A 111440-nucleotide genomic window follows, 5' to 3' on the forward strand; every position below is an offset into this window, starting at 1 on the left:
CAGCCGGCTGTCGGCGCGGGCGCAAGATCACATGGCGAGGCTGACACCCAACACCCGCGAGGCGCTGCTGCTGAACGCGATCGAGGGGTTTCGCGCCGAGGAGATCGGCACGATCCTGCAACTCGGCGCCGAGGAGGCGGTCGGGCTGATCGACATCGCGCTGCGCGAGATGGAGGCCTCGGTCGCGGGCAAGGTGATGGTCATCGAGGATGAGGCGATCATCGCGATGGACATCCAGGGCATCGTCGAGGAGATGGGCCACCGGGTGACCGGCAGCGCCGCCACCCGGCGCAGCGCGGTGGCGCTCGCCGCGCGCGAAAGGCCCGACCTGATCCTTGCCGATATCCAGCTTGCCGACAATTCCTCGGGGATCGACGCGGTGAACGATATCCTTGAGCAGTTCGAGGACCTGCCGGTCGTCTTCATCACCGCCTTCCCCGAACGGCTGCTGACCGGCGCGCGCCCCGAACCCGCTTTCCTGATTACCAAGCCCTATACCGAGGCTCAGCTGCGCTCGGCGGTCAGTCAGGCGATGTTCTTCGCCTCGACCGAGACCCTGTCCGCCTGAGGCACGCAGACCCCGCGCCCCGGCATCTGCCGGGCCCCGGTCTTGCGGATTTGTGCCGCATCAGGGTCTGATGACGGATGCCGGCTCAGCGCACCAGCAGCACCGGCACCTTGCACGAGCGGATCATCGCCGTGGTGGTCGAGCCGATGATCAGCGAGCGGATGCGGGAATGGCCATAGGCGCCCATCACCAGCATGTCGAAGCCGGCACTGTCGACCAGATTGCCAAGCGCCACGTCGGGCACGCCGCCCACGGTCAGCGTCTCGGTCGCGATGCCGCCGGCGCGCAGCAATGCCGCCGCATCGGTCAGCCGGCGCTCGGTCTCGGCGGTCTTCACGCCGACGGCGACGACGGTGATCTGAAGATCCGGGAACAGCGGCGAGCGGGCGATATAGTCGATCGCCTTCAGCGACGAGGCGCCGCCGTCATGCGCGACCAGCACCTTCTTGATCGGCCGGAAGGCGCGCGAGGCGACCAGCACCGGATGCGTCGCCGAGCGCACGATCCGCTCGAGATTCGAGCCGAGATGCTCGATGGCGAAATCGGCGGCCTCGCCGCGTTTGCCGATCAGCACCATCTCGGCGCCCATCTCGTGGCGGGCGAGCGTGTCGAGCAGATCGCCGTGCACAAGCTCGCTGGAAACCGCCTGCAGGCCGCTCTTGGTCAGCATGTGGCGCGCATCCTCGAGGATGGCGATGCCGCGATGGGTGACGAGGCGGGCGCGCTGTTCATCGACCGCGGCCAGCTCGGCCTGCAGCGCCGAGCGCGTGCCCAGCCCCTCGGACGGGGTGGGCGTGCCGCGCCGGCCGAGAACGTGCAAAAGCTCGACCGAGGCGTCCATGCGCTTGGCCACCCAGGCGGTGTGGTCGCACACGCTGGCCGAATAGATCGAGCCGTCGACGAAGGCGATGATCCGTTTGCTCATGACAACCTCGAAGCGCCGGAGGAACCTTTCGATATCGCTAGCCTTTTCGCAGGCGGACGGAAAGGGCCTTGCAGTCGCAGTTGCGTGTGCCGGCATGGTTGCGCCGGTCGCCGCCTTGGGGGAAGGTGGCGAAAAGGGGTTTTCGCTTGCGCGGCATCTGGACATTTCTTCTGGCGCTGGTCGGACGGCTGGCCGACACCAAGATCACGCTGATCGCAGCGGGCGTTGCCTTCTACGCGATGTTGGCGGTCTTCCCCGGGCTCTCGGCGACGATCGCGGTGTGGAGCGCCTTTGCCGATCCGATGGTGATCGAATCCTACCTGCAGGTGGCCGATGATTTCATCCCGCCCGAGGCCTACGAGATCCTGAACACGCAGATTCTGGCGCTGCTGAGCGGGCCGCACGACAGCATCGGGCTGTCGACGCTGGTCTCGGTCGCGGTGGCGCTGTGGTCGGCACGGGCTGGCGTCGGCGCGCTGATCGAAGGGCTGAACGTGATCCACGGCACGCATTCGCGCACCACGCTGCTCAGCTATCTCTTCGGCTATGTGATGACGCTGGCGCTGGTCGGGGTGATGCTCGCCGCGCTCGCGACGATTGTCGTGGTGCCGATCGCGGTGAACTTCCTGCCGTTTCACGCGCTGACCGGCTGGCTGCTGTCAGGCCTGCCCTGGGGCGGGATGCTGCTTTTGATGCTGACCGCGCTCGGCATCCTCTACCGCTACGGGCCGAACACCCGCGGCGGGCGCGACCCGATCCTGACCTTCGGCGCGATCCTCGCCGCGCTGGTCTGGGCGGGGGCCTCGCTGGCGCTGACCTACTACCTTGCGAACTTCGGCAGCTACAACAAGATCTACGGCTCCATCGGCGCGGTGATCGCGCTGATGATGTGGCTCTATCTCAGCGTGTTCTCGGTTCTGCTGGGGGCGGCCCTGAACGCGGAACTGGCCGCGTGCAGGGCGCGCCGCGCCACTCAGAAGAACGCCTGAAGCCCGGTGATCGCGCGGCCGAGGATCAGCGCGTGCACGTCATGCGTGCCCTCATAGGTGTTCACCGTCTCAAGGTTCACCATGTGCCGGATCACCTGGAACTCGCCCGAGATGCCATTGCCGCCGTGCATGTCACGCGCCATCCGCGCCGCGTCGAGCGCCTTGCCGCAGTTGTTGCGCTTGATGATCGAGATCATCTCGGGCGCGGCATTCGCCTCGTCCATCAGCCGGCCGACGCGCAGGCAGCCCTGCAGGCCGAGGCTGATCTCGGTCAGCATGTTGGCCAGCTTGAGCTGATACAGCTGGGTCTGCGCCAGCGGCTTGTTGAACTGCTTGCGGTCGAGCCCGTATTGGCGCGCGGCATGCAGGCAGAACTCGGCCGCGCCCATCACGCCCCAGGCGATGCCATAGCGGGCGCGGTTGAGACAGCCGAACGGGCCCTTCAGCCCCTCGACGCCGGGCAGCAGCGCGTCTTCGCCGACCTCGACATTGTCCATCACGATCTCGCCGGTGATCGAGGCGCGCAGGCTGAGCTTCTTGCCGATCTTCGGCGCGCTCAGGCCCTTCATCCCCTTCTCAAGGACGAAGCCACGGATCTTGCCGCCATGCGCCTCGGACTTCGCCCAGACGACGAAGACATCGGCGATCGGGCTGTTCGAGATCCACATCTTCGAGCCGTTCAGCACGTAGCCGCCGGCGGTCTTCTTCGCCACGGTCTTCATCGAGGACGGGTCCGAGCCCGCATCCGGCTCGGTCAGGCCGAAGCAGCCGATATATTCGCCCGAGGCGAGCTTCGGCAGGTATTTCATCCGCTGCTCTTCCGAGCCGTAGGCATAGATCGGATACATCACCAGCGAGCTCTGCACCGACATCATCGAGCGATAGCCCGAATCGACCCGCTCGATCTCGCGCGCCACAAGGCCATAGGCCACGTAGGAGGCACCGATGCCGCCGTATTCCTCGGGGATGGTCACGCCCAGAAGGCCCATCTCGCCCATTTCACGGAAGATCGCCGGATCGGTCGTCTCGTGCTCGAAGGCCTCGATCGCGCGCGGCTGCAGTTTTTCCTGCGCATAGGCGCGGGCGGCGTCGCGCAGCATCCGTTCCTCTTCGGTCAGCTGCAGGTCCAGGCGGAACGGGTCCTCCCAGTTGAAACTGGCGAGGTCAGGGGCGTCTTTCGGCTTCAGGGCCATCGGGGTCCTCCATGTGTTTTATGCTTTATGGGCCTGTTTCCTGCGTGTTTCTACCGCTATTCTGGCGGCAGATCATGCACGGAGCACATACATGAGCCTGCCGCGCCGCTATATCCCCTCGGTCTCGCTGCTGTCGGCCTTCGAGGCGGTGTGCCGGCTTGGCTCTACCGCTGCCGCGGCGCGCGAGCTGAACCTGACCCAAGGCGCGGTCAGCCGGCTGGTGCAGAACCTCGAGGGGCAGCTCGGCGTCACGCTGTTTCGCCGCGAGGGGCGGCGGTTGCAGCCGACGGAGCCCGCGCTCGCCTATGCGCGCGACGTGCGCAAGGCGCTCGAACTGATCGCGCGGGCCTCGCTCGGGCTGCGGGCGAACCCGGGGGGCGGGGTGCTGAACCTCGCCATCCTGCCCACCTTCGGCACGCGCTGGCTGGCGCCGCGGCTTGGCGCCTTTCTGGCCGCCAACCCCGGGATCACGCTCAATCTGGGCACCCGGATGCGGCCCTTCGACTTTGCCTCGGAAACCTTCGATGCGGCCATTCATTTCGGCGTGCGGCCCTGGCCCGGGGCCGAGCATCTGGCGCTCTTCGAGGAGCGGATCGTCGCCGCCTGCTCGCCCGAATTTGCCCGCCAGCACCCGATGACGGTGCCGGCGGATCTGGAAAAACAGTCTCTGTTGCAGCTGGAATCGCGGCCGAATGCCTGGAACGCCTGGTTCGCGCATCACGGGCTCGAGGCGCCGCACACGCAGGGCATCATGTTCGACCAGTTCGCGCCAATGACCCAGGCGGCGGTGCATGGCGTCGGCATCGCGCTTTTGCCCGAGTTTCTCGCCCGCACCGAGATCGACGAGGGGCGGCTGGTGCGCACCCCCGGCGACGTGGTTGCGGGGGTGGGCACCTATTCGCTGGTCTGGCCGGCCGATGTCGCCCCCTCGCCGCCGCTGATCGCCTTTCGCGACTGGATCGCCTCGGTCGCGGCTCAGTAGTCCTTTTCGAAGTAAAGGCCGAGCGTGCTGTCGCCGGTCGAATCGACGCTGCCGCGCGCCGTCAGATGCGAGCTCAGATCGAGGTTCAGGTTGATCGCGGTCGAGCCCGAGCTTTCCACCTCGACGTCGGTATAGATGTTCTCGGACAGGTACTTGCCGGCGCGCAGCGTGGCATTGCCCGAGGCATCCGTGCCGATGTCGAGGTCATCAAGGCCGAAGCCCTGGCGCAGCTTCGCCACGATCCCCTCGCCGCCCTTGCCCGCGAGCGAGGCGACGGCCGAGGCGAGCTGCGCCGCCTGCAGCGGTGACAGGTTGGTCAGGCCGCGGTTGAACAGCAGCCGGGCCAGCACCTCTTCCTCGGGCAGATCGGGCGAGGAGGAAATCTTCAGCTCGGGCGCCGAGGCATCGCCCTCGAGCGTCAGGGTGATGGTGTAATCGTCCTGTTCGGTCACCGCGCTGAACAGGATCCAGGGCACCAGGGCGCCCTGCATCGCCACCTGTCCCTCGCTGAGCGTGAAGCGCTTCGCCAGCACGTCGAGCCGGCCGCGGATCAGGCTGAACTGGCCGATCGGCACGATGTTCGCGGTGGTGCCGGTCAGCCGCAGCGCGCCGCCCAGCTCGGCGTCAAGGCCGCGGCCACGCACGAAGATCTGCTTCGGCGCCGAGATCGTGACGTCGAGCGCATAGGGTCTGCTGCTGCCCGAACTGCCCGCGCTGTCCTGTTGCAACAGGCCGGCGCGCGCCCGGGTGGCGCGGGTGGCGGCGGTTTCGTGCAGATGGGTGATGTCGGGGATCGCGGCGGCGCCGCCAAGCCCGGTCGAAGGCACGCGCAGCTCGGTCTCGGCCAGCGTCAGCGCGCCCGAGATCTTCGCGCCGCCGGTCATCGGCCCGGCAATGCGCAACGCCCCCGAAACGCGGGTGTCATACAGCTCGGGGTCGCGCAGGTGGGCGCCGTTCAGCGTCAGCGCAAGGTCGGCCGCATAGGGCGCCGACAGTGTCACCGGCCCCTTCAGCGCGACCGTGCCGCCGCCCTTCAGCGCGCCGTCGAGCGCGAGCGCCACCCGCCCGCCCGACAGATCCGCGCGCAGCCCGATGTTTTGCAGCACCAGACCGAAGGTCGGCGCGGTCAGCCGCAGGTCGGTGCCGGTGATCCGGCCCGACAGCGCCTGCAACCCGGGCGCGCCCTTCATCTGCAGATCGAAGCGCAGCGGCCCCTGCACCGAGCGCGGCGAGAGGAAGGTGTTCGCCAGCGCGGTCTCGGTGGTGCCGGCGATCTTCAGATCGGTGCTGGCGAAATCGGCCGCGACCGAGCCGCTGACTGCGGCCTGGGTGCCGCCCGGTCCGGTGCCCTTGAGGTCGATGCCATAGCCCTTGCCGGTGTCGGTGACGGTGCCCGCAAGCGTGACCGGCCCGGCAAAGCCCGGCGCCAGCAGTGCCGCATTCGCCAGCCGTGCCGAGAGCGCGATGCGCTGTGCCGCGCCCTCGGGCGTGCCGGTCGCCTTCGCGCTCAGCTGCGGCGTGGCGAGGTCGAGGCTTTTCAGCAGCGTCCGCCCGTCCTTCTGGTCGATCAGCAGGGTGATCCGGCTCTCGCCCGCCAGGATCCGGTCGATCTCGGCGCGGCCGGAGGCGAGGTTCTTCGCCACCGCCTCGGCGCTGATCTCGCGCGCGCCCTCGACGTCCGAGACCCGTGCCGTGGCGTTCAGCGCCCCGCGATAGCCGCGGCCGAGCACCGCGAGGTCGGGCAGGGTGATCTTCGCGGTCAGGTCGTTCTTGCCGGTCGAGAGCATCCCCGAGGCGGTGGCATCAAGGCTGCCCGCGCTGGCGTGGAAGCTGCGCAGCAAAAGCCCGGCCTCGTCGCGTTTCGCCGAGGCCTCGATCACCGAGGTGCCGGCAAGCAGCGCGTCCGCCTCGGCGACGCCGGTCTTGATGTCCTGCCCGGTCAGGGTCGTCTCGATGTCGAAGGCGCCGGTGAGCAGGGTCATGCTGCCCTTGACCTTGCCCTCGGCCGCGCCCGACAGCGGCTGGCCGGCAAGCGCGGCAAAGTTCGACAGCGCCGCGGCGCGGGCATCGAGATCGGCGGTCACGTCCACGCCGCCCGAGAGGTTGTCGAGGGTGAGAAGGCCCGAAAGCGACAGGTCGCGGCCGATCAGCTTCAGCGCCGGCAGGCGCAGCGGCTTGCCCTTTTGCCAGAAGAACACGGTGCGGCCGGTGACGAAGGGGCCGACCGCCGAGGAGAGCGCCGGGTCCGCCATCTCGATGCCGTTCGCGGTGAAGGTCAGCGTGCCGCCCGCGGTCGGGGTGCCGCTCGCCGTGCCGATCCGGCCCGACCCGGCCAGACGCAGGCTTTGCACCTTGGCGGTGGGCTCGGCGAGCGCCTCGAGCCGGGCGTCGAGCTTCCAGCCATCCGAGGTGGCGCTGTCATAGGCGAGCGAGACGGTGCCCTTTTGCAGCATCGTCTGTCCGCCCGAGACCGGCAGAAGCACCGGCGCGCCCGAGGCAAGGCCGAGCTTTGCCGTCAGGTCGAAGCGCGCGGGCAGGCCCGAGGGCAGCAGGTCGAGCTGCCCCGACAGGCTGAGTGCCTCGCTGTCGACGCTGAGGCTGGTCAGGCTGAGCGCGCCGCTGGGCGCCCGCTCGCCCGCGACCGAGATCGCGCTCTGGGTGCCGAAGAAGTCGTGGTATTCGGGCGGCAGCAGCGGCGTGATGTCGCCGCCCAGAAGCGCGCGGAAACCCTGCACCGGGGCACTGCCCGCGGGCGCGCCCTTCGGCACCGATGCGGTCAGCGTCACCTTGCCGGTCAGCCGCGGCGCGCCCTCGGTGCTGAGCACGGTGTCGGCGCTGAACGCATCGAGCGTGCCCGAGCCGGCGACGGCCAGCGTCAGTGCCGGGGTGCCGGGCAGGCCCGCCAGTTTCGAGACGATCCCGTCCTTGCCCTCGTCGACAAGCAGGTCGATCGAAAGCGCGCGGCTGGCATTCGCAAAGCTGCCGTTGAACGAGACCTTGCCCTTCGGCCCGCCGCTGCGGGTGATGTCGAGTTTCGCGCTGCCCTCGCCGCCCGCAAGCGACATCGCGCCGTTCACCGCAAGCGTGACCTCCTCGCCCAGAACCGGCGCGCCGAGCACCACCTTTTGCGCCTTCAGCGCGCCGATCTCGACCGAGACCGGCAGTTCCGGCAGCGAGAAGGGCTTGGCCTCGGGGCTGGGCGCGCTGCTTGCGGCCGCGACCGGCAGGCGGGGCAGGTCGATCTCGTCGGCCGACAGCTCGCCGATCTTGATCCGCCCGGTCAGGATCGCGGTGCGGTCCCAGGCGAGCGCGCCGTTGCGGATGGTCAGCCAGACCCCCTCGTCATCGGCGATGGTCAGCGTGTCGAAGGTGGCACGCGAGGACAGCGCGCCCTTGAACCCCTCGAGCCGGATGGTGCGACCGGCGCCCGAGAGATTGTCCTCGATCAGCCCGGTCAGATAGGAGCGGTCGCGCTCGGTCTGCTCGGCGGTGGGCTCGGCCGTGGCCTGCACCGTGGCCGGCGCGTCGGGAAGCGTCGCGTCCTGCGCGGTGGCGGCGAGCGGGGTGAGAAGCAGGAGGAGAAGAGCCAGAATGCGCATCAGAAGGCCTGCCCGATTCCGAGGTAGATCTGTGCCCCGTCGCCGGTGCTGCCGCTGACCGGCGCCGCGATGTCGAGCCGGATCGGCCCGATCGGGGTGTTGTAGCGCAGCCCGAGGCCCGCGCCCGACTGCCATTCGCCGCCGCTGAAATAGTCGTCGGCGCTGATGAAGCCCGCGTCATAGAAGGCGACGAGGCCGATCGTATCGGTGATGCCGGCGCGCAGCTCGCCCGAGACGCCGAGGAAGCGGGTGCCGCCGGTGCGCAGCGTGCCGCCCTCGAGCTCGTCGACGCCGAGCGATTCATAGGGCTGGCCGCGCACCGTGCCGCCGCCGCCCGAATAGAAGAGATAGTCGCGCGGCGTCGCGGCCAGGCTTGGCCCGAAGACGCCGCCGATCTGCGCGCGCCCGGCCAGCACAAAGCGGTTGTCGGTGCCAAAGCCCTTGTAGGCGCGGAAATCGCCCTTCAGCTGCGCCCCCGATCCGGTGTCGCCAAGCCCGACGAAGGGGGTCAGCGCCACCATGCCGTAATAGCCCCTGGTGGCATTCGCGGCGACATCGCGGTTGTCCCAGGTGAGGGTGTTCGGGAAGGCGACCTGGCGGAAGATCGTCCGGCCGGAATCGTCGTTCACTTCCGACCACTGGTATTCGACCGCGCTTTCGCCGGTCAGCCGGTCGTTGAAGATATGCGACAGGCCGAAGCCGAGGGTAAAGGCGCGCTCGTCGTAATCCTCTTCGTAGGTCTTGGTGATTTCCGAGACGACGAAGGCCGAGGTGTCGGGGGTGAAGGTGGCGGGCCGGTCGAGCCGGGCGCCAAGGGTGTAATCGGTGCCGCCGGTCGCACCGCCGACGCCCGCGATCTCGGCGTCGATGCGCAGCTTCTCGCCGCCGCCGAAAAGGTTGCGGTGCAGCCAGTAGCCGTTCAGCGTGAGCCCGTCCGAGCTGGCAATCTCGGCGCCGAAGCCCATCCGGCGCAGCTTTTCCTCGACCACGGCAAGCTCGACGTCGAGGCTGTTGTCGGGGCCGAGCTTGTCGGCCTCGGTCAGGGTGACCGAGCTGAAGATGCCGGTGCGACGCAGCCGGGTGCGGACCTTGTCCATCTTCTCGGGCGCGTATCTCTCGCCGGTGGGGAAGCCGGCGATCTCGACCAGACGCTTGCTGCGCAGCCGCTTGTTGCCCGAGGTGTGCAGGTCGCCGAAATGCACCACCGGGCCGGGGGCGAGGGTGACATCGGCGGCCAGCGTGTTGGCCCGGTGATCGGCGATGATCTTCTGCCCGGCGACCGCGGCCTTGGCGTGGCCGGCCTCGCGCCAGCCGGCGACGCCTGCGGTTGCCGCCTCGACGATCAGGCCCGATCGGGCGGTGGCGCCGATCCGGTAGTCCTTCGGCAGCTGGGTGCCGGGGGCGACCGGCGCGATCGCCGCCTCAGCGAAGACGAAGCGCGGGCCGGGCTCGATCGTCAGCTCGATCTGGCCGATCCGGGCCGGCGCGTCCATCGGCGCGATCGCCGCCGCCTCGTGCCCATCGATGCGGATCGAGATCGTGCCGGAGTAATAGCCATGATCGTAGAGCACCCCCAGAAGACGGGCGTAATCGGCCCGTGCCGAGGCAAAAAGATCTTGTGCGTTCGGGGACTTGGCCGCCCCCGCCTCGCGCGAGAGAGAGGCGTTCTGCAATGTCGTGCGCAGCGCCTCGTCGGCACCCGGTGTGATGAAACTGACCAGATCCGCGGCATGGGCAGGCCCGGCCAGAACCGAGGCCGCGAGAATGGCGGAAAACACGAATTGCGGACGACGCACAGAAACACTCCCATCACAGTGTTTCCAAGATGCAGGATTGGCCGCCGAATGCCCAGAGCCGGCACCGCGATCGCATGGGTTTTTCCGGCCCTCGGCGGAAAATTGACCGCGGGCGCTCAGCCGCGGGTCAGCGCGCCGAAGATCCGGTCCATATGCTCGGCGAGGTAGATCGCCAGCCATTTCGAGAACCGCTCGGGGTGGCGGCGGACCTCGGCGGCAAGGTCATAAAGCCCGATCCAGCGCACCTCGGCCACCTCCTCGGGGGTCGGGGTGACGGTCATGCCGGGGCGGGCATAGGCTAGGTAGATGTCCACCACCTCGTGCTCGATCAGCCCGTTGCCGACCTCGGCGCGGTATTCGAGCCGGTCGGCATGGGCGGGATAAAGCCCGGTGATGCCCAGCTCCTCGTTCAGCCGGCGCAGGGCGCAGTGCTCGGGCCGCTCGTTCCACTGCGGATGGGTGCAGCAGGTGTTCGCCCACAGCCCGGGCGAGTGATATTTCGTCTCGGCGCGGCGCTGGATCAGCACCTTGTCGCCGTCGAGCACGAAGACAGACACCGCCGGATGGCGCAGCCCGCGACGGTGCACCTCCATCTTGTCCATGGGGATCAGCCGGTCGCCGACCCAGGCGGGGATCTCGTCGCTCATCGCACTCCTGCGGGAAATGGAAACGCCGCCGCAGAATGCCCGCGGCGGCGCCTGATGTCATCGGGTCACGGTGCCGCTGAGGCAGCGTGCCGCGGCCCGGATGGATGGGGTCAGGATACGTGGGCGGGCGCTTCGGCCGCCTGCGCCTCGGCCCGGCGGGCGAGCTCGGCGCGGTAGAGCGCGACGAAGTCGATCGGCTCGAGGTTGAAGGGCGGGAAGCCGCCGTCGCGGGTCACGTCCGAGACGATCCGCCGCACATAGGGGAACAGCTGACGCGGGCATTCGATCAGCAGGAAGGGGTGCATCTGCTCTTCCGGCACGCCTTCGATGTGGAAGATGCCGCCGTAATCTACCTCGAGCAGGTAAAGCGGCGTGTTGTTCGCCTTGTTGGTGGCGGTGATCTTCAGCTTCACCATCACCTCGAACTGATGCTCGACCGAGCGCTTGCGGGCGTCGAGGCTGACCTGCACCTGCATCTCGGGCTGCACGTCGTTGCTTTGCAGCCCCTTGAGCGCCACCGCGTTCTCGAAGGACATGTCGCGCACGAACTGCGCGAGGATGCTCATTTTCATCTGCGGCGCTTCGGGCGCGGCGCCGTTCGTCTGCTGGGTCATAGGTCCCTCCACACTCTGTCTGCGCCGGGTGTAGCATCCCGGCCCGCGCGTCTCAATGGCGCGTCCAGCCCGAAGGGCCGCGCGGCGGCAGGTTCGTGGGGTCGATCTCGTGGAAATCGCCGTCGATCACGCCGGGGCCGGGGGGGCGCCGGCCGAAATCCTCGGTCCCGAAGCCGCGGGTCGCGCCGCCCATCGAGAAGCTCGCCACCTGCACCCGCCTCGACAGCCAGCGCAGCACGGCGTCGCGCACCGGCGGGATCAGCAGCAAAAGCCCGCAGGCATCGGTGAAGAACCCGGGCGTCAGCAACAGCGCCCCGGCGAAGAGGATCATCGCGCCATGGGCAAGCGGTGCCGTCGGATCGCCGAGTTCCGCCATCGAGCGGCGCAGGTCCGCCATTGCCCGCGCCCCCTGGCTGCGCACCAGCGCCGTGCCCAGCATCGCGGTGAGCACCACGATCGCCAGCGTCGGCCACAGTCCGATCAGCCCGCCGACGCGGATGAACAGCGCAATCTCGATCACGGGCACGGCCAGGAAGGCCAGAAAGATCCACATATTCCACTCCTTGGGCGCCGGTGGACTTGATCGCGCCCGTAGCCTACATAAGTGGGGAGAGCGAATTTACAAACCTGCCGCGAAACGGAACCTCATGTCGAACGCCGTCATCCAGCTTATCGTCCTCGCCGGGATCGCGATTTTCCTGATCCTGCGGCTGAAGAACGTGCTTGGCACGCGCGACGGGTTCGAAAAGCCGATCGTGCCGCTCGAGGCGCCCGAGCCGGCCGAGCGCCGCGCCTTCGAGGTGATCGAGGGCGGCCCCGACCGCGACATCATCGACCATGTGCCCGAGGGTTCGGATGCCGCCGTGGCGCTGGCGCAGATGAAGCGGCTCGAACCCGATTTCAGCGTGGCCGAGTTCCTCAAGGGTGCGCGCGGTGCCTATGAGATGATCGTGATGGCGTTCGAGACCGGCGATCTGGACAAGGTGCGCCCCTTCCTGTCGCCCGACGTCTTCGATGCCTTCAACGGGGCGGTGCAGGACCGCGCCGCCCGCGGGCTTGAGGTGCAGGCGGAATTCGTCGGCCTGCGGGAGCTCGTGCTGAGCGAGGCGAGCTTCGATCCCGCCACGCAGGAGGCGGAAATCACCGTGCGCTTCGGCGGCGAGCTGATCTCGGCGGCGCGTGATGCCACGGGCACTGTGGTCGAGGGCGATCCGCGGGCGCCGCGCAAGCAGCGCGACGTCTGGACCTTTGCGCGCAAGATGGGCAGCGCCGACCCGAACTGGCAGCTTGTGGCGACGGGCGGCTGAACCATGCGCCCGCTCGACTGGGCAGAGATTCCCGGCTGGGACGAAGACGATCACGCCGCCGCACGGGCGGCGTTTTGCGTGACGGGCGATGCGCCCGCAGGCGATGCCCGGACCTGGTTCGAGGCGGCTTTCGAGCCGGTCGAGGTGACCGATCCGGGGGCTGCGCATTTCACCGGCTATTACGAACCCGAACTGCCCGCCGCGCGCGTGCGCTCGGCCCGCTTTCCGGCGCCGCTTTACGCGCTGCCCGCCGGGTTCGACTTTGCCCGCCCCTGGGCGAGCCGGGCCGAGATCGTCGCGGGCGAGCTGCTGGCGGGCTATGAGATCGCCTTCGTCGACAGCGCGATCGAGGCATTTCTCGCGCAGGTGCAGGGCTCGGTGCGGCTGCGGCTTGAGGAGGGCGGCACGCTGCGCCTCGGCTTTGCCGGCAAGAACGGCCATCCCTATCGCTCGATCGGGGCCGAGCTGGTGGCGCGCGGCGTGGCGCCGGTGGCCGAGATGACGCCCGACCGCATCCGCCGCTGGTGCGCGGAAAACCCGCGCGCGGTTCAGGATCTGCTGAACACCAACCCGTCCTTCGTGTTCTTCCGCCTGCTCGACCTGCCCGAGGGCAGCGGCCCGATCGGCGCCATGGGCGAGCCGGTGACGGCCGGACGCAGCCTGGCCGTCGATCCGGAGGTGATCCCGCTTGGCAGCCCGGTCTGGGTCGATTGCCCGGGTTTCGGCCGGCGGCTGATGGTGGCGCAGGACACCGGCTCGGCGATCCGCGGCGCGGGGCGCGGCGATCTGTTCCTCGGCTCGGGGGCCGAGGCCGGGCGACAGGCCGGCGCGCTCAACACCCGCGGGCGGATGATCTGGCTGCGGAGGCGGGGATGAAACGGCGCCGCAAGCTGAGTTCGGAAGAGCGCGAGCTGTGGGACAAGGTCGCGGCCTCGGCCCGGGCGATGCACTCGAAACAGCCAAAACAGGCAGAAACAGAGCCTGTTTTGCCGCCCGTTCCCGTCACGCCGCCACCGCCGAAGCCGCCGCGGGTCGAGGCGAAGGCCTTCCGTCTTGGCCAGAAGGCTGCGCCGCCGCTCCACAGCCATGACCTCGCCCCCAGCATCGGCGAGCATCTGGCGCGGCAGCCGGTGGTGATGGACCGCAAGGCGCACCGCGCCATGACCCGCGGCAAGCTCGAGCCCGAGGCGCGGATTGACCTGCACGGGATGACGCTGGCCGAGGCGCATCCGGAACTCATCCATTTCGTCCTCAGCGCCGCCGACCGCGGCTGCCGGCTGATCCTGGTCATCACCGGCAAGGGCAAGCGCGGCCTCGACGAGGGGCCGATCCCGCAGCGCATGGGGGTGCTGCGTCACCAGGTGCCGCACTGGCTGCGGCTGCCGCCCCTGGGCGCGGTGGTGATGCAGGTGAGCGAGGCGCATCTGAAGCACGGCGGCTCGGGCGCCTATTACATCTATCTGCGCCGCCGCTAGCCGCCGATCGCCTCGACCGGCGTCAGGATCACCTGCTTGGCGTCCTGCACCGTCATCACCACCCCGGCAAGGAAGGTGGAATTGGCCGATTGCGCACTCTCGAGGATCTTCGCGAGGCGGCTGGAGCTGCGCAGAAGCTGGATCAGTGCCGGCGAATTGCCGATGTTGAAATGCCCCTCGCGGGTGTTGAAGGCGCCGGTTTCCACCACCGTCACCTTCAGGTCGGCCAGCCGGTCGACGCCTGTCATGTTGCCAAGCCGGGCGCGCTCGCCGCTCAGCCGCGAGGACAGCAGCAGCGCCTTGTCCTTTTGCGAGGTGAAGATGATGAAGGGCTGCGGCAGCCGGCCGATGCGCTTCGCTTGCGCGCGGAACACGTCGACGTCGATGTCGGGCGAGATCAGCACCACGCCCGAGATCCGCGCCATCGTCTCGGCATCGCGGGAAATCGCCACCTGCCGCAGGGTTTCCATGCTGAGTGCGGCCCCCATCGAATGGGCGACGATCACGATGTGACGGGCGCCGGCAAGGCGCAGATCGCGCAAGAGCGTCTCGAACCCGTCGCGGGCGAACAGCGCCGAGTCGCGGTCATAGGCATAGCCCATCACCTGCCCGCGCGAGGGCCAGGAGTAGTGCACCAGCACCCCGGGCAGGTCGAAATCCGCGCCGAGCTGGGCAAAGCGGTAAAGCCCTTCGGCGAAGTTCGTGTTGTAGCCATGCACGAAGACGATCGCCTCGTTGCCGTTTTGCGCGAGAGCGCGGTGCAGGTCGGTGCGGAAGGTGGCGGCGGTCGGATAGATCTTTGATCCGGCAACAAGGAAATCGCGCTTCGGGTCCGGTTTGCGCCCGGCTTGGGACACTTGCAGCTCACCTACGCGGCGCTCGGGAGGCACCGCCACGTCGAAGCGTGCAAGCGCCAGCGTCGGGCTGCGGGCAAAACCGAAATCCTGCCCGCTTTGCAGATCCTGGCCCCGGGTCGAGCCGACGAAGATCGGCCGCGCCGGCGCGGTGGGATCGGGTGCATAGGCGATTTCGGCGCGCGGCGCGCAGCCGGCAAGGGCGATGAGCAGGGCGAGGACAATCTTGCGCACGGGGCCTCCTTGGCTGCGCGCAAGATAGCAGATGCCGCCCGCTTCGCCAGCCGGACGTCAGAGCACGTAGCGGCTGAGATCGGTCGAGCGGGAGAGGTCGCCCAGATGCTTCTCGACGAAGGCCGCGTCCACCACGACGCTTTCGCCGCCGCGGTCGGGGGCAGAGAAGGACAGCTCCTCGAATACCCGCTCCATCACCGTGTAGAGCCGCCGCGCGCCGATGTTCTCGATCGTGCGGTTGACCTCGGCGGCGATCCGGGCGAGCGCCGCGATGCCCTCGGGGGTGAAGCTGACGGTGACCTCCTCGGTCGCCATCAGCGCGGTGTATTGCCGCGTCAGGGCGTTGTCGGTCTCGGTCAGGATGCGGGTGAAATCGTCTTCGGTCAGCGCCCGCAGCTCGACCCGGATCGGCAGCCGGCCCTGCAGTTCGGGCAGCAGGTCCGAGGGCTTGGCGATGTGGAAGGCGCCCGAGGCGATGAACAGGATATGGTCGGTCTTCACCGGGCCGTATTTCGTCGAGACGGTGGTGCCCTCGATCAGCGGCAGCAGGTCGCGCTGCACGCCCTCGCGCGAGACATCGGCGCCGCGGGTCTCGGCGCGGGCGGCGACCTTGTCGATCTCGTCGATGAAGACGATGCCCGACTGCTGCACGGCTTCCAGCGCCGCAGCCTTCACCGCCTCGTCGTCCAGAAGCTTGTCGGCCTCTTCCTGGATCAGCACCTCATAGCTTTCCGCGACGGTCATCTTGCGCCGGCTGCGGCGGGCGCCGCCGAAGGCCTTGAACAGGTCCTGCAGACCCTGCATCTGCGTTTCCATGCCCGCACCGCCCATGCCCATCATCGGCATCGCGGGGGCGGCGTCGGCGACCTCGAGCTCGATCACCTTGTCGTCGAGCTCGCCCTTCTTCAGCTTCTGGCGGAACAGGTCGCGCGTGCCTTCGCGCGCGTCAGAACCGGCGAGCGCCTCGATCACCCGCTCCTCGGCGGCCTTGTGGGCGCGCGCCTTGACCTCTTCGCGCATCCGCTCGCGGGTCTCGGTCACGGCGACGTCGGTCAGGTCGCGGATGATCTGTTCGACATCGCGGCCGACATAGCCGACCTCGGTGAATTTCGTCGCCTCGACCTTGAGGAAGGGCGCCTTCGCAAGCTTGGCGAGGCGGCGCGAGATTTCCGTCTTGCCGACGCCGGTCGGCCCGATCATCAGGATGTTCTTCGGATAGACCTCTTCGCGCAGTTCCGCGGCAAGGTGGCTGCGGCGCCAGCGGTTGCGCAGGGCGACGGCGACGGCGCGCTTGGCGTCGCCCTGGCCGATGATGAAACGATCAAGTTCCGAGACGATCTCGCGCGGGGTCAGGTCGGTCATTTCGCGATGCTCTCCACCGTCAGGTTGCCGTTCGTGTAGACGCAGATCTCGGCGGCGATCGCCATCGCGCGCCGCGCGATCGTTTCGGCGTCGAGATCGCTGTCGATCAGTGCCCGCGCCGCGGCGAGCGCGTAATTGCCGCCCGAGCCGATCGCGGCGATGTCATGCTCGGGTTCCAGCACGTCGCCCGCGCCGGTGATGACGTAAAGATCGGCACCATCGGTGACGATCAGCATCGCCTCGAGGTTGCGCAGGTACTTGTCCATGCGCCAGTCCTTCGCCAGCTCGACGCAGGCGCGGGCCAGCTGGCCGGGCGCGGCCTCGAGCTTCTTCTCCAGCCGCTCGAGCAGGGTGAAGGCATCGGCGGTGGAGCCGGCAAAGCCCGCCACCACGTCGCGCCCGCCGGGCGAGAGACGACGCACCTTGCGCGCCGTGCCCTTGATCACCGTCTGGCCAAGGCTGACCTGCCCGTCACCCGCCACCACCACGCGTCCGCCCTTGCGCACGCCGATGATCGTCGTGCCGTGCCAGCCGGGGAATTTGTCTTCCGCCATGTCACCCTCCGTTTGCGCTGCCAGATATGAGGGCGCGGGCGCCGCGCTGCAACCCTTGCCCGCAGCGCGGCGCCCGCGTAGCCTGCGGCCGATGTGTGCGAGTGAAACCCTGACCCTCTATCTTGACGCCCCCGCGCTGCAGCGGGTCGAGGCCGGCACGCACAACTTCTTCGGCAAGGTGATTGCGGCGGTGACGGGCGCCGGCTGGCAGGTGGCGCTTGCGGAAAGCACGCTTGCCAATCGCCTCGCTGCGCCGGCGCGGCCGGGCTATGCGCTTTACCACATGGAAGAGCCGACGCATGAGCGCGCGCTGACCTGCCGGCGCAGCTATGTCGGCGCCTTCTGGCAGATCGAGGCGATGGCGGAGCGCTGGCACTGGCCGGTGGCGCGCGCCGCCTTCGCCCCTGAAACGGTCGATGCCCGACAGGCGGAGACATTCTTCCGGAACTGGAAAAACAGGCTCTGGCCCGGCGGAATTGACACTGCCGACCGCGGCCATGTCTTCGTGCCGCTGCAGGGGCGGCTGCTTGACCACCGCCGTTTCCAGGCGATGAGCCCGCTTGCGATGCTCGAGACGCTGCTGGCGCGGACTGACCGGCCGGTCATCGCCACATTGCACCCGAACGAGATCTATCCCGACGACGAGATCGCGGCGCTTGCGGCGCTCGCCGCACGGCAGCCGCGGCTCACCGTGCAAAAGGGCGGTTCGGCCGAGGTGCTGGCGGGGGCCGCGATGGTCGCCTGCGAGAACAGCACGATGGCCTTCGAAGGCTATTTCCTCGAAAAACCCGCACTGCTTTTCGCGCAGATCGACTTTCATCACATCGCGGCGAGCGTGCCGCGCGACGGGATCGAGGCGGCCTTCGCGCCCCGGGCGGCGCCCGACTATCGCCGCTATCTCTACTGGTTCCTGCAGCAGCGCGCGATCAATGCCGGGCGGGACGACAGCGGCGAACGTATCCTGGCCGCGCTGCGCCGCAACGGCTGGCCGATCTGAAAAAGGGCGCCCGAAGGCGCCCTTTTTCGTCAATCCGGTCCGGCGGCGATCAGAGCGCCGACTCGATCCACGACTTCAGCGCGGCCTTCGGCGCGGCGCCGACCTTGTTCGAGACGACCTGACCGTCCTTGAACAGGAACAGCGCCGGGATGCCGCGCACGCCCAGAACGGCCGGGCTGTCGGGGTTCTCGTCGACGTTGACCTTGGCGATCTTCACCTTGCCTTCGAACTCGGCCGCGATCTCTTCGAGCGACGGGCCGATCATGCGGCACGGGCCGCACCATTCAGCCCAGAAGTCGACGACGACGGGGATGTCGGATTTGCGCACTTCCTGATCGAAGGTGGCGTCGGTGACGGCAACAATGGTCATGGGGTTCTCCTGAGGGTCTGGTTGCCGGGAAGGTAGGCCCCGCCCCCGGGGGCGTCAAGACGCGGGGGCTGTGCGCAATGCCGCATCCATCTGTGCGTCGTCGAGCCGTGTCAGCGTGCCGCTGCGGGTCCAGACCAGCAGGCATTCGATGCGCCGCCCCGGATAGATCTGCCGCAGCGCCGCGCGATAGGCGGCGAGCTGGCGCACCAGGCCAAGCGGCACCTCGGCTGCGCTTTCGGGCAGCACCGCGTTCGATTTGTAGTCGAGCACGCTGACCAGATCGGGCGTCACCCGCAGCCGGTCGATGGTGCCGTGAATGCGCTGGTTGTCGAGTTCGGGCAGCGTGGCGGTGATCTCCACCTCGGCGAGCGTGTCGGGGCCGAGAAAGCCGATCTCGCCGAGCCGGTCGAGCACCGGGGTGACGAGGCTCAGAAGCGCGCCGGCCTCGGTCGCGTCGGTGCGGTCGGGTCCGGTGGCCAGCAGGTCGCGCGCGATCTCGGGCCAGTCCTCGCGCGGCCGTTCGGGCAGGTGTTCAAGGAGCAGGTGCAGCTGCCGGCCGCGGCGCTTGCTTTCCTCCTCGGTGGCGAAGTCGGTCTCGCCCGGCAGCGCCTTCGCCCCGCCAAGGTCCGAGGGCGAAAGCACCGCCGCCGGCCGCTCGCTGCGCGGGGCGCGGTTGCGGATCCAGTCCGGCAGGACGATGGCATCGGAGCGAGTCGCGGCGGTGGGCGCGGCGGGCAGGGGCCAGTCGCCCTGCGCAAGGCGCGCGACCGGGCCAAGCGCCTGCGCCGGCCCGGATTGCGCCAAAACAGGCTCTGTTCCGGCCCGTTCGAGCCCCGCCTGCACCAGCGTGTACCAGCTGTCCTCGGCCGTGCCGACATCGCCCGCCGCCGCCACGATCAGCCATTTCTCGGCCCGCGTCAGCGCCACGTAAAGAAGCCGCATCCGCTCTTCGCGCGATCGCGCGATGGCCGCCTCGTGCAGGGTGCGCAGCACCGGCGGCATCTCGGCGGTGGGGCCCTTCCAATAGGCGGTGCCCTCGGGCGTGGTGTAGACATCGGACCCGTTCGGCGGGCGCGGTTTTGCGGTGTCGGGCAGGATCACGATCGGCGCCTCGAGCCCCTTGGCGCCGTGCACGGTCATCACCCGGACGGTGCGCCCCTCGTTCTCGAGCTGGCGCTTGACCTCGATCTCCTCGGCACCAAGCCAGCCGAGAAAGCCGGTCAGGCTGGGGATTTCCGTGCTCTCATAGGCCAGCGCCTGCGAGATCAGCTCGTCGATGCCGTCCTCCGCCTCGACGCCAAGCCGCGCGATCAGCCGTTCGCGCGCGCCGTGACGGTTCAGCAGCCGCTCGATCACATCATAGGGGCGCAGGAAATCCGCCTGATCGAGCAGGTCCTGCAGGATGTCGAGCGTTTCGGGGTGCGTGCCGTCGCGCCGCAGCGCCTGCCACAGATAGCCCTTGCGGGGCTGGGCGAGGGCATAAAGCGCGCGCTCGCTCCAGCCGAAGATCGGCGAGCGCAGCGCCTCGGCGAGCGACAGGTCATCCTCGGGCGTGGCCAGAAAGGCCAGAACCGAGCCGATATCCTTCACCGCGAGCTCGGCGCCCAGCTTGAGCCGGTCGGCGCCGGCGACGGCAAGTCCCGCCGCCTTGCAGGCGCGGATGATCTCGGCAAAGAGCGGGCCGCGGCGCTGCACCAGCACCAGGAAGTCGCCCTCGTGCACCGGCCGCGCGCCCTCGCCCTCGGGGATCTGCGTGCCGCTTGCGATCATCGCGGCGATCTCGGCGGCGATGGTGCGGGCAAGGACGACCTGCGCATCTTCGGCACCGGGCAGATCGACCGGGGCCTCCCAATCGTCCTCGCTCTCGTCCTTCGACTGTTCGATCACCGGCCAGAGGTCGACGCGGCCGGGCAGGCCGGTCTTGAAGGCGATATGCTCGGGCACACCCCCCAGCCCGCCGGCCGCCTCGCCCGCGAAGGTCAGGTCGACGAGGCGCAGGATCGCCGGCGAGGAGCGGAAGGAGTGCTGCAGCTCGCTCACCTGCAAGGGCCGCTCGATTGCCGCGAATTTCGCCGAAAAGTGGCTCTGCATTGCCTCGAAACGGTGCAGGTCGGCGCCCTGGAAGGAATAGATCGACTGCTTGCGGTCGCCGACCACAAAGATCGTGCGGGTTTCCTGCCGGGCGCCCTCGCCGGCGGTGAATTCGTCGGCCAGCCGCTCGATCACCGCCCATTGCCCGGGACTGGTGTCCTGTGCCTCGTCGACGAGGATGTGGTCGATGCCGCCATCGAGACGGAACAGCACCCATTGCGCCACCGAGCCGCGCGACAGAAGCTGCGCCGCACGGTCGATCAGATCGTCGAAGTCGAGCCAGCCGGCGCGCGTCTTGCGCGCCTGATAGCGCGGCAGGAACACCCGGGCAAAGCGGTGCAGCGCCAGGCTGCGGCCGACATTGGCCAGCGCGAACTCGGCGCCGCGCGCCTCGGCGACGCGCTCCATCAGGGCGCGGAAGGCGTCGGTCAGATCCTCGCCCAGCTCCTTGACCGCGCCCTTGGTCAGCAGGCTGGCGGTCTTCGCCTCGGCGATGCGGATGCCGTCCTTGCTGTAGAGGAACTGGGCGCACAGGGGGGCGAGTGCCGCGGGCCCCGGGGCGCGCCAGTCGATCGCGGCGAGCACCTCGGCCAGCTTCTTCATCGTCGCGCTTTGCCCGCGCAGCACCGGCAGCACCGCCGCCATCAGCGCCGCCTCGCTGCCGTCGAAGGCAATCTCGGGCAGATCCCCGGGGCCGAAATCCGCAGGCAGGCCCAGCCCCTCGCGCAGCACCGCGGCGTCGGGATCGCGGCGGAAAGCGACCCTGTTCCTGCGAATTTCGTCGATGATCTCGCCCAGATCCTCGCCGGCGTGGAAGGCGAGGAGGTCGTCGAGAACCGCCCGATCTGGCCCCGCCGCGATCTCCTCGAGCACATCGGCGCGCAGCTCGGCCGCGCTGCGATCGTCAAGCTCGGTGAAGCCGTGCGGCACCCCGGCCTCGAGCGGGAAGCGGCGCAGAAGCGCACCGCAGAACGAATGGATCGTCTGGATCTTCAGCCCGCCCGGGGTCTCGATCGCCTGCGCGAAGAGACGCCGCGCCTGCGCCAGCCGCTCGTCGGTGATCGGCCCCGCCTCGCCCAGCCGGTCAAGCTCGCCGCGCAACGCGCCGTCTTCCAGCATCGCCCAGGCCCCGAGCCGCTTCAGCAGCCGGTTCTGCATCTCGCTCGCCGCGGCCTTGGTATAGGTCAGGCACAGCACCTTCTGCGGCTCGGTCCCGCCCAGAAGCAGCCGTGCCACGCGGTCGGTCAGCACCTTGGTCTTGCCCGAGCCCGCGTTCGCGGACAGCCAGGTCGAGGCGGTGGGATCGGCGGCGCGGATCTGCCGCTCGGTCGCCAGATTGGGTCTGTTCATGCCAGATCCTCCGGTTCGGCCCGGTCGCTCAGCTGCCATTCGCCAAAGCGCGAGAGCTGGTCATAGTCGCTGACATCGCGGGTCGAGCGCAGCGCGCGGCGCGCGGTATAGCCGGTCTTCGGATCGAGGTAGCGCGCGATCAGCCGGGTGAATTTCTCCCAGCTCTCGGCGACCTCCTCGCGCGGGATGGCCAGATCGCGGGTCTCGCCCTCGCCGCCCAGCCGGATATAGGTCATCGCCGCCACCTCGCGCGGGCCAAGCGCGGCGAAGGCGCCGCGCTCGATCATCGCGGCCTCGAGCAGCAATTGCTTGTCGTAATAGCGCACTTCCTTGTCGGTGGGTGGCAGGCCGGACTTGTAGTCGAACAGATGCGCGCGCCCGTCGGTGCAGATGTCGATGCGGTCGGGTTTTGCGCTCAACGTGAAGCCGAGCGCGGGCAGGGCCTGGGTGCCGCGGGTCTCGATCACCGCGGGCGTGCCCTCGGCCTGACGGCGGGCCTCGTCCTCGACCAGGCGCCGCGCGATGCGGCGGATCCGGGCGAGCCAGAGCCTTTGTGCGCTTGGCCAGGGGATCTCGGCGGCAAGCACCTCTTCGGCGATGGCCAGCAGCCGCGCCTCGGCTGCGTCAAGGCTTTCGGCCTCGGGCCGGGTCTTCAGGAAGCGTTCGACGATCAGGTGCAGCACCTGGCCGCGCAGCCGCGGGTCGGGTTCGGGGCGCAGCGGATCGAGCGGGCGCAGCCGCAGGATGCGCCCGGCATAGACGGCATAGGGATCGCGGATCAGGGTCTTGATCGCGGTCACCGGCAGCTCGCGCGGGCGGACCTCGGCGGGCGGGCGGGGCGCGGGGCGGGGCGCGGGTGGCAGGCTCAGCCGCGGCGCTTCGGCCGCCTCGGCCAGCCGCAGCCAGGCGCTGCCGCGCGTGCGCATCGCCGCCAGCGCCTCGGGGCCATGGCCGTCGGTCAGCCCGCCCAGCAGGTTCGTCAGCCGGTTCAGCCAGCGCGAGGGCACGGTTTCCGCATCGGCATCGCGGCGCGAGCGCGACAGCACCACCTGCCGCGCGCCGATCGCCTGCTGGAAGTCATGCGCCGAGAGGCCGATCTGCCGCTCGGGCAGCGGCAGGCCGGCGTCGAGCCGCATCTTGCGGCTGAGCCAGGGGTCGGGGGCCGGTGCCTCGGGCCAGCTGCCCTCGTTCAACCCGCCCAGAAGCACAAGGCCCGCGCCCTGCACACGGGCCTCGAGCGCGCCGAGGAAGGTGATGCCCGGATGCACGGTGAGCGGGTTGCGCACCTGCCCCGCGCGCAAGAGCGTGTCGACCAGATCGGCATAATCGGCGGGGCCATAGCTGCCGCCATGCTCGGCCTCGGCGGTAAGCTCGGTGAAGACCCGCAGGCATTCCTGCCCGGCGTCAAGCTGCCAGAAACCGCTGGCCTGGGGCGAGCCGTCGGGGCCGGCGGCAAGCGCGGCGACCAGCGCGAGATGCGTCTCGATGCAGGCCGAAAGCGGCTGAACCGGGGCATCCTCGAAGCGCGGCAGAAGGGCGGCGAGCCAGTCCGCCCAGGCCTGTTTCGCGGCATCTCCCCCGGCCCAGCGGGTCAGCGCGGCGGCATCGGGGAAGGCCGGGCCATGGCGGCGCAACCAGAGTTCAAGCTCGCGGGTGAAGCGCAGGTGATGGCCGCGCATGGTGGCGCCCGCGCCGGTCAGCGGATGCTTGAGCAGCACCAGCAGCGGCTCGATCATCAGCGTCCGGCCGCGTAACCGCGCGACATGGCGCAGCAGACGGCCGGGGGCCGAGAGGTGCAGCGGCGCGCCGGCGCTGTCATCGGGCAGGATGCCCCAGCGGTCGAGCGTGGCAGCGACACGCCGGGTCAGCATCCGGTTCGGGGTGATCAGCGTGGCGGGTTCGCCCCGCTCGGCGGCCTCGCGCAGGATCAGCGCAAGCGCAAGCGCCTCGTGCCGCGGATCGGGTGCCTCGATCAGCGAGAGCCCCTCGCAGGCCGGGCGCAGGTCACCGAGCTGCGCGCCCTCGTTCAGCCATTGGTCGGTGACCGGCGCGGGCCGCAGCGCCAGCGAGACAAGCGCATTGCGATGGCCGGTGTCGGGCTCGGCATCGGTCCAGCGCTGCACCTCGGCCGGGCTGCGGTGAAGCCGGTCTAGCAGCGCGCGGAAGCGGTATTGCGGGTGATCCTCGATCGGCATCTTGCCGGAACAGAGGCTGTCCCAGGCGGGCGCGGGCATCTCGAAGTCGAAGCCCGGCAGCACGATCAGCCCGTTCGGCAGCGCCGCCACCGCCTCGATGAAGAGCGCGGTCGCCCCGTGCGAGCCGGTCGAGCCGGCGACGACGATCCGCTCGTCCGTGGGGGCGTCGCGCCAGCGCGTGGCCAGCGCCTCGACGATGCGGCGCTGGCGGGCCTCGATGTCGGGGGCGCTGTCCGCCTCGAAGAAGCGGGCGACGATGCGGATGAACTCGAGGCTGAACTGCCAGTGCTCGGCGTGGCTGTCGCGGATGTCGAGCGCCTCGAGCGCCTCGGGCGGCACGCCTTCGCCCTGCATCTCGGACATCAGCGTGGCGAGGCTGTCGGTCAGGCTGAAAAGACCCGCGCCGGCCTCGAAGGCGGGCAGGCGCGAGACCAAGCCTGCCACCAGTTGCGCCAGTTCCAGCCGTCGGCGCAGCGGCGAGACGTTGGCCGGGATGCCGGCGACGGGCTCGCGCCGCAGGTCTGAGATCAGCGCCAGGCGGGGCAGGAAGCGGGCGCCGGCGCGGTCAAATTCCTCACGCACGCGGCGCATCATCCGGCCCGAGTTCAGATACAGCCGCAGCCGCGCCATCGCCTCGGGCGGTTCGGCCTGCATCCGTGCGATCAGGCCGGTGACAAGCTCGCGCGCGAAGTCGACGCCCGGCGGCAGGGCGAAGAGCGGCGCCTCAGCCATCGGCGGCACCCAGCATCGCCTCGGCGAGCGGGATGCTTTCCGGCCGGCCGACATCGCACCAGCCGCCCGGATGCACCACGCCGAAGGCGCGGCCCTCGTCCAGAAACCGGTCCCAGAGCCGGTTGAGCGAGAAGACCTCGTCGGAAATCGTTTCTATTCCGGCCGGATTCAGGATCTGCGCACCGGTGTAGACATAGCCGGGCCCGCGCCGGATCCGGCCGTCGGGGGAAAGCGAGAAGTCGCCCGTGCCGCTGTGGCCGGTGGCGCGTTCGACCGGCACGAGGGCGAGAAGCGCCCCCATCCGGGCGGGGGCCCAGCCGGCGCGCAGCGTGGCAAGCGGGTTCGGCCCGGTCCAGATCGCGTCGGTGTTCAGGGTGAAGACGGGGCCGGGGCCAAGCAGCGGCAGCGCCTTGCGCAGCCCGCCGCCGGTTTCGAGGATGCGCTCGCTCTCGTCCGAGATCTGCACCGCGCTGCCAGCCAGATGCGCCGCGATCTGTTCGCCAAGGTAATGCGTGTTCGCGACGATCCGCGCGATGCCCGCGGCGCGCGCGATGTCGAGCGCGTGGTCGAGCAGCGGCCGGCCGGCCACCTCGACCAGCGGCTTCGGCCGGCTGCGGGTCAGCTCTCCCATCCGGGTGCCGAAGCCCGCGGCGAAGAGCATCAGGGCGTCGGGGCTCATGCGGCCTCCTGCTTCAGCCGGGCAATCAGCGCGGCATCGGGGGCGGGGAAGGCGGCGGTGACCGTCGCGGCCAGATCGGCGAGCGCCGGATGGGCGAGGTTGTGCATCAGGTTCGCCCAGTTGCGCGGCATCAGATCGAGGTAATGCGGCTTGCCGTAAAGCTTTGCGAGGCGCGCGAAGACGCCCTGGATGCGCAGCGCCCGCTGTGCGCCGAGAAGGGCGCAGGCCCGGTCGAAATCGGCCGGATCGAGCCCGCGGGCCGCGGCATAGCGCGCCCTTTCGCGCGCCGCGACCGCGGGCGAGACGGCGCGGCGCACGTCCTGCAGCGCCGAGACGAGGTCATAGGCCGGGTGCGCGGCGACGGCATCCTGAAAGTCGAGCAGGCCAAGCCGTGCCGTGCCGGTCCGCTCGGGCAGCCAGAGCGCATTCTCGGCGTGAAAGTCGCGCAGGCAAAGCACCGGGGCCACCGGCGCAAGCCCCGCGTAAAGCGCCGCGATCGCGCCGGGCACCGCCTCGGCCGCGGTCTGCGACAGGGGCGGATACTGCGCGACGGTCAGCTCGACCAGCTCGGCCAGCGCCGGCCCGTCGAGCGGCGCGACGAATTCCGGCGCGGGCAGGCGGTGCAGGTCGAGCAGGAAGTCGGTGACGAAGGCATAGATCTCGCCCTCGCGCGCCGGATCGTCGTGCAGCAGCCGCGACAGCAGGTCGTCGCCCAGATCCTCGAGCAGCATCAGCCCTGCCGCCGCGTCCTCGGCAAAGATTTCGGGGGCGGAAAAGCCGGCCGCGCGCAGCCAGCGGCCGATGCGGGAAAAGCGGGTGATCTCGTCCGCCGCGGGCGAGATCATCAGCACGGCGCGGCCGCCCGAAGGGCGGGCAAGGCGTTCGTAGCGGCGGGCCGAGGCGTCGCCGGCGAGCGGGCGGCGGGTGGCGTCGGCCCAGCCGGCCGCGGCGAGGAAGGCGTCGATTTTCTCAGGCATCGGGCCAGCTTTCCAAGGGCTGCAGGCGGGCGCGCCAGGCGGCATCGCCCGAGATCTCGACCGCGCGCGCCGCGCCGCCTGCGCGCAGCGAAAAGTGCAGGGTGAGCGCACCCGCGGGGGTCAGATCGCCGAGCCGGTCGGGCCATTCGACAAGGCAGATCGCGGTTTCGAACGCCTCTTCAAGGCCGAGCTCGATCGCCTCGTCGGGGTGGGTCAGCCGGTAAAGATCGGCGTGCCAGATCTCGGGCGCGGCGTCATAGCTTTGCACCAGGGTGAAGGTCGGCGAGGGGATGTCCTCGTGCCGGCCAAGGGCCGCGAGCCGGGCCGAGATCAGGGCGCGGGCGAAATGCGTCTTGCCGGCGCCGATCTGCCCCTCGAGCAGCAGCACGTCGCCCGCGCGCAGCAGCGGGGCCAGGGTTTCGCCCAGCCGGGCGGTGGCCTCGGCATCGGGCAGCGCAAGCGTGAAGAGGGGGGGCGTCTCGGTCGGCATGGGCGCACTCTACCGCGCCCCGGCCGCGCCGCAACCCGTATCAGCCGGAGGACTGCGGCAAGGCGCCGAGCGGCACCGCGGCGGGGGTGAAGCCGGCCAGCATCGCCCCGCCCTGGATCGGCACGAAGCGGCAGCGCAGCGGGGTGCCGTCGGGCAGGGGCACCTCCCCCTCGATCGTCAGCCGTTCCGCTGAGCGCAGGCAGAAGGCGCGGGCCTGCGGCCAGAGCATGCTGGCGCCGCAGATTTCCTGCCAGAGCCGGGTCGCATCGAGGATGGTGACGCGGCCGAGCGTGGTGCCGGGCTCGACCTGCCACAGTGCGTCATAGGCGCGGTTCGACAGCGCAAGCTCGCCCGAGGTGCGGAACACCGCGACGGCCTCGGGCATCAGGTCGAGCACCTCCTGGCTCAGTTCGAGCTCGGCGCGGAAGCGGCGTGTGAGCGAGACCTCGGCCGAGATATCCTCGACCAGGAAGGCGACGGCGCCATCGGGGTGAGGGCGGCCGGTGACGCGATAGGTCTGGCCTCCGGGCAGGTTCCAGGTCTCGGTGTGAAAGCCCGCCGCGGCAGCCTTTTCCAGCGCGGTCATCTGCAGCCGCCAGCTGCGATAATCCTTCGGTTCGGGCATCATCTGCGACTCGCGCAGCCGGTCGAGCAGGGCATAGAGCGTGGGCCGCGCCGAGAGGAAATCGGGGCTGAGCTGGGTCAGGTCGATCAGCGCCGGGTTGAACAGCTGCAGCCGGCGTTCGCGGTCGAAGATCGCGAGCCCGATCGGCAGGCCGGCGAAGGTCTTCGTCAGGGTCTGCACGAAGTCGCGCAGCGCGGTCTCGGCGCGTATCGTGGCATCGGCGGGCTGGGCGTAATGCAGCGCGCCGTCGGTCAGCACGAAACTGTGGCAGTCGAACCAGAGCGGGCCGGCCGCGCGAGCAAGGCGCAGCCGGCGCGGCGTGGTCGGTGGCGCCGCCTCGTGCGGGAACAGTCGCGGCAGCGGCCAGACGAGACAGTCCTCGCCGTCGCCGAAGGCGTCCGACAGCAGCAGATAGGCCCGGTTCGCCCAGCATACGGCGCCTTGCCCATCCTCGCGCCAGACCGGCGCCGGCAGCGAGTCGAAGGCCTGGCGCAGCAATGCAAGCTCGTCCTCGAGCGCGCGTTGCGACAGCCCGTCGACCAGCACGCCGCGGCCTTCGGCAGCCGGATCGACCAGGGTGATGCGGGCGAGCCCGCCGATGTGCTCGGCCAGCAGGTGCAGCGGTGGGCGCGGGTCTGCCTCGGGCGCCGAGGTCAGTTCGAGACGGCCCTGTTCGGCAAGCGAGCCCATGGCACGGACGAAGCCCTCGAACCGCGGCGCAAGGAAGGCGCACAGCCGGTCCCAGTCGTTGCCGCTGGTCTGGGTCGCGGCGAGAAGGCTGCGGGCCGGGCCGGTGGCATCGACGAGGTGGCGGTCGTCGAACAGGAACACCGTGGGTTCCAGCACCGGGTGTGCGGCGGCGCTTGGCCGGGCCGGCGGGCGGCGCGGCGCGAGGTAGGAAAGCAGCATCAGCGCAAGGAGTGCGGCGCCGATTGACGTGGTCACGATGATCAGGGCTTCGAGCCAACCGCCTTGCATCACCATGTCCTTTCGCCCTTTGGTCGATCCTTGGGGAAGAAGGTTAACTCAACGTTAAGTTGAGTTGCCGGTGCCGGCTGGTGCCGGCCGATCAGGGCGTGATCGGGACATTTTCGCCCAGAGGGCCGGTTTCGGGGGCAAGCAGCCGCGCCGCGGGCCAGCGCACCTCGACCACGGCGCCCGAGCGGCGCGGGGCGGCGCCCTCTGCGGCCACCGGTTCGGCGCCATTGGCGAATCGCAAGGTGGCGCCGGTGCGCTCGAGCAGGGTCTTGGCGATGAACAGACCAAGGCCCATGCCCTCGTATTCCGGGCGGGCGCTGCGCTCGGTCGGGCGGCTGTGCAGGAACGGGTCGCCGATCCGGCCGAGCACGCCGGGCGCATAGCCGCGGCCATCGTCGGTGATGCGCACGGTGATCTGCTGGCCGGTCCATTCGGCATCGACCCAGACCGTGCTTTGCGCGAAGTCGACGGCGTTCTGCACCAGGTTGCGCAGCGCGTGGATGAGTTCGGGATAGCGATAGATCGACGGCTGCCGGTCCGAGCCGCCGGGGGCGGGGGCGGCCTCGAAGCGGATCTCCTTGCCGCGGTCGAGATGCGGCTCGGCCGCCTCGCGCAGCACGGCAAGCAGCGGCGCCGAGCGCAGGTGCAGGTCGTCCTTTCCGGCGCGGCCCATCGAGCGCAGGATGTCGCGGCAGCGGTCGGCCTGCTCGCGGATCAGCAGCGCGTCCTCGTAAAGCTCGGGCCGGTCGTCGAGCTCGTCGGCCAGCTCCGAGGAGACCAGCTTGATCGTGGCAAGCGGCGTGCCGAGTTCATGCGCCGCCGCCGCCACCACGCCGCCAAGGTCGGTCAGCTTCTGCTCGCGGGCCAGCGCAAGCTGTGTTGCCAGCAGCGCGTCGCCCATCGAATGGATCTCGCCGGCGATGCGGTGGGCATAGCCGCCGAGAAAGATCACCCCGACCACGATCGCAACCCAGGTGCCGAATTCGATCACCGGCGGCATCGCCAGCTCGATCCCGTCCTTCGTGGTCAGCGGCAGGTTGAAGAGCGCGACGAAGGAGATCATCGCGATCGTCGCGGTGCCCAGCAGCAGCGTCGGGCGCAGCTCGAGCGCGGTGGCGGCGATCGTCGCGGGCACCAGGATCAGCAGCGCGAAGGGGTTGTTCAGCCCGCCGGTGAGGGCGAGCAGCAGCGCGAGCTGCGCGGTGTCGAAGAGCAGCGTCGCGGTCACCTCGGCCTGGCTCAGCCGCCGGCTTTCCGGAAAGAGCCGGATCGCCACCAGGTTCGCGGCGACCGCGGCACCGATCGTGGCCAGGCACAGCGGTAGATCAAGCGCGATGTCGAACCAGTAGCAGGCGACGAGCAGCGCGCCGAGCTGCCCGGCGATTGCGGTCCAGCGCAGGAAGATCAGCGTGCGCAGGCGGACCCAGTCCTGATGGCTTTCGGCCAGGCGCAGTCCGGGTTCGGGCCGTTCCGCCATCTCCGCTCCGATCCGGACCCGTATTTCATGGGTCCTGTTGTCACATTTTCCGTCGCGAACCTTGATAGTAGCGTCCCGCCCTGCGATCAATGCACAGCCCACCGGAAGGACCGATGATGAAGATCACCCCGAAAGCCGCCGCCATCGCTGCCGCCGTTCTCGTGGCTGCCGGACTGGGCGCCACCTGGCTTGCCAGTCGGGGCGGCGATGCCGACATGTTCGCGCAATGCCGCAAGAGCGTCGTCGGCGGCACGGCGAAGATCGGTGGCCCGTTCACCCTTGTTGACGAGAACGGCAAGACCGTCACCGACAAGGATGTCTTCACCAAGCCGAGCCTGCTCTACTTCGGCTATACCTATTGCCCAGACGTCTGCCCGATGGACAATTCGCGCAATGCCGAGGCGGCGGATATCCTCGACGGGCGCGGCTATGACGTGACGCCGGTGTTCATCTCGGTCGACACCGACCGCGACACGCCCGAACTGTTGCGCGAATTCACCGACATCATGAGCCCGAAGATGATCGGGCTTACCGGCTCGAAGGAGCAGGTGGCGGCGGCCTCGCGCGCCTATCGCACCTATTTCAAGGTGCAGAACCCGGGCGACCCCTACACGCTGATCGACCATTCGACGCAGACCTATCTGGTCTTTCCCGAGATCGGCTTTGTCGAGTTCTTCAACCGCGACACAACCGCCGAGCAGATGGCCGATGCCGTCGCCTGTTTCGTCGATGCGTGGAAGGGTGCGGGGAAATAAGGAGATTTCCGGGGCAGGCGGAAATTGACCCGTTCCCCCGGACGCCTTAGAACCGTGGCAGGAACCATGCGGGGGACGGATGATGGCCGAGGACGAATTCGCGAAACTGGGGGCGGACCGAACGCTGCTTCTCGTCGATGACGACGTGCCGTTCCTCACCCGTCTGGCCCGGGCGATGGAGAAACGCGGCTTCGAGACCGAAACCGCCGAGACCGTTGCCGCCGGCAAGGCGATCGTGCAGGGCCGGCCGCCGGCCTATGCGGTGATCGACCTGCGGCTTGAAGACGGCAACGGGCTCGAGGTGGTCGAGGCGCTGCGCGAGAAACGTCCCGATGCGCGGATCGTCGTGCTGACCGGCTATGGCGCGATCGCCACGGCGGTGGCCGCGGTGAAGATGGGGGCGACCGACTATCTGTCGAAACCCGCCGACGCGAACGATATCACCAGCGCGCTGCTGGCCAATGGCGAGGCCCTGCCGCCGCCGCCGGAAAACCCGATGAGCGCCGATCGTGTGCGCTGGGAGCATATCCAGCGTGTTTATGAATTGTGCGACCGCAACGTTTCGGAAACGGCGCGCCGGCTGAATATGCACCGCCGCACATTGCAGCGCATTCTGGCGAAACGCAGTCCGCGCTGATCTGCGGAAAATCTTGAAATCGACTCCATTTTAATGTCTACATCCGGAAAACCCGCACCGGAGGTCGTGGAATGGATATCAATTTCGACGTGCTACCCCTTGCTGAACTCAAGATCCTGCGCACGAAAGTCGATCGCGCGATTGAAACCTATGAAGAGCGCAAGAAGCGCGAGGCACTGGCCGAGCTTGAGGAAAGCGCGCGCAAGATGGGCTATTCGCTCGCCGAGCTTGCCGAGCTGAGCAGCACGAAACTGCGCAAGGCGGTCGCGCCGAAATACGCCAACCCCGAAAATCCGGCCGAAACCTGGACCGGGCGCGGGCGCAAGCCGAAATGGGTCGAGGCCGCGCTGGCGGCCGGCAAGTCGCTGGAAGATCTGGCAATCTGAGGCTCAGACCTCGGTCTTCAGCCAGTCGACGAAAATCTGTGCCGCCGCGCTCAACGGGCCCGGCGGCCAGACCAGATAATAGCCGAGACTTTCCTCGTTCAGCTCGCGGATCTTGATCAGCCAGCCGAGTTTCAGGTCTTCCTCGATCAGCGCCTCGGTCTCGAGATGCAGGCCGATCCCCTCGCGCGCCGCCGACAGCGCCAGTTCCTCATTCGGGAAATCGACGAATTTCAGCGCTGCGGGTTTCAGCCCGATCGATTCCAATAATTGCATCTGTTCGGGCCAGTCGCCCTCGCGGATCCAGGGCAGCATCGACATTTCGCGCAGGCTGAGTTTCTGGCGCCCGCCCAGCAATTCCGGCGCGGCGACGACAATTTGCGGTGCCGCAGTCAGGAATTCGGAATTCACCCCATGCCAGCGGCCGTTGCCGAACCGGATGCCGAGGTGCGCGCCCATTTCGCGCAGGTCGCCGACACGCGGTTCGGGCAGCAGCGACAGCGCAATTTCCGGATGCCGTTTCCAGAATTTCGCCAGCCGCGGCATCAGCCATTCGGCGGCGAAGGCCGGCGGCAGGGTGACGGTCAGCGGCCGCTCGGTCCGGGCCGTGCGCAGTCCCTCGACCGCGGTCTGGATCAGCAGGAAGCCATCGGTCAGCGCCGAGGCGAGCCGTTCGCCCTCGGCGGTCAGGTGCACATGCCGGCCCTCGCGCCACAGCAGCGCGACGCCAAGCTCCGCCTCGAGCGCGCGGACCTGCTGCTGCACGGCCGCCGGGGTGACGTTGAGCTTGCGCGCGGCGGCGCTGAAGCCGCCCTCGCGCGCTGTCGCGGCAAAGCCCCGCAGTGCCGTCAGCGCCGGCATGTGACGCCAGTCGATTTCACTCATCTGTTAGATCACCTTGCAGGTCTGGAAAAATTCCTGACTCGCAAAAATCCACGAGTCAACGCAAATACAGGGCATCAACAGAACAAAGGAGATCAGAAAATGATCCGCATGCTTGCAGAAGTGATGACCCTCGCGATGGGCGGCTACGCGCCGCGGGCCGCGCGCAAGGGCGAATACACCTTCAATCGCTGAGCGCGCTCAGCAGGGCCATGTGACGCGCGGTGTAATCCGCGCGCACCTCGGCGGCGGGACGCAGACGGATCGCGAGCCCCCGCATCTGCCCCGGATCGGGGCGCCCGAAGATCCGGTCCGCCTCTTCCCGTGAAAATCCCGCGATCTGCTCGGCCTCGAGCCGGGCCGAGAGCGTGTCGGCCTTCTTGATTGCCTTCTTGATCGGTGCGGGCAGCACCGCGGGCAGGCCGAAGCGCAGGTGCACCGCCGCGCTCAGCCGCGCGTCAAGCTCGTGATAACCCTCGCCGATCGCCGCCTTCACCGGGCTGATCATGTCGCCCAGCACGTATTCCGGGGCGTCGTGCAGCAGCGCCGCCAGCTGCCAGCGCGTGCCGATGCCCGGGTTCTGCCGGTCGAAGATCTGCTCGACCAGCAGCGAATGTTCCGCCACCGAATAGGGGTAGTCGCCGTGGGTCTGGCCGTTCCAGCGCGCCACGAAGGCCAGACCGTGGGCGATGTCCTCGATCTCGATATCGACCGGCGTCGGGTCGAGCAGGTCGAGCCTGCGCCCCGAGAGCATCCGCTGCCATGCCCGTTTCATGCCGCCCTCCGCTGTGGTCTGCCCGTGCTAGCGAATGCGCGCCGGGCTGTAAACGGCGCGCGGCCCTGCGGCGCCGGCACCCGCCCGGGCGATGATTGCCGCGCCGGCCCCGAAATGGTAGACAACGCCCTAATACCGACATTTGGGAGCCTTTCATGGCCGATTATATCGTCAAGGACATCGCTCTGGCCGAGTTTGGCCGCAAGGAGCTCGATATTGCCGAAACCGAAATGCCGGGCCTGATGGCCTGCCGCGAGGAGTTCGGGAAGACGAAGCCGCTTGCCGGCGCGCGCATCGCCGGGTCGCTGCACATGACGGTGCAGACCGCGGTGCTGATCGAGACGCTCAAGGTGCTGGGCGCCGATGTCCGCTGGGCCTCGTGCAACATCTTCTCGACCCAGGACCACGCCGCCGCCGCGATCGCCGCGACCGGCACGCCGGTCTTTGCGGTGAAGGGCGAGAGCCTCGAGGAGTACTGGGCCTATACCGACCAGATCTTCCGCTTTGCCGAGGGCACGGCGAACATGATCCTCGACGATGGCGGCGACGCCACGCTCTACATCCTGCTTGGCGCGCGGGTCGAGGCGGGCGAGACCGATCTGATCGCGGTGCCGACCTCGGATGAAGAGGTCTGCCTGTTCAACCAGATCAGGAAGCGCATGGCCGAGACCCCCGGCTGGTTCACGAAACAGCGCGCCGCGATCCAGGGCGTGTCCGAGGAAACCACCACCGGCGTGCATCGTCTTTATGACCTGCACAAGAAGGGCCTGCTGCCCTTCCCGGCGATCAACGTGAACGACTCTGTCACCAAGTCGAAGTTCGACAACAAGTATGGCTGCAAGGAATCGCTCGTTGACGGCATCCGCCGCGCCACCGATGTGATGATGGCGGGCAAGGTTGCCGTGGTCTGCGGCTATGGCGATGTCGGCAAGGGCTGTGCCGCCTCGCTGCAGGGCGCGGGCGCGCGGGTGAAGGTGACCGAGGTCGATCCGATCTGCGCGCTGCAGGCGGCGATGGACGGTTTCGAGGTGGTCCTGCTCGAGGATGAGGCGCCGAAGGCCGACATCTTCGTCACCACCACCGGCAACAAGGATGTGATCCGCATCGAACACATGCGGGTGATGAAGGACATGGCGATCGTCGGCAACATCGGCCATTTCGACAACGAGATCCAGGTCGCCTCCCTGCGCAACCACAAGTGGACCAACATCAAGGATCAGGTGGACATGATCGAGATGCCCTCGGGCAACCGGATCATCCTGCTGTCGGAAGGGCGTCTGCTCAACCTCGGCAATGCCACCGGCCACCCGAGCTTCGTGATGTCGGCTTCCTTCACCAACCAGGTGCTGGCGCAGATCGAGCTGTTCACCAAGGGCGCGGAGTATGCGCCGGGCGTCTACATCCTGCCCAAGCATCTCGACGAGAAGGTGGCGCGGCTGCATCTGGCGAAGATCGGCGTCAAGCTGACCGAGCTGCGCCCCGACCAGGCCGACTATATCGGCGTCACCGTCGAGGGCCCCTACAAGGCGGATCACTACCGCTATTGAGCGCTGCCGGCGCCGAAATCGGGCCGCGCCTCCTTCCCGGGGGTGCGGCCTTCGCAGTTTCAGGGTGCCCGATCGGCGGATTTTCCCCTGTGGGGATCTGCCGCGGAAGAATAGCTTTGTTCCCGACGCGCCCTGTCCTAGGCTTCCTGCGCGAGGCCGCCCCGAAGACGGTCGCGAGGTTGACATTTCAGGTGAGGATTCCGGGATGGGGAAGAGAGACGAACTGATTGCGAAATACGCCGAGGATCTGAAGACCAAGTGCGGCATGACGCCGGACATGGATCTGCTGACCAAGGTCACGATCGGCTGCGGGCCGGCGATCTACAAGGCCGATGCCGAGACCGTCGCGGCCTCCGATCCGAGCGAGCTCGAGACGGTGAAGACCAATTTCCTGATGAAGAAGCTCGGCCTGGCCGACGGGCCCGAGCTGATGGACGCGATTGATGCGGTGATCGAGACCTATGGCCGGTCCGAGCGCAACAAGTATCGCGCCGTGGTCTATTACATGCTGGTCAAGCAATTCGGCAAGGAAGCCGTCTACGCCTGAGCCGCAAGCTTTCTGAACGCGCCCGGGCTGCACCCCGGGCGCGTTTGTCTCAGAACAGGGCCTTGATCCCGGCGATATGGGCGGGGGCCGCGGCTCGGGCATCGGCGGCCAGCGCCGCGACGGTCTCTGCCATCGCCTCGGGCGCGACGATGCGGTCGATCAGCCCCCAGGCCAGCGCCTCCTCGGCCTCGATCTTCTGTCCCGCCATCAGGATCATCTTCGCCCGTGCAGGCCCGATCAGCGCCGCCATCCGGCCCGGGTCCGAGGGCTGCGGCAGGAAGCCGAGCTTCATCACCGGGTAGAAGAACTTGGCGCCGGGCACCGCAAGGCGCAGGTCGCAGGCCAGCACCATCCCCATCGCCCCGCCCGCAAGCGTGCCGTTGAGTGCCGCTATCGTCAGGCAGGGCATCCGCGCGATCGCCCCCGAGAGCCGTTCCCAGACCGGGCTGGTGGCAAGCCCCGCCCGCGCCTCGTCAAGGTCGGCGCCGGCCGAGAACACCTTGCCGGTGCCGCGCAGCACGAAGACCTTCACCCCGGCCTCGGGCGCCGTCTCGGCGGCCGCGGCGAGCGTCGTCAGCATGTCGGTGGTCAGCGAATTGGCCTTCTCCGGCCGGTCGATGGTGACGGTGCGGACCCCGTCTGCGGTTTCAACCCGGATCATTCTTCTCCCCTCGCACGCGCGTTCGTGAAAGTCCTAGCAAGGCCGCGGGCTCTTGACCATCACCCCGGGTCAAAGGATGCTTCGCGCGACAGTTCTTTCGGAAGGGTGCAGGATGGCACGGGTCGGTTCCGCGGCGATGAGCGCGGCGATTTTCACGCTGATGGCGACGACGGCGCTTCGTGCCGATGTGACGGCGGATCAGGTCTGGCAGGCCTGGAGCAAGCAATATACGGCCTATGGCTATCAGGTGGCGGTCGGCGACAGCGCGCGCTCGGGCGATACGCTGACGCAGCGCGACGTGCGGCTGACGCATCAGGCCGAGGGCTCCGATTTCTCCATGACGATTCCCGAGCTGCACCTGCGCGAGCTCGGCGACGGCACGGTCGAGGTGACCGTGGCCGAGAAGATCAGCGCCGAGGCGAACAGCGCGGTCGAGGGCCAGACGCCGCTGCAGATGGCGATCGACATCACCCAGGCGAATGCGGTGACGATCGTCTCCGGCACGCCCGATCAGCTTTCCTATCATGTCACCGCCCCCGAGATGGTGATCGACATGGACCAGACCACCGCGGGCGGTCAGACCGAGGTGCCGGTGAAGGTGTGGATGTCGCTCTCGGGCATCGACGGGACCTATCAGGTCACCTCCTCGGGCGGGCAGCATGAAAGCTCGGATGTCGCCGTCGCCGGGCTGAAGATGACCGCCTCGGGGGCCGATCCCGAGACCAACGGCACCTTCAACATGGACGCGAGCCTCGTGAATCTGAAGATGCGCAGCGACGTGACCATGCCGGAGGACGCCGACCTCGAGAACCTCGGGGCGGCGCTGGCCAAGGGGCTGCGGATGGATGCTTCGGGGACCTACGGCGCCACGACCTTCACCGTCGATGCCAGCGCCGAGGAGGGGCCGACCGGCCTGTCGGGCGGCGCGCAATCGGGCAGCTTCTCGATGACGCTCGCGCCCGAGGGGATGAAATACACCGCCACCGGCGAGGGCGCGACGATCGAGGCGAAGACGGCGCAGGTGCCGGTGCCGCTGTCGGCGACGCTCGACCGGGCGGATTTCGAACTTTCCTTCCCGCTCAAGGGCAGCGACGCGCCGCAGCCCTTCACCGGGCGGATCGGGCTCGACGGGCTCGGCCTCTCCGATCAGGTCTGGAAGATGGTCGATGCGCAGGGCCTGCTGCCGCATGATCCGGCGACGCTGGTCGTCGATCTTGCCGGCACCGCGCGGCCGACGATGGACCTGTTCTCGCCCGAGGCGGCGCAGGCGCAGATGCCGCCGGTCGAGGTCAACAGCCTCGAGGTGAAGCGGCTGCAGCTGACGCTGGCGGGCGCCGATCTTTCCGGCCAGGGCGCGGTCACCTTCGACAATTCGCAGGGCACGCCGATGCCGCTCGGCGCGGTCGACCTGAAGCTTGCGGGTGCGAACAAGCTGATGGACAGCCTGGTGAAGATGGGGATGATGCCGCAAGATCAGGTGATGTTCGCGCGCATGATGCTTGGGCTTTATGCCATTCCGGCGGGCGATGACCTGATGACCTCGAAGATCGAGTTCAAGGAAGGCGGCAAGATCCTCGCCAACGGCCAGCAGATCCAGTAAGAGAGCCGCATTGCGGGGCCGCCCGGGAATTTCCGGGCGGCTTTTGAGTCACGGAGACCCCATGTCCGACACACGCCTGAGCGATCTGACCGAAGCCCTTCTCGACGCGGCGAAAAAGGCGGGTGCGGGAGCTGCCGACGCGATCGCCGTCGATGGCCGGGCGGTGTCGATCGACGTGCGCGAGGGCCGGCTTGAGCAGGCCGAGCGCGCCGAGGGCGTCGAGATCGGGCTGCGCGTGCTGCTTGGCCAGCGCCAGGCCTGCGTCTCGGCCTCGGACATCTCCGCGCGCACCATTGCCGAGATGGCGGAACGCGCGGTGACAATGGCGCGGCTTGCACCCGAAGACCCCTATATCGGCCTTGCCGATCCTGCCCAGCTGGCGCGGGGCTGGGATGTGGCGGCGCTTGAGCTTGCCGATCCCGCGGCGGAACCGGCAGCGGCCGATCTCGAGCACGACGCCCGCACGGCCGAGGCCGCGGCGCTGGCCGTCGAGGGCGTGTCGCAGGTGCAGTCGGCCTCGGCCTCCTATTCCGCGCGGCGTCTGCATTTCGCCGCGACGAACGGCTTTTCCGGCGGCTATGCCCGCACCTCGCGCTCGGTCTCGGCGGTGGCGATCTCGGGCGAGGGGCTGTCGATGGAGCGCGACTGGGCGGCCGAAAGCCGCACCTTCCAGGCCGATCTGCCGGCGGCCGACAGCGTCGGCCGGCAGGCGGGCGAACGCGCCGTCGAGCGCGCCAAGCCGCGCCGGCCGAAGACCGGTGCCTTCCCGGTGCTGTTCGACGAGCGCATCGCCGGCAGCCTGATCGGCCATCTTCTGGCGGCGATCAACGGCACGGCGATCGCCCGCGGCGCGTCCTGGCTGCGCGATGCGATGGGAACGCAGGTTCTGCCCGCCGGCATCAGCCTGATCGAGGATCCGCACCGGCCGCGGATCTCGGGCTCGCGCCCCTTCGATGCCGAGGGCCTGCCCACGGCGCGGCGCGCGATCGTCGCGGATGGCGTGCTGCAGGGCTGGACGCTCGACCTGGCCACGGCGCGCAAGCTCGGCCTTGAAAGCACTGCGAATGCCTCGCGCGGGACCGCGTCGGCGCCCTCGCCCTCGGTCGGCAACGTGGCGCTGACGCAGGGCCGCCTTGGCCGCGACGGGCTGATCGCCGAGATGGGGACGGGGCTTCTCGTCACCTCCTTCATCGGCGCGACGATCAACCCGACCACGGGCGACTATTCGCGCGGCGCTTCGGGCTTCTGGGTGGAGAACGGCGAAATCCTCTATCCGGTGAACGAATGCACCATCGCCGGCAACCTGCACGAGATGCTGCGCCGGATCACCCCGGCGAATGACGCGCGGGCGCATCTGAGCCATCTGGTGCCGTCGCTCCTGGTCGAGGGGCTGACGCTTGCCGGGGCCTGAGAACGACGCGGATCTTCAGCTTCTGAGCGAGGCGGCCGAGGCGGCGGGCGCGCTTGCGCTGCGCTACTGGAAGCATGCGCCGAGTGCCTGGGAAAAGGATGCCGGCGCCGGGCCGGTGTCCGAGGCAGATCTTGCGGTCAACGACCTGCTCGAGGCGCGGCTGCGCGCGGCGCGGCCCGATTACGGCTGGCTCTCCGAGGAAAGCCTCGACGATCCGGCGCGGCTGCAGGCCGAGCGGATCTTCGTCGTCGATCCGATCGACGGCACCCGTGCCTTCCTGAACGAGGAGGGCGGTTTCGCCCATGCGCTGGCGGTGGTCGAGCGCGGCCGGGTGGTGGCGGGGGTGGTGCATCTGCCGGTGCTGAACCTGCACTACAGCGCCACCGCGACCGGCCCGGCGCTGCTCAACGGCGAACCGATCCGGCCAAGCGCCACCGCCACGGTCGACGGCAGCACGGTGCTGACCTCGAAGCTTTCGGATGACCCGGCGCAATGGTGCGGCCCGGTGCCCGAGTACCGGCGCAGCCTGCGCAGCTCGCTGGCCTGGCGGCTGTGCCTGGTGGCCGAGGGGCGGTTCGACGCGACGATCTCGCTGCGCCCGGCCTGGGAATGGGACATCGCCGCCGGCAGCCTGATCGCCGAGCGCGCGGGCGCCATCGCCAGCGACCGGCTGGGCCGCCCGATCGCCTTCAACGCCCCGTCGGCCCAGGCGAACGGGCTGGTCGTGGCGCCGCCGGTGCTGCATGCCGATTACATCCGCCGGCTGCGGCCCTGGCCGGGCTGAGCCGCACTTACCGGATGTAAAGATTCGTCCCCTAGCTTCGGCCTCGGCAAGAACTGCTGAAGCGGGGAGAAACCCATTGCAGACCCTCTGGCGCCTCGTTTTGGCCCTGCTGTCCCTTGTGGCCTGCCTGCCGGCCGCGGCGGCGACGCCGGCCGAGCTGTCGGCGAGCTGCGAACGCGCCGCAGAGGAGGCCTCGCGCCGCACCGGCGTGCCGGTCTCGGTGCTGAAGGCGATCACCCTCAATGAGACCGGGCGCAAGGTCGGCACCGGCTTTGGCCCCTGGCCCTGGACGGTGAACATGGAAGGCGCCGGGCACTGGTTCGACACGCCCGACGCGGCGCGCGCCTATGTCTATCAGGAGTTCAAGCGCGGCGCGCGCAGCTTCGACGTCGGCTGTTTCCAGGTCAACTACAAGTGGCACAAAGAGAATTTCTCGTCGATCGACGAGATGTTCGATCCGATGTCGAATGCCGTCTACGCGGCGAGGTTCCTGGCCGAGCTTTATGCCGAATCCGGGTCCTGGACCACCGCCGCCGGAGCCTATCACTCGCGCACCAAGGAATTCGCTGACCGCTACGCGGCGCGCTTTGCCACCCTGCGCGCGCGTTTCGCCGCGCAGGACGGGATGCCGCTGCCGCCCGGCGGTTCCGCGACCCTGCCCGGCGACATCCCCGAGATCCCGGATATCGTGCAGGCGATGAACGGGCCAGAGCGGCCGCCGCGGGTGAACACCTATCCGTTGCTGCAGCGCGGTGATGCCGCCCCGCCACCGCTTGGCGCGGCCCCGGGCGCCAGCCTGTTCGCCGCGGCACTGACCCGTGCCGGGGTGGAGTGAGAATGCAGCGCCTTCTGCTGACCACGGTGTTCCAGCCGACGATCCTGCTCGCCCTCGCGCTGATGGCGGTGATCGTGATGATGATCCTGCCGGTGCCCTCCTTCGTGCTCGACATCGGCCTTGCCGCCTCCTTCGCGCTGGCGATCCTGATCTTCACCGTCACCCTGTTCATCGAGCGGCCGCTCGACTTCTCGGCCTTCCCGACGATCCTGCTCGCCTCGCTGATGCTGCGGCTGTCGCTCAACGTCTCCTCGACGAAGCTGATCATCGGCCAGGGCCACACCGGCACCGGCGCCGCCGGCCATGTGATCCAGGGCTTTGCTAATTTCATCATGGGCGGTTCGGTGCTGATCGGGCTTGTCGTCTTCGGCGTGATCCTGATCGTCAACTTCATCGTCATCACCAAGGGCGCCGGCCGCATGGCCGAGGTGGGCGCGCGCTTCGCCCTCGATGCGATGCCGGGCAAGCAGCTTGCCATCGACAGCGACATGAACGCCGGCGCCATCGACCACGCCGAGGCCCGCGCCCGGCGCGAGCGCGAACAGGCCGAGACCACCTTCTTCGGCTCGCTCGACGGCGCGTCGAAATTCGTCAAGGGCGATGCGGTGGCGGGGCTGATGATCACGCTTCTGAACCTCGTTGTCGGGCTGATCATCGGCACCGTCGTGCATGGCATGCCGATCGGTCGGGCGCTTGAAACCTATGCGATCCTGACGGTGGGCGACGGGCTGACCAGCCAGATCCCCGCCGTCATCATCTCCATCGCCTCGGCAATCTTGCTGTCGCGCGGCGGCGCCAAGGGCTCGGCCGACATGGACCTGTTCCGCCAGCTGTCGCGCTATCCGCCGGCGCTTGGCACGGTTGCGGTGCTGATGGCGCTTTTCGCACTGGTGCCGGGGCTGCCCTTCGTGCCGTTCATGGCCGGCGCGCTGCTGCTCGGCGGCACCGCCTGGATGGTGCAGCGCGCCGAGCAGAAGCGAGCCCGGCGCGAGGCGATGAAGATGCCGCTGCCGGCCGAGCCGAAACGGCGCTCGATGGGCGACGTGCTCGACGTCGACGACATCCATGTCGAGTTCGCGCCCGATCTGGTGGCGATGGCGCTCGACCCGGCGACCGGGCTTGATGCGCGGATCTCGAACATGCGCAACCACGTCGCGGCAAGCTACGGGCTGATCCTGCCCGAGATCCGGCTGACCGACGACCCCTCGCTGGACCCCGGCTGCTACCGCATCCGCATCCAGGGGGTGGAGCAGGCGAAGGACCGGCTGCACCCCGACCGGGTGCTGGCGCTGATCGCCGACAACCGCGACCTGCTGCCCGAGGGCGAGGACGTCCGCGAGCCGGTCTATGGCGCCCCGGCGCGCTGGCTGCCGCGGTCGCAGCAGGAGGAGGCGGCGCTCTCGGGCTCGACCGTGGTTTCGCCGACCGAGGTGCTGGCGACGCATCTGCTTGAGGTCATCAAGCGCAACTTCTCGCGGCTGATGACGCTGCGCGCGCTGCGTCGCCTGCTCGAGGAGATGGGCAATCTCTCCGACCCGGCGCGCGCCGAGTCGAACCGGCGCATCCTCGACGAGCTGATCCCCGACAAGGTGCCGGTCGACCTGCTGCTTGCGGTGCTGCGGCTGCTGCTCGAGGAACGGGTCTCGATCCGCAACCTGCTGCTGATCGTCGAGGCGATCGCCGAGGTGCGCGCGCTGCAATCGCCCGAGGCGATCTGCGAGCATGTGCGCCAGCGTCTCGGCTTCCAGCTGGTGGCCGAGCTGAAGCGCGAGGACGGCACGCTGCCGCTGTTGCAGCTTGCGCCCGAGTGGGAGGAGACCTTCGCCGCCCATCAGCTGCCGGGCGATCGCGGCGCGGGCGACGTTGCCTTGCCGCCCGACAAGTTCAACCGCCTTGCCACCAATGTGGCCGAGCGCATCGCGCGGGCGGGCGAGGCGGGGATCTTCCCGGCACTGGTCACCTCGACCCGGCGGCGGCGTTTCCTGCGCACGGTGCTGGGGGCCAAGGGTCTCACCACGCCGGTGCTCAGCTTCGAGGAGATCGGCCTCGATGCGCGCCCGGCGATGGTCGGCGTGGTGCCGGCATGACGGCAGAGCTCGCGCAGCTGATGGCACAGGCGCAGGGCTTTCTGGCCGCGGCCTTCGTCGTCTTCCTGCGCGTCGGCGCGGCGATGGCGCTGATGCCGGCCTTTGGCGAGCAGCTGCTGCCGATGCGGGTGCGGCTGGCGCTGGCTGTCGCCTTCACCCTGATCGTGCTGCCCGCCCTTGGCCCCGCGCTGCCGCTGGCGGGCTTTGCGCCGGCGCTGTTCGCCGAGGTGCTGATCGGCCTGCTTCTGGGGATGATGCTGCGGCTTTTCGTGCTGGCGCTGCAGGTCGCGGGCACGATGATCGCCCAGTCGATCTCGCTGTCGCAGCTGTTCGGCGGCACCGACGGCGAGCCGCAGCCCGCGGTCGGCAACCTGCTGATCCTGTCGGGGCTGGCGCTTGCCGTGCATCTCGGCCTGCCGGTGAAGCTCGCGCAGCTTCTGGTGCTATCCTATGACGCGCTGCCGCCCGGCCGCTTTCCGGACGGGGCGCTGGTGCAGGCCTGGGGGCTGTCGGGCGTGGCGCAGACCTTTGGCCTCGCCTTCTCCATCGCCATGCCCTTCGTGCTGGGCGCGCTCGTCTACAACGTCGCGCTTGGCGCCATCAACCGCGCCATGCCGCAGCTGATGGTGGCCTTCGTCGGCGCGCCGGCGCTGACGCTCGGCGGGCTGATCCTGCTGATGGTGGCGCTGCCCTCGGGGCTGATGCTCTGGTATGGCGCCTTCGACGCCTTCATCGCCGACCCGTTTGAGGTGCGCCGATGAGCGAGGAGGACGACAGCGAACGCGAATTCGACCCGACGCCGCACAAGCTCGAGGAAGCGCGGCGCAAGGGCGACATCGTGCGCTCGAGCGAGATCACCGTGGCCGCGGCCTATGGCGGCATCCTGCTGGCCTCGCTGGCACTTGGCGGGCAGGCGCTGATCGCCTTTGGCGAGCATGCGATGGTGCTGCTCGATCAGGCGGACGGGCTGTCGCGACAGATGCTCGGTGGCGGCAGTGCGGTCGCCGCGGGGGTGGTGGCGCGGATGCTGGGGCCGGCGATGCTGTGGCTGCTGGCGCCCGCTGTCCTTGTGCTGCTCGCGCTGCTGGCGCAACGCGCGATCGTCGTCGCCCCCGACAAGATCATGCCAAAGCTCAGCCGCATCGACCCGCTGGGCAATGCGCGGCAGAAATTCGGCCGCACCGGGCTCTTCGAATTCCTGAAAAGCTTCGTGAAGCTCGCGGTGATCGCGGTGATCCTCGGCCGGTTCCTGTCGGGTAAGGTGGCGCAGATCATCGCCACGCAGGAGATGGGCGTGCCGGTCGCGGTGCGCGAGATGCTGCGGATGCTGCTCGACTTCCTGACGCTTCTGGCGGTGATCGCGGTGGTGATCGCGGCGATCGACTACCTGTGGCAGCGCGCCGAATTCCTGCGCCGCAACCGGATGACCCGCAAGGAGCTGATCGACGAGATGAAGCAGTCCGAGGGCGACCCGCACATCCGCCAGCAGCGCCGGCAGAAGGCGATCGCGATCGCCACGCGGCAGATGATCTCCGAGGTGGCGAAGGCCGATGTGGTGGTGGTGAACCCGACCCATTATGCCGTCGCGCTGCAATGGCAGCGTGGCTCGGGCCGGGCGCCGGTCTGCATCGCCAAGGGGGTCGACGAGATCGCCGCGCGGATCCGCGAAGTGGCGCAGAAATCGGCCGTGCCGATCCATTCCGACCCGCCCACGGCGCGCGCGCTCTATGCGACGATCGACATCGGCGCGGAGATCCGGCCCGAGCAGTATCGCGCCGTTGCCGCCGCGATCCGCTTTGCCGAGAAGATGCGCGCCCGTGCGAAGGGCCGGCGGTGATGCGCGCGAAGGATCTGGCCGGGCTGACCCGCATCGCACGGATGCGCCGCGAGATCGCGCTTGCCGAACTTGCCGCGCGGGCGGCCGAGGAGGCGCGGCTGAGCGCGGCACGGGCGCAACTGGCCGAGGCGGCGCAGCTCGCGCGGCGCGACGGGCAGGGCTCGGTTGTCGCGGCGCAGGCGGCCGAGCAGTTCAGCCATTGGGTCGATGGCCAGGATGCGGCGCTGCGCGCGGCGCTCGCCGAGGCCGCGGCACAAAAGGCCGCGCAGCGCGCCGTGGCGGCGCAGGCGGTGGGCCGTCAGCAGGTGCTTGAGCAGATCACCGAACGGTTGCGCAAGGGGCAGCGTCGCTGAGCCCGGGGGCGGCGGCTCGGGGCCGGGCTCAGTTGTGGTCCTGGCGCGCGATGTCGGAGATCAGCACTGCCTTCACCGTCGGACCGAGGATGCGGCGCGCCGCCTCGAGGAGCGCGCGGCGCAGGTCCTCCATCTGCCCCGCAGAGGTGAAATCGCCGCGGAAGCCGCGGGCGTTGGCATGGTCGAACAACACCTGCAACAGCGCGTCGCGCAGCTTCGGCTCGGCGGCATAGACCGCCTCGGTGCCGCCGGTCGCGACCTCGAGGCTGAGTGACAGCACGACGAGCGAGACGATTGCGCCGTCGTCGAGGTCTGGCACGATGAACTGATTGTTCAGCTTGACGAATTCGGAGCTTTCCCCGGAGGCGTCTGGGCCCTGCGCCGGTGCGGCCGGTTCCGTTGCGGCACCGGCCTCGGTCGGCGCCGGCGCGGCCGGGCGCAGGACATAGCCGGCGCCGGCGCCGACGGCGATGCCGAGCAGCGCAAGAAGCAGCGGGAGGATCAGCCTGCGCATCGCCGGGCCTCAGAACGGCAACAGCACGTCAGCGACCTGCTGGCCGTAGCGTGGCTGCTGCACATCGGTGATCTGGCCACGCCCGCCGTAGGAGATCCGCGCGCCGGCGATCTTGTCATAGGTGATCTCGTTTTGTCGGCTGATGTCCTCGGGGCGGACGAAGCCCGAGACCAGCAGCTCGCGCACCTCGTAGTTCACCCGCACCTCCTGACTGCCCTGGATCCGCAGCACACCGCTTTGCAGCCGGTCGAGCACCGTGGCCGCCACCCGCAGCGTCAGCTTTTCCTTGCGCGCGACCGAGCCGTCGCCCTGATAGGACGAGCTTGAATTCGTCTCGTAGGCATTGGCCATCGAGGCGCCGTCGGGCATGTGCCGGTCGATGCGCTGCGGGATGCCGCCAAGGTTCGGGATGCCCATCTTGTCCGAGCCCGAGCGGCTGCGGTCGGTGGTGTTCGAGATCTCGGCCTTGTCGTCGATCTCGATCACCACGGTCAGGATGTCGCCGCGCCCCATCGCGCGCCGGTCGCCCAGCAGCGAGCCGCGGGTGCCCGACCACAGCGAGGCCTCCTGTGCGGGGGGCTGCCGGTTCAGCCGGTCCGGCATCGCGGCGCTGTTCATCGCGAAGAACTCGTCACCGTCCTCGACCGGGGTCATGCCGGGCACCTTGCCGACGTTCTCGAGCCTCTGGCAGGCGATAAGCGATCCGGCGAGCAGGATCAGGATCAGCGGACGCATGGCAGCCCTTTCATTGCGACTGGACCTGGGTTGAGCCGTCGGCCGCGATGGTGGCGAGGACGATGGCCTTGGAGGCGGTGTTCATCACCCGGATCGTGTCGCCGACGCCGCCGCGGTCGAGGGCGCGGCCTGCGGTCCGGATGTCGAGCGGGCCGCGGTGATAGGCGAGCGGCACGGTCTGGTTGCGCTCGATGATCGCGGGCGGGCCGAGATCGGCGAGCAGGATCGGCCGGCCCGGATAGATCGCGGTCCGGGTCTCGAGCCCGATCGCGTCGCGCGGATCGGTCAGCGCACCCGGCACCGTCTGCCCGTCGAGCGTCACGTCCGCGGCGCTCAGCACGGTCTGCGCGCGCAGCACGCGCGCCGCGACCAGCGTCTCGGCCGGGGCGGGGGCCGCGGCCAGCAGCGCAAGCGCAAGGGGCAGGGCGGTCCGCATCAGCGCAGCTGCGTGGTGGCGCCGAGCATCTCGTCGGCGGCGGTGATGACCTTGGCGTTCAGCTCGTAGCCTCGCTGCGCCTTGATCAGCTCGGTGATCTCGCGCACCGCATCGACCGAGCTTTCCTCGAGATAGCCCTGGCGCAGCGTGCCAAGCCCGTTCTGCCCGGGTTCGGAGACCTGCGGCGGGCCCGAGGCCTCGGTCTCGAGAAAGAGGTTCGAGCCGATCGCCTCGAGCCCCTTGTCGTTGCTGAAGTCGGCCAGGGTGATCTGGCCCAGCAGCTGCGGCTGCACCTGGGTGTTGAAATAGGCATAGACCTCGCCCGCGGCATTGATCGCAAGCGTGCTGGCATCGTCGGGGATGGTGATGCCGGGGGCCACCGGATAGCCGTCCGAGGTGACGATCTCGCCATCGGGCGAGCGTTTCAGACCGCCGTCGCGGGTATAGCCCGAGGCACCCGAGGGCATCGTCACCTCGAGATAGCCGGCGCCGTCGATGGCGAGGTCGAGATCGCCGCCGGTCTGGGTGAGCGTGCCCTGGGCGAGGTTCACGCTGACCGCCGTCGGGCGCACGCCGAGGCCCAGCTGCACCCCCGCCGGGATCACCGTGCCGTCGGTCGAGCTGATCGTGCCGGGGCGGGTCTGCTGCTGGTAGAACAGGTCGGCAAATTCGGCGCGGCGGGCGTTGTAGCCCGTCGTCGACATGTTCGCGAGGTTGTTCGAGATCACCTCGACCCGCGTCTGCTGGGCACTCATCCCGGTGGCGGCTATCTGCAGGGCACGCATTCAGCTCTCCTATTTGCCAAGCGTCGAGATGACGCCGCGGATACGTTCATCCTCGCGGTCGAGGAAGTTCTGGCCCAGCTCGTAGGCGCGCTGAACCTCGATCATCCGCGAGATTTCGGACACGGGATCGACGTTCGACCCCTCGACGAAGCCCTGAAGCAGGGTTGCCTTCTCGGCCGCTTCGACGCCCGAGGGGGCGTCGAAGCGGGTGCCGGCGACATGGCGCAGCTCGGTGGGATCGGCGGGCAGGAACACCCCGACCTGTGCCACCGGCGCGCCGGCAACCGACAGGGTGCCGTCCTGCGCCAGCGCGACCGGGCCCTGATCGGTCGGCACGAAGATCGGTGCACCGCCCGCGTCGAGCAGGCGGAACCCGTCGGGGCTGACCAGCTCGCCCTCGGCCGAGGGGGTGAAGCTGCCGGCGCGGGTCAGCTGATTGCCCTCGGGCGTCTCGATCTGGAAGAAGCCGTCGCCCTCGATCGCAAAGTCGAAGGCGCCGCCGGTCTGCTCGACCGGGCCCTGCGACAGGTCGATGTTGCGGCCATGCGCATAGGCCATCGACAGCGGCTCGGCCCCGAGGCCGGGATCGGTCACGTATTCCGAGAAGATCACGCCTTCGCGCCGGAAGCCGGTGGTCGAGACATTCGCGATGTTGTTCGCGACGCTCTGCATCTCGCGCATCAGGCCGGATTGGCGGGCAAGGGTGGCGTAGATCGCATTGTCCATGGCTCAGCTCCCGGCGATCATCGGAATGATCCGCGTGGTGAAGAAATCGACCAGCGTCTCCGACATGAAGGACATCGACACCCAGAACACCACGAGCATCGCCCCCACCTTCGGCACGAAGGTCAGCGTCATCTCCTGCACCGAGGTCAGCGCCTGAAACAGGCCGATGGTGACGCCGGCGACCAGCGCCACCGCCAGCATCGGCGCCGAGATCATCACCGCGATCCACAGCGCCTGCCGCATGGTGTCGAAGAAGACGAGGTCGTTCATCTCACACCGGCATCCGCAGGATTTCCTGATAGGCCTCGACCACCTTGTTGCGCACGGTGACCGCGGTCTCGACGGCAAGCTGGGTCTCGGCCAGGGCCTGCACCAGCGAATGCGGATCGGCCTTGCCGAGCATCGTGGCCTTTGCCGTCTCCTCGCCCGAGCGCAGCGTCGCCTCGAAGCTGTTGGCGAGAGAGCCGAGCGTGGTTTTCGCGGGTGAGCCCGTGTCCGGGGCTGCGGCGGATCGCGCGCGGGCATAGGCCTGGGCGGCGACGGACGTGCTGAGTTCCATGGTGGGGAGGGGGCCTTTCTGAATTAACGCCGCAGCAGGTCAAGCAGCGCCGAGGACATCTGCCGGGTCTGGTCGAACATCTTCAGGTTCGCCTCGTAGCTGCGCTGTGCCTCGCGCGCGTCGGCGATCTCGACCACGAGGTCGACGTTCGAACCTTCGTAATAGCCGGTCTCGTCGGCAAGCGGGTTCGACGGGTCGTAGACCCGCTCGGGATCCGAACGGTCGAGCTCGACCGGGCCAAGGGCGACCGCGCCGGTGGTCTCGCCCATCTCGGCGACCTGCTCGAAGGACGAGATCTTGCGGTGATAGCCGGGGGTATCGGCATTCGCGATGTTCTCGGACACGTGCCGCAGCCGCTGCGCCTGCGCCTTCATCCCCGAGGCCGCGAGCGAGAAGGCCGAATTGAAATCGCTCATCGTCATTTCCCTCCGAGGCTGGTGCGCAGGATGTCGAGCGAGCTGCGATAGACCGCGAGCGCGAGGGTGTGCGAGCGCTGCACCTCGGCCGATTTCACCATCTCGTCCTCGAGCGAGACGGAATTGCCGTCGGGCGACATGGCCGCGGCATCCGGGTCGGGTGCCATCGCCACGTTCACCCTGTTCGCGGCGCCAAGGTGGCCTGCACGTGTTGCCCGCATCGGGGTGGTGCGCTCGTCCTGATAGGTCTCGGCAAAGGAGGGCACGTCGAGGGCGCGATAGCCGGGGGTGTCCGCGTTTGCGACGTTCTGCGCCACGGCATTTTGCCGGAACGCGGCCTGCCGGGCTATCGACTGGGCCATCTGCAGCAGCTGGATCTTCTCGAACACCGGGGTTTCTCCTCCGCGCCATCAACACTCGCTTAACGGCGAATCATTTAAGAAAACCTTTCAGAAACAAGGGAGGCCGGAATGGCGTCGGCAGGGCTCGAGCGGTTGCGTGCGGAGATCGCGGAGATTGCGGCGCTGTGCCCGGTGGGGCGGGTGCGGGCCGTGGGCGGTGGCACGATCGAGGCGGGCGGGCTGTCGGTGCGGGCGTGTCTTGGCGACCGGGCGCAGATCCGCAGTCGCGCCGGAAAGCTCTTCGGCGCCGAGGTGATCGGGCTGCGGCCCGAGACGGTGACGCTGCTGGCCGATTGCGCGCCCGAGGGGGTGTCGATCGGCGATGCGGTCGAGGTGCTCGGCCAGACCGGCATCGCCCCCGACGACAGCTGGATCGGCCGGGTGATCGACCCGTTCGGCCGCCCGCTCGACGGCCGGCCGATTTTGCGCGGCACCGCCGAGCGGCCGTTGCGCGCCGACCCGCCGCACGCTGCGCAGCGCCGCCGTCTGGGCGCGCGGCTGGAAACCGGGCAATCGGTGTTCAACACGCTGCTGCCCCTGGTGCGGGGCCAGCGTATCGGCCTGTTTGCGGGCTCGGGCGTGGGCAAGTCCTCGCTGCTGGCGAAATTCGCGCGCGGGGTGGCGGCCGATGTCGTCGTCATCGCGCTGGTCGGCGAGCGCGGGCGCGAGCTGCGCGAATTCGTCGAGAAGGTGCTTGGCCCCGAGGGAATGGCGCGCTCGGTGATCGTCGCCGCCACCTCGGACCAGTCGCCGCTGGTGCGCCGCCGCTGTGCCTGGGCGGCGATGGCGGTGGCCGAGCATTTCCGCGATGCGGGCCGGCAGGTGCTGTTCCTTGCCGACAGCGTCACCCGCTTCGCCGAGGCACATCGCGAGGTGGCGCTGGCCGCGGGCGAACCGCCGAGCCTGCGCGGCTATCCGCCCTCGACCGCGCATCAGATCATGGCGCTGGCTGAACGCTCGGGGCCGGGGCCCGAGGGCGCGGGCGACATCACCGCGGTGTTCTCGGTGCTGGTTGCGGGCTCGGACATGGAGGAGCCGGTCGCCGACATCCTGCGCGGCACGCTTGACGGCCACGTCGTGCTCGACCGCACCATCGCCGAGCGCGGCCGCTTTCCGGCGGTGGACCTGCTGCGCTCGGTCTCGCGCGCGCTGCCCGATGCGGCGACCCCGGCCGAGAATGCGCTGATCGCGCGGGCGCGGCGGCTGCTGGGCGCCTATGACCGGGCCGAGCTGATGATTCAGGCGGGGCTTTACGCCGCGGGCTCGGATCCGGTGATCGATGCCGCAATCCGGGTCTGGCCGGCGCTTGACGGCTTCATCGCCCGTGACGAGCCCGATGACACCGCCGCGAGTTTCACCACGCTTGCCGCGATTCTGGCCGAGACCCCCTGAGAGCACGCGAAGCCGAGTTGACGCCTCCGGGGGCCGGTCCTAGCATCGCCCTGGTTCGTTCAGTGTTTTCGGTGGAGTAGCATGGTCGAGAAATCCGACAACCCTTACCGGCATTTGCCGGCCAAGGCCTTCTGGCGCACGGGCGTCGCCGAGGCCGGCCTCTTCGGTCTCTCGGGGCTCTGGTCCTCGGCCTGGACGCTGCCTGCGGATGCGCAGTTCGCCACCTTCGGCTCCTGCTTTGCCCAGCACATCAGCCGCGCGCTCATCAGCCGCAAGATGAACTGGCTGAACGCCGAGCCGGCACCGGGCCGCACCCCGCCGGAACTCGCGCAGAAATACAATTACGGCGTGTTCTCGGCGCGCACCGGCAACATCTACACCGCGGCGCAGCTGCTGATCTGGGCGCGGCTCGCGAGCGGCGCGGCGGGTGCGGACAGCGTCGAATACTGGACCGACGGCGACGGTCTCGTGCATGACATGCTGCGCCCGAAGATCGAGCCGCAGGGCTTCGTGTCGCGCAAGGAGGCCGAGGCCTCGGTCGCCTCGACCGCCCGCGCCTTTGCCCGCTGCATCACCGAGGCGGACGTGCTGGTCTTCACCCTGGGTCTCACCGAGGGCTGGATCAACACCGCGACCGGGCAGAGCTATTCGATCTGCCCGGGCACCGGCGTCGGCACCTTCGACGAGGGCGTGCATGCCTTCCATAACTACACCTACCCCGAGATCCTGCGCGATCTCGAGGCGGCCTTGCAGATCATGTGGCAGATGAACCCGGGGCTGCATGTTCTGCTGACCGTCTCGCCGGTGCCGCTGGTCGCGACCGCCTCGGGCGATCACGTCCTCGTCGCGACGCAATATTCGAAATCGGTGCTGCGGGCGGTGGCGGGGGACATGGCGCACAGCCATGCGCAGGTGGATTACTTCCCGTCCTACGAGATCATTGCCGCGCCCTCCTCGCGCGGGACCTTCTTCGAGCCGAACATGCGCGCCATCGCCCATGACGGCGTCGATCTGGTGATGCGGCATTTCTTTGCCGGGCTGGACCTTTCGGCACCGGCGCGGCGGGCGGGGGCGGGCGGCGATGCCGGCCGCGCCGCCGTCGAGGCACAGATGCAGGCCGAGGAACTGGTCTGCGAGGAAATGCTGCTGGAGACCTTCAATGAGCGCTAAGCCCGACCTGCTGATCCTCGGCGACAGCCACGCCATCGCGCTGAAACAGGGCGCGGATCTTCTGGGCCTGCCGGCCGAGGAGCTGCAATTCTCCGGTGCCGGCTGGCACGACCAGCGCTTTGCGCTTGGCGAGAACGGGCTCGAGGTGCGGGGCATTCCGCGCGCTGCGGGCCAGCTGCGCGCGCTGCGCGAGAAGCTCGGTGTCGCCGATGTCTTCGCCTCGGGGATTCCGGTGCTGACCACGGTGGGCTTCCACCTTGGCCGGCTGGTGCCGCCGTTCGGCTGGAACGGCCATCAGGTGCAGGAGGACGACGCCGCCGAGATCACCGAAGGGCTGACCGCCTCGCGCGCCTTCGCGCGGGACTATGTGCAGCACTACCGGCGACGGCATTTCCGGCTGTTGCGCCGCCTTGCGCGGCTGACGACGCTGATCGTCGTGGTGCCGCCGCGGGTGCATGACCGGCCGAATTACGACAGCTTCACCCGCATCATCGTCGGGGATCTGCGCGGCGTCGGCCTGACCGTCTATGATCCGGCCGAGGATCTGGCGGGAGAGGACGGTTTCCTGCCGGACAACCTGATGGCGGAAGATGGCATTCACGCCACGGCGGAATGCGGCGCGATGATGATTGCGGCGATGCGTGCGCAGGGGCTGCTGGCGGCCTGAGGCGCGGGCCGCGCGGTTCAGGCGCGGTGATAGGGCGTGCCGGCGAGGATCTGGCCGGCACGGTACAGCTGTTCGGCCAGCATCACCCGCACCAGCATGTGCGGCCAGACCATCCGCCCGAAGCTGAGCGACCAGTCGGCCTTGGCGCGCAGCGCGGGGGCGATGCCGTCGGCGCCGCCGATGACGAAGGCAAGGTCGCGCCCGGCATCGCGCCAGCCCGCAACCCGCGCCGCGAATTCGGGCGACGAGACCAGATCGCCGCGCTCGTCGAGCGTGACCAGCACCGCGCCGGCGGGGATCGCGCGCTCGAGCAGCGCCGCCTCCGCCTCCATCCCGAGGTTCTTCTTGTCCTCGACCTCGACGACCGAGGCCGGGCCCAGTCCGAAGGACCGCCCGGCCTTGGAAAACCGTTCGAGATAGTCAGAGATCAGCTCGAGCTCGGACCCCTTGCGCAGCCGGCCGACCGCGCAGACCGTCACCTTCATCGCCGGTCAGACGTGGGAGCCCGAAGGCATCCACATCTTCTCGAGCTGGTAGAACTCGCGCACTTCGGGGCGGAACACGTGGACGATGACGTCCTGCGTGTCGATCAGGACCCAGTCGCCCTGATCCTTGCCCTCGATCTTGCTGTTGCGACCGAAGTCCTCCTTCAGCCGCTCGACCAGCTTCTCGGCGATGGCGCCGACCTGGCGCGAGCTGCGGCCCGAGCAGATCACCATGTAATCCGCGATCGAGGACCGGCCGCGCAGGTCGATCGTGACGATGTCTTCCGCCTTGTCGTCCTCGAGAGAAGAGATCACGCGGGCCAGAATCTGGTCGCTCGTGACGTCGGCCCCGGCAAGTTTGGTGCTCATGGGTGCCGCCTTTGCGCCCGATACAGCGGACGCGACTGAGAGATGAGACAGGACATTGTCCTCCGAAGGGTTCGCGCGCCGCCTCCGCCCCGGCGCGGGGCACGCTGAAAATGTAACATCGCGCCCCTCAAATCTCAACCGATCGGGAACGCAGCCATGGCCGGCTCTGCGATTTGGGGCCGAATGTCAACCCCTGCGGCCAGTGCCGGGCCGCGGCGGGCAGAGATTTTCTTGCCTGAGAGCCGCCGATCGCCTATATCGCCGGGCATGATCACCGTTTTCGACATGGATGACCGCGCTCGGCTGAAAGAGCGCTTCTACGGCGAAAGCCGCTCCATCCTCGCCCGACTTTGATGTCGGCGCGGGGGCGCCGTGTTGCGTCCCTGTCGCCCGCGGCCGCGCCCTGTGCGCCCGGCCGCCCGCCCGATCCGTTACAAGCCATCGAAAGAGAGAGCCATGTCCGCTCCGAAGACCCTCTATGACAAGATCTGGGATGCCCACGTCGTCTCTGAAGACGCCGACGGCACCTGCCTGCTCTACATCGACCGCCATCTCGTGCACGAGGTGACCAGCCCGCAGGCCTTCGAGGGGCTGCGTCTGGCCGGCCGCAAGGTGCGCGCGCCGGAAAAGACCATCGCCGTTCCCGACCACAATGTTCCGACCACCCCCGACCGCGAGCAGGGGATCAAGAACGAGGAAAGCCGGATCCAGGTCGAGGCGCTCGACAAGAACGCCAGGGACTTCGGCATCAACTACTACCCGGTTTCCGACATCCGTCAGGGTATCGTGCACATCGTCGGGCCCGAGCAGGGCTGGACGCTGCCGGGGATGACCGTGGTCTGTGGTGACAGCCACACCGCGACGCATGGCGCCTTCGGCTCGCTCGCCCACGGCATCGGCACCTCGGAGGTCGAGCACGTTCTGGCGACGCAGACGCTGATCCAGAAGAAGTCGAAGAACATGAAGGTGGAAATCACCGGCAAGCTGCGTCCGGGCGTCACCGCCAAGGACATCACCCTTGCGGTGATCGGCAAGACCGGCACCGCCGGCGGCACCGGCCATGTCATCGAATATTGCGGCGAGGCGATCCGCGATCTGTCGATGGAAGGCCGGATGACGGTGTGCAACATGGCGATCGAAGGCGGCGCCCGCGCCGGGCTGATCGCCCCCGACGAGACCACCTTCGAGTATATCAAGGGCCGTCCGCACGCGCCGAAGGGCGCGCAGTTCGAGGCCGCGCTGAGCTGGTGGAAGACCCTCTTCACCGACGAGGGCGCGCATTTCGACAAGGTCGTCACCCTCAAGGGCGAAGAGATCGAGCCGGTGGTGACCTGGGGCACCTCGCCCGAGGACGTGCTGCCGATCTCGGGCGTGGTGCCCGCGCCCGAGGACTTCCACGGCGGCAAGGTCGAGGCGGCGAAGCGCTCGCTCGACTACATGGGGCTGACGCCCGGCATGAAGCTGACCGACATCGCCATCGACACCGTCTTCATCGGTTCGTGCACCAACGGCCGGATCGAGGATCTGCGCGCCGCGGCCGAGATCGTGAAGGGCAAGAAGGTCAAGGACGGCATGCGCGCCATGGTCGTGCCCGGCTCGGGTCTCGTCCGGCTGCAGGCGGAAGAGGAAGGCCTTGCGCAGATCTTCATCGACGCGGGCTTTGAGTGGCGGCTTGCCGGCTGCTCGATGTGCCTCGCGATGAACCCGGACCAGCTGAGCCCGGGCGAGCGCTGCGCCTCGACCTCGAACCGCAACTTCGAGGGCCGTCAGGGCCGCAACGGCCGCACCCACCTCGTCTCGCCGGCGATGGCGGCGGCGGCGGCGATCACCGGCCATCTGACCGACGTACGGGAATTGATGTGAACATCGGGCGGATGCGGTAAGCTGCCGGCAAACCTCATAGGAGTGGACCCATGAAAGGCACGACTTCCCTTTTCGTCGCTGGCACGCTCGCCCTTCTGGGCGGGCTTGTCGCGATCCTGTTCCCGCTGCCCGCCTCGCTTGCCGTGGCGGTCTTCGTGGGCTGGATGTTCCTGCTCAGCGGCGTCTTCGCGCTCTGGGCCGGGTTCTCGGACAAAACGATCCCGGCGCGCGGCTGGCTGATGGGCTTTGGCCTGCTCGACCTCGTGGTCGGGGTCTGGATCCTGGCGCATCCGCTTGCCGGGCTGGTGTCGCTGACCATCGTGGTGGGCGCGCTGTTCTTTGCCTCGGGCATCGGGCGGCTGATCGTGGCCTTCTCCTTCACCGGCACCTCGACCTTCTGGACGATGCTGCTCTCGGGCCTCATCTCCGGCGGGCTTGGCCTCTTCATCCTGTTCACTGTCCCGGAATCGAGCCCGATCCTGCTCGGCACGCTGCTGGCTGTCGAACTGGTGGTGATCGGCTCTTCCCTCATTGCTCTGGGCGTCGCGCTCAGGAAAATCGGAAAAGACTGAAAATGCAGAAATTCTCGAAACTCACCGGGATCGCGGCACCGATGCCGCTGGTCAACATCGACACCGACATGATCATCCCGAAAGGCTTTCTGAAGACGATCAAGCGCACCGGGCTTGGCGTGCACGCCTTCGACGAGATGCGCTACACCCTCGACGGCGCGGAAAAGCCCGACTTCGTGCTGAACAAGCCGCAGTATCGCAACGCGGAGATCCTCGTCACCGGCGACAACTTCGGCTGCGGCTCCTCGCGCGAGCACGCGCCCTGGGCGCTCGCCGATTTCGGCATCAAGGCGATCGTCTCGACCTCCTTCGCCGACATCTTCTTCAACAACTGCTTCAAGAACGGCATGCTGCCGATCGTGCTGCCGCAGGAGCAGGTCGATCTGCTGATGAAAGACGCCGAGAAGGGCTCGAACGCGCGGATGACGGTCGATCTCGAGGCGCAGGAGATCACCACCTCGGACGGCGTGGTGATTCCCTTCGAGATCGACCCGTTCAAGAAGCATTGCCTGCTGAACGGTCTCGACGACATCGGGCTGACGCTGGAAAAGGTCGCCGCGATCGACACCTTCGAGTCGCAGGCCGCGCAGTCGCGCCCCTGGGTCTGACCCTTCTGGTGGCTGCAAGCCCTTGAAACACAAGATCAAGGCCGTCCTCCGGGGCGGCCTTATTTTTGCGCTGCATTTGATGTAATACCGCACCAGTTCCCGCGGCAAATGGCCTGATTGCCGCGCCATTGATGAAGCAGACATTGCCAGCCGAGGCGAAAATGGACAAAATCAAGGCAAGAATGAGGCAGTCCGTCATAATCGGCGGGTCCAGACGGCAAAACCCCGGCATCCGATCGGGGGCGCGGAAGGCAAAGGGCAGTATCGTGGTTTCTCGCTATGCAGGTGCATTGCTGCGGGCGTTGCTCGTGGCGTGGGTGGTGTCCATTCCATCGCTGACACTATCCATCGTCAGCGACGATTCCATCCAGATTGTCGCCCTCGTCTCCTTCTTTGCCGCCGCGATCACCTTCTTCGAATATGCCGCGGTCTATCCCGGTCTGATCGAGTTCCGCGACGCGCCGCCCTACAACCGCGTCCGCTTCATCGCCCTTTTCGCCATGGTGACGCTGCTTTCGGTGACCGCGCTCGCACAGGTCGAGCCCTCGACACTGTCGCAATTCGTCTATGTGCTCGGCGCGATGATGGCACGCTCGGTCGATATCCCCTACAGCCCGGTGCGGCTTCTGGTGCTGATCCTGCCCGAGGACGCCCCCGCCGCGCGCATCGAGGCGCTGCGCACCGCGGCCGGCATCGCCTACATGACGGCGCTGATCGCACTTGGCTATTTCGTGGTGATGATCCGGGCGCTCGGCTGGCCGAAGGCGCAGGGCAGCTTCAACGTCTGGGTGAACCTGCCCACCTTCGAGCCGACGGCGGGCGCCGATGTGGTGGAACGGCTGCGCCGCGACGCCTGGTTCAACATCTCGCTGGGCTTCCTTCTGCCCTTCCTCGTGCCGGTGGTGATCAAGGCAGTCTCCGTCTCGATCTCGCCGGTCACGCTCGACAATCCGCTGACGATGATCTGGACGGTGACGGCATGGGCATTCCTTCCGGCAAGCCTTTTCATGCGCGGCATCGCGGTCGGCCGGATCGCGCAGATGATCGAGGACAAGCGCCGCGAGGCGGGCGCCGCCGGTCTGCTGCCGGCCTGATCGCCGCGCTTTGCCTGCTGACCCGGCCCGCCGTGGCCGAGAGCCTGCGGCTCGCCACCTGGGACGCCGGGCTCAGCCGGCGCGGGCCGGGGCTGCTGCTTTCCGATATCGACAAGGGCGATGCGCAGGTCCGCGCCGCGGTGGCGCTGATCGCCGGGGTGCGGCCCGATGTGCTGCTGCTCACCGGCTTTGACTGGGATCACGACGGCATGGCGCTTGCGGCCTTTGCCGCGGCGCTGAAGGCGGCCGGGCTCGGCTATCCGCATCGCTATGCGCCACGCCCGAATGCCGGGATGCAGAGCGGGCTCGACCTGGACGGCAACGGCCGGACGGGCGAGCCGCGCGATGCGCAGGGCTATGGTCGCTTCACCGGGCAGGGCGGCATGGCGCTGCTGTCGCGGCTGCCGTTGCGGGCGGAGGCCGCGCGCGACTTCTCGGCCTTTCTCTGGGCCGATCTGCCCGGCAGCCTGATCGACGGTGCGGGGCTTGCGCCCAAGGTGCGGGCGGCGCAGCGGCTGCCCTCGACCGGGCATTGGGATGTGCCGGTCGTGCTGCCCTCGGGGCGCGATCTGCACCTGCTGGCCTTCGCCGCGACGCCGCCGCTCTTCGACGGGCCCGAGGATCGCAACGGCCGGCGCAACCGCGACGAGACCGCCTTCTGGCTGCGCTATCTCGACGGGGCGCTGCCGGAGCCGCCGCCGCCCGCGCCTTTCGCGATCCTCGGCGACGCCGATCTCGACCCCGCGCGCGGCGAGGGGCGGCGCGATGCGCTGGCGGCGCTGCTGTCCGACCCGCGCCTGCACGACCCGCAGCCCGCAGGCGACCGCGGCACGGCCACGGCCGTCTATGGCGCGCCGCTGCGGCTTGACTACATCCTTCCCTCGGCCGATCTGCGGGTCACCGGCGCGGCGGTCGTCTGGCCGGACGGGCCAGACGAGGCCGCCCGCCGCGCCCTCGTCTGGGTCGATATTTCCCTGCCCTGAGGGGGGCCGCGCTTGACCCCGGGCGGGGCATTCGCTAGGCCGCTTGCAACCCTTTTTTCTATGGGAGGAAAGCATGTCGAACCCCTCTATCCTGATCCTTGCCGGCGACGGCATCGGCCCCGAAGTCATGGACGAGGTGAAGAAGATCATCACCTGGTATGGCGACAAGCGCGGCCTCGTCTTCGACGTGACCGAGGATCTCGTCGGCGGTGCCGCCTATGACGCGCATGGCGTGCCGCTCACCGACGAGACCATGGCCCGGGCGCAGGAAGTGGACGCGGTCATGCTGGGCGCCGTGGGCGGCCCGAAATACGACGTGCTCGACTTCTCGGTGAAGCCCGAGCGCGGCCTTCTGCGCCTGCGCAAGGAGATGGACCTGTTCGCGAACCTGCGTCCGGCGCAGTGCTTCGACGCGCTCGCCGACTTCAGCTCGCTGAAGAAGGATCTGGTCGCCGGGCTCGATATCATGATCGTGCGCGAACTGACCTCGGGCGTCTATTTCGGTCAGCCGCGCGGCATCTTCGAGGAGAACGGCGAGCGCGTCGGTCTGAACACGCAGCGCTACACCGAAAGCGAGATCGCCCGCGTCGCCCGCTCGGCCTTTGAACTTGCCAAGCGCCGCGACAACCGCGTGACCTCGGTCGAGAAGGCGAACGTGATGGAATCGGGCATTCTGTGGCGCGAGGTCGTCACCGCGATCCGCGACGCCGAATATCCCGAGATCGAGCTGAGCCACATGTATGCCGACAACTGCGCGATGCAGCTGGTGCGCCGGCCGAAGCAGTTTGACGTGATCCTGACCGATAACCTGTTCGGCGACATCCTGTCCGACTGTGCCGCGATGCTGACCGGCTCGCTCGGCATGCTGCCCTCGGCCTCGCTCGGCGCGCCGATGGCGAATGGCCGGCCGAAGGCGATGTACGAACCCGTGCACGGCTCGGCCCCCGACATCGCCGGTCAGGGCAAGGCGAACCCGATCGCCTGCATCCTCAGCTTCGCGATGGCGCTGCGCTACAGCTTCGATCAGGGCGACGAGGCCACCCGTCTCGAGAAGGCGGTCGAGAAGGTGCTGGCCGATGGCGTGCGCACCGCGGACCTGATGGGCCCCGAGGGCGGCACCCCGGTCTCGACCACCGAAATGGGCGCGAAGATCCTTGCCGCGCTGGACGCGAGCCTCTGATCCTTGCGGAAATGACGAAGGGGCAGCCTGCGGGCTGCCCCTTTTGCATGTCGGTCGGGGGGATCAGTCGGCGCCGAAGAGGTCGCGGGTGAAGACCTTGTCGGCGACGTCGCCGAGTTCGGGCACCATCCGGTTCGCCAGAATCAGGTCCGACGAGGCCTTCAGCTCGGCCAGATCATGCGTGACCCGCGAGCCGAAGAACTCTGCGTCCTTCATCGCCGGTTCGTAGACGATGACCTCGACGCCTTTCGCCTTGATCCGCTTCATGATCCCCTGGATCGAGCTTTGCCGGAAATTGTCCGACCCCGCCTTCATCACCAGCCGGTAGACGCCGACGCGCTTCGGCTTCCTGGCAAGGATCTGCTCGGCGATGAAGTCCTTGCGGGTGCGGTTCGCATCGACCACCGCCTGAATCAGGTTCTGCGGCACATGCGCATAGTTCGCCAGAAGCTGCTTGCTGTCCTTCGGCAGGCAGTAGCCGCCATAGCCGAAGGAGGGGTTGTTGTAATAGTCGCCGATCCGCGGATCGAGGCAGACGCCGTCGATGATCTGACGCGAATCCATGCCAAGCGACATCGCATAGCTGTCGAGCTCGTTGAAATAGGCGACGCGCAGCGCAAGGAAGGTGTTGGCGAAAAGCTTGATCGCCTCGGCTTCGGCGGAATCGGTGAGCAGCACGGGCACATCCGGGTCGAGCGCGGCTTCCTTCAGCAGTCCGGCAAAGGCCGCCGCCCGGTCCGAGCGCTCGCCGACCACGATCCGCGACGGATGCAGGTTGTCGTAAAGCGCGCGGCCCTCGCGCAGGAATTCGGGGCTGAAGAGGATGCGGTCGGTGCCGAGCTTGGCGTTCAGCCGCCCGGTGTAGCCCACCGGGATCGTCGACTTGATGATGATCGTCGCCGCGGGCGCGATCGCGAGCGCCTCCTTCACCACCGCCTCGACCGAGGAGGTGTCGAAATAGTTGGTGGTCGGGTCGTAGTTCGTCGGCGTCGCGACGATGACGAACTCGGCATCCTCGAAGGCCACGGCCGGGTCGGTCGTCGCCATCAGGTCGAGCGGTTTCTCGGCGAGGTAGTTTTCAAGCTCGGTGTCGATGATCGGGCTTTTGCGGGCGTTCAGCATCTCCACCCGCACCGGATCGACATCGAGGGCGCGGACCCGGTTGCGCTGCGCCAGCAGCACTGCATTCGAAAGACCGACATAGCCGATGCCGGCGACTGCAATTTTTCTTCCAGACATATGTTCAAGACCCGTTTTCAAGATCAGGTGGTGGCCGGGCAAATGCGGCATCACCTAAAGGGCTAGCATCCGGCTGTCTCATTGGGGAGGGGAATTGCGGCGAAATCCGTCTCGGCCTGCGGCATTTCTGCGGTATCGGCCCCGGCCGGCGCCGGATTGCGGCGCCCTGGCCGTCGGGGGCGCCATCTGCCGGGCGGGCGCGCGGCTGCCCGGTTTCGGCGCTTTCCGGGCGTGCCCTGCCGGCTCGGTGCGGCGTCGCCAAGCCGGTCAGAGCAGGAAGATGTCCGCGGCATGGAGGTCGGGGTGGGTGGTGAACTCGGCCACCAGCTGTGCGCGGATGTCGCCGGTTCCGTCCGGATCGTACCAGAGTTCGCCGCTGTTGTGGTCGTAGAAGAACCGGTCATTGGCGTCCTGCGCCTCGGTGCCCTCGGCGAAAAGCGCGTTGCCAAGCCGGCCGGCGCCGATGCCGGTGAAGACGGCCATGCGCAGCATCAGCCGGTCGCGCCCGGGCTCGAAGTCGAGGATGGTGTCGACATTCGCCCCGTCCGGCCTTTCGTCGAAGACGAAGGCATCCGCGCCGGAGCCGCCGGCCAGTGTGTCGTTGCCGTCCCCGCCGATCAGGGTGTCGTTCCCCCGGCAGCCCTCGAGCCGATTGTCGCCCGCATTGCCGGTGAGCACATTGGCCAGCGCATTGCCGAAGCCGTCCAGATCGACTGCCCCGGTCAGGGTCAGGTTTTCGATGTGGGCAACATTGTTTAGCCGATAGGTGACGCTGCTGAGGATGGTGTCGGTGCCCCGCCAGCGGGGCGCCTCGACGATCACGTCATCCGTCGTGTCGACGACGAACTGATCTGACCCGGTCCCGCCCACCATGCGATCGACGCCGTCGCCGCCGATCAGCGTGTCGTTGCCGGCGCCACCGAACAGCCGGTCGTTCCCGGCGCCGCCGAAAAGGGAATCGTTTCCGCCGCCGCCGATCAGGGTGTCGTCTCCGTCGCGCCCGGCAAGATAATTGTCGCCATCATTGCCGGTGATCACATTCGCCAGCGCATTGCCGAAGCCGTTCAGGTTGCGGGTTCCGGTCAGGGTCAGGTTCTCGATATCGGCGATGTTGTTCAGCCGGTAGGTGATGCTGCTCAACACCGTGTCGGTCCCGGGGGCGCCGGCCTGCTCGATGATCTGGTCGCCCGGGTTGTCGACCCAGTATCGGTCCGAGCCGTTTCCGCCCACCATGCGGTCGGCGCCGGGGCCGCCGCCGAGCGTATCGTTGCCGTCCCCGCCGATCAGGGTGTCGTTGCCCAGGCAGCCCTCGAGCCGATTGTTGCCGTCATTGCCGGTGATCACATTGGCCAGCGCATTGCCGAAGCCGTTCAGGTCGCGGGTTCCGGTCAGGGTCAGGTTCTCGACATCGGCGAAGTTGTTCAGCCGGTAGGTGATGCTGCTCATCACCGTGTCGGTCCCGGGCGCGCCGGCCCGCTCGACGATCACGTCGCCCGGGGCGTCGACCCAGTATCGGTCCGAGCCGTTCCCGCCCACCATGCGGTCGGCGCCGGTGCCGCCGATGAGGATGTCGTTGCCGGGGCCGCCAAACAAGGTGTCGTCGCCGCCGCGCCCGTCGAGCCGGTCGGCTCCGCTGCTGCCTTCGATGCGATTGGCCAGATCGTCTCCCAGCACCTCGGAGACGGATGGGGCGGGCGCGGGTCCGGTGGTGTCGTCCGGATCCTCGGGCAGGTAATGCGCGATGCTGATGATGCCGTCCGCGACAAGGGCCGCAACGCCGATCGGCCGGCCATCGCGCGAGACGATGGTCAGGCTCTCGCGGCCGAAGGTGATCGTGGCGCCGGTCGCGGTCTCGGTGATCGTCAGCTGCGAGACCGAGCGCAGCATCGGCCAGAGCGAGAGGTCGATGCGGTCGTTGGCGATGTCGAAGCCGGTGATCACGTCGCGCATCCCGTCGGGCGACAGCACGAAGATGTCGGTGCCGGCGCCGCCGATCAGCGTGTCGGTGCCGGTGCCGTCGAGCAGCACGGCGCCGTCGGTGCCGGCCTCGATCCGGTCATTGCCGGCGCCGCCGTCGATCACGTTGCGCCCGGCCGCCGCCCCCGACAGCGTGTCGGCACCGCGGCTGCCGAGGATCGTTGCGCCAAGCGGGCCGAGCGTCGCCTCGAGCGTGGTGATCCCGGCCTCGGTGCCGCTCGCCACATGGATCTGCACCGCCTCGGCGGTCGCGGTCATCGCCAGCGCCGTGATCGCGTCGAGTGTCATGTCGGCGCTGTCGGCCATGGTGTCGAGCAGCAGCAGATAGCCGCCGGGCAGCAGCTGGAACAGGCTGACGCCGTCGTCCGAGCCGCTGACGGCGATGAAGCTTTGCCCGTTCACCTCGGTGATCGCGAGGTGGGCGGCATTGGCGAAGCGGGTGCCGAGATCGTCGATCACATGGTCATGCGCGACAAGGGCGCCGGTTGCCGTGATCTCGACCACGCTCAGGCTGTTCGAGGTGGCGCCGGTGAGCACGGCATAGGTGACGCCCGCAACCGTGGTCGTCTGCACCTGCACCGCGCCGGCGATGCCGAGGCCGCTCGTCACGTCGAGCCGCCCGGTCTGGGTGACGGTGCCGTTCGGCCCGACGGAATAGACGGCGAAGGCGGTGGCGCCGTCGAAGCCCGCCAGCAGATAGGGGGTGCCGTCGATCCGCACCTGCCCGAGGCTGGTCATCCCGGTGGCCCCGCCGATTGCCGTGCTCGACAGGGTGACGCGGTCGCCAAGCGTGCCATCCGCCCCGATCTGCCAGCGATCGAGCCCGTCCGAGCCATGCACCGCGCCGAAGACGAAGCGGCGGGTGCCGACCTCGACCAGCTCGATCTCGGACAGGCCTGAGGGCAGGGCGGTGGCGGCGAAACTGCGCGTGCTGGCGCCGAGGGTGCCGGCGTCGTCGATGGTGACCCCGGTGAGGCCGTTCCCGCCGACGCCGGTGAGGGTGACGACCTCGCTTTCGCCATCGAAGGAGACCACCTCGATCGCCGGCTCCACCCCGGTCACGGCGGCGCCGGCCAGGGGCTTGCTGCTGACCAGATCGAGCCCGTCGCCGGCCGTGTCGAGCCCCCACACCGCGAGGCCGAGCCCGTTGCCGGGGCGGGTGACCGAGAGGATCCGGGGCCCGTCGGGCCCGGGCTCGACGACGAGATCGGTGATCCCCTCGAGCCAGGTGTCGCCCGCCGCTCTCTCGGTCCCCAGATGGGTGAGCCTGACCTCCGCCATCGTGCGATCCCCCGTGTTCGCCAAGGCGGAATGTTGCCCCTGTCGCCGTTAACAGCGGCTGAGCGGAATGTGGCGGAAACGGGGCTTTTGCATCCGATTTGAACGACATGGTGCGGACCCGGCCGGCGGCGGCACGGCCCGAAACCGCCGGTCACGGCCTTTTCTGGTGGCGCGCCCTTGCGGTCCGGTGGCAAAGGCGCTTGATACGGCCTATATCTCGCAAGACATTATCGAGGGGGACCGGCGTGGCCATCCATCTGCACAAGAACGACCTGCCCGAGGGGCTCGACCTCGGTCCGGTGGTCGCGATCGACACCGAAACGATGGGGCTCGACCCGCGCCGCGACCGGCTCTGCCTTGTGCAGATGTCCTCGGGCGACGGCAACGCGCATCTCGTGCAGATCGCCAAGGGGCAGACCGAGGCGCCGCGGCTGTGCGCGATGCTGGCCGATCCGGCGGTGGAAAAGCTGTTTCATTTCGGTCGCTTCGACATCGCCGCGCTGTACAACGCCTTTGGCGTGGTGACGGCGCCGGTGTTCTGCACGAAGATCGCCTCGCGCATGGTGCGCACCTTCACCGACCGGCACGGGCTGAAATACCTGCTGCAGGAACTGGTCGGCGTCGACGTCTCGAAACAGCAGCAGACCTCGGACTGGGGCGCGGCCGAGCTGACCCCGGCGCAGCTCGACTATGCCGCCTCCGACGTGCTCTATCTGCACGCGCTGAAGGCCGAGCTGGTCAAGCGTCTTGCCCGCGAGGGCCGCACCGAGCTGGCGCAGGCCTGTTTCGATTTCCTGCCGGCGCGCGCGCGGCTCGACCTGATGGGGTGGGACGAGCCCAATGACATCTTCCACCACTGACTACCTCGCCACCGGGCGCAAGGTCATCACCATCGAGGCCGAAGGGCTGACAGCGCTGGCCGCCGGGCTTGACGAGAGCTTTGCCCGCGCGGTCGAGACGATCCTGAAGGCGAAGGGCCGGGTGATCGTCTCGGGCATGGGCAAGTCGGGCCATATCGCGCGCAAGATCGCGGCGACCTTCGCCTCGACCGGCACGCCGGCGCAATTCGTCCACCCCGCCGAGGCAAGCCATGGCGATCTTGGCATGGTCACCCGCGACGACGTGGCGCTGATGCTGTCGAATTCGGGCGAGACGCCCGAGCTCGCCGACATGATCGCCCATACCCGGCGTTTCTCGATCCCGCTGATCGGCGTGGCGAGCCGGCCCGACTCGACGCTCCTGCGGCAGTCGGATGTCGCGCTGGTGCTGCCGCAGGCGCCCGAGGCCTGCGGCTCGGGCGTGGTGCCGACCACCTCGACGACGATGACGCTGGCGCTTGGCGATGCGATTGCGGTGGCGCTGATGGAGCATCGCCGGTTCACCCCCGAGATGTTCCGCACCTTCCACCCGGGCGGCAAGCTCGGCGCGAAGCTGTCGAAGGTTTCGGACCTGATGCACACGGACATGCCGCTGGTCTCCGAGACGACGCCGATGTCGGAGGCGCTGCTCGAAATCTCGCGCAAGGGCTTTGGCGTCGTCGGCGTCACCGACGCGCGGGGCGATCTGGTCGGCATCATCACCGACGGCGACCTGCGCCGCCACATGGCGGGGCTGCTCGAGCACAACGCGGCCGAGGTGATGACCCGCAATCCGCGCACCATCACGCCGGGGGTGCTGGCCGAGGCTGCCGTCGCGGTGATGAACGAGTGCAAGATCACCTGCCTCTTCGCCGTCGACGGGCGGCGCCCGGTCGGCATCCTGCACATCCACGACTGTCTGCGCGCCGGAGTGGTCTGATGGTGTTCGACAACCGCCATTCGCGGCTCGTGGCCCTGGCCAAGGTGGCCCTGCCGCTCGCGGCGCTGGCGCTGTTGTCGACGCTGTTCCTGTTCTCCGACAAGGTCGATCCGACCACCGCCACGCCCTATGCGAATGTCGACGTGACCGAGCTGGCGAACCAGCCGCGACTGACCACCCCCGAATATTCGGGGCTGACCGAGGATGGCGCGTCGATCACGGTGAAGGCGAAGACCGCCTTTCCCGATGCGACGGGCGGCTCCGGCGCCAGCGCGCAGGCGATCGTCGCCAAGATCGAGGCGAAGGACGGCCTGGTGACCGACCTGACCGCGAAGGCGGGGGTGATCGACCCGCAGGCGGGGCAGATCCACCTGAGCGACGGCGTCGCGGTGCAGACCTCGACCGGTTACCGGATGAGCACGGCCGCCGTCGACCTGGCGACCGACCGCTCGACTCTGGTGGCGCCCGGTGCGGTCTCGGCCGAGGCGCCCTATGGCACCATCACCTCGGGGGCGATGCAGATGTCGCGCGCCACCGCCGAGGCGCCCTATGATCTGGTTTTCAACGGCGGCGTGAAGCTGGTATATCAGCCGCAATAATGAGGTTCCGATGCGTTTCTCTGCCGTTCCCGCCGTCCTGCTGTGCCTTGCATTCCTGCCCGGGCCGGTGCTTGCCCAGCAGATCGCGCTTGGCGGCATCCGCGCCGATGCCAAGGCTCCGGTCGAGGTGACGGCCGACAGCCTTGCCGTGAACCAGACCGACGGCAGCGCCACCTTCACCGGCAACGTGCTGGTGGTGCAGGGCGGCATGCGGCTGAAGGCGGCGGTGGTGGATGTCGAATATGACCCGAAGGACCGCAGCAAGATCACCCGCATGCATGCGACGGGCGGGGTGACGCTGGTGTCGCCCGCCGAGGCCGCCGAGGCGAAGGAGGCGGTCTATGACGTCGCCGCCTCGAATGTGGTGATGACCGGCGACGTGCTGCTGACCCAGGGCCAGAACGTGATGTCGGGCCAGAAGCTGACCGTCGATCTGAAGACCGGCACCGGCCAGATTGACGGGCGGGTGCGCACCATCCTGCAGCCGGAGGCGAAGAAATGACCGATCTTGATCCGGTTGCGGATCTCGGCCTGACGGCGCCGGCCGAAGCGGGCGGGCTGCGCGTCATCAACCTGCGCAAGAGCTATCGCAAGCGGCTGGTGCTGCGCGACGTGTCGCTGCATCTCGAGCGCGGCGAGGTGGTGGCACTGCTTGGCCCGAACGGCTCGGGCAAGACCACCTGCTTCTACGCCATTGCCGGGCTGATCAGCCCCGACTCGGGCAAGGTGACGATCGACGGGCGCGAGGCCACCGGCCTGCCGATGTATCGCCGCGCCCGCATGGGCATCGGCTATCTGCCGCAGGAGGCCTCGATCTTCCGCGGCCTGACGGTCGAGCAGAACATCATGGCGATTCTCGAGATTGCCGTGCCCGAGCCGCACCGGCGGCGCGAGCGGCTTGAGGAGCTGCTGGGCGACTTCTCGATCGCACATCTGCGCCAGGCGCCGGCGCTGGCGCTCTCGGGCGGCGAGCGGCGCCGGGTGGAGATCGCCCGCTGTCTCGCCGCCGATCCGAAATATCTGCTGCTCGATGAACCCTTTGCCGGCGTCGACCCGATCGCGGTGAGCGAGATCCGCGCTCTGGTGTCGCACCTCAAGGAGCGCGGCATCGGCGTGCTGATCACCGATCACAACGTGCGCGAGACGCTGGAGATCGTGGAACGGGCCTATATCCTGCACGATGGCCAGGTTTTGATGTCCGGAACGACCGATGAGGTGGTGCGCGACGAGAACGTCCGCCGGGTCTATCTGGGCGAGAATTTCCATATCTCGTGAGGGGTGCTGCGGCGCGGCGTAGGTCCCCCGTTGACACCCCCGCCGTTCCGTTCCCAAATGGGGCAAATGCGTGAACACCGCCCCCTTTCCCGAGCGAGCGCGCCGCTTCAAACCCGGCACCTTTGGGGCTTTGCTTCAACGGTGCAATGTGGCAGTTCCCCCAAGGATTTAACCAGCCTGCCGCGTGGACGCATCGTCCCGCTTGCAGGTCACTGACGTGAAGGAGAAGCCATGCGTTACCAGATCAGCGGCAAACAGATCGACATCGGGGAAGCGCTGCAAAGCCACGTGAAGTCCGAACTGGGCGAGACCGTGGACAAGTACATGCAGCGTCCGACCGATGCGACTGTCGTCTTTTCGCGCAATGCGCATGAATACATCTGCGAGGCCACGGTGCACCTGTCCACCGGCCTCACCGCTTCCGCCAGCGGGCGCGCCACCGAGGTCTATGCGGCCTTCGAAGCGTGCCGTGAGAAGATGGACAAGCAGCTGCGCCGCCACAAGCGCCGCCTGAAGGACCACCACAAGGAACGTTCGGAGCCGGTTGAATTCGGCGCCGCGGATCTGTATGTGCTCGCCTCGGATGAAGACGACGCGACGGCCGAGGACGAAAGCCTGACCCCGGTCATCGTCGCCGAGATGGAGACGCGCGTCCCCACGATCTCGGTCGGCGAGGCGGTGATGCAGATGGAGCTCTCTTCGAAGCTGCTGCTCGTCTTCCGCAACGAGAAACATGGCGGGGTCAACGTCGTCTACCGTCGCGACGACGGTCACGTTGGCTGGATTGACCCGCGCCACAGCAAGTGAGCGTCTGATCCATGACGGGCGCAGAAAAAGGACAGATGGATCTTTCGACATTGCTCAAGCCGGATGCCGTCAAGGTGCTGGCCACCGTGACGAGCAAGAAGCGCCTGTTCCAGGACCTTGGCGACATCGCGCATTCAGCCTACGGGCTGGATGCGATCCAGACCGTGGACGCGCTGCAGGAGCGGGAAACCCTTGGCCCTACCGGCGTGGGGCATGGCGTGGCGCTGCCGCATGCGCGTCTGCACGGGCTGAAGACGGTGATCGGCGTGTTCCTGCGGCTCGAGAAGCCGCTCGATTTCGATGCGGTCGACCGGCAGCCGGTCGACCTCGTCTTCGCGTTGTTCGCGCCGAAGGATTCCGGGGTCGAGCATCTGAAGGCGCTGGCGCTGGTGTCGCGCACGATGCGCAACCCCGAAACCTGCGCCAAGCTGCGGGCGAACACCGACCCGGCAGCGCTGCACGCGGTGCTGACCGCCGCGCAGGGCGCACAGGCGGCCTGAGGCTCAGGCCGCCTTCCAGTCCGAAAATCCGAACTGCATGAAGTCGCGCGTGTAAGCCTCACGCGCGGCTTTTTCCAGCGACGGGGTCCAGATCCGGGCAAGTTTCACCGGCGCGGTGTCGCCGTCCTGCGCCACGAAGGCCGGCGCCTCGACCCCGGCGGCGTGGGCGAGATAGGCCAGATCCCCGGCGAGGTGGTCTTCGCGGGCGACGAGATCGGGCGGCGAGATCTGGGCAAAGCCCTGCAGCGTGGCCGACTGGCTGGCCCAGAGCGTGTGCACCGGCAGGCTCGTTTGCGCGTTCAGGTTCGATTTCAGCCAGATCAGGAAGGCCTCGAGCCCGTCGGCCCAGTCGGCGGCGGGCAGGGTCTTGCCCTCGGCGGGCAGCGGCAGCTTGTAGGTGTCGCGCAGCACGGTGCGGATCCCGGCCAGATTGTTCCAGCTTTGCACCGCGGCAAAGGCAAGATGGGCGCGCAAAAGCGGATGGCGCAGCACGGTGAAGCTGCGGTGCCCGGGGTGCTGGCGCTTCCATTGCCGCAGGGTCTTTTGCGAGAAATCCTCGGTCAGCGCCCCAAGCCCGCCAAGCCAGGCACGCAGCGGCCCGTCCGCGGCCGGGCGCAGCGGCATGTAGAGCAGCCCCGCCTCGCAGCCGATGAAGCTTGGCACGTTCGGGCCGCGGCGCGGCTCGAAATTCGGCGTGCGCGACAGGTTGAAGCGGTCCATCCGGGCAAGCGAGGCTTCCATCTCCGGGAAGTTCGTCACCTTCTCCTCGAGCGCCTCGGGGTTCTGCACCACAAGGTTCGAGGGCAGGGCGCTCAGCCGCCCCTCGACGCCGAGCCAGGCGGCAAGCCCGTTCAGCACCGCAAGATCCTGCGCGTCCTCGTAGTCGATGTAGAAGGCGCTTTGCCCCGACACCTGCAGCGCGTGCATCAGCAGCACCTGGAACCCCTGCAGTTCGGCCAGGTGCGTTTCGAAGTCCGCGGCGTCGAAGGCGGTGCGGACCGCCTTGCGGTTCCTGGCATCGCCCAGCTTCCACTGCCCGGTGGCGCGGGCGATCTGCAGGCTGACATAGCTCTCGATCGGGTTGCGGGTCAGCACGATCTTGGCGCAGCGCGGATCGTCGAGCATGGCGCTCAGCACGCGCGGGTCGTGATCGTGGAAGTAGCGACAGCCATTCAGCCCCGGCGCCGTGCGGATCCGCTCCCACAGCACCAGCGGGTCGGCATCGCGCTCGGCCCGGCTGACGCCGAGAAGCGACGTCTTCTTCGGATAGCCGATCAGCTCGGGATTGAACGGCTCGCCATGGCAGCTGACGCCGTCAAGCATGTTCAGCGCCGCCTCGAGCAGGTTCGAGCCGGTGCGCATCTCGGCAAAGATCACGAAGCTGTCGAAGGAGGCCATGTCATTTCACCAGATAGGGGCGCCCGCGGCGCGTGTGTTTCGGATGCGGGTCATCGCCCACCGGGAAGTCGCCCATCAGGCGCGGCTGCATGCCCTGGTTCTTCAGGTTCTGCAGGAACTGGCCGAAGCCGGTCAGGTCGACCATCTGCGGCGCCTCGGTCAGCCGGCGAGTGCTGCGCGGGCTGATCTCGTCGATGATCGTCTGCAGCGGCTCCATCGGGTTCTCGATGAAATCGGCCATGGTCCAGATCCGCACCCGGGCCTTCACATACATCGAGCGCAGGATGTCGAGGTGATAGGTCTCGATCCGCTGCAGCCGCGCCGCCTCGCGCCGGATATCGCGGAAGTTGCGGTTCGAGCGGAACAGCGGCACCGCCCAGGCTCCGCTGATCACCGAGATCTGCGCGTTCGGGTCGGTGGCGGTGAACCAGTCGATCGACTGGTTGTCGCGCGGCGAATACATGAAGCACTGCCGCTCGCCACGGGCGTTCCAGATCAGGTTGGCGAGGAAGCCGCGCGGGTTGTAGTCGCGCAGCTTGGCGCTGTCGGAGAGGCAGCCGCTGAACATCGTCTCGCCGCCGCCGAACTCGACCCGGTCGGGGCCGAAGAGATGGCCGTGCACGCGGGCGACGACGTATTTCGACAGCCAGCCCTCGAAGTTTTCGAAAAGATCGGAAAACCCCTGGAACACCGAGTAGGGCGCCGAGGTCTTGCCGTTCTCATGGTCCTGGCGCGGGAAGCGGCTTTGCATGTAAAGCCCCGGCCGGCCCTTGGTGCGCCGCTCGACCGCCTTCGAGAACAGCCGGTCGATCTTCGCGGGGTTCGGTTCGGCGGGCGGGCTGACCGCGGGGCGGGGGCTCAGGAAGGTGGTGTAGAGCCGGTCGGCCTTGGGCCAGATCTTGCGCGCGACGAAGCAGTCGGAGCGGCGCAGGAGCTGCAGGTGATCGTCGTAGAAGATGTGCGGCTTGCCCTGATAGTCGAACTTCGACAGCGTCAGCGAGCGGCTTTCGATGCTGGTGGCGTAAAGCCGGGCGAGCGACTGGAAATAGCTTTCGTCGGGGATCCAGACGCGCTTGAAGAAGCGGTCGTACATCGGCCGGTCCGGGTCTTCGAGGATCGCGCTCAGCGTCTGCCGGGTCAGGCACCACCACTGACTGCCCAGATGCGGCACGAGCCCCGCGGGCAGGCGGCGCTTGACGCCGATGCGGCGCTGGAAGTCGACATAGCGGTCAAAAAGCCGGCGCTGCGTCTTCCAGGAAAACGGGAAGCGCAGGGTGAAGCGCTCCATGTCCATGCCGCCCACCGTCCAGCCGACCTCGGCGGTGGTGACGCTTTCGATGAAATCGGTGTGCGGGCGGGCATCGAGATAGGCGACCAGCTCCTCGACCGGGCGCAGCGGCAGGCACGAGCCCGAGGCAAGGAAGACATGGCGCACCTCGGCGTGGCGGGCAAGCATCTGCTCGGCCCCCGACTGCGCCGCGGCGACCAGGGAAAAGGTGCCCCATTCGCACTTGTAGCGCTTCGAGAAGGAGACGGTGTCGAGGTCGGCGAGGCTTTTGCCGAGCGCGGCATAGTCCTTTGCCGGCACCCGCGCGTCGACGTGGATCACCACCGGCGCGCCGCTTTCGGCCCAGTAGCGCGCGACCTCTGCCGCGCGGTGCAGCGCCGTGTGGCACATCATCACGAACCCGACCGTCACCGCCGCCCCCTCACGCCCAGTTGCCCTTCGACATGAGCCCGAGAATCTCGAGCTGGCGCCAGTTGATGTATTTCTCGGACCATTTCGTCCACAGGTCCGGCTCGGTGCTCAGGGTCTCCTGATAGGCGGCATATTCGCGCGAGCCGGAATAATGCTCGCGCCGTTTCATCTCTTCCGCCACCTTGGCGGTCAGCGGCGACAGGAACTTCGCATGCAGCAGGCAGCCCGAGGCCTTCTCGCCGCCCCATTCGTCATAGACCATGTTCAGCCCGCGCGGCAGCAGCATGTGGGTCGACGAGGCGAAGACGAAGTCGCGCTCCCATTTCACCAGCGGGATCTTGTTCAGCGAGGGCGCCGCCTCGGGCGTCTTCGAGAAGAACATCCGCGCCCGCGGCCCGCCCTGGATCCAGAGGTTCTGGAAATACCAGTTGCGGTCGATCGTGTAGTTGCCGGCGTCGAACCAGGCGGCGATCTCGAACGGATTCTGGCCTTCGCGATAGGGCACCGCATCGATTGGCCCCTTCGGATACATGTCGAGTAGCATCGCCGGGAAGGAGCGGATGTCGTAGGTGTCGAGCCAGTCGGTCAGCGCCTCGATCGGGCGGGTGTCGCAAAACGGGTAGACGAAGAACTCGTCCGGGTCGACGGTCAGTGTCCAGTGCCCGGTGCCGTAATGGCGCAACAGGTGGTTGAGCCAGTCGACGCCGAAGGATGCGGCCTTGTAGCTTGCCCCGGTGCTCCACAGCGAGACATCCTCCTGCGCCGCGAGATAGGCCGCCGAACCGTCGTCCGAGCCGTTGTCGACGATCAGGAAATGCCTGATCCCGAGGTTGCGGTAGTAGCGCAGGAAATAGGGCAGGCGGATGCGCTCGTTGCGCAGGGTGACGAAGGCAAGGATATCGGCGCGGGCAATCGCCCGGGTGCGGTCGACGACGACGCTGAGCTCCCGCCGCTTGCGGAACGAGCGCAGCTGACGCCGGCGGCGCTCCATCCTCAGGCGATATAGGCTTCTCAGGTTCACCGACCGTCTCTCACCAGCAAGCTGCACAGGAGGCAATATCGGGACGGAACGCCATTGAAACAGGGTAAACAGTTTCCGGATCGGAAACCTTCTCCCGCTGTTGCCTGCCCGTCCCGCCCGGCCTCATCAAATCCCCGGCAGAATAGGCGCTCCCGGCGGGCGCGTAAACAATTGCCTCAGTGCGGTCAACGGTTTGGCCCGGACCAGTTGCCCCGCGTCATCAGTCCGAGCGCCTCGAGGCCGCGCCAGTCGGAGAGCCGGTGCGACTGCGCATCGCGCAGGACCGGATCGGCGATGATCCCGTCATAGTAACCATCATAGCGCTCGGCATGGGTGAAATGCTCGCGCCGCAGCTTCTCGTCGCGCGATTTCGCGATCACCTCGCCAAGGAACTTGGTGTGCAAAAGCACTCCGGTCGGCGCCTGCAGCCGTGCGTCGAAGCCCGCATTCAGCCGCCGCGGCAGGGCGATATGGGTCGAGCTGACATAGGCATAGCGCCAGTTCCAGCGGATCAGCGGGGTCTTGTGCAGATGCGGCGCGCAGTCCGGGGCGTCGGCGAAGAAGACCCGCTGCCGCACCCCGCCGCGGATCGAGATATTGCCGAATTTCGGCTGGTATTCCCAGTCGTAGCCCTCGGCATCGAAGAGCGGCAGGGCCTGTGTCGGGTCTTCGCCGGGCGCGGCATGGGCGGTGGACAGCGGTCCCTCGGGATAGAGGTCGAGCATCATCGCCGCCATCATCGGCAGGCCGCGGGCATCAAGCGCCGCGGTCAGCTCGCGCAGCGTCGCGCGATCGCCATGCGGAATCAGCAAAAGCTCGTCGGCATCGACGGTCAGGCACCAGTGCCCGCTGCCGTGACGCGCGAGCAGCCCGTTCAGCCAGTCCATCCCGAAGCGGGAGCCGCGATAGCTTGCCCGGGTCGTCCAGAGCGAGACGTCGGGCTCGGCCGCCAGCGTGTCGGGGCTGCCGTCGGCGCTGGCATTGTCCACGAAGAGGAAATGATTCACGCCGAGCGCCCGGTAATGGCGCAGGAAGAACGGCAGCCGCGCCGCCTCGTTCCGGATCGTGGCGAAGAGCAGGATATCGTCCTTGCGGATCTGCGCCGTCCGGTCGACGCGCGGCGTCAGATGACGCCGGCGCCGCCGGATCGCGCGGGCCAGCAGGTAGCGGCGCTTCGCGCGCAGCCGCCCCGCCTGCCACAGATCAGCAAATGACGTCATGGCACCCCCCGTGGGGTGTCATTTTTCATAATGGCCGCTCTGATGCCAGCGCCAAGCATCGGCGATCATCGTCGCGAGCTCGGCGCGCTTCGGGGTCCAGCCCAGCGTGCTGACCGCCTTGGTCGAGCCCGAGACCAGCACCGCAGCATCGCCCGGCCGCCGCTCGCCCTCGAGGATCGGCACGTCGCGGTTCGTCACCGCCCGCGACTGTGCGATCACCTCGCGCACCGAGAAGCCCTTGCCGGTGCCGAGGCAGAACACCTCGGAGGGCTTGCCGGCCTCGAGCCATTTCAACCCGAGCACATGTGCGTCGACCAGATCCGAGACGTGGACATAATCGCGGATGCAGGTGCCGTCGGGGGTGGCATAGTCCGAGCCGAAGACGGTCAGCGCCGGGCGCCGCCCGTCGATCGCGTCGAGCATCAGCGGGATCAGGTGCGTCTCGGGGCGGTGGAATTCGCCGACCTCGGCCTCCGGGTCGCCGCCCGCCACGTTGAAGTAGCGGAAGATCACCGAGCGCAGACCGTGGCTGTTGCCGAAGTCGCGCAGCATGTCCTCGATCGCCCGCTTCGAGCCGCCATAGGCGTTGATCGGCATCTGCCGGGTCGTCTCGTCCAGCACCACCCCGTCCTGGTCGCCATAGGTGGCGCAGGTCGAGGAGAAGACGAAATCGAGGCAGCCGGCGGCGACTGCCGCCTCGATTAGGGTGAGCGAGGAAAGCACGTTCGCGCGCCAGTATTTGCCGGGGTCCTTCATCGACTCGCCGACGAGGCTGAGCGCGGCGAAATGCATCACCGCGACCGGCTGCCACCTGGCGAAGACCTCGTCGAGCCGCGCGCGGTCGGCAAGATCGCCTTCCTCGAGCGGGCCGAACTTCACCGCGTCGCGCCAGCCGGTGACGAAGCTGTCATAGGTGACGGGCACATAGCCTGCTGCACGCAGCGCCTTGCAGGCATGCGAGCCGATGTAGCCGGCCCCGCCGGTGACCAGAACGTGCTTTGCCATCGTCGCTTACTCGGCCGCCTTCTGCATCGCCATGATGTCGGACAGGAAGCCCGCGAACTCGTCGCGCAGGTCGGGGCGCGCCAGGCCGAAGGCCACCGTCGCCTGCAGGAAGCCTGCCTTCGAGCCGCAGTCATAGCGCTGGCCGCGGAAGCGGAAGCCATAGACCGGGTTGCCCTTGGTCAGTTCCTCGGCGATCGCGTCGGTCAGCTGGATCTCGCCGCCGGCACCTTCCTTCTTCTGGTTGAGGTTGTTCATCACCTCGGGCGTCAGGATGTAGCGGCCGATCACCGCGAGGTTCGAGGGCGCCTCTGCCGCCTTCGGCTTCTCGACCATGTGGCGCACCTTGACCATCTGGCCGTTCTCGCTCTCGATGTCGAGGATGCCGTAGGACGAGGTCTTGTCCATCGGCACTTCCATCGCCGCGACGACGTTGCCGCCGGTTTCAGCATGGGCTTCCATCATCTGCTGCAGACACGGCGTGTCGGCGGCGATCACGTCATCGGTCAGGATCACCGCGAAGGGCTCGTCGGCGACGAGCTTGCGCGCGCACCACACCGCATGGCCAAGGCCGAGCGGGCGGTTCTGACGGACATAGGCGATGGCGCCGGAATCCATGTTGGTGGCCTGGAGCGCTTCGAGAAGCTCGGTCTTGCCCTTCTTGCGCAGCGACTCCTCGAGTTCGGGGGCGTCGTCGAAATAGTCTTCAAGGGCGGACTTGCCGCGCGAGGTCACGAAGATGAATTCCTTGATGCCGGCCGCACGGGCCTCGTCAATCGCGTATTGAATGAGCGGCCGGTCGACCAGGGTCAGGATCTCTTTCGGGATCGCCTTGGTGGCCGGGAGGAAGCGGGTCCCGAGGCCGGCGACAGGGAAAATCGCTTTCGTGACCTTGCGTTTCATTATGCACCTTTTTGATATGAGCCTGCCGGCTCGCGTAGACACCGCAATATTCTCGTCCAGAACAGGCGGGTTCTCAAGCGCGCTGCAGAGCGGAAAAATCAGTTGAGGAAAAAAGCCGCGGATTTCAGCTCATTGTTGCCGGAAGGAGACCTCCCGGCGGGCTGAGGCCACATCCTGCGGCGGGCAGGGGTCGCCGCGGCGAATCGGGGTGACGCCGCGGCAGGCCGGGTCACTTCGCCAGCAGCACACCGGGGGCATAGGCGATGAAGAACGGGTTGGCGAAGCCGTCCTTGCCATAGACGAAGGGGGCGTGGTCTTCGAAGCGGACCATCTTGCCGCCGGCGCCGCGCAGCACCGCATCGCCCGCCGCGGTGTCCCATTCCATGGTGCGGCCGAGGCGCGGATAGAGATCGGCCTCGCCGGTGGCGACGAGGCAGAACTTCAGCGACGAGCCCGCCGAGGTCATGTCCTTCACCGCATAGCGCGCGATGTAGTCATCCGTCGCCTGATCGCGATGTGATTTCGAGGCGACGACCATCAGCCCGCGGTTGTCGGGCACCGAGACGGTGATCGGGCGCTGCTCGCCGGGCGCATCCTTGGCGAAGACGGGGCCGACCTCCTCGACCGAGCGGCCGTCGGCGAGGGTGTAGAACAGCCGCCCCTTCGCCGGCGCATAGACCACGCCGCGCAGCGGCACACCGTCCTCGACATAGGCGATGTTGACGGTGAAATCGCCGCGGCGCTGGACGAATTCCTTGGTGCCGTCGAGCGGGTCGACGATCAGGAAGGTGCTGACGTGCTGGCCATGCGAGGCGGCCTGCTCCTCGGTGACGAGGGCGATCTGCGGGAAAGCCTCGGCGAGCCCTTCCGAGATCAGCGCGTCGGCGGCCTCGTCCGCCTCGGTGACCGGAGAGTTGTCGGATTTCGACTTCACCTCGAATTCGGGGGAGGTGTAGATCTCCATGATCCTGTCGCCGGCCTCGAGGGCGAGCCTGCGCATGATCGTCACCAGACGGTCGAAATCCATTTTACACTCCATTCCGGCCACATCCGGGCCCAATTGCCATGCTCTGTCCGAGAACTTAAGGTGAGTGACAAGGGATCGGCAAGTTTTCCGCGCCAGAATCGTCACCAGGGAGCAGGGCAGCAGCATGTTCAGGGCGGAGCGCAGCAAGAGCACCCTCGGGTCGACCTTCAGCCTGCTGGAGCTGATCTACCATGCGACGGTGCGCCATATCCGCCGCTCGCAGGGCAATGCCATCCTCGGTCTGCTGCGCAACATGGTGCAGACCTTCCTGCTCGTGGTGAGCTTTTACGTGATGTACACGGTGCTCGGCATGCGCGGCAATGCGATCCGGGGCAACTTCCTGCTCTACATCATGAGCGGGATTTTCCTCTACCTGACCCACACCAAGGCGATGGGCGCGGTGTTCGGCGCCGAAAGCTCGACCTCGGCGATGATGAAACACGCGCCGATGACCACCGCCGTCTCGATCACCGCCGCGGCGCTGAGTGCGCTTTACCTGCAGGTGTTGTCGATGGTGGTGGTGCTCTACATCTACCACGCCGCCTGGGGGCCGATCGAGATCTACGACTGGGTTGGCGCGATGGGGATGGTGCTGCTGTCGTGGTTCACCGGGGTGGCGCTCGGGCTGGTGTTCCTTGCGGCCAAGCCCTGGGCGCCGGGGTTCGTCGGCATCGTGCAGGCGGTCTATTCCCGCGCCAACATGATCGCCTCGGGCAAGATGTTCGTGGCGAACAACCTGACCCACAAGATGCTGGCGCTGTTCAGCTGGAACCCGCTGTTCCACACCATCGACCAGGCGCGCGGCTACACTTTCATCAACTACAACCCGCATTTCTCGAACTGGCACTATTCGCTGATCGTCGGGCTGGCGCTCTTGATGATCGGGCTGATGGGCGAGTTCTACACCCGGCAATATGCCTCGCTCAGCTGGAGTGCGCGGCGCTGATCAGCGCCGCCGGATCGTGTCGCCCAGCTGCAGCACTGGTTCGAGTTCGATCACCTCGCCGCCGATCATGCCGCCGTGCGGGCGCCCGGCGATGATCTCGGCGGCCTTGCGGCCGATCTCGCGCCGGCAGGCGTCCATCGTGGCCAGTCGCCGCGGCAGCCCCTCGAGCAGGTCGACGCCGTTGAACCCCGCAAGGCCCAGCCGTTCGGGCACGTCATAGCCGTTCTCGAGGCACCACAGCAGCCCGCCTGCGCCGATCATGTCGTTCGAGTAATAGAGGAAATCGAGATCGGGGTTGCGCGCCAGGATCGCCTGCGTCATCTCGCGCCCCTTCAGCAGCGCCGAGCCGCCCGAGTAGAACTCGGTGTCGCTCACCGCGAGGCCGGCCTCGGCGAGCCCCTCGCTGAAGCCCTCGAAGCGTTTGCGGGCGCGGTGGTCCTCGGGCATCTTGGTGCCGAGGAAGCCGATCTTGCGATAGCCTGCGGCGACGATCGCCTCGGCCATGTGCCGCCCGGCGCGGCGGTGCGAGATGCCGACGACCGAGTCGACCCCGGCGCCGTCGACATCCATGATCTCGACCACCGGCACGCCGGCGTTCTCGAGCATCGCGCGCGCCGCCTCGGTATGCTCGAGCCCGGCGATGATCACCCCCGAGGGGCGCCACGACAGCATCTCGTAGAGCACGGTCTCTTCCTTGTCGGGGCGGTAGTTGGTGACGCCCACGACCGGCTGCAGCCCGGTGTCCTCGAGTTCGGCCGAGATCCCCGAGAGCACCTCGGGGAAGACCAGGTTCGACAGCGACGGGATGATGACACCGACCAGGTTCACCCGCTGCGAGGCCAGCGCGCCGGCGATCTTGTTCGGCACGTAGCCGAGCGTCCGCGCCGCCTCGAGCACTTTCACGCGCGTCGCTTCCGACACGTCGCCACGGTTGCGCAGCACGCGGCTGACCGTCATCTCGGAGACCCCGGAGGCCTCGGAGACGTCACGCAGGGTCAGGGGGCGGCGCGGGTCGGCTGGAAAGCGGGCCAATCGAAAACCTTTCGTGAATGCCTCTCATCCTTAGCGCCAAATATTTCCGTTGCGCAAGCGCCTGGCAAGCGCTATGTTAGCGGTAACGGTAACGGGCGAGACTCCGAAAAACCCGAAGCCGAACAGCTGCCGCGTGTAGACTCCGATCGCAGCAGGGAATTGAGGGGGGGAGCGGTGGGCCAAAACGCTCCCCCTTTTCATGTCCGCAGTTTCCCCCTGTTCTTGCTGTCCGCGCGCTTGCGTTTCGGCGGTTTTCCTCGCAAAAGAGACGGGTGTGGCCCCGTGGCTCAACTGGATAGAGCAATCCCCTCCTAAGGGATAGGTTGGTGGTTCGAATCCACTCGGGGTCACCATTCATTTCCATAAAATCAGCCGGATACAGAGCACCATTCCGGCGTGAGGGCAGCGTCTGTCCGGACTTTCCGCGCCGAACCGTCGGACGGAGGGGGAACGCCGGTCCAGATCCCCTACAGGCGGCCGGCATCTCCAGGGCTCAGGCGCCACAAATGCGCATGAAAAACCCCGGCGCGGGGCTGCCTGATCAGGAGGCCGCGGCGGGCACGCTGATGACGGCACCTTCGCCCCTCGGCGTGCGGGGTTCCCGCGCCCTGTCGCCGGGGGCGCTGGGACAGCCCATTCGTCGCTCTGTTCCGAAAGCGGGCATCTCCGGCCCAGGTTGGTGTCAGCAACCAGACCCCACCGGAACATCGCCGGGGACCACCTCAACCAGACCATGCACCCCGCTCAGAGACAGCATCGGAGCGCATATTTCGACGTTCGTTCAGTGCATTACGCCTGTTCCGCGAGCACGCCTTGCAGCACGATCCCGATGTGGCGCTCGGTCTGGTCGAGCAGCGACCCGATCGGGCGCGCCGGGGCGGCAACGAAATTGCCGAAATACTGCGTGGTCAGGCCGAGGAGGATCTCAGCCAATGCCGGGGCATCGACCGAGGCGCGGATCTTCCCGGTCTCCTGATAGCGCTGCACCAGCCGGATGTAATGGCGCAGGATCAGGGTGTTGAGCCGCGCGCCGGTGCGGCTTGCCGGGCCCTCGGGCTCGAGGAAGGCCGCTGACAGGATGACCCGCCAGCACTCGCGCGAGAGACGCCGCATCGCCTGGCGGGCCAGCAGCGATTCGAAGGCGATCACCCCCTGCAGCGGTTCCTCGGGCAGGTTGCTCAGGAAGGCGCGCCGTTCGGGCAGCGAGGCGCGGACATGGCGCAGCGCCAGCGCCATCAGCAGGTTCGGCTTGGTGGCGAAGTAGTTGTAGACCGTCGCCGGCGCGACCAGGGCCTGTTCCGCGATCGCCTCGATATGCGTGCCCTCATAGCCACGCTCGCGGAACAGAAGCTCCGCTGCATCCAGAACCTGCTCGGCCCGCAGCCGTTTGTTCCGCTCTCTCAGGCCGCCCCGCGCCATCGCGATTTTTTTCGGAAGTGACATTCTTTTGGGCATGTCGGGTCGCTCCACTCCCTGATATATATTCGACTCTAAATTTAAAGTTTGCACAAAATAACCGTAACCCATCGAGTCTTAAACGGCCTGCGGACCGTGGCAAAGCAGGAAATGCCCGCGGCGGCGGAAGACCATACGGCATGTCCGGACCAACGGGCTGCGCCGCGCCACCAGACCGGGGGGCCGCAACCGCTCAGCAAGGTCCCGCGCTGGCCGAAGGGGCGCGGTGTGGTCGGCCCCGACGCCGATGCGGGACGCCTGCTGCACCTGTTCCGCGCCGAGAGCAGCCGACCTGTCGGCGCAGCGGCGCGACGGCCCGCACGTGGCGGTGCCGCGGATCATCGAGATCTCGCACCATTGCTTCCTGTGCCAGGCGATGGATGTGCCCGGCCGGTCCATCAAAGGCGGCGGCCCGCCGGCGGGTCAGGACTGCAAAAGCGCAAGCGCAACCGCGCCGGGGCTTTGGAAGCTGATCTCGGAGATCTGCGCCCTGGCGAAATAGATCCGGTTCAGCTTTTCGAAGGATTCGGCGCCCGAGATCAGCGCAAGATCCGACGTCCCGAAAACCTCGAAGGCCTTCTTCTGATAGATCTCCACCTGCTGGTCGACATTGAGGGCCGCGACCTCCGAGGGCAGGCCCAGCGCCGTCTGCAGGAAGGAACTCATCGGCCGCGAGCCGATGACAGCGTACCACCCTGCCCGCTGCGTGCTCTGCTTCGCGGCGATCTCGGGCAATTCGCGCCGGGCCGAAAGCGCCAGCCTGAGGCTGTCATCCGCCGCGCCCACCGCCGCCTCGAACTGACGGTTCTCGTATTTCTGCAAGATCTCGTCGGCGAAATCGGAAAGCTGCGTGCGCGGCACCGAGAAGTCACCGAAGCCGAACGCCTCGGACAGCTTGAGATAGCTTTTGTCGGAGAGCGTGTTCGCGAGAGACTTGGAATCGAGCGTGCCTTCGTTCAGCACCTTCAGGATGAAATACTTGTTGTTGATATCGCCTTCCAGGCCGAAGGCGCCAAGTGCCACGGACAGCAGGCGGCGATCCGAAACGAGGTCTTCCGCGGTCCGGATCGAGCCGATCTTCTCGCGGAAATAGGTCTCGTTGCGCTGGATGTCGGGCGATGCGGTGAAGGCCGCCATCTGTCGCCCCATCGTCCGGTTCAGCAGGCTCCAGCCGGCATAGCCACCGAACGGCAGGACGGGGGTGTAGCTCATGCCCCGGTCGCGGCGAGAAGCCGCTCCTCTCTCGGCAACAGACTGCGCAGCGCCTTCAGCGCCTGGTAGGTCTGCCCCTCGATCACCGCCGAGGTCGCAAGCGCCAGCTGCGCGCGGCTGTCGTGATCGGTGAGGGCCTGGCTCAGCTGCTCGATCCCGCGCAGCAGCTGCACCTTCGCCTCGTCCCACTCGGCATCGCCCGACAGGACGAGCTGCGCGATGTAGCACACGCGCCGGACCGGCGTGTTGACCTCGTCGGGATGGACCGCGTCGCGCAGGCGCAGGATATGGGCATTGGGCGTCATGATCGCCAGCCGCGAGCGCCGCTCGCCATTCTCGATCACCGCGCCGTTGATCAGCACCCTTTCCTTCGGGGCCAGCTTGAGAACAAGTCCCGTCATCCGTGTGCCCCCTCGTTGCGCAATCCCCTCATGATCGCGGTGTTGATGTCGACGAGAACCTCCGCCCGGGCCTGACCGAGCAACACCTTGCGGCTGTGCGCCTGGGTGAATTCTGCGAGATAGAAGAGGCGCGCGCGCAGCGCCGCGGGCAAGGGGTTTTGCGGCAGCGCGACATCCGTCGCCAGAATGGTCCACAGCCGCCGGTTGTCGTGGATCGCGCTGGCGAGTTCGACGAAATCGGCGCGCGCCTCGGCCTGTTTCAGCCGTCGCGTCACGCGCGCGAAGACCTCGTATTCGGTGGCACGCAACGTGCGGATCGGCTGCGCGGGGTTCTCGTAGGCCGTCTTGGCCATGGTCGTCGCGGACACGGCAATACCTTTCTGTATTGGGGAAGACATCGCGCAGCTTTGGCGCGGAAGGCGGGGCGCCTGGGGGCGCCCCGCCGGGTGTCATCACTTGAACAGCGAGAGGATGTTCTGCGGCTGCTGGTTCGCGATCGACAGCGACTGGATGCCGAGTTGCTGCTGCGTCTGCAGCGCCTGCAGCCGGGCCGATGCCTCTTCCATGTCGGCATCGACGAGCGCGCCGATCCCGGTCTTCATCGCATCGGTCAGCTTCGAGACGAAATCCGCTTGGATGCCCAGCCGGTTCTCGACCGAACCGAAGTCGGCCGCCGCCGTCGTGGCCTTCTCGATCATGCTTTCGATGTTGACCAGCTGCGCCGAGAGCGTCGAGCCGTCGGTCACGTCGATCGTCGCCAGCAGCGAGAGGTCGCCGGAATCGGCGTTCTTGTACTGACCGGTCACCGTCAGCGCGTCGGCGCCGGCGTTGGCGAGCGAGAGCGTCCCCGTCGTGGTCGAATCGTCGTAGGTCACGGTCAGCCCCGAGATCCCGAGCCCGTCGATCGCGCTCTTGAGCCCGAAGGCGATCGACTCGGACTGGTCGACTCCCGCCCGCAGGTCGTCTTCGGTCACGGTATAGGTTGCGGCCTGGCCACCGATGTTCACCGAGATCGAATCGCCTGCCGCAAGACCCGCGACCGTGCCGTCGATCACGATGGAACCGGTTCCGGTGGTGGCATCGAGACTGAAGGCGCTGGTGTCGGCACCCGCTGCGCTGAGCGATCCGGTGGCCCCCGACCCCGTCGCGAAGACGCTGCGCGCGGTGTAGCCGCCGGTGGAGAAGTCCACGCCGCTCACCCCGATGTAGGAGGCAGAGACATTGCCCGACAGGTCGCGGTTGAGCGACGACAGGATGTTGGTGGAGCCCTTGCTGCCGTCGATCAGGTTCAGGCCGTTGAACTGCGCCGAGCTGACCACCGAGGAGATCTGCGCCTTCAGCGCCTCGACGTCGGTCTGGATCTTGTCGCGGTCAACGTTCTCGTCCTGCGCCGAAACGATCTTCGACTGCATCTGGGTCAGCAGATCGGTCACCGTCTCCGCCGCCTGGCGGGCCACGGCCACCGTCGATTCACCCAGCGACAGGCTGTCGGAGATGCCCTGGAACCCCTGGACGTCTGCCTCCATCACCTTGGAGATGGCCCAGACCGCGGCATTGTCCTTCGCGCTGCTCACCGTCTTGCCGGTCGAGATCTCGCTTTGCGTCTTCGACAGGCTGGAGTTGATGCCCTTGAGCGTCTGCAGCGCAACCATGGCGCTGGTGTTCGTCAGAATGCTGGACATATCAGGTCCTTCACTTTCCATTCGGCGCTTTGCGCCGGCTTCAGGTGCCGCCCTTTTTGGAAACGGCGCTCGTGGCGTTCTGACCATGCGGCACGCCTGTTGCGTCGCCGCGCCATTCCATCGGAATGCGAGCTGATCCTTGCAAAGAGATGCTAACGGAAAGCTAAGGGCCGACATTTCTGCCGGCCCCGATTGTCTCAAATTTTCTGTGTCGGGGGAGCGGCTCAGTCGACGCCCATCTGCGCGAGATAGCCCTCGATCAGCGGCACGTCGCTCGGGTTGTTCAGCTCCCAGAATTTCGCGCCGGGGGCAAAGACTTCGACCGTCGAGACCGGGTAGCCGTTTTCGAGGAAGCGCAGCTGTTCGAGCCCTTCGAGCAGCTCGAGCGGGCCGGGCTCCCAGCCGGAATAGGCGGCGAGCGCCGCGCGGCGATAGGCGTAAAGCCCGACGTGGTGGAACACCGGCACGATGCCGTCGACCTCGCCCTTGCCATTGGTGAAGGGGATCACTTCCTTCGAGAAGTAAAGCGCCTGACCGAGCCGGTTCGACACCACCGTGGTGGCGCCGACGCGGCCGTTGCGACGGTCCTCGATGAAATGGCCGACCGATTCGGCATCGCAGCGCAGCACCGGGGTGGCGATGCCGCAAGACGGGGTGTCGCGCATCGCGGCGATCAGCGCGGTGACGAAGCCGGGCGGGGTCAGCGGCGCGTCACCCTGCAGGTTGACGATGATCTCGGCGCCGATCCCGGCGCGGTCGATCGCCTGGGCGACGCGCTCGGTGCCGTTGCGGCAGGCGGCATCGGTCAGGATCACCTCGGCGCCGATGCGGGCGGCCTCGTCGGCGATCCGGTCGTCATCGGTCGCGACGTAAAGCGAGATCGCCCCGCCCGCCTCCTCGATCGCCTTGCGCCCGGCCATCACCGAGCGCTCGAGCAGGCTGCGCACCGTCCCCTTCGCCCCCGTGAGCGTCGCGAGCGGCTTGCCCGGGTAGCGGGTCGAGGCATAGCGCGCGGGGATGATGATGCAGGCGTCGGCAGAGGTCATTTCGCGATCCGTTCCTTGTAAAGCGCGTCGAAGGCACGCAGATCGGCCACCAGGCCAGCGAGCTGGTCGATCGGGATCATGTTCGGCCCGTCCGAGGGCGCGTTGTCCGGGTCCTGATGGGTTTCGATGAACAGCGCCGAAACCCCCACGGCGCAGGCCGCCCGCGCCAGCACCGGCGCGAATTCGCGCTGCCCGCCCGAGGTGGTGCCCTGTCCGCCCGGCTGCTGCACCGAATGGGTGGCGTCGAACACCACCGGATAGCCGGTGCGTGCCATGATCGGCAGGCCACGGAAATCGGTCACCAGGGTGTTGTAGCCGAACGAGGTGCCGCGGTCGCACAGCATGATGCGCTCGTTGCCGGTCGAGGCGACCTTGGCGGCGACATTCGCCATGTCCCAGGGCGCGAGGAACTGCCCCTTCTTCACGTTGATCGCCCGGCCGGTCTCGCCCGCGGCCAGCAGCAGGTCGGTCTGGCGGCACAGGAAGGCGGGGATCTGCAGCACGTCACAGACCTCGGCGGCGATGGCGCAATGCCAGGGCTCGTGCACATCGGTCAGCACCGGCACGCCGAATTCCTTGCCGATGTCGCCAAGGATCTGCAGCCCGGTCTCCATCCCCAGCCCGCGGGTCGTCGACAGCGAGGAGCGGTTCGCCTTGTCATAGCTTGCCTTGAAGATGAACTGCGTGCCGGTCGGCGCACAGGCTTCGGCGATGCGCTCGGCCATCATCCGGGCATGGTCGCGGCTTTCGAGCTGGCACGGGCCGAGGATCAGGGCGATCGGGTTCGCCCCGCCGATCGCGATGTTGCCGATGGTCACGATGGAAGTCATGGTTCGTCCTTCACGCAATGCCTGCAGGCAGGTTCAAACGGCATATATGGGATTTCCGCGGCAAAAGGCAGCCCATTTGGCCGACCGGGGCCCCGCCGGCCGCAGGTGCGGTCTTCCGGCCATGAAAATGCCGCAGAATTCGGTTCTGATTGACCGCGGGCGCAGTCTTTCCTGGCCTTCGCCCGCGACGGATCCGGCCTCAGGACGAATCGACAGATGAGACAACCGACGGCTTTCGAGCAGGAACTCCTGCAATACATCAACCGCGCCCGGATGGACCCGGCCGGGGAGTTCGACGCGCTGATCGCCAATGCCGGCAGCCGCACCGCCGTCGCCTCTGACATCACCACCGCGATCCGCTATTTCGGGGTCGATCTCGCGCTGTTCCACGAGCAGCTTGCCGCCTATGACCCGGTCGCGCCGCTCGCCTGGAACGGGCTGCTCGCCGATGCCGCGCTCGGACACAGCCGGCTGATGATCGATCAGGACACGCAGGCGCACCAGCTTTCCGGCGAAGCCGCGCTCGGCCCCCGGATCCTTGCCACGGGCTATCCGGCGCTGCGGGTGGGCGAAAACATCTTCGCCTATGCCGAGAATGCGCTTTACGCCCATGCCGGCTTCTTCATCGACTGGGGCTATGGTCCGGGCGGGATGCAGGACCCGGCCGGGCACCGGATCACGATCCTGAACGGTGCCTATACCGAGGTCGGCATCGGCGCGCTTGCCGACCGGTCTTCCTCGACCACCGTCGGCCCCTGGGTGGTGACCCAGGACTTCGGAGCCCGCGCGGATGCCGTGCCACAGCTTCTGGGCGTGGTCTTTGACGATGCCGATGGCGATTCCGTCTATGATGCGGGCGAGGGGATGGGCGGCGTCACCGTCACCATCACCGGCAATGGCCACACGATGACCACCACGACCTGGGATGCGGGCGGCTACCAGCTCGGGCTCGATCCGGGCAGCTATTCGGTGGTGTTCTCGGGTGGCGGGCTCGACGGCGTGGTGCGCGGCACGGCCACGCTCGGCGGCGAGAACGCGGCGCTGGATGCCCGCGCCGCGGATGCCGTTCCGGCGATCACCACGATCAGTGGCGACACCGCGGCGAACCGGCTGGCCGGCACGGTCTGGGAAGACCAGATCTTCGGTCGCGGCGGCGCCGACACGCTGATCGGCGGGGCCGGCGCCGACACGCTCGATGGCGGTTTCGGCAATGACCTGCTGAACGGCGGCTTCGGCCGAGATGTCCTGTTCGGCGGCAATGGCGCCGACACGCTCAACGGCGGCCCCGGGGCGGACCGGATGACCGGCGGCAACGGCTCCGACCTCTTCCATGTCGACACGGCCGGCGACCTGATCGTCGAATGGCGAAGCTGGGGGGGAACCGACACGGTGATCGCCTCGGTCGATTTCTCGCTGACGATGGCGCATCTCGAGAACCTGGTGCTCACCGGCACGGCGCTGCGCGGCATCGGCAATGCGCTGGCGAACCGGATCACCGGCACTGCCGGCGACAATTTCATCGACGGCGGCCGCAATGCCGATACCATGCTTGGCGGGGCGGGGAATGACATCTACGTCGTGCGCGACGCCGGCGATCAGGTGATCGAATGGGCGAACCGCGGTCTCGACACCGTGCGCGCCTATGTCTCGACCGTGCTGCCGCAGAACGTCGAGCGGCTGTATCTGCAGCCCGCACGCGATGCCGCGGGGGCGGGGATCGAGGGGCTGAGCGGCACCGGCAATGCGCTCGCGAACACGCTCTTCGGCAATATGTTCGACAACACCCTGACCGGCCGGCAGGGAAATGACACGCTGCGCGGCGGCGCCGGCGCCGATGCCTTCGTCTTCGACCGGCTGCCGGGGGCGGAGAACGTCGACCACATCCTCGACTTCAACCGCAACGCCGCCGCCGAGGGCGATACGCTGCGCATGGCGCATTGGGCCTTCGCCGGGGTCGCGCGCGGCGCGCTGTCCGAAACGGCCTTCCACACCGGGGCGACGGCGCAGGATGCCGCGGACCGCTTCCTTTACGACGCGGCGGCCGGGCAATTGTGGTTCGACGCCGACGGCACGGGGACGACCGACAGGGTGCTGGTCGCCACCTTCAGCGCCGGCACCGCGCTGAGCGCCGCCGACATCTTCGTGTTCTGAGCCAGTTCAGTCGCGCGAGAAACAGGCGGCGCGGCCGTCGACACGGATCGTCTGCGCCCCGTCCGAGATCGCCCGTGCCCGACGCGAGACGAAAGTCGACGGGTGCGAGGCCGAGCGCCCCTTCGGGTCGGGCAGCACCGCGGCAAGCAGTGCCGCCTGGCGCGCCGTCAGCTTGTCGGGCGTGGTGCGGAAATAGTGGAAGGCCGCGGCGTTCACCCCGAACACGCCCTCGCCGAATTCCGCGACGTTGAGATAGACCTCGAGAATGCGCCGCTTGCTCCAGACGAATTCGACCACCGGGGTCAGCGCCGCTTCCATCGCCTTGCGCAGCCAGCTCCGGCCCTGCCACAGGAAGACGTTCTTCACCGTCTGCTGGCTGATCGTCGAGGCGCCACGGTCGGCGCCGGCATCAATCGCCTGGCGGATCGCCTTCATGTCAAAGCCCCAGTGCCGGCAGAAATTCGCGTCCTCCGCGGCAACGACCGAGCGCGCCACCACCGGCGCGATCTCGTCCATCGGCGTCCATTGCTGATCGACCGAACCGAGCCGGCGCATCTCCGACCAGATCGTCAGGGTGATCGGCGGGTTGACGACGGTGTAGGCGACAATGAGCGCGACATAGGCCGCCGCGCCCCCCAGCACGAGGCGCGCAAGCCAGCGCAGCGCCCAGCGCAGGGGCGCGCTTGCGCCCTGTGCGGCCGCGCCTGCGGCTTTCTTGCCCGGTGATGCCCTGCGTGCTGCCATGGCGCCATAAGTCATGCCCGGGCCGGTCAGGTCAAGATATCCGCGGCCCTCAATCGGGCCCGGCGCCGATCACCGGCTGCTTCCGTTCGGCGGCGGCCTCGGTCATCTCCTCGGCGCTGACCGCGGTGGTGCCGGCGCGCGCGATTGCCACGTGCAGCCGCGCCTCCATGTCCTCGGGCAGCTCGGTGCTCAGGCTGCGCCCGGTCGCGCCCAGAGTGCGCAGCCGTTCGAGCACCTCGGCCGCCCGCGCCCGGCGCAGCAACAGGAAGAGCACGGCGCCCCCCTGCGGCAGCGCGGTGGCGGCGCGGCGCATGAAATCGTCGTTGATGCCGATGTCGGTATGCGCGCCCGCAAGCGCGCCGATGCCGGCGCCGATCGCGGCCCCCGCCACCGGCGCAAGAAAGACGAGCCCGATCAGCGCCCCCCAGACGGTGCCGCCAAGCGCGCCGCTGGCCGTCAGGTTCAGCGGCTGGTGCAAGATCACCCCGCCCTCCGCGTCGCGCGTCGCCACCACCATGTCCTCGGCGTCGAGGAGGCCGGTGCGCTGCAGTTCGGCCAGCGAATCGCGCATGCCGAAAGCCGCCGCTTCGGTGTCGAAGGCCAGGATCAGAAGCTCAGCCATCTCGCTCTCCTTGTGGCTGCAAACGAACAGGGCGGGACCCGAAGGTCCCGCCCGTCAACGCCCGGAAACGGTATCCGGTTCCATCTCACTCGGCCGGCATCGCTGCCGGTTCGTCGCTCAGCGGATAGGGCAGATGCACCAGCATCTCCTTCGGGCAGACCTGCAGGAAGTTCGCCCGTTCCGACTCCCAGTTCTGCAAGATCTCCGACGCCTTGCGCGAGCCGGTCTCCTTCGCATGCCGCTCGATCAGGCTGCGCAGCTGCGTCTCCCAATGCGAGTGGCCGATGCCGCAGGTCACAATGCTCTCGAGGTTCATGTAATCCTCGGCGAGACCTTCGGGATCGTAGAGATAGGCCATGCCCCCGGTCATGCCGGCGCCGAAGTTCGCCCCGATCCGGCCAAGGATCACAGCGACGCCGCCGGTCATGTATTCGCAACCGTTCGAGCCACAGCCCTCGACCACCACCTTGGCGCCCGAGTTGCGCACCGCGAAGCGCTCGCCCGCGCGGCCGGCGGCAAACAGATAGCCGTCGGTCGCGCCATAGAGCACGGTGTTGCCGATGATCGTGTTCTCGGCCGCGACGAGCGGCGAGGACATCGGCGGACGCACCACGATGGTGCCGCCCGACAAGCCCTTCGCCACATAGTCGTTGGCGTCGCCCGAAACCTCGATCTTCAGCCCCGGCGCCGCGAAGGCGCCGAGCGACTGGCCGCAGGAGCCGGTCAGCTTCACCGTCAGATGGTCGGGCTGCAGCGCGTTGCGCATCCCGAAGTTCTTCACGATGTGGCTCGAGGCGCGGGTGCCGATGGTGCGCAGCGTGTTGCGCACCGCATAGGACAGCTGCATCTTCTCGCCGTCCTCGAAGAAGCGGTGGCCGTCCTTGATGATCTCGGCATCGAGCGTGTCGGGCACGTAGTTGCGCGGCTTCGAGCGGTCGTAGACGATCTTGTCCCAGCCATCGACGGTGATCAGCAGCGGGTTCAGGTCGAGGTCATCAAGGTGCGCAGACCCGCGGCTGACCTGGGTCAGCAGGTCGGCCCGCCCGATCACCTCGTCAAGCGAGCGCGCGCCGATCGAGGCGAGGATCTCGCGCACTTCCTGGGCGTAGAAGGTGATCAGGTTGACCACCTTGTCGGCCGTGCCATGGAACTTGGCGCGCAGCACCGGGTCCTGGGTGCACACGCCCACCGGGCAGGTGTTCGACTGGCACTGACGCACCATGATGCAGCCCATGGCGATCAGCGCCGCGGTGCCGATGCCGTATTCCTCGGCGCCCATCATCGCCGCCATCACGATGTCGCGGCCGGTGCGCAGACCGCCGTCGGTGCGCAGCGTGACGCGCTCGCGCAGCTTGTTCATCGCCAGAACCTGATGCGCCTCGGTCAGGCCCATTTCCCAGGGCAGACCCGCGAACTTGATCGAGGTCGCGGGCGAAGCCCCCGTGCCGCCGTTGTGGCCCGAGATCAGGATGATGTCGGCCTTGGCCTTGGCCACGCCCGCGGCAATCGTGCCGACGCCCGACGACGCCACCAGCTTCACCGTGACCTTGGCCCGCGGGTTGATCTGCTTGAGGTCGTAGATCAGCTGCGCGAGGTCCTCGATCGAGTAGATGTCATGGTGCGGCGGCGGCGAGATCAGCGTCACGCCCTTGGTCGAGTGCCGCAGACGCGCGATGAGCTCGGTCACCTTCATGCCCGGAAGCTGGCCGCCCTCGCCGGGCTTGGCACCCTGCGCGACCTTGATTTCCAGCTCTTCGCAATGGTTCAGGTATTCGGCGGTCACGCCGAACCGGCCCGAGGCCACCTGCTTGATCTTCGCCGACGGGTTGTCGCCGTTCGGTTCGGGCACGAAATGCGCCGGGTCCTCGCCGCCCTCGCCCGAGTCCGACTTCGCGCCGATGCGGTTCATCGCGACGTTCAGCGTCTTGTGCGCCTCCGGCCCGAGCGCGCCGAGCGACATGCCGGGGGTGACGAAGCGCTTGCGGATCGAGGTGATCGATTCCACCTCCTCGATCGGCACCGCCTTGCCGAGCGGCTTGATGTCGAGCAGGTCACGGATGTGAATCGGCGGGTTCGCCCGCATCATCGCCGAATACTGCTTCCACAGGTCATAGCTCGCCCGGTCGCAGGCCGATTGCAGCAGGTGCATCGTCTGCGCTTCCCAGGCGTGCTTCTCGCCGGTGCGGCGCGCCTTGTAGAAGCCGCCGATCGGCAGCACGTCCTGACCGCCAAGCCAGCCCTTCGCATGCACCTGCTCCAGCTTGTGCTGGATGCCGTGCAGGCCGATGCCGGAGATGCGCGAATGCATGCCCGGGAAGAACTCGGCCACCATGGCGCGCGACAGGCCCACCGCCTCGAAGTTCAGACCACCGCGATAGGAGGAGATGATCGAGATCCCCATCTTCGCCATGATCTTCAGCAGGCCCGCGTCGATCGCGTCACGATAGCGGCGCATGTTGTCGACGAGCGAGCCGGTCAGCAGGCCGCGCTCGATGCGGTCATTGATGCTGTCCTGCGCGAGGTAGGGGTTCACCGTCGTCGCGCCCGCGCCGATCAGCACGGCGAAATAATGGCTGTCGATGCATTCGGCCGAGCGCACGTTCACCGAGGTGAAGGTCCGCAGCCCCTTGCGGGTCAGCCACGAATGCACCGCCGAGGTCGCGAGGATCATCGGCATCGCTACCTTCTCGGCATCCTGATGCTCGTCGGTCAGCACGAGGTGCAGCGCGCCCGAGCGCACCGCGTCCTCCGCCTCGGCGCGGATCCGCTCGAGCCCCTCGCGCAACGCTTCCTGATCGGCGCCGGCGGGGAAGGTGCAGTCGATCACCGTCACCGAGTCGCCGAAGACCTTCATCATCTCGGCATATTCGGCATTGGCGATGAACGGGCTTTCGAGGATCAGGATCTCGGTCTGCGAGCTGTCCTCGTCGAGCACGTTCTTCAGGTTGCCGAAGCGGGTCTTCAGCGACATCACCCGGCTTTCACGAAGAGAGTCGATCGGCGGGTTGGTGACCTGGCTGAAGTTCTGCCGGAAGAAGTGGCTCAGCGGGCGATACTGCTTCGACAGCACCGCGGGCGGCGTGTCGTCGCCCATCGAGGCGAGCGCTTCCTTGCCGTCCTCGGCCATCGGCGCAAGGATCTGCTCGAGATCCTCGAGCGAGTAGCCCGCCGCGATCTGCCGCTTGCGCAGCTCGGCGCCCGCGTGCAGCGCCTTTTCCGGCACGTCGCGCATGATCGCGTTCAGGTCGATCACCTTCTCGACCCAGTCGCCGAAGGGCTGGCTGTTGGCAAGCCGGTCCTTGATCTCCTTGTCGTGGTAGAGCCTGCCCTCGCGCATGTCGACGGCGATCATCTGCCCCGGCCCGAGCGCGCCCTTTTCGCGCACGTTCATCTCGTCGACCGGGACCATGCCCGCCTCGGAGCCCGCGATCAGCATGCCGTCGCCGGTCACCACATAGCGCATCGGGCGCAGCCCGTTGCGGTCGAGCCCGCCGCAGACCCAGCGGCCGTCGGTCATCGCCAGCGCCGCCGGGCCATCCCAGGGCTCCATCACCGCGTTGCAGTAGGCATACATGTCCTGCCACTTCTTCGGCATGTCGGTCGTCGCCTTCGACCAGGCCTCGGGCACCAGCATCGTCTTCGTCATCGGCGCCGAGCGGCCCGAACGCACCATCACCTCGAACACGGCATCAAGCGCGCCCGAGTCGGAGGTGCCCGACGGGATGATCGGCTTGATGTCCTCGGCCGCGTCGCCGAAGGCCGAGGAGGCCATGCGGATCTCGTGGCTCTTCATCCAGTTGACGTTGCCCTTCAGCGTGTTGATCTCGCCGTTATGGGCGAGCATGCGGAAGGGCTGCGCCAGCCACCACTGCGGGAAGGTGTTGGTGGAATAGCGCTGGTGGTAGATCGCGAAGGCCGATTCGAAACGATCGTCCTTCAGGTCCGGGTAGAACTCGGCGACCTGCTCGGCCAGCATCATGCCCTTGTAGATGATCGAGCGCGTCGACAGCGAGCAGATGTAGAGCCCGGAGATCTGCGCCGCGATCGCCGCCTTCTCGATGCGGCGGCGGATGACGTAGAGCTCGCGCTCGAAGGTCTCGTCGTCGATGTCCTTCTCGCAGCGGATCAGGATCTGCTCGATCTCGGGACGGGTCGCATTCGCCTTCTCGCCCAGCACCTCGGTGTTCACCGGCACGTGGCGCCAGCCATAGATGTAGTGCCCCATCCGCAGCACTTCGCTTTCGACGATCGTGCGGCAGCGCTCCTGCGCGCCGAAGTCGATGCGCGGCAGGAAGATCTGGCCGACGGCGACCTTCTTTTCCATGTCCGGCTCGTGGCCGGTGCGGCGGATCTGGTCATAGAAGAAGGGCGCCGGGATCTGCACATGGATGCCCGCGCCATCGCCCGTCTTGCCGTCGGCATCGACCGCGCCGCGGTGCCAGATCGCCTTCAGCGCCTCGATGCCGCTCGCCACGACCCGGCGCGAGGCCTTGCCGTTCAGCGCCACGACGAGACCGACGCCGCAGGACGCCTTCTCGTCGTCCTCGCGGTAGAGCGAGTTCTCCGCCATCCACTTGCGCTTCGCTTCCTCGGCGGCAACCCAGGCTTCATCGTATTTCGTCATCACAGTGCCTCCTCAGAGAGTGGGACGGTCAGGGTTCGGGGACATGTTGGTCATCATCATGTCGCAATCAAATTCGGGCTCGGCCGCGGCAAAGCCCTTGTCGCCCGGAAAGGCGAAGGTCACGGGCGCCTGCGAGATCTCGCTGTGGTCGCCCTGGACGGTGTCGTAGGTCTCGGTGTCCGAGAAGAAGAGACGCAGCTTGCGCGAGATCAGCTGCATCCCCTTGCGGGTGGCAAGCACATTGCCGGCGCCGTCCTCGATCCGCATCTCGAAGCCGCAACGCTCGAGGGGCTGCCCCCCGATCGTCACGCGCTCGCCGGTCAGCTGATCGTGGCCGATGTAGCGCCGCACCTCGCCGCCCGACGAGCGGGTAATGAAGTCGTAATCGTCGCGGCCCGTCGACAGCAGCGCGCTGAACGAGGCGTTGTCGGCCGAGGCGGCAGCGTCGAGCGCGTCATAATCGCCGGTCTCGAGATCGAGGCTCCCGATCCAGCGGGTCTCGCTGTCGATGTGGCTGCGGAAGAACTCGCCCTTGCCGTCGGCCAGCGACACCCACTGATCGCCCGCGGGATCGGCCGCGCAGCGATAGTGGTTCGCCACCTGGCACGAATGCAGCTGCACCGTCATCTCGAGCGTGCAGCCCGGCGGCGGCGCGAAGGTGCCGCCGGCCTGCGCCGGCAGTGCCGCGCACAGCCCTCCGAACAGAGCCAGATATGCCAGAGCCGGACGCATTGTCATCCTTCTTCCGAACAGGGCCGAGACCGCCCCCGCCGGCCGGGGCCGGACACGGGAAAGGTCGTTCACTCGGCCGCGACGCGCGAGGCGCCGTCGAGATACTTGACGATCTCGGCGCCGGCCTCGCGGCCGTCGCGGATCGCCCAGACCACGAGCGAGGCACCGCGCACGATGTCGCCCACGGCATAGACGCCGGGCAGCGAGGTCGCATGGGTGCCGAAGGCCGCCTTGATCGTGCCCCAGCGGGTGGTCTCGAGCGCCTCGACGCCCCACATCTCGGGCAGGTTCTCGGGTTCGAAGCCAAGCGCCTGGATCACCAGATCGGCCGGTTCCTCGTAGATCCCGCCCTCGATCGGCTCGGGCGACTGCCGGCCCGAGGCATCGGGCGCACCGAGCTTCATGCGCTGGATCGTCACCGAGCGCACCGGGTTGCCGGAAAACGCCTTGGGCGCGGCGAGCCAGACGAATTCGGCGCCCTCTTCCTCGGCGTTCTTCACCTCGCGCTGCGAGCCCGGCATGTTCGCCCGGTCGCGGCGGTAGACGCATTTGACCGAGGTCGCGCCCTGACGGATCGAGGTGCGCACGCAGTCCATCGCGGTGTCGCCGCCGCCGATCACCAGCACGCGCTTGCCCTCGGCGTTCAGCGTGCCGTCATCATATTCGGGCACGTCGTCGCCGAAGCCCTTCTTGTTCGAGGCGGTGAGGAAGTCGATCGCGCGCACGATGCCCGCGGCGTCGGCGCCCGGGTCGCGCAGATCGCGCGTCTTGTAGACGCCCGTGGCGATCAGCACCGCGTCATGCTTGCCGCGGATCGCGTCGAAGGAGATATCCTCGCCGACATTGCAGTTCAGCACGAATTCGACGCCGCCATCCTCGAGCTGCTTGACGCGGCTCATCACCACGTCCTTTTCCAGCTTGAAGCCCGGGATGCCGTAGGTCAGCAGCCCGCCGGCGCGGTCGTGGCGTTCATAGACGGTCACCTGCACGCCCGTCCGGCGCAGCGCGTCGGCCGCGGCAAGGCCGCCCGGACCGCCGCCGATGATGCCCACGCTTTCCGCGCGCTCGACCGCCGGCTTGATCGGCTTGACCCAACCCATGTCCCAGGCGGTGTCGGTGATGTATTTCTCGATCGCCCCGATCGTCACCGTGCCGTGGCCCGACTGCTCGATCACGCAGTTGCCTTCGCACAGACGATCCTGCGGACAGATCCGGCCGCAGATCTCGGGGAAGGAGTTGGTGGCCTGGCTGATCTCATAGGCCTCCTGCAACCGGCCCTCGGCGGTCAGCCGCAGCCAGTCGGGGATGTTGTTGTGCAGCGGGCAATGCGAATGGCAGTAGGGCACGCCGCACTGGCTGCAGCGGCTGGCCTGCTCGGCCGCCTTGGCATCGGCGAATTCGCGGTAGATCTCGTGGAAATCCTGCGAGCGCACGGTCGCGTCACGCTTCTCGGGCATCTCCTTCGCCGTGTGGACGAACTTGAGCATGCGTTGCTGTGCCATGGATGCGCCTCCCATTGGTGCAATTCCGGGTGCGCATGAGTTACACCCCTTCGCGGCGGAATAAAAGTCAGCATATGTGACCTAAATGGCCGAAAAATACCGCGATGACCGGGGTGGGGTGAATTTTTTGGGTCAAATAAGGTCAGTGGTGATGACCTATGCGCAATTCGACAAGGAATTCAGGGGTGGGAATCACCGAACTGAGGGTGATTCTCTCGATTCAGTTGACGACACCCGCCTGCGCAAGGGCAAGCAGAACCGCGCCGAAGACGATGCGGTAGATCGCGAAGGAGGTGAAACGATGCGTCCGGATGAAACCGAGCAGCCATTTCACCGCGACAAAGGCGGTCACGGTCGACACCACGAAGGCGATGCCGAGCCCGGTCCAGTCCTCCTGGCCGACGCCGTCCTTCACCTGTTTCAGCAGCTCGTAGCCGCTCGCCGCATACATCGTCGGGATGCCGACGAGAAAGGCGAACTCGGTCGCCGCGGCGCGGTTCGAGGTGCCCAGCAACATCGCGGCGAAGATCGTCGCGCCCGAGCGCGAGGTGCCGGGGAAGATGCCGGCGACGATCTGCGCGAGACCCACGGCGATCGCGACGCGCAGGGTGATGCGGGTGCTGTCGGGCAGCCGCGCGGCGATCGCCTCGGCGCCAAGGATCCAGATCCCGCCCAGCACCAGCGCCCAGGCAATCGGCGTGATCGTCTCCGGCAGCTCGAAGCCGAGCTTCTTCACCACCAGGCCAAGCACGGCGGTGATCAGAAAGGCGATGGTCAGCTTGAGCAGATAATCGCGGTTCTCGGGGGTGCGCCAGTTCAGGAACAGCCCGACGATCCGCTGCCAGTAGATCAGCGTGACGGCGAGGATCGCCCCCGCCTGGATCACGATGTTGTAGGTGTCGGACCGGGCGCCGAGCCAGTGTTCGGCCAAAAGCAGGTGCCCGGTGCTGGAGATCGGCAGGAACTCGGTGATGCCCTCGATGATGCCGAGGAGCACGTCATTCAGATAGGACAAGCTGTCCTCCCATGCGGGCTATGCCGCCGCCCCGGATCAGGACGGCTTGCGCAGGTTCTTCGCCGAGGCCTGGATCGTCTCGTACTGCCCGTGCGGGCGGAAGCGCCACAGATAGTCGGGCAGGATCGCGCCCATCGGCGTCGGCGTGATGCCGAGCGCGTCAAAGCCCTTGGCGCCGGCCGCGACCACGTTGTCGGTATAGAGGTTGCGGACCTGATCGAAGGTCAGCACCTTGTTCGCGACGAGCCCGCCGGTCAGCCCCTGCACCGCGTCGCCCGCGACGCCGATCACCGAGGCGACGACGCGCGGCAGGTTCAGCACCAGACGACGACGGTCGATCACCGCCAGCATCCGCTGCATCAGCTGCTTGAAGGTCTCGACATCGGGGCCGCCCAGTTCGAAGACGCCCTGCGCCTCGCCCAGAACGCCCTTCACCGCGGCCTTCGCCACGTCATCGACATAGACCGGCTGGAAGCGGGTGTTGCCGCCGGCGATCGGCAGGATCGGGCCGAATTTCGTCATCGCGGCGAATTTGTTGAAGAACTGGTCTTCGGTGCCGAAGATCACCGAGGGGCGCAGGATCATCGCCGTCGGGAAGGCCTTGAGCACCGCGGCCTCGCCCGCCGCCTTGGTGCGGCTGTAGTCGCTGTCCGAGCCGGCATCGGCGCCGAGCGCCGAGATATGCACCAGCCGCTCGACCCCGGTTTCCGCCGCGATCTTCGCGATGCGCTGTGCGCCTTCGGCATGGACCGCGCCAAAGCGGTTCTTGCCGCGGCCGAGCAGGATGCCGACGCAGTTCACCACCGCGTCTGCCCCGTGCATCGCGGCCCGCACGCTCGCCTCGTCGCGGATGTTGCACAGCACCGGCTCGAGCTGGCCGACCGCACCATAGGGCTTCACGAAAAGCGCCTCGTTCGGGCGGCGGCAGGCGACGCGCACACGCCAGCCCTCTTTCGCCATGCGGCGGGCGATGTACCGCCCGACGAATCCCGAACCGCCATAGATCGTGACCAGCTTCGACATCGGCTTCGGCCCCTTGCTGAGAAAAAGTCGCATCCTGATTACCGCCAACCCCCCTGCCAAACAAGACCCTGACGAAGTTGTTGCAGCGGCGTGAAGATTTTCTTCTCGAACCCTGTTGACACTCCCCGCGGGGGTCGGTAAATCGCCTTTCACATCACCGGCCCAGGTGGCGGAATTGGTAGACGCGCACGGTTCAGGTCCGTGTGCCGCAAGGCGTGGAGGTTCGAGTCCTCTTCTGGGCACCAATACTTCGAAAGCCGCGCAACCCCTTCAGGTTGCGCGGCTTTCGTGTTTTTCGGCCGCCATCCCCGCCGCCGTCCCCGGTGCTGCCGAAGCGCGGACCGCGCCGCTATTTCAGACGGATCGCCGCGGAATAGCCAAGCCCGGGATGTCGCGCCTCGGCCCCGGGGCGCAGCAGCGCGGCGGCGCGGCGCTCGGCCATCGTGCCCTCGCCGCCGAGGACATGGAGCGCCTCGAGATATTCCGGCAGGCGGCCCGACAGGATCAGCTTGTCACTCAGCGGCAGATCCGATTTCAGGCCAAGCGCGAGACCGTAGACCACCGTTGTGCAATTCGCCGTGAGGGTGTTGTAAAAGCGCGGCTGCCGCTCAAGCTGCTGGGCAAGGCCGACATAGGACAGGAACAGCGTGCGGCGTTGTTCGGGGGAGAGAAGCACCGGATACATCCGCACCTCCTCGTGGCGCAGGTCGGTGCGCAGGCGCAAGATATCGCGTTCGGTCGCGGCAATCAGCACCAGCTCGAACTGACGGAAGAAGCCGCCGATCTCGTTGAAGGTCTCGCCGGCCTCGCGGCGGATTTCGACCGAGAAGACGATATGCTCGCCGCTGCGGAAGCCGAAACTCACCAGCAGATGGGCGATATCGGGATTGTCCCAGACCGAGGTGATCATGTCGACGGTGTCGAGCTGGTTCAGATCAACGCTGCGGGTGATCCAGCGCGGCGTCGCCTCGTCCGCGCTGTGCCAGTCGAAATCGCGCAGATTGTCGAGGGTGACGGTGTCGCCCGAAACCCGGGCGGTCACGCCGCGCGACACATCCACCGCCCAATCCCGATCGGCGCGCGGGGTGATCGTCTGATACCAGCCCGCAACCGCAAGCGCGGCGAGGGCAAGCACTGCCCAGCCGGCCCGGCGCCGGCGCTTTCGCGCAAGAAACGCGGCCGCCGCGGCAAGCGCCAGCGCGCCAAGGGCGGCAAGCCGCAGGGCCCCGGTCAGATGCAGCCAGAGCGCCGTGGCGGCCCAGGCGGCACCCAAAAGCACGACCAGCGCGAAAAGGACATCGGAGAAAAGGCGCAGGGCGCGGGCCATCGGAACTGTCCTTTGCCGGAACTCGGGAACTTGTGAAAGGGGCGGCCCGGCGGCCTTTGCCGCGTTGCCGTGTGGAGGGGCATTGCGGCGACTGCCGCGGTCGCTTCAGCCCTGCAGATCGGGCACGTAGATCTGCTTGAGCGGAATGATCGAGCGATAGCGCGGCGCGAGTCGCGCATAATGCTCGAGCAGCAGCTCCACGAAATCCTCGCCGTCGATCAGCCGCAGCTTCGGGCGGTTGCGCTCCAACTGGATCGACTGGCTGCTGTACGAGCCGAGCGTGATGAACAGGCCACATTCGCCTTCGCCCAGAGTGCCGAGCAGCTGATCCACCTCGGGGCGCGAGATCTGATCGGTCTTGCGCTTGCACTGCACTTTCAGGATCGGCGGCTCGAACCCGAGCTTGTCCCGATGCGCAATCACGTCGACACCGCCGTCGCCCGAACGCGGCGTCACCCGGGCGGTATAGTCCATGCACTCCAGCAGATGGGCGACGAGCTCCTCGAACTCGTAGCCCGAGAGCTTCGCCATGATCTGCCGGATCACAAAATCGCCTGTCGTCATCTCGGCCTGGCGCGACACGGCCACCGTGGCGGAATCGTCATCGGTCGCAGGCTCGGCTGGCAGGGCTGCGGTCTCGGAGGGTTGCGGTGCCGCCAGGCCGACCTTGTCCAGAAATTCCGCGGCATGCTCGCGCACGGCGAAGAGCGTGATGAAGGAGCCGATCTCGTTCAGGGCGCTCTGACTGAAGCTGTTGCGCGGGAACCGCCCCAGCCACTCGACGCGGCGGTGATTGGGGTATTCGTCAGGATCGCCCAACACATGCGCGTAATCACCCCGGAAGCGCCCGACATTGACCATGCGGTCGTGCTTCGAGGGATAGATGACGATGTCACCGGCGCGGATTTCGCGGCAAAAGCGGAACAGCGTGCCGGCATCGACAGGCAGGGCACCCGGCTTCTTGTCAGGATAGACGCGGGCGAGCGCGGCCTTGAGCGCCTCGCGGTCCGGATACTGGCGAAGATCGCCCATTTCAGGCCAGCCGATGGCCACATAGCCCTGCTCGATCGGGCGCGCGGCGACGTGCTCGCCCATGTGGATGCCCCAAACCGCCATCGGTTGTGCCATGCTGCTGTCCTTGTGAAATCCGCCCCGACGAAGTGGGTTCATTGCTAGGTCGGGAAGAGGGACCGATCAAGGGGGGAGCGGCGTTGCCTTCATCACGGCAGGCACGGCATGGCCGGGATCGGGCCTGCCTCGCGTCGATGACGGGGCCTAGTTCACCACCATTTCCGCATGCAGCGCGCCGGCGGCATGGATGCTGTTGAGGATGTCGATCATGTCCCGCGGCGGCACACCGAGGGCATTCAGACCCGCCACGACATCCGACAGCGAACTCGTGCTGGCGATCTCGGCGATCTTCGAGTCGCCGCCCTGCTCGATGCTGGCATTGGTCCGCGGCACCACCACGGTTTCGCCGCGGGCGAAGGGGTTGGGCTGCGAGACCATCGGGGTTTCCTCGATCCGGAGCGTCAGGCTGCCCTGGCTGACGGCAACGCGGGAGATCCGGACGTCCTCGCCGATCACGATCGTACCCGAGCGCTGGTCGATCACCACCCGCGCCTTCTGTTCGGGCTCGATCCGGATATTCTCGATCCGGCTGATGACATGGGCGGCATTCGAGGCGCCGGCCTGGCCGATGTCGACCGACACGGTGCCGGAATCCGTCATCTGCGCGACCCGCCGCCTGAACTCGCGGTTGATCGAGGTCTCGATCCGCGCGGCCGTGGTGAAATCGGGGGTTTTCAGCGCGAGGCGAAGCTCGCGCAGGCTGTCGAGCTCGAAGGCGACCTCGCGCTCGACGCGCGCCCCCGAGGGGATGGTGCCCGAGGTCGGCACGCCGCGCGTCACCGACGCGGCCTGGCCCGACGCCGAGACCCCGCCGGCGATGATGGTGCCCTGGGCGACGGCGTAAATCTCGCCGTCTGCCGCCTTCAGCGGGGTCATCACCAGCGTGCCGCCAAGCAGGCTTTTCGCGTCGCCGATCGCCGAGACCGTCACGTCGACCTCGCGGCCCGATCGCGCGAAGGCCGGGAGGGAGGCGGTCACCAGAACGGCAGCGACGTTCTTCGGCCGGAACTGCTCGCCGGTCACGTTGACCCCCAGACGCTCGAGGATGTTCGACATGATCTCTTCGGTGAAGGGGGCGTTGCGGAGCCCGTCGCCGGTGCCGTTGAGCCCGACGACCAGCCCGTAGCCGACGAGATCATTGCTGCGCACGCCATCGACTTCGACCAGATCCTTGATCCGGATCGAGGCCGCCTGCACGGAAAGCGGCAGGAGCAGCAGGACGATCAGGGCGAGAAGGCGCATCACAGGTAATCCGTCAGATGCATGCCGGAGAGGCGCGAGGTGAGCGCGTACAGCGTTTCAAGCTGCGTCTGCACCGCCTTCAGGGCGGTCGACGTGTCATAGGGGTCGGCGGCCACCATGCCCAGTCTGGCGGTTTCGAGGCTGGTCCGCTCGGCACTGTTGCGGGTCCGGGCGGCCGAGACCGCCGCCTCCGCCACACCGACCTCCGTGCGGGCGCTGGTCAGCGCGCTGCTCGCCGACATCACCTGACGGCCGGAGGCGTCAAGCAGCCGCGAGCGGAGCGCAGGATCCGAGGGCACCATGCCCTTCGCGACAAGGGCCGAGAGTGCCAGCCCCTGCAGCATGCCGCGCAGCCTCTCGTCACCGGCGGTGACCCCGGCCGAGACCGCGACCGCATCGGAAACACGCTGTGCCGCAAGCGGGCTGTCGCTGCCCTGATAGGCAAGATCGCCATAGCCGCCGGCACCGGCCGGGGCGGCGAACCAGTCGTTCACCGCGGTGAGGATCTCCTCCGCCGTCGACAGCCCGGAAACCGCCGTCGACAGCGCGGTGAGGATCTCGTCCGGGCCGGTCAGCGGGCGGGTCGCAGTGTCCATGCCCGAGAACACGTAGCGTCCTCCGGCTTGCGTGTTCAGCGCGGTCACAACGGCCGAAAACCGCTGGGCGCCATCCTGCGCCGCGGCATCGAGGACGGCGGTGTCGCCATCCTGGCGCACCGAGATCAGCGTGGCGCCGAACTCCGCCGTCTGGTCCTGGATCGTCCCGAGCGTGGCCTGCATCACGGACAGGAAAGTGCCGGTGACGCTTGCGGATTGCGCATAGGCATCAAGCCGCGCGATCGAGGCGACAAGGCCGGAATAGCTGGTGAATTCGCCTTTCAGCGCGGCGCCGATGTCTTGCTGCACGCCGCTTGCCACCTCGTCGGTCAGCTGGGCGAGGGTGGTCTTCAGCTGCTGGTTATGCTGCCGGAAGCGGAAGCTCTGCGCCATGTCGCCGATCGATACATACGCCATCTCAAAGCTCCAGAATCCGTTGCATCATGTCGTCGATCGCCCGGATGACCTTGGCATTCGCGGCGTAGCTCTGCTCGATCTGGAGCAGGGTCTTCATCTCGTAATCGGTGTCGACGCCCTCGGAGAGCGCCGCCTCGGACAGGCTGTCGTGCTGGGCCGCCGTGTAGGTGCTGCGCAGCGCGGCCGAGACCCGGGCGGTCGAGGCCCGCGACAGCAGCTCGGCCGCGAGGCCCGAGGCACTGCGTGCCGTCGTCCCAAGCGCAGCGGAGGCCGGCGTCATGTCGCGGGTGAGGGCTTCTGACAGGGCATTCAGCAGCGTCGTGTCGCCGACCGGTCCCGGGACCGCGGCGCCCAACCCGTCGCGCAGGCGCCAGACCTCGCCGCCCGCGGCCGGATCGACCAGGGCATTGAGCCGGATACGCCCGGCGAGCCCGGTTTCATTTGCCGCATCGAAGGCCGTGCCGGCATCGGTGAACAGGCCCGCCGCGCCGGAGCCGAGGGTCGGGTCCACGCTCGGGTCGGCGAATCTGTCGATCAGGTTGCGGGCAAGGGCATCGAGCCCCGACTGCGCCGCGGGGGCAAGCGTGTCGCGCACCGCGAACGCGGCGCCGAGCGTGCCGCCGCCAAGGACGCCCTCATCCGTCGACGAGATCGGCTTGCCGTTGATCGTCAGCCCGGAGAGCGCGCCGCCCGCAAGGGTCATGTCGGCGGTCATCGCCCCGACCGGGCTGAAACCGATCTCCACCGTCGAGGTGCCGTCAAGCAGCAGCGCGCCGCCGGTGGTGTAAAGGGTTACCTGGCCGCCCTGATGCGGGGCGCTGCGGACGGGGACGATCTCGCCGATCTTCGCGATCAGCGCCTGACGCTGGTCGATCAGGCCGTTCGCATCGCGCCCGTTCGCAAGCTCGCCGGTGATCGTCCGGTTCAGCTCGGCCACCTGCTGCAGCGCCGTGTTCAGCGTGTCGACCTGCGTCGCGATCGAGCGGTCGGCCTCGAGCCGGCTTTGCTGCAGATCGGCCGAGACCGCGTTGAGCTTGTCGGCGAGCGCCCCCGCAGCCGTGGCCACGGCGGTCAGCCGGGCGCTGCTGTCAGGCAGGCTCGAGGCCGAGATCAGCGCGGTCTCGAGGCCCGAGAACGCGCTCGACAGCGCGCCGCTGCGCCCGGGGGTGCCGAGCTGGTCCTCGAAGCGCTGCAGGAAGGTGCTGCGGGTCTGGGCATTGCCGGCATCGGCCGCCGCGAGGCGCAGGCTTTGCTGCAGCGACTCGCTGACCACCCGCGAGACCGTGTCGATCCGCACCCCGCCGCCGGTACGGGCGGAGAGCGCCACGTCGCGGCGCGCATAACCTTCGGTCATCGCATTGGCGACGTTCGAAGAGACGACCTCCGTCATCCGGGACGTGGCCGTCAGCCCGGAGGAGGCATTGCTGAAGGCCGTTGAGATGCTCATGAGATCGTCTCCGCGTTACGGGGGTCAGCGCTTGATGTTCGTCGTCTCCTGCAACATCTCGTCGACGGTCTGGATGACCTTGGCGTTGGAGGAATAGGCGCGCTGGGTCTGGATCAGGTTGGTCAGCTCCTGCGCCACGTCGACGGCCGAGCCTTCGCGGGCATAGCCCTCGATCGTGCCGGTCGGGCCGTCACCGGCATCCCACAGGAAGAACGAGCCCGAGGTCGGCGAGACCTGGAAGGTCTGGTTGTCGAGTGCGCTCAGCCCGTTCGGGTTCGGCACGTCGACCAGCGGGATCTGATAGACGGTGCGGATGAAGCCGGTGTCGTAGGTCGCCTTGATGAAGCCGTCGTTGTCGATCTCGACCGCGGTGAGGTTGCCGACGGGCGAGCCGTCCTTGGTGATCGAGGTCGGCGCGAAATCCGTCGCCAGCTGCGTCAGCCCGTTGGTGTCGCCGATCTTGCCGATCGTCAGGGTGATGTTCTGCAGGCCCTGGGCCACACTCAGATCGACGGTGCCGGTCGCCGGGTCATAGGTGCCGCCCGACAGCGTGCTGACCGAGGCGAGCGTGCCACCGTTCACGCTGGTGTTGTCGAACACCAGCGCATACTCGCCCAGGATCCGCTCGTCGGCGGCGGTGGCCGGATCGTCGATCGTCGCCGAATCGCGGATCACCATCGTCCAGGCGTTCGAGGAGCCGTTCGCCGGCACGGTGGGGGTGAAGGTGATATCGAGCGATTCCGAGTTTCCGAGGTTCCCGAAATATTCGACGGAAAGCGGCAGCGCGTCGCCGCTCGCACCGGCCTCGGTCTCCGAGGAGGGCAGATTCACCCCGAGGTTCATCGTCGTGGTCGGGTCGCCCGCGGTCTGGTTGGCGTTGATCACTACCGGCTTGAGGCCGCCCACGGTGTCGCGCGGCATCGTCGGGATCGAGCCGTCGGCATTCGCCGCCCAGCCAAGCAGGACAAGCCCCGAGTCGGTGCGCAGCACGCCGTCGCTGTCGGTGTGGAAAGACCCTGTGGTGGTCATCATCAGCGGCTGTTCGCCCTGGGTGTTGTCATAGGTGGCGGCGCTGGCGACGGGCAGGAAGCCGCGGCCGGCGACGGCGAGGTCGGTTGCGTTCGCGGTCGAGACGATCGAGCCGCGCTCGTCGATCAGCCGCCCGGTCGAGGCGCGGACGCCGCCGGCGGAATAGGTGCCGGAATTGCGCGCCTGGGCGAGCACCATGCTCTCGAAATCGGTCGTGGCGCGCTTGTAGCCATAGGTGCCGGAGTTGGCGATGTTGTCGGAGATCGTTGCAAGACGGGTCGCATTGGCCGCGAGACCGGCCACACCCGCATTGAGCGAAGAAGAAATGGACATGAAAGCGCCTTTCTGCTGCTGCGTCCTTCGATCGCCCGGAACTCTGCCGCGCGCCTCGTTAACAGCCGCCTAACATGCGCGGCTTTCTGGATTTTCTAATGCTGCGCGCGCAGCAAGATCAGCTCGAGCCGGTTGTTGCGGGCCGCCATCGGCGGCTCGGTCGCCGGTGCACGGTCGGCGAATCCGGTGACCCGCTGGATCCGCTGGCGGTCGAAGCCCTGCTCCTCGAGCAGCGCACGCATCGCCTGCGCCCGGGCAAGCGACAGCTCCCAGACCGGGTTTTCGCGCAGCATCGCCGGATAGGCGCGGACATGGCCATTGAGCGCGACCTTGTTGCTGACGAGGCCGAAGACCTTCACCAGCACCGCCGCGATCTCGCCGAGGACGGGTTCGGGCGTGGCGCTGTCGCGGGCGAAAAGCGGGGCGTCGTCGATGTCGAAGAATTCGACGATCAGCCCCTCGTCCGTGACCCGCGTCACGATGTGCCGCGCGAGGGTCTGCGAGGCCATCGATTCGCCGCCAAGACCCTGCAGTGCCGAGTCGACATCCTTCGCCATCTGCGCGAATTTCTGCTGCTCCTGCGAGGCGTCGGACACTTCCGTCCCGCTCGGCCCCGGGGCCTGCAACAGGGTGGTCGGGCGTTGCTGCGACGCCCCGGTGCCGCTTTGCGCCATCTGCCGGTCGGAGAACACCGAGTCGCCGCCGAAGGCGCCGTCGCCGCCGCCCGAGACCCGGTTGATCGGCACCGTCGGGTTGAAGTAATCCGCGAGCCCCTTGCGCTGCTTTTCCGTCGTCGCGTTCAACAGCCACATCAGCAGGAAGAAGGCCATCATCGCGGTGACGAAGTCGGCATAGGCGACCTTCCAGGCCCCGCCGTGATGGCCGCCGCCGCGGACGACCTTCTTGCGCTTGATGATGACCGGAACGGCGTTGTCGCGCATGCTCATCAGGTCACCTCGTCTGCTCTTCCGGCAGACCTAGCAGCGCGGCATTAATGTGCCCTTAACGGGAAAAATCCGCGCTGCGGCGCACGCGACTTGCGGTGCGGCGGGGGGAGGCTATGTTCGGGGGCATGTCCGTGCCGCTTCCGCCCATAGACGAGCTGATCGCCTGCCCCCGCTGCGATACGCTGCACCATAGCCGCGTGCTGGCCGAGACCGAGCGCGCCGCCTGTGCGCGCTGCGGCACGCTGCTGATCACGCCGCGGACGCGCTCTTTCCTGCATGTCGTGGCGCTGTCCTTCACCGCGATGATCCTGATGGTGGCGGCGGTGTTCTTTCCCTTCCTCGGCATCTCCTCGCACGGGCTGTCGCACGAAAGCTCGGTGTTCGAGGCGGCGATGGCCTTCTCCGACGGGTGGCTTGCGCCGCTGTCGCTCGCCGTGCTGCTCGCCATCGTGCTGTTGCCCGTCGCGCGTTTCATCGCGCTGATCTACACGCTTTGGCCGCTGGCGAACGGCCGGCCGGCCCTGCGCCACGCCGCCTTCGCCTTCCGCTTCGCCGAGGAGCTGCAGCCCTGGTCGATGGCCGAGATCTTCGTCATCGGCACCGGCGTCGCGCTGGTGAAGGTGGCGGGGCTTGCGGAGATCTCCTTCGGGCCGGCGTTCTGGGCCTTTTGCGCGCTGATCGTGGTCACCGTGCTGAAGACCGCCTTCATGAGCAAATGGACGATCTGGGAGGCGATCGGCCGATGACCGACGCCGCTCCGTTTCTCACCGCGACCGATGCCGGGCTGACCGGCTGCACCAGTTGCGGCCGGGTCTGGCCGGCGGGCACGGCGCGCTGCGGCCGCTGCGGCGCGCGCCTGCATCCGGTCAGCACCGCCAGCCTGCAGCCGGTCTGGGCCTGGTGGGCGGCGGGGCTGATCTTCTACATCCCCGCCAATCTCTTCCCGATGCTGCTCACCGCGACGCTGACCGGGCATCAGCAGAACACCATCCTCGGCGGCGCGGTCGAGCTTGCGCAGCATGGCAGCTGGGGCGTCGCCGGGATCATCTTCCTCGCCTCGATCCTGATTCCGATCTCGAAATTCATCGCCATCGCCTATCTCGCCCTCTCCGTCGGCACCGAGCGACGCGCCGGCGGTCACCGGCACCTGCTGCTTTACGAGGTGGTGGAGTTCATCGGCCGCTGGTCGATGATCGACGTCTTCGTGGTGGCGGTGCTCTCGGCGCTGGTGCAGCTCGGCTTCGTCGCCTCGATCCACCCCGGGCCTGCCGCCGCGGCTTTCGCGCTTTCGGTTGCCTTCACCATGCTCTCGGCGCAAAGCTTCGACCCCCGGCTGATCTGGCGCGGCCCCACAGAGAACGAGTGACCCATGACGACTGACCCGCAGCCCGCTGCGCTGAAGACGGAACCCGCGCCGAACCCGATCTGGACCCGGCTCTCGGTGGTCTGGCTGGTGCCGCTGCTGGCACTGGCGATCACTCTCGGCATCGCCTGGAAGACCTATGCCGACCGCGGCATGCTGATCGAGATCGACTTCGCCGACGCCACCGGCATCATTCCCGGCGAGACCCCGCTGAAGTTCCGCGAGGTCGATGTCGGCAAGGTGGAAAGTGTCGGCTTCAGCCCCGATCTGACCTCGGTGCGGGTGGGGGTGCGGGTGAACAAGGACGTCGCGCCATACGTCGACGACGAGGCGCAGTTCTGGGTGGTGCGCCCCGAGGTCACCACGCAGGGGATCTCGCGGCTCGACACGGTGCTGTCTGGCGCCTTCATCGAGGGCTGGTGGGACGCCACGCCGAAAGGCCACAGGACGAGCTTCAGGGCGCTGGATCGCCCGCCCGTCGCCCCGGACCCGACGAAGGGCACGGTCGTCGAGCTGCGCGCCGATGACGCGGGTGGCATCGCCGAGGGCGCGCCGGTGCTGTTTCGCGGCGTCACCGTCGGCCGGATCCAGAACCTGCGGCTGAACGACGGCGATTCGGGCGTCACCGTCGATGCCTATATCGAGGCGCCCCATGACAAGCGGCTGAGCACCGCAACGCGGTTCTGGGACACCTCGGGGATCTCGGTCTCGCTCGGCGCCTCGGGGGTCAGCCTCAACATGCGCTCGCTTGCCACGCTGGTGCAGGGCGGGGTCGAGTTCGACACCCTCTCGACCGGCGGCGGCATCGTCGAGAACGGCCACGCCTTCCGGCTCTATCCGAGTGCCGAAGAGGCGAAGGCCTCGATCTTCGGTGGCGAACTCGTCGATCCGCCGCATTACACGCTGCTTTTCGATGACGCGATCAGCGGGCTTTCGCGCGGCTCGAAGGTGCAGTTCCGCGGCGTCGAGGCCGGCGAGGTCACCGATGTCTCGGTCAAGGTGCAGACCGATTCCACCGGCACCCGCTATGCCCAGCAACAGGTGGTGATCGCACTCTCGCCCGAGCGGCTTGGCCTGGCGCGCGATACCGACACCCAGATCGTCACCGAGTTCCTCGAGACCGAGGTCGAGGCGGGGCTGCGCGCGCGCATTGCCGGCACCGGGCTTCTGGGCACGACGCTGGTGATCGAGCTGGCCGACATCCCCGATCTGCCGGCGGCAAAGATGGGTCTCGATGCCAAGCCCTTCCCGACGATCCCGACCGCCCCCGCGGCGCAAAACGATCTTGCCGCCTCGGCCAAGGACGTCTTCGGCCGGATCAACAAGCTGCCGATCGAGGAGCTGATGGCCTCGGCGATCCGCACGCTCGATTCGGTCTCGGCGATCGCCGAAAGCCAGGACACGCGGGCGGTGCCGGGGAACCTCTCGGGCCTGCTGACCGAGATGCAGACCCTCGTCGGCGAGCTGAACAAGCAGGACGCGGCGAACAAGACGATCACCGCGATCGACGGCGTGTCCGAGGCCGCCTCGAGCTTCCTGACCGAGATCGACGGGCTGCACGAGACGCTCGATTCTGCCGACAAGGCGGCGCAGGCGGTGGCGGCGATGCCGCTCGAGGATATCGGCAAGAACGTCGACGGGCTGATCGCCGACCTCCGCGGCATGCTCGGCACCAAGGATGCCGAACGGCTGCCGAAGGCGCTCTCCGATACGCTCGAACAGAGTGCGGCCCTGCTCGAGGAGCTGCGCGCGGGCGGGGCGGCCGAGAAGCTGAACGGCACGCTGGTCGCGACGCAGGATGCGGCAAGCGCGATCTCCGACGCCTCGGGCAAGCTGCCCGAGCTGACGGCCAAGCTCGACGCGCTCGTCACCCAGGCCCAGGGCCTCGTTGCCGCCTATGGCGACCGCTCGACCTTCAATTCCGAGATGGTCAGCACGCTGAGCGAGCTGCGCCGCGCCACCGCGGCCTTTGGCTCGCTCGCGCGCATGATCGAACGCAACCCGCGCGCCTTCATCCTTGGCCGCTGACCGGAGAGTGCCATGACCCGTCTCCTCCTTCTTGCCACCGTCGCGGCGCTTGCCGCCTGTTCGAACCCGGAAAAGACGGCGCGCTACACCATCGACCTGCCGGCCGCGACGAAACACCTGCCCGACCGGCTCGGCATGGCCGAGCTGCGCGAGGTGTCGCTGCCGCAATATGCCTCGGGGCAGGAGATCTCCTGGCAGGGGGCGGATGGTGCGCTGCACTCGACGCCGAAGACGATCTGGGCCGACGATCCGTCGCGCGCGGTGACGCTGGCGCTTGCCCGACAGATCTCGGCGCTGTCCGGGGCGCGGGTGATCGCCGAGCCCTGGCCGCTTGCCGACGGGCCGCAGCGCCGCATCGAGGTGCGGGTGGAACAGTTCATGGCCCGGGCGGACGGGGTGGTGCGGCTGTCGGGCAGCTACTACGTCACCCCCGCGATGGCCGAGGGCCGCGATATCGTGCGCCGCTTCGAGCTGAGCGTGCCGCTTGCGGGCGAAGGCCCCGCCGCGATCGCCGCGGCGCAGTCGCAGGCGGTGGCGCAGCTGGCCGAACAGATCGCCCGGCTCGATTAGGGAAAACGTCAGGCCGTTTTCCGCCCCGGTCCGCGGCCACCGTTTCGGGCATCGGCCGGTTGAGTTCGGCCGCACGCGCGCGTTCGCCGTGACTCGAGGCCTCGACAGGGCAGACAGGAAGACGGCCCCGGAGCCCCTG

Annotated in this window: 105 protein-coding genes and 2 tRNA genes (1 of these 107 cut by a window edge); 44 read left to right on the top strand and 63 right to left on the bottom strand. The window is 67.9% G+C overall.

The window, feature by feature from the left end:
- Positions 1 to 568 carry the 3' portion of a response regulator gene (locus tag EOW66_RS07840; protein ID WP_128155870.1) on the top strand. Its footprint begins 230 nt before the window's first position, so the window shows 568 of its 798 coding nt (coding positions 231-798); the start codon falls outside the window, past its left edge; the stop codon is at positions 566 to 568.
- 85 nt (positions 569 to 653) lie between these two features.
- Here EOW66_RS07840 and EOW66_RS07845 read toward each other — a convergent pair whose 3' ends face one another.
- Entirely contained in the window at positions 654 to 1493 is an 840-nt protein-coding gene (locus tag EOW66_RS07845) for a universal stress protein (protein WP_128155871.1), read from the bottom strand.
- A gap of 146 nt (positions 1494 to 1639) precedes the next feature.
- Here EOW66_RS07845 and EOW66_RS07850 point away from each other — a divergent pair, with 146 nt between their 5' ends.
- Positions 1640 to 2482, top strand: coding sequence for a YihY/virulence factor BrkB family protein (locus tag EOW66_RS07850; protein ID WP_164881066.1), 843 nt, complete (start codon positions 1640 to 1642; stop codon positions 2480 to 2482).
- Here the strand turns inward: EOW66_RS07850 and EOW66_RS07855 are convergent.
- Positions 2467 to 3675, bottom strand: coding sequence for an acyl-CoA dehydrogenase (locus EOW66_RS07855; protein ID WP_128155873.1), 1209 nt, complete (start codon positions 3673 to 3675; stop codon positions 2467 to 2469). The genes EOW66_RS07850 and EOW66_RS07855 overlap by 16 nt on opposite strands.
- 91 nt (positions 3676 to 3766) lie before the next feature.
- On the opposite strand from EOW66_RS07855, the gene EOW66_RS07860 reads away from it, so the two are divergent.
- Entirely contained in the window at positions 3767 to 4657 is an 891-nt protein-coding gene (locus EOW66_RS07860) for a LysR family transcriptional regulator (RefSeq protein ID WP_113898372.1), read from the top strand.
- On the opposite strand, the gene EOW66_RS07865 is transcribed toward EOW66_RS07860, so the two are convergent.
- The 5 genes from EOW66_RS07865 to EOW66_RS07885 all read right to left on the bottom strand — a co-directional run bounded on the left by EOW66_RS07865 (position 4651) and on the right by EOW66_RS07885 (position 11866).
- The gene (locus EOW66_RS07865) at positions 4651 to 8256 is read right to left on the bottom strand and encodes a translocation/assembly module TamB domain-containing protein (RefSeq protein ID WP_128155874.1); all 3606 of its coding nucleotides are present in this window, start codon (positions 8254 to 8256) and stop codon (positions 4651 to 4653) included. The two genes, EOW66_RS07860 and EOW66_RS07865, sit on opposite strands and share 7 nt — an antisense overlap.
- Positions 8256 to 10052 carry an autotransporter assembly complex protein TamA gene (locus EOW66_RS07870; protein WP_239017535.1) on the bottom strand — a complete coding sequence of 599 codons (1797 nt, stop codon included), beginning with the start codon at positions 10050 to 10052 and terminating at the stop codon, positions 8256 to 8258. Before EOW66_RS07870 ends, EOW66_RS07865 begins: the two co-directional genes overlap by 1 nt.
- A 116-nt stretch (positions 10053 to 10168) precedes the next feature.
- Positions 10169 to 10699 carry an isopentenyl-diphosphate Delta-isomerase gene (gene idi / locus EOW66_RS07875; RefSeq protein ID WP_128155876.1) on the bottom strand — a complete coding sequence of 177 codons (531 nt, stop codon included), beginning with the start codon at positions 10697 to 10699 and terminating at the stop codon, positions 10169 to 10171.
- A gap of 110 nt (positions 10700 to 10809) precedes the next feature.
- Complete coding sequence (gene secB, locus EOW66_RS07880; protein WP_128149652.1) at positions 10810 to 11313, bottom strand: protein-export chaperone SecB; 504 nt, start codon at positions 11311 to 11313, stop codon at positions 10810 to 10812.
- A gap of 52 nt (positions 11314 to 11365) precedes the next feature.
- The gene (locus EOW66_RS07885; RefSeq protein ID WP_128155877.1) at positions 11366 to 11866 is read right to left on the bottom strand and encodes an FxsA family protein; all 501 of its coding nucleotides are present in this window, start codon (positions 11864 to 11866) and stop codon (positions 11366 to 11368) included.
- Positions 11867 to 11960: 94 nt separating this feature from the next.
- Between EOW66_RS07885 and EOW66_RS07890 the strand changes: the two genes are divergently transcribed.
- Genes EOW66_RS07890 through EOW66_RS07900 form a run of 3 tightly spaced genes read left to right on the top strand, consistent with a single transcriptional unit; the run spans position 11961 to position 14095 of the window.
- The gene (locus tag EOW66_RS07890) at positions 11961 to 12620 is read left to right on the top strand and encodes a Tim44/TimA family putative adaptor protein (RefSeq protein WP_128155878.1); all 660 of its coding nucleotides are present in this window, start codon (positions 11961 to 11963) and stop codon (positions 12618 to 12620) included.
- A 3-nt stretch (positions 12621 to 12623) separates the two neighbouring features.
- A complete protein-coding gene (mltA, locus tag EOW66_RS07895) occupies positions 12624 to 13496 on the top strand; it encodes a murein transglycosylase A (protein ID WP_128155879.1) in 873 nt (290 codons plus the stop codon).
- A complete protein-coding gene (locus EOW66_RS07900; protein WP_128155880.1) occupies positions 13493 to 14095 on the top strand; it encodes a Smr/MutS family protein in 603 nt (200 codons plus the stop codon). The genes mltA and EOW66_RS07900 overlap by 4 nt, the downstream gene beginning before the upstream one ends.
- Here the strand turns inward: EOW66_RS07900 and EOW66_RS07905 are convergent.
- From EOW66_RS07905 to hslV, 3 genes are read right to left on the bottom strand one after another with little or no spacing between them, the layout of a single operon-like run.
- Positions 14092 to 15183, bottom strand: coding sequence for an alpha/beta hydrolase (locus EOW66_RS07905; RefSeq protein WP_164881067.1), 1092 nt, complete (start codon positions 15181 to 15183; stop codon positions 14092 to 14094). The two genes, EOW66_RS07900 and EOW66_RS07905, sit on opposite strands and share 4 nt — an antisense overlap.
- Before the next feature lie 57 nt (positions 15184 to 15240).
- Positions 15241 to 16545, bottom strand: coding sequence for an ATP-dependent protease ATPase subunit HslU (gene hslU / locus EOW66_RS07910; RefSeq protein ID WP_128155882.1), 1305 nt, complete (start codon positions 16543 to 16545; stop codon positions 15241 to 15243).
- Positions 16542 to 17099 carry an ATP-dependent protease subunit HslV gene (gene hslV / locus EOW66_RS07915; RefSeq protein WP_113898383.1) on the bottom strand — a complete coding sequence of 186 codons (558 nt, stop codon included), beginning with the start codon at positions 17097 to 17099 and terminating at the stop codon, positions 16542 to 16544. The genes hslU and hslV overlap by 4 nt, the downstream gene beginning before the upstream one ends.
- 91 nt (positions 17100 to 17190) lie before the next feature.
- Here hslV and EOW66_RS07920 point away from each other — a divergent pair, with 91 nt between their 5' ends.
- A complete protein-coding gene (locus EOW66_RS07920) occupies positions 17191 to 18096 on the top strand; it encodes a hypothetical protein (RefSeq protein ID WP_128155883.1) in 906 nt (301 codons plus the stop codon).
- Between the two features lie 49 nt (positions 18097 to 18145).
- On the opposite strand, the gene trxA is transcribed toward EOW66_RS07920, so the two are convergent.
- The 8 genes from trxA to regB all read right to left on the bottom strand — a co-directional run bounded on the left by trxA (position 18146) and on the right by regB (position 30060).
- A complete protein-coding gene (gene trxA, locus EOW66_RS07925; protein WP_113898385.1) occupies positions 18146 to 18466 on the bottom strand; it encodes a thioredoxin in 321 nt (106 codons plus the stop codon).
- Positions 18467 to 18520: 54 nt separating this feature from the next.
- Positions 18521 to 21907 (bottom strand): double-strand break repair helicase AddA, encoded by a 3387-nt coding sequence (gene addA / locus EOW66_RS07930; protein ID WP_128155884.1) that lies wholly within the window; start codon positions 21905 to 21907, stop codon positions 18521 to 18523.
- A complete protein-coding gene (gene addB / locus EOW66_RS07935; RefSeq protein ID WP_128155885.1) occupies positions 21904 to 24834 on the bottom strand; it encodes a double-strand break repair protein AddB in 2931 nt (976 codons plus the stop codon). Before addB ends, addA begins: the two co-directional genes overlap by 4 nt.
- A complete protein-coding gene (locus tag EOW66_RS07940; RefSeq protein ID WP_128155886.1) occupies positions 24827 to 25513 on the bottom strand; it encodes a nucleotidyltransferase family protein in 687 nt (228 codons plus the stop codon). Before EOW66_RS07940 ends, addB begins: the two co-directional genes overlap by 8 nt.
- A complete protein-coding gene (locus tag EOW66_RS07945; protein ID WP_128155887.1) occupies positions 25510 to 26490 on the bottom strand; it encodes an aminoglycoside phosphotransferase family protein in 981 nt (326 codons plus the stop codon). The genes EOW66_RS07940 and EOW66_RS07945 overlap by 4 nt, the downstream gene beginning before the upstream one ends.
- Positions 26483 to 26980: a tRNA (adenosine(37)-N6)-threonylcarbamoyltransferase complex ATPase subunit type 1 TsaE gene (gene tsaE / locus EOW66_RS07950; RefSeq protein WP_128155888.1), complete on the bottom strand. Its 498-nt coding sequence runs from the start codon at positions 26978 to 26980 to the stop codon at positions 26483 to 26485. Before tsaE ends, EOW66_RS07945 begins: the two co-directional genes overlap by 8 nt.
- A 40-nt stretch (positions 26981 to 27020) precedes the next feature.
- Complete coding sequence (locus tag EOW66_RS07955; protein WP_128155889.1) at positions 27021 to 28583, bottom strand: PAS-domain containing protein; 1563 nt, start codon at positions 28581 to 28583, stop codon at positions 27021 to 27023.
- 91 nt (positions 28584 to 28674) lie between these two features.
- Positions 28675 to 30060, bottom strand: coding sequence for a sensor histidine kinase RegB (regB, locus tag EOW66_RS07960; RefSeq protein WP_113898391.1), 1386 nt, complete (start codon positions 30058 to 30060; stop codon positions 28675 to 28677).
- Between the two features lie 113 nt (positions 30061 to 30173).
- Here regB and EOW66_RS07965 point away from each other — a divergent pair, with 113 nt between their 5' ends.
- The 3 genes from EOW66_RS07965 to EOW66_RS07975 all read left to right on the top strand — a co-directional run bounded on the left by EOW66_RS07965 (position 30174) and on the right by EOW66_RS07975 (position 31838).
- On the top strand, positions 30174 to 30815 hold the full coding sequence (locus EOW66_RS07965) for an SCO family protein (RefSeq protein WP_128155890.1): 642 nt from the start codon (positions 30174 to 30176) through the stop codon (positions 30813 to 30815).
- Between the two features lie 82 nt (positions 30816 to 30897).
- Positions 30898 to 31452, top strand: coding sequence for an ActR/PrrA/RegA family redox response regulator transcription factor (locus EOW66_RS07970; protein ID WP_113898663.1), 555 nt, complete (start codon positions 30898 to 30900; stop codon positions 31450 to 31452).
- 71 nt (positions 31453 to 31523) lie between these two features.
- Positions 31524 to 31838, top strand: coding sequence for an H-NS histone family protein (locus EOW66_RS07975; protein WP_128155891.1), 315 nt, complete (start codon positions 31524 to 31526; stop codon positions 31836 to 31838).
- Positions 31839 to 31841: 3 nt separating this feature from the next.
- Here EOW66_RS07975 and EOW66_RS07980 read toward each other — a convergent pair whose 3' ends face one another.
- Both EOW66_RS07980 and EOW66_RS07985 read right to left on the bottom strand, forming a co-directional pair.
- Complete coding sequence (locus EOW66_RS07980; RefSeq protein WP_113898394.1) at positions 31842 to 32720, bottom strand: LysR family transcriptional regulator; 879 nt, start codon at positions 32718 to 32720, stop codon at positions 31842 to 31844.
- A 181-nt stretch (positions 32721 to 32901) separates the two neighbouring features.
- On the bottom strand, positions 32902 to 33492 hold the full coding sequence (locus tag EOW66_RS07985; RefSeq protein ID WP_128155892.1) for an HD family hydrolase: 591 nt from the start codon (positions 33490 to 33492) through the stop codon (positions 32902 to 32904).
- A 155-nt stretch (positions 33493 to 33647) separates the two neighbouring features.
- Between EOW66_RS07985 and ahcY the strand changes: the two genes are divergently transcribed.
- A complete protein-coding gene (gene ahcY, locus EOW66_RS07990) occupies positions 33648 to 35039 on the top strand; it encodes an adenosylhomocysteinase (protein ID WP_128155893.1) in 1392 nt (463 codons plus the stop codon).
- A gap of 205 nt (positions 35040 to 35244) precedes the next feature.
- Positions 35245 to 35586 (top strand): DUF2853 family protein, encoded by a 342-nt coding sequence (locus tag EOW66_RS07995; protein WP_128155894.1) that lies wholly within the window; start codon positions 35245 to 35247, stop codon positions 35584 to 35586.
- A 49-nt stretch (positions 35587 to 35635) separates the two neighbouring features.
- Here EOW66_RS07995 and EOW66_RS08000 read toward each other — a convergent pair whose 3' ends face one another.
- Positions 35636 to 36247, bottom strand: a complete 612-nt coding sequence (locus tag EOW66_RS08000) for an enoyl-CoA hydratase/isomerase family protein (RefSeq protein WP_128155895.1) — start codon at positions 36245 to 36247, stop codon at positions 35636 to 35638.
- Positions 36248 to 36359: 112 nt separating this feature from the next.
- On the opposite strand from EOW66_RS08000, the gene EOW66_RS08005 reads away from it, so the two are divergent.
- From EOW66_RS08005 to EOW66_RS08040, 8 genes are all read left to right on the top strand, one after another.
- Entirely contained in the window at positions 36360 to 37847 is a 1488-nt protein-coding gene (locus EOW66_RS08005; RefSeq protein ID WP_164881068.1) for a DUF2125 domain-containing protein, read from the top strand.
- A 61-nt stretch (positions 37848 to 37908) separates the two neighbouring features.
- A complete protein-coding gene (locus tag EOW66_RS08010; RefSeq protein WP_128155897.1) occupies positions 37909 to 39258 on the top strand; it encodes a TldD/PmbA family protein in 1350 nt (449 codons plus the stop codon).
- Positions 39245 to 40042, top strand: a complete 798-nt coding sequence (locus tag EOW66_RS08015) for a 3'(2'),5'-bisphosphate nucleotidase CysQ (protein WP_128155898.1) — start codon at positions 39245 to 39247, stop codon at positions 40040 to 40042. The genes EOW66_RS08010 and EOW66_RS08015 overlap by 14 nt, the downstream gene beginning before the upstream one ends.
- Positions 40043 to 40118: 76 nt before the next feature.
- The gene (locus EOW66_RS08020) at positions 40119 to 40877 is read left to right on the top strand and encodes a transglycosylase SLT domain-containing protein (RefSeq protein WP_239017536.1); all 759 of its coding nucleotides are present in this window, start codon (positions 40119 to 40121) and stop codon (positions 40875 to 40877) included.
- A 2-nt stretch (positions 40878 to 40879) separates the two neighbouring features.
- On the top strand, positions 40880 to 42964 hold the full coding sequence (gene flhA / locus EOW66_RS08025) for a flagellar biosynthesis protein FlhA (RefSeq protein WP_128155900.1): 2085 nt from the start codon (positions 40880 to 40882) through the stop codon (positions 42962 to 42964).
- On the top strand, positions 42961 to 43725 hold the full coding sequence (locus tag EOW66_RS08030; protein ID WP_128155901.1) for a flagellar biosynthetic protein FliR: 765 nt from the start codon (positions 42961 to 42963) through the stop codon (positions 43723 to 43725). Before flhA ends, EOW66_RS08030 begins: the two co-directional genes overlap by 4 nt.
- Entirely contained in the window at positions 43722 to 44801 is a 1080-nt protein-coding gene (locus EOW66_RS08035; protein WP_128155902.1) for an EscU/YscU/HrcU family type III secretion system export apparatus switch protein, read from the top strand. Before EOW66_RS08030 ends, EOW66_RS08035 begins: the two co-directional genes overlap by 4 nt.
- A complete protein-coding gene (locus EOW66_RS08040; RefSeq protein WP_128155903.1) occupies positions 44801 to 45154 on the top strand; it encodes a hypothetical protein in 354 nt (117 codons plus the stop codon). Before EOW66_RS08035 ends, EOW66_RS08040 begins: the two co-directional genes overlap by 1 nt.
- Positions 45155 to 45182: 28 nt before the next feature.
- Here the strand turns inward: EOW66_RS08040 and EOW66_RS08045 are convergent, their stop codons facing one another.
- From EOW66_RS08045 to EOW66_RS08085, 9 genes are read right to left on the bottom strand one after another with little or no spacing between them, the layout of a single operon-like run.
- On the bottom strand, positions 45183 to 45668 hold the full coding sequence (locus EOW66_RS08045) for a flagellar basal body-associated FliL family protein (protein WP_128155904.1): 486 nt from the start codon (positions 45666 to 45668) through the stop codon (positions 45183 to 45185).
- Positions 45669 to 45677: 9 nt separating this feature from the next.
- Complete coding sequence (gene flgH / locus EOW66_RS08050) at positions 45678 to 46403, bottom strand: flagellar basal body L-ring protein FlgH (RefSeq protein ID WP_128155905.1); 726 nt, start codon at positions 46401 to 46403, stop codon at positions 45678 to 45680.
- Between the two features lie 10 nt (positions 46404 to 46413).
- Positions 46414 to 46839, bottom strand: a complete 426-nt coding sequence (gene flgA / locus EOW66_RS08055; protein WP_128155906.1) for a flagellar basal body P-ring formation chaperone FlgA — start codon at positions 46837 to 46839, stop codon at positions 46414 to 46416.
- Entirely contained in the window at positions 46839 to 47624 is a 786-nt protein-coding gene (gene flgG, locus EOW66_RS08060; protein ID WP_128155907.1) for a flagellar basal-body rod protein FlgG, read from the bottom strand. Before flgG ends, flgA begins: the two co-directional genes overlap by 1 nt.
- A gap of 9 nt (positions 47625 to 47633) precedes the next feature.
- On the bottom strand, positions 47634 to 48350 hold the full coding sequence (locus EOW66_RS08065) for a flagellar hook-basal body complex protein (RefSeq protein ID WP_128155908.1): 717 nt from the start codon (positions 48348 to 48350) through the stop codon (positions 47634 to 47636).
- Positions 48351 to 48353: 3 nt separating this feature from the next.
- A complete protein-coding gene (locus EOW66_RS08070) occupies positions 48354 to 48620 on the bottom strand; it encodes a flagellar biosynthetic protein FliQ (RefSeq protein WP_128155909.1) in 267 nt (88 codons plus the stop codon).
- A gap of 1 nt (position 48621) precedes the next feature.
- Positions 48622 to 48909 carry a flagellar hook-basal body complex protein FliE gene (gene fliE, locus EOW66_RS08075; RefSeq protein WP_128155910.1) on the bottom strand — a complete coding sequence of 96 codons (288 nt, stop codon included), beginning with the start codon at positions 48907 to 48909 and terminating at the stop codon, positions 48622 to 48624.
- 23 nt (positions 48910 to 48932) lie between these two features.
- The gene (flgC, locus tag EOW66_RS08080; protein WP_113898414.1) at positions 48933 to 49325 is read right to left on the bottom strand and encodes a flagellar basal body rod protein FlgC; all 393 of its coding nucleotides are present in this window, start codon (positions 49323 to 49325) and stop codon (positions 48933 to 48935) included.
- Positions 49326 to 49327: 2 nt separating this feature from the next.
- Positions 49328 to 49714 carry a FlgB family protein gene (locus EOW66_RS08085; RefSeq protein ID WP_128155911.1) on the bottom strand — a complete coding sequence of 129 codons (387 nt, stop codon included), beginning with the start codon at positions 49712 to 49714 and terminating at the stop codon, positions 49328 to 49330.
- 81 nt (positions 49715 to 49795) lie between these two features.
- On the opposite strand from EOW66_RS08085, the gene EOW66_RS08090 reads away from it, so the two are divergent.
- The 3 genes from EOW66_RS08090 to EOW66_RS08100 all read left to right on the top strand — a co-directional run bounded on the left by EOW66_RS08090 (position 49796) and on the right by EOW66_RS08100 (position 52955).
- Entirely contained in the window at positions 49796 to 51118 is a 1323-nt protein-coding gene (locus EOW66_RS08090) for a FliI/YscN family ATPase (protein WP_128155912.1), read from the top strand.
- A gap of 81 nt (positions 51119 to 51199) precedes the next feature.
- Positions 51200 to 52288, top strand: coding sequence for a GSCFA domain-containing protein (locus EOW66_RS08095; protein ID WP_128155913.1), 1089 nt, complete (start codon positions 51200 to 51202; stop codon positions 52286 to 52288).
- Positions 52278 to 52955: a hypothetical protein gene (locus EOW66_RS08100; RefSeq protein ID WP_128155914.1), complete on the top strand. Its 678-nt coding sequence runs from the start codon at positions 52278 to 52280 to the stop codon at positions 52953 to 52955. Before EOW66_RS08095 ends, EOW66_RS08100 begins: the two co-directional genes overlap by 11 nt.
- A 17-nt stretch (positions 52956 to 52972) precedes the next feature.
- On the opposite strand, the gene rlmH is transcribed toward EOW66_RS08100, so the two are convergent.
- Both rlmH and rsfS read right to left on the bottom strand, forming a co-directional pair.
- On the bottom strand, positions 52973 to 53440 hold the full coding sequence (gene rlmH / locus EOW66_RS08105) for a 23S rRNA (pseudouridine(1915)-N(3))-methyltransferase RlmH (protein ID WP_128155915.1): 468 nt from the start codon (positions 53438 to 53440) through the stop codon (positions 52973 to 52975).
- 6 nt (positions 53441 to 53446) lie between these two features.
- Positions 53447 to 53809 carry a ribosome silencing factor gene (gene rsfS / locus EOW66_RS08110; RefSeq protein WP_128155916.1) on the bottom strand — a complete coding sequence of 121 codons (363 nt, stop codon included), beginning with the start codon at positions 53807 to 53809 and terminating at the stop codon, positions 53447 to 53449.
- Positions 53810 to 54265: 456 nt separating this feature from the next.
- Between rsfS and leuC the strand changes: the two genes are divergently transcribed.
- The 6 genes from leuC (at position 54266) to leuB (ending at position 60109) form a co-directional block, all read left to right on the top strand.
- Entirely contained in the window at positions 54266 to 55672 is a 1407-nt protein-coding gene (gene leuC, locus EOW66_RS08120; protein ID WP_128155917.1) for a 3-isopropylmalate dehydratase large subunit, read from the top strand.
- 50 nt (positions 55673 to 55722) lie between these two features.
- Positions 55723 to 56244 (top strand): HdeD family acid-resistance protein, encoded by a 522-nt coding sequence (locus EOW66_RS08125; protein WP_128155918.1) that lies wholly within the window; start codon positions 55723 to 55725, stop codon positions 56242 to 56244.
- A 2-nt stretch (positions 56245 to 56246) separates the two neighbouring features.
- Positions 56247 to 56852: a 3-isopropylmalate dehydratase small subunit gene (gene leuD / locus EOW66_RS08130; RefSeq protein ID WP_128155919.1), complete on the top strand. Its 606-nt coding sequence runs from the start codon at positions 56247 to 56249 to the stop codon at positions 56850 to 56852.
- Positions 56853 to 57118: 266 nt separating this feature from the next.
- Positions 57119 to 57946 (top strand): hypothetical protein, encoded by an 828-nt coding sequence (locus EOW66_RS08135; protein ID WP_128155920.1) that lies wholly within the window; start codon positions 57119 to 57121, stop codon positions 57944 to 57946.
- 32 nt (positions 57947 to 57978) lie between these two features.
- Positions 57979 to 58929, top strand: coding sequence for an endonuclease/exonuclease/phosphatase family protein (locus EOW66_RS08140; RefSeq protein WP_239017537.1), 951 nt, complete (start codon positions 57979 to 57981; stop codon positions 58927 to 58929).
- Between the two features lie 73 nt (positions 58930 to 59002).
- Positions 59003 to 60109, top strand: a complete 1107-nt coding sequence (gene leuB, locus EOW66_RS08145; protein WP_113898425.1) for a 3-isopropylmalate dehydrogenase — start codon at positions 59003 to 59005, stop codon at positions 60107 to 60109.
- Between the two features lie 63 nt (positions 60110 to 60172).
- Here leuB and EOW66_RS08150 read toward each other — a convergent pair whose 3' ends face one another.
- Together EOW66_RS08150 and EOW66_RS20805 are read right to left on the bottom strand one after the other, a co-directional pair.
- A complete protein-coding gene (locus tag EOW66_RS08150; RefSeq protein WP_128155922.1) occupies positions 60173 to 61348 on the bottom strand; it encodes a nucleotide sugar dehydrogenase in 1176 nt (391 codons plus the stop codon).
- Positions 61349 to 61615: 267 nt separating this feature from the next.
- Positions 61616 to 64606, bottom strand: a complete 2991-nt coding sequence (locus EOW66_RS20805) for a hypothetical protein (protein WP_128155923.1) — start codon at positions 64604 to 64606, stop codon at positions 61616 to 61618.
- Between the two features lie 245 nt (positions 64607 to 64851).
- Here EOW66_RS20805 and EOW66_RS08160 point away from each other — a divergent pair, with 245 nt between their 5' ends.
- The 7 genes from EOW66_RS08160 (at position 64852) to EOW66_RS08190 (ending at position 69584) form a co-directional block, all read left to right on the top strand.
- Positions 64852 to 65466, top strand: coding sequence for a ribonuclease D (locus tag EOW66_RS08160; protein ID WP_128149551.1), 615 nt, complete (start codon positions 64852 to 64854; stop codon positions 65464 to 65466).
- A complete protein-coding gene (locus tag EOW66_RS08165; RefSeq protein WP_128155924.1) occupies positions 65447 to 66403 on the top strand; it encodes a KpsF/GutQ family sugar-phosphate isomerase in 957 nt (318 codons plus the stop codon). The genes EOW66_RS08160 and EOW66_RS08165 overlap by 20 nt, the downstream gene beginning before the upstream one ends.
- Entirely contained in the window at positions 66403 to 67002 is a 600-nt protein-coding gene (locus tag EOW66_RS08170) for a hypothetical protein (RefSeq protein ID WP_128155925.1), read from the top strand. Before EOW66_RS08165 ends, EOW66_RS08170 begins: the two co-directional genes overlap by 1 nt.
- Positions 67003 to 67012: 10 nt before the next feature.
- Positions 67013 to 67504 (top strand): lipopolysaccharide transport periplasmic protein LptA, encoded by a 492-nt coding sequence (gene lptA / locus EOW66_RS08175; protein ID WP_128155926.1) that lies wholly within the window; start codon positions 67013 to 67015, stop codon positions 67502 to 67504.
- On the top strand, positions 67501 to 68277 hold the full coding sequence (gene lptB / locus EOW66_RS08180; RefSeq protein ID WP_113898432.1) for an LPS export ABC transporter ATP-binding protein: 777 nt from the start codon (positions 67501 to 67503) through the stop codon (positions 68275 to 68277). Before lptA ends, lptB begins: the two co-directional genes overlap by 4 nt.
- 231 nt (positions 68278 to 68508) lie before the next feature.
- Positions 68509 to 69084, top strand: a complete 576-nt coding sequence (hpf, locus tag EOW66_RS08185; protein ID WP_128155927.1) for a ribosome hibernation-promoting factor, HPF/YfiA family — start codon at positions 68509 to 68511, stop codon at positions 69082 to 69084.
- A 35-nt stretch (positions 69085 to 69119) separates the two neighbouring features.
- The gene (locus EOW66_RS08190; RefSeq protein WP_113898434.1) at positions 69120 to 69584 is read left to right on the top strand and encodes a PTS sugar transporter subunit IIA; all 465 of its coding nucleotides are present in this window, start codon (positions 69120 to 69122) and stop codon (positions 69582 to 69584) included.
- A 3-nt stretch (positions 69585 to 69587) separates the two neighbouring features.
- Here the strand turns inward: EOW66_RS08190 and EOW66_RS08195 are convergent, their stop codons facing one another.
- The 7 genes from EOW66_RS08195 to cysQ form a co-directional block, all read right to left on the bottom strand.
- Complete coding sequence (locus EOW66_RS08195; protein ID WP_128155928.1) at positions 69588 to 70982, bottom strand: nodulation protein NodH; 1395 nt, start codon at positions 70980 to 70982, stop codon at positions 69588 to 69590.
- Position 70983: 1 nt separating this feature from the next.
- Positions 70984 to 72681: a DUF5927 domain-containing protein gene (locus tag EOW66_RS08200; RefSeq protein WP_128155929.1), complete on the bottom strand. Its 1698-nt coding sequence runs from the start codon at positions 72679 to 72681 to the stop codon at positions 70984 to 70986.
- A 10-nt stretch (positions 72682 to 72691) separates the two neighbouring features.
- Positions 72692 to 73672: a glycosyltransferase family 2 protein gene (locus tag EOW66_RS08205; protein ID WP_206363680.1), complete on the bottom strand. Its 981-nt coding sequence runs from the start codon at positions 73670 to 73672 to the stop codon at positions 72692 to 72694.
- Positions 73673 to 73887: 215 nt separating this feature from the next.
- Positions 73888 to 74922: a glycosyltransferase family 2 protein gene (locus EOW66_RS08210; protein WP_128155930.1), complete on the bottom strand. Its 1035-nt coding sequence runs from the start codon at positions 74920 to 74922 to the stop codon at positions 73888 to 73890.
- Between the two features lie 18 nt (positions 74923 to 74940).
- The gene (gene galE, locus EOW66_RS08215) at positions 74941 to 75927 is read right to left on the bottom strand and encodes a UDP-glucose 4-epimerase GalE (RefSeq protein ID WP_128155931.1); all 987 of its coding nucleotides are present in this window, start codon (positions 75925 to 75927) and stop codon (positions 74941 to 74943) included.
- Between the two features lie 6 nt (positions 75928 to 75933).
- Positions 75934 to 76827, bottom strand: a complete 894-nt coding sequence (gene galU / locus EOW66_RS08220; RefSeq protein ID WP_164881069.1) for a UTP--glucose-1-phosphate uridylyltransferase GalU — start codon at positions 76825 to 76827, stop codon at positions 75934 to 75936.
- A 229-nt stretch (positions 76828 to 77056) separates the two neighbouring features.
- Positions 77057 to 77854 carry a 3'(2'),5'-bisphosphate nucleotidase CysQ gene (gene cysQ, locus EOW66_RS08225; RefSeq protein ID WP_128155932.1) on the bottom strand — a complete coding sequence of 266 codons (798 nt, stop codon included), beginning with the start codon at positions 77852 to 77854 and terminating at the stop codon, positions 77057 to 77059.
- A 124-nt stretch (positions 77855 to 77978) separates the two neighbouring features.
- Here cysQ and EOW66_RS08230 point away from each other — a divergent pair, with 124 nt between their 5' ends.
- Positions 77979 to 78800 carry an ABC transporter permease gene (locus tag EOW66_RS08230; protein ID WP_128149531.1) on the top strand — a complete coding sequence of 274 codons (822 nt, stop codon included), beginning with the start codon at positions 77979 to 77981 and terminating at the stop codon, positions 78798 to 78800.
- On the opposite strand, the gene EOW66_RS08235 is transcribed toward EOW66_RS08230, so the two are convergent.
- The gene (locus EOW66_RS08235) at positions 78801 to 79832 is read right to left on the bottom strand and encodes a LacI family DNA-binding transcriptional regulator (RefSeq protein WP_128155933.1); all 1032 of its coding nucleotides are present in this window, start codon (positions 79830 to 79832) and stop codon (positions 78801 to 78803) included. It lies immediately after the preceding gene.
- Between the two features lie 276 nt (positions 79833 to 80108).
- On the opposite strand from EOW66_RS08235, the gene EOW66_RS08240 reads away from it, so the two are divergent.
- Positions 80109 to 80185 (top strand) — tRNA-Arg (locus tag EOW66_RS08240).
- A 436-nt stretch (positions 80186 to 80621) separates the two neighbouring features.
- Here the strand turns inward: EOW66_RS08240 and EOW66_RS08245 are convergent.
- From EOW66_RS08245 to kdsA, 7 genes are all read right to left on the bottom strand, one after another.
- Positions 80622 to 81251 carry a TetR/AcrR family transcriptional regulator gene (locus EOW66_RS08245; RefSeq protein WP_128156128.1) on the bottom strand — a complete coding sequence of 210 codons (630 nt, stop codon included), beginning with the start codon at positions 81249 to 81251 and terminating at the stop codon, positions 80622 to 80624.
- 459 nt (positions 81252 to 81710) lie between these two features.
- The gene (locus EOW66_RS08250) at positions 81711 to 82499 is read right to left on the bottom strand and encodes a DUF1217 domain-containing protein (RefSeq protein ID WP_128155934.1); all 789 of its coding nucleotides are present in this window, start codon (positions 82497 to 82499) and stop codon (positions 81711 to 81713) included.
- Positions 82496 to 82900: a flagellar biosynthesis repressor FlbT gene (gene flbT / locus EOW66_RS08255; protein WP_113898444.1), complete on the bottom strand. Its 405-nt coding sequence runs from the start codon at positions 82898 to 82900 to the stop codon at positions 82496 to 82498. Before flbT ends, EOW66_RS08250 begins: the two co-directional genes overlap by 4 nt.
- Positions 82897 to 83268 carry a flagellar biosynthesis regulator FlaF gene (gene flaF / locus EOW66_RS08260; protein ID WP_128155935.1) on the bottom strand — a complete coding sequence of 124 codons (372 nt, stop codon included), beginning with the start codon at positions 83266 to 83268 and terminating at the stop codon, positions 82897 to 82899. The genes flbT and flaF overlap by 4 nt, the downstream gene beginning before the upstream one ends.
- A gap of 84 nt (positions 83269 to 83352) precedes the next feature.
- Complete coding sequence (locus EOW66_RS08265) at positions 83353 to 84582, bottom strand: flagellin (RefSeq protein WP_128155936.1); 1230 nt, start codon at positions 84580 to 84582, stop codon at positions 83353 to 83355.
- Positions 84583 to 84806: 224 nt separating this feature from the next.
- Positions 84807 to 85628 (bottom strand): 3-deoxy-manno-octulosonate cytidylyltransferase, encoded by an 822-nt coding sequence (gene kdsB / locus EOW66_RS08270; RefSeq protein ID WP_128155937.1) that lies wholly within the window; start codon positions 85626 to 85628, stop codon positions 84807 to 84809.
- Entirely contained in the window at positions 85625 to 86458 is an 834-nt protein-coding gene (gene kdsA / locus EOW66_RS08275) for a 3-deoxy-8-phosphooctulonate synthase (RefSeq protein WP_113898448.1), read from the bottom strand. Before kdsA ends, kdsB begins: the two co-directional genes overlap by 4 nt.
- Before the next feature lie 216 nt (positions 86459 to 86674).
- On the opposite strand from kdsA, the gene EOW66_RS08280 reads away from it, so the two are divergent.
- The gene (locus EOW66_RS08280) at positions 86675 to 88609 is read left to right on the top strand and encodes a carboxypeptidase regulatory-like domain-containing protein (RefSeq protein WP_128155938.1); all 1935 of its coding nucleotides are present in this window, start codon (positions 86675 to 86677) and stop codon (positions 88607 to 88609) included.
- A 6-nt stretch (positions 88610 to 88615) separates the two neighbouring features.
- On the opposite strand, the gene mtgA is transcribed toward EOW66_RS08280, so the two are convergent.
- The 7 genes from mtgA to EOW66_RS08315 all read right to left on the bottom strand — a co-directional run bounded on the left by mtgA (position 88616) and on the right by EOW66_RS08315 (position 98871).
- A complete protein-coding gene (mtgA, locus tag EOW66_RS08285) occupies positions 88616 to 89353 on the bottom strand; it encodes a monofunctional biosynthetic peptidoglycan transglycosylase (protein WP_113898450.1) in 738 nt (245 codons plus the stop codon).
- A 49-nt stretch (positions 89354 to 89402) separates the two neighbouring features.
- Positions 89403 to 89975 (bottom strand): DUF1269 domain-containing protein, encoded by a 573-nt coding sequence (locus tag EOW66_RS08290; protein ID WP_128155939.1) that lies wholly within the window; start codon positions 89973 to 89975, stop codon positions 89403 to 89405.
- Between the two features lie 85 nt (positions 89976 to 90060).
- Positions 90061 to 94599, bottom strand: coding sequence for a glutamate synthase large subunit (gene gltB, locus EOW66_RS08295; protein ID WP_128155940.1), 4539 nt, complete (start codon positions 94597 to 94599; stop codon positions 90061 to 90063).
- Between the two features lie 12 nt (positions 94600 to 94611).
- Positions 94612 to 95331 carry a hypothetical protein gene (locus EOW66_RS08300; protein WP_239017538.1) on the bottom strand — a complete coding sequence of 240 codons (720 nt, stop codon included), beginning with the start codon at positions 95329 to 95331 and terminating at the stop codon, positions 94612 to 94614.
- Positions 95332 to 95399: 68 nt separating this feature from the next.
- Positions 95400 to 96833 carry an NAD(P)-dependent oxidoreductase gene (locus tag EOW66_RS08305; RefSeq protein WP_128155942.1) on the bottom strand — a complete coding sequence of 478 codons (1434 nt, stop codon included), beginning with the start codon at positions 96831 to 96833 and terminating at the stop codon, positions 95400 to 95402.
- Between the two features lie 220 nt (positions 96834 to 97053).
- Positions 97054 to 97848, bottom strand: coding sequence for an undecaprenyl-diphosphate phosphatase (locus EOW66_RS08310; protein WP_128155943.1), 795 nt, complete (start codon positions 97846 to 97848; stop codon positions 97054 to 97056).
- A 36-nt stretch (positions 97849 to 97884) separates the two neighbouring features.
- Positions 97885 to 98871 carry a complex I NDUFA9 subunit family protein gene (locus EOW66_RS08315; RefSeq protein WP_128155944.1) on the bottom strand — a complete coding sequence of 329 codons (987 nt, stop codon included), beginning with the start codon at positions 98869 to 98871 and terminating at the stop codon, positions 97885 to 97887.
- 160 nt (positions 98872 to 99031) lie between these two features.
- On the opposite strand from EOW66_RS08315, the gene EOW66_RS08320 reads away from it, so the two are divergent.
- A tRNA-Leu gene (locus tag EOW66_RS08320) sits at positions 99032 to 99116 on the top strand.
- A 104-nt stretch (positions 99117 to 99220) separates the two neighbouring features.
- Here the strand turns inward: EOW66_RS08320 and EOW66_RS08325 are convergent.
- The 7 genes from EOW66_RS08325 to EOW66_RS08355 all read right to left on the bottom strand — a co-directional run bounded on the left by EOW66_RS08325 (position 99221) and on the right by EOW66_RS08355 (position 107340).
- Positions 99221 to 100198 (bottom strand): Lnb N-terminal periplasmic domain-containing protein, encoded by a 978-nt coding sequence (locus tag EOW66_RS08325; RefSeq protein ID WP_128155945.1) that lies wholly within the window; start codon positions 100196 to 100198, stop codon positions 99221 to 99223.
- Between the two features lie 105 nt (positions 100199 to 100303).
- Positions 100304 to 101326 (bottom strand): restriction endonuclease, encoded by a 1023-nt coding sequence (locus EOW66_RS08330; RefSeq protein WP_128155946.1) that lies wholly within the window; start codon positions 101324 to 101326, stop codon positions 100304 to 100306.
- A 147-nt stretch (positions 101327 to 101473) separates the two neighbouring features.
- Entirely contained in the window at positions 101474 to 102571 is a 1098-nt protein-coding gene (locus EOW66_RS08335; protein WP_128155947.1) for a flagellar basal body P-ring protein FlgI, read from the bottom strand.
- Positions 102571 to 103584 (bottom strand): flagellin, encoded by a 1014-nt coding sequence (locus tag EOW66_RS08340; RefSeq protein WP_128155948.1) that lies wholly within the window; start codon positions 103582 to 103584, stop codon positions 102571 to 102573. The genes EOW66_RS08335 and EOW66_RS08340 overlap by 1 nt, the downstream gene beginning before the upstream one ends.
- Before the next feature lies 1 nt (position 103585).
- On the bottom strand, positions 103586 to 105031 hold the full coding sequence (flgK, locus tag EOW66_RS08345; RefSeq protein WP_128155949.1) for a flagellar hook-associated protein FlgK: 1446 nt from the start codon (positions 105029 to 105031) through the stop codon (positions 103586 to 103588).
- 24 nt (positions 105032 to 105055) lie between these two features.
- On the bottom strand, positions 105056 to 106393 hold the full coding sequence (locus tag EOW66_RS08350; protein ID WP_128155950.1) for a flagellar hook protein FlgE: 1338 nt from the start codon (positions 106391 to 106393) through the stop codon (positions 105056 to 105058).
- A gap of 95 nt (positions 106394 to 106488) precedes the next feature.
- Positions 106489 to 107340, bottom strand: a complete 852-nt coding sequence (locus EOW66_RS08355) for a flagellar motor protein MotB (RefSeq protein WP_128155951.1) — start codon at positions 107338 to 107340, stop codon at positions 106489 to 106491.
- 125 nt (positions 107341 to 107465) lie between these two features.
- On the opposite strand from EOW66_RS08355, the gene EOW66_RS08360 reads away from it, so the two are divergent.
- The 4 genes from EOW66_RS08360 to EOW66_RS08375 are packed head-to-tail and all read left to right on the top strand — an operon-like array spanning position 107466 to position 111301.
- On the top strand, positions 107466 to 108086 hold the full coding sequence (locus EOW66_RS08360) for a paraquat-inducible protein A (protein ID WP_113898669.1): 621 nt from the start codon (positions 107466 to 107468) through the stop codon (positions 108084 to 108086).
- On the top strand, positions 108083 to 108706 hold the full coding sequence (locus tag EOW66_RS08365; RefSeq protein WP_128155952.1) for a paraquat-inducible protein A: 624 nt from the start codon (positions 108083 to 108085) through the stop codon (positions 108704 to 108706). The genes EOW66_RS08360 and EOW66_RS08365 overlap by 4 nt, the downstream gene beginning before the upstream one ends.
- A 3-nt stretch (positions 108707 to 108709) precedes the next feature.
- Positions 108710 to 110731, top strand: coding sequence for a PqiB family protein (locus EOW66_RS08370; RefSeq protein WP_128155953.1), 2022 nt, complete (start codon positions 108710 to 108712; stop codon positions 110729 to 110731).
- A 12-nt stretch (positions 110732 to 110743) separates the two neighbouring features.
- On the top strand, positions 110744 to 111301 hold the full coding sequence (locus EOW66_RS08375) for a PqiC family protein (RefSeq protein ID WP_128155954.1): 558 nt from the start codon (positions 110744 to 110746) through the stop codon (positions 111299 to 111301).
- The last annotated feature ends 139 nt before the right edge of the window (positions 111302 to 111440 follow it).

Source organism: Paenirhodobacter huangdaonensis (assembly GCF_004022465.1).
Classification (GTDB): Bacteria; Pseudomonadota; Alphaproteobacteria; order Rhodobacterales; family Rhodobacteraceae; genus Rhodobacter; species Rhodobacter huangdaonensis.

What these genes read in the sequence shown, in the direction of transcription:
- EOW66_RS07845 (WP_128155871.1), bottom strand. Translation starts at nt 1,493, where the DNA reads ATGAGCAAACGGATCATCGCCTTCGTCGACGGCTCGATCTATTCGGCC.
- EOW66_RS07855 (WP_128155873.1), bottom strand. Translation starts at nt 3,675, where the DNA reads ATGGCCCTGAAGCCGAAAGACGCCCCTGACCTCGCCAGTTTCAACTGG.
- EOW66_RS07860 (WP_113898372.1), top strand. Translation starts at nt 3,767, where the DNA reads ATGAGCCTGCCGCGCCGCTATATCCCCTCGGTCTCGCTGCTGTCGGCC.
- EOW66_RS07865 (WP_128155874.1), bottom strand. Translation starts at nt 8,256, where the DNA reads ATGCGCATTCTGGCTCTTCTCCTCCTGCTTCTCACCCCGCTCGCCGCC.
- idi (WP_128155876.1), bottom strand. Translation starts at nt 10,699, where the DNA reads ATGAGCGACGAGATCCCCGCCTGGGTCGGCGACCGGCTGATCCCCATG.
- secB (WP_128149652.1), bottom strand. Translation starts at nt 11,313, where the DNA reads ATGACCCAGCAGACGAACGGCGCCGCGCCCGAAGCGCCGCAGATGAAA.
- EOW66_RS07885 (WP_128155877.1), bottom strand. Translation starts at nt 11,866, where the DNA reads ATGTGGATCTTTCTGGCCTTCCTGGCCGTGCCCGTGATCGAGATTGCG.
- EOW66_RS07890 (WP_128155878.1), top strand. Translation starts at nt 11,961, where the DNA reads ATGTCGAACGCCGTCATCCAGCTTATCGTCCTCGCCGGGATCGCGATT.
- mltA (WP_128155879.1), top strand. Translation starts at nt 12,624, where the DNA reads ATGCGCCCGCTCGACTGGGCAGAGATTCCCGGCTGGGACGAAGACGAT.
- EOW66_RS07900 (WP_128155880.1), top strand. Translation starts at nt 13,493, where the DNA reads ATGAAACGGCGCCGCAAGCTGAGTTCGGAAGAGCGCGAGCTGTGGGAC.
- hslU (WP_128155882.1), bottom strand. Translation starts at nt 16,545, where the DNA reads ATGACCGACCTGACCCCGCGCGAGATCGTCTCGGAACTTGATCGTTTC.
- hslV (WP_113898383.1), bottom strand. Translation starts at nt 17,099, where the DNA reads ATGGCGGAAGACAAATTCCCCGGCTGGCACGGCACGACGATCATCGGC.
- EOW66_RS07920 (WP_128155883.1), top strand. Translation starts at nt 17,191, where the DNA reads ATGTGTGCGAGTGAAACCCTGACCCTCTATCTTGACGCCCCCGCGCTG.
- trxA (WP_113898385.1), bottom strand. Translation starts at nt 18,466, where the DNA reads ATGACCATTGTTGCCGTCACCGACGCCACCTTCGATCAGGAAGTGCGC.
- addA (WP_128155884.1), bottom strand. Translation starts at nt 21,907, where the DNA reads ATGAACAGACCCAATCTGGCGACCGAGCGGCAGATCCGCGCCGCCGAT.
- addB (WP_128155885.1), bottom strand. Translation starts at nt 24,834, where the DNA reads ATGGCTGAGGCGCCGCTCTTCGCCCTGCCGCCGGGCGTCGACTTCGCG.
- EOW66_RS07940 (WP_128155886.1), bottom strand. Translation starts at nt 25,513, where the DNA reads ATGAGCCCCGACGCCCTGATGCTCTTCGCCGCGGGCTTCGGCACCCGG.
- EOW66_RS07945 (WP_128155887.1), bottom strand. Translation starts at nt 26,490, where the DNA reads ATGCCTGAGAAAATCGACGCCTTCCTCGCCGCGGCCGGCTGGGCCGAC.
- tsaE (WP_128155888.1), bottom strand. Translation starts at nt 26,980, where the DNA reads ATGCCGACCGAGACGCCCCCCCTCTTCACGCTTGCGCTGCCCGATGCC.
- EOW66_RS07955 (WP_128155889.1), bottom strand. Translation starts at nt 28,583, where the DNA reads ATGCAAGGCGGTTGGCTCGAAGCCCTGATCATCGTGACCACGTCAATC.
- regB (WP_113898391.1), bottom strand. Translation starts at nt 30,060, where the DNA reads ATGGCGGAACGGCCCGAACCCGGACTGCGCCTGGCCGAAAGCCATCAG.
- EOW66_RS07965 (WP_128155890.1), top strand. Translation starts at nt 30,174, where the DNA reads ATGATGAAGATCACCCCGAAAGCCGCCGCCATCGCTGCCGCCGTTCTC.
- EOW66_RS07970 (WP_113898663.1), top strand. Translation starts at nt 30,898, where the DNA reads ATGGCCGAGGACGAATTCGCGAAACTGGGGGCGGACCGAACGCTGCTT.
- EOW66_RS07975 (WP_128155891.1), top strand. Translation starts at nt 31,524, where the DNA reads ATGGATATCAATTTCGACGTGCTACCCCTTGCTGAACTCAAGATCCTG.
- EOW66_RS07980 (WP_113898394.1), bottom strand. Translation starts at nt 32,720, where the DNA reads ATGAGTGAAATCGACTGGCGTCACATGCCGGCGCTGACGGCACTGCGG.
- EOW66_RS07985 (WP_128155892.1), bottom strand. Translation starts at nt 33,492, where the DNA reads ATGAAACGGGCATGGCAGCGGATGCTCTCGGGGCGCAGGCTCGACCTG.
- ahcY (WP_128155893.1), top strand. Translation starts at nt 33,648, where the DNA reads ATGGCCGATTATATCGTCAAGGACATCGCTCTGGCCGAGTTTGGCCGC.
- EOW66_RS07995 (WP_128155894.1), top strand. Translation starts at nt 35,245, where the DNA reads ATGGGGAAGAGAGACGAACTGATTGCGAAATACGCCGAGGATCTGAAG.
- EOW66_RS08000 (WP_128155895.1), bottom strand. Translation starts at nt 36,247, where the DNA reads ATGATCCGGGTTGAAACCGCAGACGGGGTCCGCACCGTCACCATCGAC.
- EOW66_RS08005 (WP_164881068.1), top strand. Translation starts at nt 36,360, where the DNA reads ATGGCACGGGTCGGTTCCGCGGCGATGAGCGCGGCGATTTTCACGCTG.
- EOW66_RS08010 (WP_128155897.1), top strand. Translation starts at nt 37,909, where the DNA reads ATGTCCGACACACGCCTGAGCGATCTGACCGAAGCCCTTCTCGACGCG.
- flhA (WP_128155900.1), top strand. Translation starts at nt 40,880, where the DNA reads ATGCAGCGCCTTCTGCTGACCACGGTGTTCCAGCCGACGATCCTGCTC.
- EOW66_RS08030 (WP_128155901.1), top strand. Translation starts at nt 42,961, where the DNA reads ATGACGGCAGAGCTCGCGCAGCTGATGGCACAGGCGCAGGGCTTTCTG.
- EOW66_RS08035 (WP_128155902.1), top strand. Translation starts at nt 43,722, where the DNA reads ATGAGCGAGGAGGACGACAGCGAACGCGAATTCGACCCGACGCCGCAC.
- EOW66_RS08040 (WP_128155903.1), top strand. Translation starts at nt 44,801, where the DNA reads ATGCGCGCGAAGGATCTGGCCGGGCTGACCCGCATCGCACGGATGCGC.
- EOW66_RS08045 (WP_128155904.1), bottom strand. Translation starts at nt 45,668, where the DNA reads ATGCGCAGGCTGATCCTCCCGCTGCTTCTTGCGCTGCTCGGCATCGCC.
- flgH (WP_128155905.1), bottom strand. Translation starts at nt 46,403, where the DNA reads ATGCGTCCGCTGATCCTGATCCTGCTCGCCGGATCGCTTATCGCCTGC.
- flgA (WP_128155906.1), bottom strand. Translation starts at nt 46,839, where the DNA reads ATGCGGACCGCCCTGCCCCTTGCGCTTGCGCTGCTGGCCGCGGCCCCC.
- flgG (WP_128155907.1), bottom strand. Translation starts at nt 47,624, where the DNA reads ATGCGTGCCCTGCAGATAGCCGCCACCGGGATGAGTGCCCAGCAGACG.
- EOW66_RS08065 (WP_128155908.1), bottom strand. Translation starts at nt 48,350, where the DNA reads ATGGACAATGCGATCTACGCCACCCTTGCCCGCCAATCCGGCCTGATG.
- EOW66_RS08070 (WP_128155909.1), bottom strand. Translation starts at nt 48,620, where the DNA reads ATGAACGACCTCGTCTTCTTCGACACCATGCGGCAGGCGCTGTGGATC.
- fliE (WP_128155910.1), bottom strand. Translation starts at nt 48,909, where the DNA reads ATGGAACTCAGCACGTCCGTCGCCGCCCAGGCCTATGCCCGCGCGCGA.
- flgC (WP_113898414.1), bottom strand. Translation starts at nt 49,325, where the DNA reads ATGAGCGATTTCAATTCGGCCTTCTCGCTCGCGGCCTCGGGGATGAAG.
- EOW66_RS08090 (WP_128155912.1), top strand. Translation starts at nt 49,796, where the DNA reads ATGGCGTCGGCAGGGCTCGAGCGGTTGCGTGCGGAGATCGCGGAGATT.
- EOW66_RS08095 (WP_128155913.1), top strand. Translation starts at nt 51,200, where the DNA reads ATGGTCGAGAAATCCGACAACCCTTACCGGCATTTGCCGGCCAAGGCC.
- EOW66_RS08100 (WP_128155914.1), top strand. Translation starts at nt 52,278, where the DNA reads ATGAGCGCTAAGCCCGACCTGCTGATCCTCGGCGACAGCCACGCCATC.
- rlmH (WP_128155915.1), bottom strand. Translation starts at nt 53,440, where the DNA reads ATGAAGGTGACGGTCTGCGCGGTCGGCCGGCTGCGCAAGGGGTCCGAG.
- rsfS (WP_128155916.1), bottom strand. Translation starts at nt 53,809, where the DNA reads ATGAGCACCAAACTTGCCGGGGCCGACGTCACGAGCGACCAGATTCTG.
- leuC (WP_128155917.1), top strand. Translation starts at nt 54,266, where the DNA reads ATGTCCGCTCCGAAGACCCTCTATGACAAGATCTGGGATGCCCACGTC.
- EOW66_RS08125 (WP_128155918.1), top strand. Translation starts at nt 55,723, where the DNA reads ATGAAAGGCACGACTTCCCTTTTCGTCGCTGGCACGCTCGCCCTTCTG.
- leuD (WP_128155919.1), top strand. Translation starts at nt 56,247, where the DNA reads ATGCAGAAATTCTCGAAACTCACCGGGATCGCGGCACCGATGCCGCTG.
- leuB (WP_113898425.1), top strand. Translation starts at nt 59,003, where the DNA reads ATGTCGAACCCCTCTATCCTGATCCTTGCCGGCGACGGCATCGGCCCC.
- EOW66_RS08150 (WP_128155922.1), bottom strand. Translation starts at nt 61,348, where the DNA reads ATGTCTGGAAGAAAAATTGCAGTCGCCGGCATCGGCTATGTCGGTCTT.
- EOW66_RS20805 (WP_128155923.1), bottom strand. Translation starts at nt 64,606, where the DNA reads ATGGCGGAGGTCAGGCTCACCCATCTGGGGACCGAGAGAGCGGCGGGC.
- EOW66_RS08165 (WP_128155924.1), top strand. Translation starts at nt 65,447, where the DNA reads ATGACATCTTCCACCACTGACTACCTCGCCACCGGGCGCAAGGTCATC.
- EOW66_RS08170 (WP_128155925.1), top strand. Translation starts at nt 66,403, where the DNA reads ATGGTGTTCGACAACCGCCATTCGCGGCTCGTGGCCCTGGCCAAGGTG.
- lptA (WP_128155926.1), top strand. Translation starts at nt 67,013, where the DNA reads ATGCGTTTCTCTGCCGTTCCCGCCGTCCTGCTGTGCCTTGCATTCCTG.
- lptB (WP_113898432.1), top strand. Translation starts at nt 67,501, where the DNA reads ATGACCGATCTTGATCCGGTTGCGGATCTCGGCCTGACGGCGCCGGCC.
- hpf (WP_128155927.1), top strand. Translation starts at nt 68,509, where the DNA reads ATGCGTTACCAGATCAGCGGCAAACAGATCGACATCGGGGAAGCGCTG.
- EOW66_RS08190 (WP_113898434.1), top strand. Translation starts at nt 69,120, where the DNA reads ATGGATCTTTCGACATTGCTCAAGCCGGATGCCGTCAAGGTGCTGGCC.
- EOW66_RS08195 (WP_128155928.1), bottom strand. Translation starts at nt 70,982, where the DNA reads ATGGCCTCCTTCGACAGCTTCGTGATCTTTGCCGAGATGCGCACCGGC.
- EOW66_RS08205 (WP_206363680.1), bottom strand. Translation starts at nt 73,672, where the DNA reads ATGGAGCGCCGCCGGCGTCAGCTGCGCTCGTTCCGCAAGCGGCGGGAG.
- EOW66_RS08210 (WP_128155930.1), bottom strand. Translation starts at nt 74,922, where the DNA reads ATGACGTCATTTGCTGATCTGTGGCAGGCGGGGCGGCTGCGCGCGAAG.
- galE (WP_128155931.1), bottom strand. Translation starts at nt 75,927, where the DNA reads ATGGCAAAGCACGTTCTGGTCACCGGCGGGGCCGGCTACATCGGCTCG.
- galU (WP_164881069.1), bottom strand. Translation starts at nt 76,827, where the DNA reads ATGAAACGCAAGGTCACGAAAGCGATTTTCCCTGTCGCCGGCCTCGGG.
- cysQ (WP_128155932.1), bottom strand. Translation starts at nt 77,854, where the DNA reads ATGGATTTCGACCGTCTGGTGACGATCATGCGCAGGCTCGCCCTCGAG.
- EOW66_RS08230 (WP_128149531.1), top strand. Translation starts at nt 77,979, where the DNA reads ATGTTCAGGGCGGAGCGCAGCAAGAGCACCCTCGGGTCGACCTTCAGC.
- EOW66_RS08245 (WP_128156128.1), bottom strand. Translation starts at nt 81,251, where the DNA reads ATGGCGCGGGGCGGCCTGAGAGAGCGGAACAAACGGCTGCGGGCCGAG.
- EOW66_RS08250 (WP_128155934.1), bottom strand. Translation starts at nt 82,499, where the DNA reads ATGAGCTACACCCCCGTCCTGCCGTTCGGTGGCTATGCCGGCTGGAGC.
- flbT (WP_113898444.1), bottom strand. Translation starts at nt 82,900, where the DNA reads ATGACGGGACTTGTTCTCAAGCTGGCCCCGAAGGAAAGGGTGCTGATC.
- EOW66_RS08265 (WP_128155936.1), bottom strand. Translation starts at nt 84,582, where the DNA reads ATGTCCAGCATTCTGACGAACACCAGCGCCATGGTTGCGCTGCAGACG.
- kdsB (WP_128155937.1), bottom strand. Translation starts at nt 85,628, where the DNA reads ATGACCTCTGCCGACGCCTGCATCATCATCCCCGCGCGCTATGCCTCG.
- kdsA (WP_113898448.1), bottom strand. Translation starts at nt 86,458, where the DNA reads ATGACTTCCATCGTGACCATCGGCAACATCGCGATCGGCGGGGCGAAC.
- EOW66_RS08280 (WP_128155938.1), top strand. Translation starts at nt 86,675, where the DNA reads ATGAGACAACCGACGGCTTTCGAGCAGGAACTCCTGCAATACATCAAC.
- mtgA (WP_113898450.1), bottom strand. Translation starts at nt 89,353, where the DNA reads ATGGCAGCACGCAGGGCATCACCGGGCAAGAAAGCCGCAGGCGCGGCC.
- EOW66_RS08290 (WP_128155939.1), bottom strand. Translation starts at nt 89,975, where the DNA reads ATGGCTGAGCTTCTGATCCTGGCCTTCGACACCGAAGCGGCGGCTTTC.
- gltB (WP_128155940.1), bottom strand. Translation starts at nt 94,599, where the DNA reads ATGACGAAATACGATGAAGCCTGGGTTGCCGCCGAGGAAGCGAAGCGC.
- EOW66_RS08300 (WP_239017538.1), bottom strand. Translation starts at nt 95,331, where the DNA reads ATGCGTCCGGCTCTGGCATATCTGGCTCTGTTCGGAGGGCTGTGCGCG.
- EOW66_RS08305 (WP_128155942.1), bottom strand. Translation starts at nt 96,833, where the DNA reads ATGGCACAGCAACGCATGCTCAAGTTCGTCCACACGGCGAAGGAGATG.
- EOW66_RS08315 (WP_128155944.1), bottom strand. Translation starts at nt 98,871, where the DNA reads ATGTCGAAGCTGGTCACGATCTATGGCGGTTCGGGATTCGTCGGGCGG.
- EOW66_RS08325 (WP_128155945.1), bottom strand. Translation starts at nt 100,198, where the DNA reads ATGGCCCGCGCCCTGCGCCTTTTCTCCGATGTCCTTTTCGCGCTGGTC.
- EOW66_RS08330 (WP_128155946.1), bottom strand. Translation starts at nt 101,326, where the DNA reads ATGGCACAACCGATGGCGGTTTGGGGCATCCACATGGGCGAGCACGTC.
- EOW66_RS08335 (WP_128155947.1), bottom strand. Translation starts at nt 102,571, where the DNA reads ATGCGCCTTCTCGCCCTGATCGTCCTGCTGCTCCTGCCGCTTTCCGTG.
- EOW66_RS08340 (WP_128155948.1), bottom strand. Translation starts at nt 103,584, where the DNA reads ATGGCGTATGTATCGATCGGCGACATGGCGCAGAGCTTCCGCTTCCGG.
- flgK (WP_128155949.1), bottom strand. Translation starts at nt 105,031, where the DNA reads ATGAGCATCTCAACGGCCTTCAGCAATGCCTCCTCCGGGCTGACGGCC.
- EOW66_RS08350 (WP_128155950.1), bottom strand. Translation starts at nt 106,393, where the DNA reads ATGTCCATTTCTTCTTCGCTCAATGCGGGTGTGGCCGGTCTCGCGGCC.
- EOW66_RS08355 (WP_128155951.1), bottom strand. Translation starts at nt 107,340, where the DNA reads ATGAGCATGCGCGACAACGCCGTTCCGGTCATCATCAAGCGCAAGAAG.
- EOW66_RS08360 (WP_113898669.1), top strand. Translation starts at nt 107,466, where the DNA reads ATGTCCGTGCCGCTTCCGCCCATAGACGAGCTGATCGCCTGCCCCCGC.
- EOW66_RS08365 (WP_128155952.1), top strand. Translation starts at nt 108,083, where the DNA reads ATGACCGACGCCGCTCCGTTTCTCACCGCGACCGATGCCGGGCTGACC.
- EOW66_RS08370 (WP_128155953.1), top strand. Translation starts at nt 108,710, where the DNA reads ATGACGACTGACCCGCAGCCCGCTGCGCTGAAGACGGAACCCGCGCCG.
- EOW66_RS08375 (WP_128155954.1), top strand. Translation starts at nt 110,744, where the DNA reads ATGACCCGTCTCCTCCTTCTTGCCACCGTCGCGGCGCTTGCCGCCTGT.